The sequence below is a fragment of the Akkermansia sp. RCC_12PD genome (genome assembly GCF_036417355.1).
GTDB lineage: Bacteria > Verrucomicrobiota > Verrucomicrobiia > Verrucomicrobiales > Akkermansiaceae > Akkermansia.
Genome location: NZ_CP143889.1, coordinates 1,957,278 through 2,072,620 on the forward strand (window position 1 = coordinate 1,957,278; position 115,343 = coordinate 2,072,620).

Annotated in this window: 94 protein-coding genes, 7 tRNA genes and 3 rRNA genes (1 of these 104 only partly in view); 62 read left to right on the forward strand and 42 right to left on the reverse strand. The window is 54.5% G+C overall.

The genetic code is table 11. The annotated features are described in order from the left end of the window. Positions 1-97: 97 nt before the first annotated feature. From V3C20_RS08290 to V3C20_RS08300, 3 genes are all read right to left on the reverse strand, one after another. A complete protein-coding gene (locus V3C20_RS08290) occupies positions 98-466 on the reverse strand; it encodes a septum formation initiator family protein (RefSeq protein WP_130084456.1) in 369 nt (122 codons plus the stop codon). Positions 467-494: 28 nt separating this feature from the next. Then, positions 495-1,790: a phosphopyruvate hydratase gene (gene eno / locus V3C20_RS08295; RefSeq protein ID WP_130084455.1), complete on the reverse strand. Its 1,296-nt coding sequence runs from the start codon at positions 1,788-1,790 to the stop codon at positions 495-497. Positions 1,791-1,884: 94 nt separating this feature from the next. After that, on the reverse strand, positions 1,885-2,538 hold the full coding sequence (locus V3C20_RS08300; RefSeq protein WP_130084454.1) for a hypothetical protein: 654 nt from the start codon (positions 2,536-2,538) through the stop codon (positions 1,885-1,887). Between the two features lie 105 nt (positions 2,539-2,643). Here V3C20_RS08300 and V3C20_RS08305 point away from each other — a divergent pair, with 105 nt between their 5' ends. Together V3C20_RS08305 and V3C20_RS08310 are read left to right on the forward strand one after the other, a co-directional pair. Beyond that, positions 2,644-3,339 (forward strand): DNA alkylation repair protein, encoded by a 696-nt coding sequence (locus tag V3C20_RS08305; RefSeq protein ID WP_130084453.1) that lies wholly within the window; start codon positions 2,644-2,646, stop codon positions 3,337-3,339. A 139-nt stretch (positions 3,340-3,478) separates the two neighbouring features. Further along, a complete protein-coding gene (locus V3C20_RS08310) occupies positions 3,479-4,720 on the forward strand; it encodes an LL-diaminopimelate aminotransferase (protein ID WP_130084452.1) in 1,242 nt (413 codons plus the stop codon). Between the two features lie 105 nt (positions 4,721-4,825). Here V3C20_RS08310 and V3C20_RS08315 read toward each other — a convergent pair whose 3' ends face one another. The 4 genes from V3C20_RS08315 to V3C20_RS08330 form a co-directional block, all read right to left on the reverse strand. Continuing rightward, a complete protein-coding gene (locus tag V3C20_RS08315) occupies positions 4,826-5,050 on the reverse strand; it encodes a hypothetical protein (RefSeq protein ID WP_130084451.1) in 225 nt (74 codons plus the stop codon). Between the two features lie 65 nt (positions 5,051-5,115). Further along, complete coding sequence (locus tag V3C20_RS08320; RefSeq protein ID WP_153812557.1) at positions 5,116-5,262, reverse strand: hypothetical protein; 147 nt, start codon at positions 5,260-5,262, stop codon at positions 5,116-5,118. Next, entirely contained in the window at positions 5,259-5,663 is a 405-nt protein-coding gene (locus V3C20_RS08325; RefSeq protein WP_149873793.1) for a hypothetical protein, read from the reverse strand. The genes V3C20_RS08320 and V3C20_RS08325 overlap by 4 nt, the downstream gene beginning before the upstream one ends. A gap of 222 nt (positions 5,664-5,885) precedes the next feature. Beyond that, positions 5,886-9,275: a PA14 domain-containing protein gene (locus V3C20_RS08330; protein WP_161981398.1), complete on the reverse strand. Its 3,390-nt coding sequence runs from the start codon at positions 9,273-9,275 to the stop codon at positions 5,886-5,888. Positions 9,276-9,546: 271 nt separating this feature from the next. Between V3C20_RS08330 and V3C20_RS08335 the strand changes: the two genes are divergently transcribed. Together V3C20_RS08335 and V3C20_RS08340 are read left to right on the forward strand one after the other, a co-directional pair. Further along, positions 9,547-10,545 (forward strand): FAD:protein FMN transferase, encoded by a 999-nt coding sequence (locus V3C20_RS08335; protein ID WP_161981496.1) that lies wholly within the window; start codon positions 9,547-9,549, stop codon positions 10,543-10,545. 54 nt (positions 10,546-10,599) lie between these two features. Next, entirely contained in the window at positions 10,600-12,201 is a 1,602-nt protein-coding gene (locus tag V3C20_RS08340; protein ID WP_130084448.1) for a glycoside hydrolase family 27 protein, read from the forward strand. Between the two features lie 442 nt (positions 12,202-12,643). On the opposite strand, the gene V3C20_RS08345 is transcribed toward V3C20_RS08340, so the two are convergent. Together V3C20_RS08345 and rpmB are read right to left on the reverse strand one after the other, a co-directional pair. After that, positions 12,644-12,868, reverse strand: a complete 225-nt coding sequence (locus V3C20_RS08345) for a hypothetical protein (RefSeq protein ID WP_012420228.1) — start codon at positions 12,866-12,868, stop codon at positions 12,644-12,646. Positions 12,869-13,067: 199 nt separating this feature from the next. Continuing rightward, positions 13,068-13,331 carry a 50S ribosomal protein L28 gene (gene rpmB / locus V3C20_RS08350; protein ID WP_130084447.1) on the reverse strand — a complete coding sequence of 88 codons (264 nt, stop codon included), beginning with the start codon at positions 13,329-13,331 and terminating at the stop codon, positions 13,068-13,070. A gap of 178 nt (positions 13,332-13,509) precedes the next feature. Between rpmB and V3C20_RS08355 the strand changes: the two genes are divergently transcribed. Then, complete coding sequence (locus V3C20_RS08355) at positions 13,510-14,526, forward strand: 2-enoyl thioester reductase domain-containing protein (protein WP_130084446.1); 1,017 nt, start codon at positions 13,510-13,512, stop codon at positions 14,524-14,526. A 17-nt stretch (positions 14,527-14,543) separates the two neighbouring features. Here V3C20_RS08355 and V3C20_RS08360 read toward each other — a convergent pair whose 3' ends face one another. Next, on the reverse strand, positions 14,544-15,101 hold the full coding sequence (locus V3C20_RS08360; RefSeq protein ID WP_302368844.1) for a hypothetical protein: 558 nt from the start codon (positions 15,099-15,101) through the stop codon (positions 14,544-14,546). Positions 15,102-15,385: 284 nt separating this feature from the next. Here V3C20_RS08360 and V3C20_RS08365 point away from each other — a divergent pair, with 284 nt between their 5' ends. Together V3C20_RS08365 and V3C20_RS08370 are read left to right on the forward strand one after the other, a co-directional pair. Further along, positions 15,386-16,636, forward strand: a complete 1,251-nt coding sequence (locus V3C20_RS08365) for a glycosyltransferase (protein WP_130084444.1) — start codon at positions 15,386-15,388, stop codon at positions 16,634-16,636. Then, positions 16,633-17,451 carry a glycosyltransferase family 2 protein gene (locus V3C20_RS08370; protein WP_130084443.1) on the forward strand — a complete coding sequence of 273 codons (819 nt, stop codon included), beginning with the start codon at positions 16,633-16,635 and terminating at the stop codon, positions 17,449-17,451. The genes V3C20_RS08365 and V3C20_RS08370 overlap by 4 nt, the downstream gene beginning before the upstream one ends. 28 nt (positions 17,452-17,479) lie before the next feature. Here the strand turns inward: V3C20_RS08370 and ruvX are convergent, their stop codons facing one another. The 4 genes from ruvX to V3C20_RS08390 are packed head-to-tail and all read right to left on the reverse strand — an operon-like array spanning position 17,480 to position 21,578. Then, a complete protein-coding gene (gene ruvX / locus V3C20_RS08375) occupies positions 17,480-17,905 on the reverse strand; it encodes a Holliday junction resolvase RuvX (RefSeq protein ID WP_130084442.1) in 426 nt (141 codons plus the stop codon). After that, a complete protein-coding gene (locus tag V3C20_RS08380) occupies positions 17,902-18,963 on the reverse strand; it encodes a mannose-1-phosphate guanylyltransferase (RefSeq protein ID WP_130084441.1) in 1,062 nt (353 codons plus the stop codon). The genes ruvX and V3C20_RS08380 overlap by 4 nt, the downstream gene beginning before the upstream one ends. A 34-nt stretch (positions 18,964-18,997) precedes the next feature. Next, positions 18,998-19,714 (reverse strand): isoprenyl transferase, encoded by a 717-nt coding sequence (locus tag V3C20_RS08385; protein WP_130084440.1) that lies wholly within the window; start codon positions 19,712-19,714, stop codon positions 18,998-19,000. A 22-nt stretch (positions 19,715-19,736) separates the two neighbouring features. Then, the gene (locus V3C20_RS08390) at positions 19,737-21,578 is read right to left on the reverse strand and encodes a DNA topoisomerase IV subunit B (RefSeq protein ID WP_130084502.1); all 1,842 of its coding nucleotides are present in this window, start codon (positions 21,576-21,578) and stop codon (positions 19,737-19,739) included. A gap of 509 nt (positions 21,579-22,087) precedes the next feature. Here V3C20_RS08390 and ispE point away from each other — a divergent pair. Genes ispE through V3C20_RS08405 form a run of 3 tightly spaced genes read left to right on the forward strand, consistent with a single transcriptional unit; the run spans position 22,088 to position 25,572 of the window. Next, positions 22,088-22,951 (forward strand): 4-(cytidine 5'-diphospho)-2-C-methyl-D-erythritol kinase, encoded by an 864-nt coding sequence (ispE, locus tag V3C20_RS08395; RefSeq protein ID WP_130084439.1) that lies wholly within the window; start codon positions 22,088-22,090, stop codon positions 22,949-22,951. A 47-nt stretch (positions 22,952-22,998) separates the two neighbouring features. Beyond that, positions 22,999-23,571 carry a hypothetical protein gene (locus V3C20_RS08400; RefSeq protein WP_130084438.1) on the forward strand — a complete coding sequence of 191 codons (573 nt, stop codon included), beginning with the start codon at positions 22,999-23,001 and terminating at the stop codon, positions 23,569-23,571. A gap of 15 nt (positions 23,572-23,586) precedes the next feature. Further along, positions 23,587-25,572 carry a helicase C-terminal domain-containing protein gene (locus V3C20_RS08405; RefSeq protein WP_130084437.1) on the forward strand — a complete coding sequence of 662 codons (1,986 nt, stop codon included), beginning with the start codon at positions 23,587-23,589 and terminating at the stop codon, positions 25,570-25,572. Positions 25,573-25,584: 12 nt separating this feature from the next. Here V3C20_RS08405 and V3C20_RS08410 read toward each other — a convergent pair whose 3' ends face one another. From V3C20_RS08410 to V3C20_RS08425, 4 genes are all read right to left on the reverse strand, one after another. Next, entirely contained in the window at positions 25,585-26,817 is a 1,233-nt protein-coding gene (locus V3C20_RS08410; RefSeq protein WP_130084436.1) for a hypothetical protein, read from the reverse strand. Positions 26,818-27,060: 243 nt separating this feature from the next. Continuing rightward, on the reverse strand, positions 27,061-27,807 hold the full coding sequence (locus V3C20_RS08415; RefSeq protein ID WP_130084435.1) for an ABC transporter ATP-binding protein: 747 nt from the start codon (positions 27,805-27,807) through the stop codon (positions 27,061-27,063). Further along, positions 27,804-28,616, reverse strand: a complete 813-nt coding sequence (locus tag V3C20_RS08420; protein WP_130084434.1) for an energy-coupling factor transporter transmembrane component T — start codon at positions 28,614-28,616, stop codon at positions 27,804-27,806. The genes V3C20_RS08415 and V3C20_RS08420 overlap by 4 nt, the downstream gene beginning before the upstream one ends. A 7-nt stretch (positions 28,617-28,623) precedes the next feature. After that, positions 28,624-29,661 (reverse strand): energy-coupling factor ABC transporter permease, encoded by a 1,038-nt coding sequence (locus tag V3C20_RS08425; protein ID WP_130084433.1) that lies wholly within the window; start codon positions 29,659-29,661, stop codon positions 28,624-28,626. A gap of 325 nt (positions 29,662-29,986) precedes the next feature. Here V3C20_RS08425 and V3C20_RS08430 point away from each other — a divergent pair, with 325 nt between their 5' ends. Then, positions 29,987-30,271: a hypothetical protein gene (locus tag V3C20_RS08430; RefSeq protein WP_130084432.1), complete on the forward strand. Its 285-nt coding sequence runs from the start codon at positions 29,987-29,989 to the stop codon at positions 30,269-30,271. 40 nt (positions 30,272-30,311) lie between these two features. Here the strand turns inward: V3C20_RS08430 and V3C20_RS08435 are convergent, their stop codons facing one another. From V3C20_RS08435 to rplI, 4 genes are all read right to left on the reverse strand, one after another. Continuing rightward, entirely contained in the window at positions 30,312-30,656 is a 345-nt protein-coding gene (locus tag V3C20_RS08435) for a lipocalin family protein (protein WP_130084431.1), read from the reverse strand. Positions 30,657-30,668: 12 nt separating this feature from the next. Beyond that, a complete protein-coding gene (gene argB / locus V3C20_RS08440) occupies positions 30,669-31,562 on the reverse strand; it encodes an acetylglutamate kinase (RefSeq protein ID WP_130084430.1) in 894 nt (297 codons plus the stop codon). A gap of 53 nt (positions 31,563-31,615) precedes the next feature. Continuing rightward, positions 31,616-32,608, reverse strand: coding sequence for a magnesium transporter CorA family protein (locus V3C20_RS08445; RefSeq protein ID WP_067570101.1), 993 nt, complete (start codon positions 32,606-32,608; stop codon positions 31,616-31,618). Between the two features lie 175 nt (positions 32,609-32,783). Continuing rightward, positions 32,784-33,239: a 50S ribosomal protein L9 gene (gene rplI, locus V3C20_RS08450; protein ID WP_130084429.1), complete on the reverse strand. Its 456-nt coding sequence runs from the start codon at positions 33,237-33,239 to the stop codon at positions 32,784-32,786. A 245-nt stretch (positions 33,240-33,484) separates the two neighbouring features. Here rplI and purH point away from each other — a divergent pair, with 245 nt between their 5' ends. Genes purH through acpS form a run of 3 tightly spaced genes read left to right on the forward strand, consistent with a single transcriptional unit; the run spans position 33,485 to position 36,248 of the window. After that, positions 33,485-35,032: a bifunctional phosphoribosylaminoimidazolecarboxamide formyltransferase/IMP cyclohydrolase gene (gene purH, locus V3C20_RS08455; RefSeq protein ID WP_192907215.1), complete on the forward strand. Its 1,548-nt coding sequence runs from the start codon at positions 33,485-33,487 to the stop codon at positions 35,030-35,032. A gap of 39 nt (positions 35,033-35,071) precedes the next feature. Beyond that, on the forward strand, positions 35,072-35,812 hold the full coding sequence (locus tag V3C20_RS08460) for a pyridoxine 5'-phosphate synthase (RefSeq protein ID WP_130084428.1): 741 nt from the start codon (positions 35,072-35,074) through the stop codon (positions 35,810-35,812). Positions 35,813-35,846: 34 nt separating this feature from the next. After that, positions 35,847-36,248 carry a holo-ACP synthase gene (gene acpS, locus V3C20_RS08465; protein ID WP_202975677.1) on the forward strand — a complete coding sequence of 134 codons (402 nt, stop codon included), beginning with the start codon at positions 35,847-35,849 and terminating at the stop codon, positions 36,246-36,248. 148 nt (positions 36,249-36,396) lie between these two features. Here acpS and V3C20_RS08470 read toward each other — a convergent pair whose 3' ends face one another. The 4 genes from V3C20_RS08470 to V3C20_RS08485 form a co-directional block, all read right to left on the reverse strand. Next, positions 36,397-36,627 carry a hypothetical protein gene (locus tag V3C20_RS08470; RefSeq protein ID WP_149873369.1) on the reverse strand — a complete coding sequence of 77 codons (231 nt, stop codon included), beginning with the start codon at positions 36,625-36,627 and terminating at the stop codon, positions 36,397-36,399. 81 nt (positions 36,628-36,708) lie between these two features. Continuing rightward, positions 36,709-37,779 (reverse strand): hypothetical protein, encoded by a 1,071-nt coding sequence (locus tag V3C20_RS08475; protein ID WP_130084427.1) that lies wholly within the window; start codon positions 37,777-37,779, stop codon positions 36,709-36,711. Between the two features lie 2 nt (positions 37,780-37,781). After that, positions 37,782-41,189: a hypothetical protein gene (locus V3C20_RS08480; RefSeq protein WP_149873368.1), complete on the reverse strand. Its 3,408-nt coding sequence runs from the start codon at positions 41,187-41,189 to the stop codon at positions 37,782-37,784. Positions 41,190-41,901: 712 nt separating this feature from the next. Then, positions 41,902-43,728, reverse strand: coding sequence for a phosphoenolpyruvate carboxykinase (GTP) (locus tag V3C20_RS08485; RefSeq protein ID WP_130084425.1), 1,827 nt, complete (start codon positions 43,726-43,728; stop codon positions 41,902-41,904). Between the two features lie 252 nt (positions 43,729-43,980). Between V3C20_RS08485 and V3C20_RS08490 the strand changes: the two genes are divergently transcribed. From V3C20_RS08490 to V3C20_RS08510, 5 genes are all read left to right on the forward strand, one after another. Then, on the forward strand, positions 43,981-44,655 hold the full coding sequence (locus V3C20_RS08490) for an N-acetylmuramoyl-L-alanine amidase (protein WP_130084424.1): 675 nt from the start codon (positions 43,981-43,983) through the stop codon (positions 44,653-44,655). A gap of 57 nt (positions 44,656-44,712) precedes the next feature. Continuing rightward, positions 44,713-46,767 (forward strand): ATP-dependent DNA helicase RecG, encoded by a 2,055-nt coding sequence (gene recG / locus V3C20_RS08495; protein ID WP_161981494.1) that lies wholly within the window; start codon positions 44,713-44,715, stop codon positions 46,765-46,767. 140 nt (positions 46,768-46,907) lie between these two features. Next, complete coding sequence (locus V3C20_RS08500; protein ID WP_067571778.1) at positions 46,908-47,351, forward strand: hypothetical protein; 444 nt, start codon at positions 46,908-46,910, stop codon at positions 47,349-47,351. Positions 47,352-47,501: 150 nt separating this feature from the next. Further along, complete coding sequence (locus tag V3C20_RS08505) at positions 47,502-49,967, forward strand: hypothetical protein (protein WP_130084422.1); 2,466 nt, start codon at positions 47,502-47,504, stop codon at positions 49,965-49,967. A 15-nt stretch (positions 49,968-49,982) separates the two neighbouring features. Further along, on the forward strand, positions 49,983-50,432 hold the full coding sequence (locus tag V3C20_RS08510; RefSeq protein ID WP_130084421.1) for a hypothetical protein: 450 nt from the start codon (positions 49,983-49,985) through the stop codon (positions 50,430-50,432). Between the two features lie 37 nt (positions 50,433-50,469). On the opposite strand, the gene V3C20_RS08515 is transcribed toward V3C20_RS08510, so the two are convergent. From V3C20_RS08515 to V3C20_RS08530, 4 genes are all read right to left on the reverse strand, one after another. Beyond that, positions 50,470-53,565, reverse strand: coding sequence for a 4Fe-4S dicluster domain-containing protein (locus V3C20_RS08515; protein WP_130084420.1), 3,096 nt, complete (start codon positions 53,563-53,565; stop codon positions 50,470-50,472). A 117-nt stretch (positions 53,566-53,682) separates the two neighbouring features. After that, entirely contained in the window at positions 53,683-54,219 is a 537-nt protein-coding gene (locus tag V3C20_RS08520; RefSeq protein WP_130084419.1) for a DUF6714 family protein, read from the reverse strand. Positions 54,220-54,320: 101 nt separating this feature from the next. Continuing rightward, a complete protein-coding gene (locus tag V3C20_RS08525; protein ID WP_130084418.1) occupies positions 54,321-55,025 on the reverse strand; it encodes a cytochrome c3 family protein in 705 nt (234 codons plus the stop codon). Positions 55,026-55,053: 28 nt separating this feature from the next. After that, a complete protein-coding gene (locus V3C20_RS08530; protein ID WP_130084417.1) occupies positions 55,054-56,331 on the reverse strand; it encodes a Gfo/Idh/MocA family oxidoreductase in 1,278 nt (425 codons plus the stop codon). A 299-nt stretch (positions 56,332-56,630) separates the two neighbouring features. On the opposite strand from V3C20_RS08530, the gene V3C20_RS08535 reads away from it, so the two are divergent. Continuing rightward, on the forward strand, positions 56,631-57,047 hold the full coding sequence (locus V3C20_RS08535; RefSeq protein ID WP_130084416.1) for a hypothetical protein: 417 nt from the start codon (positions 56,631-56,633) through the stop codon (positions 57,045-57,047). 151 nt (positions 57,048-57,198) lie between these two features. Here the strand turns inward: V3C20_RS08535 and aroB are convergent, their stop codons facing one another. Continuing rightward, positions 57,199-58,311 (reverse strand): 3-dehydroquinate synthase, encoded by a 1,113-nt coding sequence (gene aroB / locus V3C20_RS08540; RefSeq protein ID WP_130084415.1) that lies wholly within the window; start codon positions 58,309-58,311, stop codon positions 57,199-57,201. Between the two features lie 224 nt (positions 58,312-58,535). Continuing rightward, positions 58,536-59,096 carry a hypothetical protein gene (locus V3C20_RS08545; protein ID WP_067571787.1) on the reverse strand — a complete coding sequence of 187 codons (561 nt, stop codon included), beginning with the start codon at positions 59,094-59,096 and terminating at the stop codon, positions 58,536-58,538. A gap of 621 nt (positions 59,097-59,717) precedes the next feature. On the opposite strand from V3C20_RS08545, the gene V3C20_RS08550 reads away from it, so the two are divergent. The 12 genes from V3C20_RS08550 (at position 59,718) to V3C20_RS08605 (ending at position 71,118) form a co-directional block, all read left to right on the forward strand. Continuing rightward, positions 59,718-61,229: ribosomal RNA gene (locus tag V3C20_RS08550) — 16S ribosomal RNA — on the forward strand. 173 nt (positions 61,230-61,402) lie between these two features. Beyond that, positions 61,403-61,478, forward strand: a tRNA-Ala gene (locus V3C20_RS08555). A gap of 83 nt (positions 61,479-61,561) precedes the next feature. Continuing rightward, positions 61,562-61,638 (forward strand) — tRNA-Ile (locus V3C20_RS08560). Between the two features lie 211 nt (positions 61,639-61,849). Further along, positions 61,850-64,685, forward strand: a 23S ribosomal RNA gene (locus V3C20_RS08565). A gap of 254 nt (positions 64,686-64,939) precedes the next feature. After that, a 5S ribosomal RNA gene (gene rrf / locus V3C20_RS08570) occupies positions 64,940-65,055 on the forward strand. Together the 16S, 23S and 5S rRNA genes with 2 tRNA genes alongside form the textbook arrangement of a ribosomal RNA operon. Positions 65,056-65,454: 399 nt before the next feature. After that, a complete protein-coding gene (locus V3C20_RS08575; RefSeq protein ID WP_130084804.1) occupies positions 65,455-66,168 on the forward strand; it encodes a hypothetical protein in 714 nt (237 codons plus the stop codon). Positions 66,169-66,241: 73 nt separating this feature from the next. Then, complete coding sequence (dapA, locus tag V3C20_RS08580) at positions 66,242-67,123, forward strand: 4-hydroxy-tetrahydrodipicolinate synthase (protein WP_130084803.1); 882 nt, start codon at positions 66,242-66,244, stop codon at positions 67,121-67,123. A gap of 12 nt (positions 67,124-67,135) precedes the next feature. Further along, the gene (gene dapB, locus V3C20_RS08585; protein WP_130084802.1) at positions 67,136-67,876 is read left to right on the forward strand and encodes a 4-hydroxy-tetrahydrodipicolinate reductase; all 741 of its coding nucleotides are present in this window, start codon (positions 67,136-67,138) and stop codon (positions 67,874-67,876) included. 55 nt (positions 67,877-67,931) lie between these two features. Beyond that, positions 67,932-68,441, forward strand: a complete 510-nt coding sequence (folK, locus tag V3C20_RS08590) for a 2-amino-4-hydroxy-6-hydroxymethyldihydropteridine diphosphokinase (RefSeq protein WP_130084801.1) — start codon at positions 67,932-67,934, stop codon at positions 68,439-68,441. Positions 68,442-68,461: 20 nt separating this feature from the next. Continuing rightward, complete coding sequence (gene panB, locus V3C20_RS08595) at positions 68,462-69,250, forward strand: 3-methyl-2-oxobutanoate hydroxymethyltransferase (protein WP_130084800.1); 789 nt, start codon at positions 68,462-68,464, stop codon at positions 69,248-69,250. Between the two features lie 69 nt (positions 69,251-69,319). Continuing rightward, entirely contained in the window at positions 69,320-70,201 is an 882-nt protein-coding gene (locus V3C20_RS08600) for a TIM barrel protein (protein ID WP_161981430.1), read from the forward strand. Positions 70,202-70,248: 47 nt separating this feature from the next. Further along, on the forward strand, positions 70,249-71,118 hold the full coding sequence (locus V3C20_RS08605; RefSeq protein WP_161981429.1) for a M23 family metallopeptidase: 870 nt from the start codon (positions 70,249-70,251) through the stop codon (positions 71,116-71,118). Positions 71,119-71,131: 13 nt separating this feature from the next. On the opposite strand, the gene V3C20_RS08610 is transcribed toward V3C20_RS08605, so the two are convergent. Then, positions 71,132-71,986: a GYF domain-containing protein gene (locus V3C20_RS08610; RefSeq protein ID WP_130084797.1), complete on the reverse strand. Its 855-nt coding sequence runs from the start codon at positions 71,984-71,986 to the stop codon at positions 71,132-71,134. 369 nt (positions 71,987-72,355) lie between these two features. Here V3C20_RS08610 and V3C20_RS08615 point away from each other — a divergent pair, with 369 nt between their 5' ends. From V3C20_RS08615 to V3C20_RS08630, 4 genes are read left to right on the forward strand one after another with little or no spacing between them, the layout of a single operon-like run. Next, positions 72,356-74,611, forward strand: a complete 2,256-nt coding sequence (locus V3C20_RS08615; protein ID WP_130084796.1) for a hypothetical protein — start codon at positions 72,356-72,358, stop codon at positions 74,609-74,611. Between the two features lie 20 nt (positions 74,612-74,631). Next, positions 74,632-75,333 (forward strand): hypothetical protein, encoded by a 702-nt coding sequence (locus V3C20_RS08620; protein WP_130084795.1) that lies wholly within the window; start codon positions 74,632-74,634, stop codon positions 75,331-75,333. A gap of 26 nt (positions 75,334-75,359) precedes the next feature. Beyond that, positions 75,360-75,656 (forward strand): RyR domain-containing protein, encoded by a 297-nt coding sequence (locus V3C20_RS08625; protein ID WP_130084794.1) that lies wholly within the window; start codon positions 75,360-75,362, stop codon positions 75,654-75,656. 21 nt (positions 75,657-75,677) lie between these two features. Then, positions 75,678-77,870 carry a hypothetical protein gene (locus tag V3C20_RS08630; RefSeq protein ID WP_130084793.1) on the forward strand — a complete coding sequence of 731 codons (2,193 nt, stop codon included), beginning with the start codon at positions 75,678-75,680 and terminating at the stop codon, positions 77,868-77,870. A 91-nt stretch (positions 77,871-77,961) separates the two neighbouring features. On the opposite strand, the gene V3C20_RS08635 is transcribed toward V3C20_RS08630, so the two are convergent. Further along, positions 77,962-78,087, reverse strand: a tRNA-Arg gene (locus V3C20_RS08635). Positions 78,088-78,402: 315 nt separating this feature from the next. Between V3C20_RS08635 and V3C20_RS08640 the strand changes: the two genes are divergently transcribed. The 3 genes from V3C20_RS08640 (at position 78,403) to V3C20_RS08650 (ending at position 80,823) form a co-directional block, all read left to right on the forward strand. Next, positions 78,403-79,446, forward strand: coding sequence for a hypothetical protein (locus V3C20_RS08640; protein ID WP_149873397.1), 1,044 nt, complete (start codon positions 78,403-78,405; stop codon positions 79,444-79,446). A 28-nt stretch (positions 79,447-79,474) separates the two neighbouring features. Continuing rightward, positions 79,475-79,633 (forward strand): hypothetical protein, encoded by a 159-nt coding sequence (locus V3C20_RS08645; RefSeq protein WP_153812570.1) that lies wholly within the window; start codon positions 79,475-79,477, stop codon positions 79,631-79,633. 656 nt (positions 79,634-80,289) lie between these two features. Next, a complete protein-coding gene (locus tag V3C20_RS08650) occupies positions 80,290-80,823 on the forward strand; it encodes a hypothetical protein (RefSeq protein ID WP_130084790.1) in 534 nt (177 codons plus the stop codon). Between the two features lie 408 nt (positions 80,824-81,231). Here the strand turns inward: V3C20_RS08650 and V3C20_RS08655 are convergent. Continuing rightward, positions 81,232-81,308: transfer RNA gene (locus V3C20_RS08655), tRNA-Pro, on the reverse strand. A 94-nt stretch (positions 81,309-81,402) separates the two neighbouring features. Between V3C20_RS08655 and V3C20_RS08660 the strand changes: the two genes are divergently transcribed. Next, on the forward strand, positions 81,403-81,885 hold the full coding sequence (locus V3C20_RS08660; protein ID WP_130084789.1) for a GNAT family N-acetyltransferase: 483 nt from the start codon (positions 81,403-81,405) through the stop codon (positions 81,883-81,885). Positions 81,886-82,187: 302 nt separating this feature from the next. Here the strand turns inward: V3C20_RS08660 and V3C20_RS08665 are convergent, their stop codons facing one another. Further along, positions 82,188-82,778 carry a SagB/ThcOx family dehydrogenase gene (locus V3C20_RS08665; protein WP_130084788.1) on the reverse strand — a complete coding sequence of 197 codons (591 nt, stop codon included), beginning with the start codon at positions 82,776-82,778 and terminating at the stop codon, positions 82,188-82,190. Positions 82,779-83,087: 309 nt separating this feature from the next. On the opposite strand from V3C20_RS08665, the gene V3C20_RS08670 reads away from it, so the two are divergent. From V3C20_RS08670 to V3C20_RS08730, 13 genes are all read left to right on the forward strand, one after another. Continuing rightward, complete coding sequence (locus tag V3C20_RS08670) at positions 83,088-84,776, forward strand: 30S ribosomal protein S1 (RefSeq protein WP_067569117.1); 1,689 nt, start codon at positions 83,088-83,090, stop codon at positions 84,774-84,776. A 136-nt stretch (positions 84,777-84,912) separates the two neighbouring features. Further along, positions 84,913-85,314 (forward strand): metal-dependent transcriptional regulator, encoded by a 402-nt coding sequence (locus tag V3C20_RS08675; RefSeq protein ID WP_130084787.1) that lies wholly within the window; start codon positions 84,913-84,915, stop codon positions 85,312-85,314. A 339-nt stretch (positions 85,315-85,653) separates the two neighbouring features. Then, positions 85,654-86,773 (forward strand): peptide chain release factor 2 gene (prfB, locus tag V3C20_RS08680; RefSeq protein ID WP_192907219.1). Its coding sequence is split into 2 segments (ribosomal slippage): positions 85,654-85,737 and positions 85,739-86,773, totalling 1,119 coding nucleotides; the frame shifts between segments, so codons are not numbered across the junction. A gap of 12 nt (positions 86,774-86,785) precedes the next feature. Next, positions 86,786-87,505 carry a tRNA (guanosine(37)-N1)-methyltransferase TrmD gene (gene trmD / locus V3C20_RS08685; RefSeq protein WP_130084785.1) on the forward strand — a complete coding sequence of 240 codons (720 nt, stop codon included), beginning with the start codon at positions 86,786-86,788 and terminating at the stop codon, positions 87,503-87,505. Between the two features lie 123 nt (positions 87,506-87,628). Continuing rightward, complete coding sequence (locus tag V3C20_RS08690) at positions 87,629-87,784, forward strand: small basic protein (RefSeq protein ID WP_012419301.1); 156 nt, start codon at positions 87,629-87,631, stop codon at positions 87,782-87,784. A 200-nt stretch (positions 87,785-87,984) separates the two neighbouring features. After that, positions 87,985-89,637: a pseudouridine synthase gene (locus tag V3C20_RS08695; RefSeq protein WP_149879822.1), complete on the forward strand. Its 1,653-nt coding sequence runs from the start codon at positions 87,985-87,987 to the stop codon at positions 89,635-89,637. An 18-nt stretch (positions 89,638-89,655) separates the two neighbouring features. Continuing rightward, a complete protein-coding gene (locus tag V3C20_RS08700) occupies positions 89,656-91,083 on the forward strand; it encodes an SEL1-like repeat protein (RefSeq protein ID WP_130084783.1) in 1,428 nt (475 codons plus the stop codon). 55 nt (positions 91,084-91,138) lie between these two features. Further along, entirely contained in the window at positions 91,139-91,438 is a 300-nt protein-coding gene (tatA, locus tag V3C20_RS08705) for a twin-arginine translocase TatA/TatE family subunit (RefSeq protein WP_130084782.1), read from the forward strand. A gap of 320 nt (positions 91,439-91,758) precedes the next feature. Further along, complete coding sequence (locus V3C20_RS08710; RefSeq protein ID WP_130084781.1) at positions 91,759-92,058, forward strand: hypothetical protein; 300 nt, start codon at positions 91,759-91,761, stop codon at positions 92,056-92,058. Between the two features lie 521 nt (positions 92,059-92,579). Then, the gene (locus V3C20_RS08715) at positions 92,580-93,008 is read left to right on the forward strand and encodes a hypothetical protein (RefSeq protein ID WP_130084780.1); all 429 of its coding nucleotides are present in this window, start codon (positions 92,580-92,582) and stop codon (positions 93,006-93,008) included. A gap of 259 nt (positions 93,009-93,267) precedes the next feature. After that, entirely contained in the window at positions 93,268-94,674 is a 1,407-nt protein-coding gene (locus V3C20_RS08720) for an MBL fold metallo-hydrolase (RefSeq protein WP_130084779.1), read from the forward strand. Between the two features lie 135 nt (positions 94,675-94,809). Then, entirely contained in the window at positions 94,810-95,169 is a 360-nt protein-coding gene (locus tag V3C20_RS08725; protein WP_067569088.1) for an arsenate reductase family protein, read from the forward strand. 7 nt (positions 95,170-95,176) lie between these two features. After that, complete coding sequence (locus V3C20_RS08730; protein WP_161981427.1) at positions 95,177-95,950, forward strand: ion transporter; 774 nt, start codon at positions 95,177-95,179, stop codon at positions 95,948-95,950. 439 nt (positions 95,951-96,389) lie between these two features. Here the strand turns inward: V3C20_RS08730 and glgP are convergent, their stop codons facing one another. Next, a complete protein-coding gene (glgP, locus tag V3C20_RS08735) occupies positions 96,390-98,054 on the reverse strand; it encodes an alpha-glucan family phosphorylase (protein WP_130084777.1) in 1,665 nt (554 codons plus the stop codon). 239 nt (positions 98,055-98,293) lie between these two features. Here glgP and tdh point away from each other — a divergent pair, with 239 nt between their 5' ends. Continuing rightward, positions 98,294-99,331 carry an L-threonine 3-dehydrogenase gene (gene tdh / locus V3C20_RS08740; protein WP_130084776.1) on the forward strand — a complete coding sequence of 346 codons (1,038 nt, stop codon included), beginning with the start codon at positions 98,294-98,296 and terminating at the stop codon, positions 99,329-99,331. Between the two features lie 73 nt (positions 99,332-99,404). Here the strand turns inward: tdh and def are convergent, their stop codons facing one another. Then, entirely contained in the window at positions 99,405-100,049 is a 645-nt protein-coding gene (gene def / locus V3C20_RS08745; RefSeq protein ID WP_130084806.1) for a peptide deformylase, read from the reverse strand. A 265-nt stretch (positions 100,050-100,314) separates the two neighbouring features. Here def and V3C20_RS08750 point away from each other — a divergent pair, with 265 nt between their 5' ends. Both V3C20_RS08750 and V3C20_RS08755 read left to right on the forward strand, forming a co-directional pair. Continuing rightward, the gene (locus V3C20_RS08750) at positions 100,315-101,535 is read left to right on the forward strand and encodes a hypothetical protein (protein WP_130084775.1); all 1,221 of its coding nucleotides are present in this window, start codon (positions 100,315-100,317) and stop codon (positions 101,533-101,535) included. 54 nt (positions 101,536-101,589) lie between these two features. Next, positions 101,590-102,375 carry an SDR family oxidoreductase gene (locus V3C20_RS08755; RefSeq protein WP_192907220.1) on the forward strand — a complete coding sequence of 262 codons (786 nt, stop codon included), beginning with the start codon at positions 101,590-101,592 and terminating at the stop codon, positions 102,373-102,375. 31 nt (positions 102,376-102,406) lie between these two features. Here the strand turns inward: V3C20_RS08755 and V3C20_RS08760 are convergent, their stop codons facing one another. The 3 genes from V3C20_RS08760 to V3C20_RS08770 all read right to left on the reverse strand — a co-directional run bounded on the left by V3C20_RS08760 (position 102,407) and on the right by V3C20_RS08770 (position 105,685). Further along, positions 102,407-104,380, reverse strand: coding sequence for an enterotoxin (locus V3C20_RS08760; RefSeq protein ID WP_130084774.1), 1,974 nt, complete (start codon positions 104,378-104,380; stop codon positions 102,407-102,409). An 88-nt stretch (positions 104,381-104,468) separates the two neighbouring features. Continuing rightward, positions 104,469-105,083: a hypothetical protein gene (locus V3C20_RS08765; protein ID WP_130084773.1), complete on the reverse strand. Its 615-nt coding sequence runs from the start codon at positions 105,081-105,083 to the stop codon at positions 104,469-104,471. 104 nt (positions 105,084-105,187) lie between these two features. Continuing rightward, positions 105,188-105,685 (reverse strand): hypothetical protein, encoded by a 498-nt coding sequence (locus V3C20_RS08770; protein WP_067569069.1) that lies wholly within the window; start codon positions 105,683-105,685, stop codon positions 105,188-105,190. A 195-nt stretch (positions 105,686-105,880) separates the two neighbouring features. Here V3C20_RS08770 and V3C20_RS08775 point away from each other — a divergent pair. The 3 genes from V3C20_RS08775 to V3C20_RS08785 all read left to right on the forward strand — a co-directional run bounded on the left by V3C20_RS08775 (position 105,881) and on the right by V3C20_RS08785 (position 106,185). Beyond that, a tRNA-Thr gene (locus tag V3C20_RS08775) sits at positions 105,881-105,955 on the forward strand. Between the two features lie 41 nt (positions 105,956-105,996). After that, positions 105,997-106,072 (forward strand) — tRNA-Lys (locus tag V3C20_RS08780). Positions 106,073-106,109: 37 nt separating this feature from the next. Continuing rightward, a tRNA-Lys gene (locus V3C20_RS08785) sits at positions 106,110-106,185 on the forward strand. A gap of 1,036 nt (positions 106,186-107,221) precedes the next feature. On the opposite strand, the gene V3C20_RS08790 is transcribed toward V3C20_RS08785, so the two are convergent. Next, the gene (locus V3C20_RS08790) at positions 107,222-112,201 is read right to left on the reverse strand and encodes a tlde1 domain-containing protein (protein ID WP_330935351.1); all 4,980 of its coding nucleotides are present in this window, start codon (positions 112,199-112,201) and stop codon (positions 107,222-107,224) included. A 178-nt stretch (positions 112,202-112,379) separates the two neighbouring features. On the opposite strand from V3C20_RS08790, the gene V3C20_RS08795 reads away from it, so the two are divergent. The 3 genes from V3C20_RS08795 to V3C20_RS08805 all read left to right on the forward strand — a co-directional run. After that, the gene (locus V3C20_RS08795; RefSeq protein ID WP_330935352.1) at positions 112,380-112,739 is read left to right on the forward strand and encodes a hypothetical protein; all 360 of its coding nucleotides are present in this window, start codon (positions 112,380-112,382) and stop codon (positions 112,737-112,739) included. Between the two features lie 149 nt (positions 112,740-112,888). Further along, the gene (locus V3C20_RS08800) at positions 112,889-113,257 is read left to right on the forward strand and encodes a hypothetical protein (protein WP_330935353.1); all 369 of its coding nucleotides are present in this window, start codon (positions 112,889-112,891) and stop codon (positions 113,255-113,257) included. Between the two features lie 208 nt (positions 113,258-113,465). Next, positions 113,466-115,343 carry the 5' portion of an Eco57I restriction-modification methylase domain-containing protein gene (locus tag V3C20_RS08805; protein ID WP_149874466.1) on the forward strand. Its footprint extends 192 nt past the window's final position, so 1,878 of the gene's 2,070 nt are visible here — the first part of the coding sequence; the start codon lies at positions 113,466-113,468; its stop codon lies beyond the right edge, outside the window.

A 115,343-nucleotide genomic window follows, 5' to 3' on the forward strand; every position in this document is an offset into this window, starting at 1 on the left:
TTTTATTTCTTAATTTCCTTTTTCTGCCGGGCCCTTCTCTGCGGCCAGCCGACTCCTGTTTCATTGGGAAAAGGAGCATTCCGCCAGGGATACTGCCCTATTTAAGACGATTGGATTCCGCAAAGCGGAGGATATGCTCGCCGGGAAGGGCCAGGTTGCCCTTGTCCCGCGCGATCATTTCAAAGTAGTGGGGGTCCTGCGATATCCAGATGAATTCGTTTTTGGACTGTTCCATCTGTTCCCGCGCCTTTTCCAGACGCGCCTGCAGGAAGGAGCGTTCATGTTCCAGGGAGCGCAGGTCCTTCCACGGCTTGAAGCAGACCAGAGAGAGCAACATGGTCAGGCACAGGGCCAGCACAATGGCGAAGAGCCGCAGAGCCCTCTGAACGATGAGGGCACGTTTTTCCCGGCGGATTTCAAGTTCCGCCAAGGTAAAACGATGGTAATAGCGGCGTCTCCAGAGCATTTTACTAAGTCAAACAAAGCATTTTTGATCACAAGATATGAATTTTGCCACCAAAAATTGCGTCATCTTCCAGTTCCTCTTCAATTCTGAGCAATTGATTGTATTTTGCCATGCGGTCGGAACGGCTGAGGGAGCCGGTTTTGATTTGTCCGGCGTTGGTCGCCACAGCGATGTCCGCAATGGTGGAGTCTTCCGTTTCCCCGGAGCGGTGGGAAATGACGGCGGAGTATTTGTTGTCCTTGGCCAGCTCCACCGTGTCCAGCGTTTCCGTCAGGGAGCCGATCTGGTTGACTTTGACCAGCACGGCGTTCGCCACATGGCGGGAGATGCCCAGGTTGAGGAATTCCACGTTGGTGACGAAGAGGTCGTCCCCGACGAGCTGGGTGTTGTCGCCCATGGCTTTGGTGAGATGTTCCCAGCCCTGCCAGTCGTTTTCCGCACAGCCGTCTTCAATGGAGATGATGGGGTATTTTTTCTGAAGTTCCTGATAGTAGGCCGTAAGTTCTTCCGCCGTTCTGCCGCGGCCGTCTGATTTTTTGAATACGTACAGGTTTTGGGAGGGGTCGTAGAATTCGGAGGAGGCCACGTCCAGGGCAATGAAGATGTCCGTGCCCAGCGTGTAGCCAGCGCGTTCCACGGCGCGGGCGATGCATTCCAGGGCGTCGTCCGCGGATTTCAGGGCCGGGGCGAAGCCGCCTTCATCCCCCACGGCTGTGGACAGGCCGCGGTCATGCAGGACGTCCTTCAGCGCATGGAAGACTTCCGCACCGTAGCGCAAGGCTTCCCGGAAGGTGGGGGCGCCCTTGGGCATGATCATGAATTCCTGAAAGTCAATAGGGGAGTCCGAATGGGCACCGCCGTTGATGATGTTCATCATGGGGACGGGAAGCACCTTGGCATTCGGGCCGCCCAGGTATTTGAAGAGGGGCAGGTCAAGCTGCACGGCGGCGGCTTTTGCCACGGCCAGGGAGACACCCAGAATGGCATTGGCGCCCAGACGGGATTTGTTGGGCGTGCCGTCCAGGTCAATCATGATTTTGTCAATGGCGGGCTGAAGGGTAGCGTCATGTCCCGCGACTTCCGGAGCAATGAGTTTGTTGATGTTTTCCACGGCCTTGAGAACGCCCTTGCCTCCGTAGCGCTTGGAGTCTCCGTCGCGCAGCTCCCAGGCTTCATGCTCTCCGGTGGAGGCTCCGCTGGGGACGGATGCGCGCCCGATGGCGCCGCCTGCCAGGGCTACGTCCACTTCCACGGTGGGGTTGCCCCGTGAGTCAATGATTTCACGGCCGCGTACGTCAATAATTTCAAGTTCGTTGGTTATCATGGAATTTTTTATTGTGCCAGTTGGACAATAAAAGGGAGTCCTCTGTTTCCGGAGAGCATGTCATGAGCCGGAAATGAGCCGGAAAAGTGTGGCTTCAGGCCCGGAAACGGCGCAGAACGAGGGTTATGTATTCCAGGACGTCCGGTTCTGAAATTCCTCCCGAGAAGTAGAAGGGCCTGCCGGAGGGCTGGGGAATGGAGATGCGGCGGTATTTGTCCCCATCCCCTCCCGGACGTTCCACGGCCACATCAGCCTGCATGGGCAGCAGGAAGGTCCATGTGGAGCCCAGCGGCCCGATGCCGCGGAAGAGGGCGCCGCGACCCGGTTCCGCGCGGACTACGACCTTGCCCAGAAGCATGTCCACGCAAATGAAGATGATGAATGCCTCGCTTACGGCAAAGAAGGTGGTGAAGACGGGCAGGGCGAAGTCCGTTTTTGCCGGTCCCAGGGACAGCCAGAGAAGGAAGAGGGTGATGAGGCCCCAGATGAGGGCGAAGCCCAGAGCTAGCAGGACTTTAAAGCGGGAGTGCCTGTAGGTGAGCGTGATCCTGCCGTCTTCCATCTGCATGGTCAGATGTTTGGGAGGTGAGGCCAGGGGGGCGGGGGATTCGTTTTCCCGGATCAGGGAGTTCCAGGGGACGGCATGGCCGCAGCTTCCGCAGGTGACGGTATCCTGGACGGCGTCCACATCCGCGGCGGAAAAGGGGGCGCCGCATTTGGGGCAGTTGAATTGGCCGGGCTGTTTCATAGGGACAAGGGTGCGTGCTGCTCCCTACGCTACTATAATGGCCTGTCGGTTGCCATTTCTTTTTCTCCCTTGTCCCTGATTCCCTCCTTTTATAGGATGCCGCCCATGATTGAGAGAAGACGCAGACTCCGGGAGAAGGTGGAGGCACTGGCAGAACCGGAGTTCCGGAAATTTTCCGCTTCCCTGATTCCCGGCGCTATCCGCCTTCTGGGGGTGAGGATCCCCCTGTTGAGGAGCCTGGCGAGGGAAGAGGCGCGGGGAGACTGGAGGGAACTGCTGGAGCACCCGGCGGAAGAGCCGTATGCGGAAGAGGTGATGCTGGACGGAATGCTGACCGGATTGGCGCGGATGGAGCCGGAGGAGCGCCTGGAGTGGGTGGGGCGTTTTGTTCCACGCATGGATAACTGGGCTGTGTGTGATATGTTCTGCGCCGGGTTGAAGTTCAGCAAAAGGCATCCGGAAATGGTCTGGGATTTCATTCAGCCGTATTTGAAGCATCCGGATGCGTGGCATGTGCGCTTTGCCGTGGTGATGTTGCTGGACCATTTCATCACGGAGGATTACGTGGAACGCGTGCTGGACCTGCTGGACGGGGTGCTCCACAGGGATTATTATGTGTCCATGGCCGTAGCCTGGGCCGTTTCCGTCTGCTATGTGAAGTTCCCGGCGCTGACGCTGAAGTACCTGCGGCGTTCCTCCCTGCCTGATTTTTCTTACAACAAGGCTCTTCAAAAGATTATCGAGTCTTTGAGGGTGAGCCGGGAGGACAAGGCGCTGATGAGGAGCATGAAACGGCGCTGAATTCCCTGGAGCGCCTCTTTCCGGCGAGTGCCCAGCAAACGCGAGAAGATTTTTTACCAGAAGGGGCGGAGATGCCGGACCCCGGTCTTGATTCCTTCCTGTGTACGGTATGGAATGGGTTCCACTTACTACTACAACCATGGCTATTATCAACGACCATTTCCTCAAGCTGCAGGCGGGATATTTGTTCCCGGAGATCAATCGCCGCGTGAACGCGTTCATCCAGGCCCATCCTGAAGCGGCTCGCCGGCTGATCCGCTGCGGCATAGGCGACGTGACGGAACCGCTACCCCAGGCCGCCATTGAGGCCATGCACCAGGCGGTTGACGATCTTGCCACGCATGAACGCTTTCACGGCTACGGTCCGGAGCAGGGTTATTTCTGGCTGAGGGAGGCGATTGCGAAGAAAGCCTACCAGGTCCACGGAATTCATGTGGAGGTGGACGAGATTTTCGTGTCCGACGGCGCGAAGTGCGACACGGGGAACATTCTGGATATTTTCGGCAGAGGAAACAGGATTGCCGTGCCGGACCCGGTTTATCCCGTTTACGTGGATACAAACGTGATGGCCGGCAATACGGGGGAGGCCCGCAAGGACGGATCCTACGAGGGGTTGGTGTATCTGCCCTGCACGCCGGAGAACAATTTTGTGCCCGATCTGCCACAGGAACATGTAGATTTGATTTACCTGTGCTTCCCGAACAATCCGACCGGGGCGGTAGCCTCCCGCATGGAGCTGCTGAAGTGGGTGGAGTACGCCCGCGCCAACCATGCGATTATTCTGTATGATTCAGCCTATGAGGCGTTTATTCAGGATCCGGATGTTCCCAGGTCCATTTTTGAGATTCCCGGCGCGCGCGACTGCGCCATTGAGTTCCGTTCCTTTTCCAAGCAGGGCGGCTTTACGGGCGTGCGCTGCGGCTATGTGGTGATTCCGAAGGAGCTGAAGGGCCATGACGCCGACGGGAACAAGGTGCCTATCTCCCAGTTGTGGAGCCGCCGCACCAGCACGAAGTTCAATGGAGCCTCCTACATCGTCCAGCGCGGTGCGGCAGCCCTGTTCACGCTGGAAGGGATGGCGCAGACCGATGTTCTGATCAGCCATTATCTGGGGAATGCCTCCCTTCTGCTGAATGCGTGCCGCCAGGCGGGCATGCGCGTGTGGGGTGGAGAAAACGCGCCCTATGTGTGGGCGGCCTGTCCGGACGGCCTGGACAGTTGGGGATTGTTTGACAAGATGCTGGCCGAGGCGAATGTCGTCATCACTCCGGGTTCCGGCTTCGGCTCCAAGGGGGAAGGCTTCTTCCGCATTTCCGCGTTCAACTCACGGGAGAACGTGGAGGAGGTGTGCCGCCGCATTCACGCCCTGTTTGCCAGATAAACGGAGTTTTCAGCCTTGATGGCAAAACACCCTCCGCCCGGGCGGAGGGTGTTTATTTTTGACGCTTCCTATTTGCGCGGCGGGGTGTTTTATGCAGAAGGTTTTTCAGAAGACTGCGCGGAGCTGAATGCTGCCGTTAAATTCATCCCGCTTGCCGGTGTAACCTTTTATTCCCAGACCAAGGAAGATTGGTTTTCCCGCCAACGGCTGGAATTCCACTCCCAGTTCCTCCATGCCCGTCCCTCCGCGGAGGCTGGGCGCGGCGATGTCCTGTCTGTACGCGACGGCACGGAACCTGATGTTGTTCCCGGCCGATGTCAGCGCGGTCACCGTTCTGATGGATTCAGAGGAAACGGGCAGGGGAATTCATTCTGATTTTGGAGTTAAAATTGCGTTCACAGAATAATCCGGCATGCCCCCGTAGCAGGGGGGGAGAGGTTGCAGGTGGAGGGATTGCCCGCTCCGTCTGTCAAGTCCCCGCTGCGATAGTCCGCATCCGGCCTTCCCGCTTGGAAGGAGGCTTCCAGCACAAGCCCTTTCAAGCCTCAGGAAATGAAGTTTTATAGCGGGGCAGGATGCCGCCGCCGTAATAGGATGTGTCCCCGGTGGCGCGGACGGAAGTGGCATCTTCAAAGAAGCTGCCCAGTACCAAGGAGCGGAGTTTCTGAAGACTGGTGGAGACGCTGGAGAGGTCCACATGGGCTCCGTACCATATTGGGAATGGCTTCCGGACATGGCGAAGAAGGCCCGCATGCCGGATGGGGCAGTTTCCTGCATGGGGCCAGAACGGCATTGTTGATTTCCTGGTCAGTGACCAGAGCTCCGCCCTGGCCGGCCAGGAGCATGACGGCGGCTCAGCCTTCGGAAGGGGATTTGGTTGGCGGATTGAACCGCGCTCCGTGATGGGGGCGTCAATGCTGTTTTCTCCGGGAGTGACGGTCACGTCATACAGGAAGGAGGTACCGCGTTTGATGCCGGAAATGGGAGGTGTTTTCTGCGTTATTCCCGTCGTGTTTATCCCATTTCCGTTGCGGATGAAAGAGATGGTTTTTCCAACGAAGGGAAGGGGGTATCAGAGTCAAATCCTCTCATTAACTTGGATTGACCAAGGTCCGGCATGCCGGACAAAATGATAGCGTTATGGCTGGCTGCCCCGTTTTCCGTTTTACCGCGAGACATAGACCTGTTTCCAGGTTTTCCCTTCGTCCGTGCTTTCATAGATGCCTTTTTCCGCGTACAGGGTGATGTGCTTGTTGTCCGCCGTGTCAATGAGCAGATTGAACGCGGCTCCCCAATCTTCCTTGTCCGCCCGCTTTTTCCAGTTTCTGGCGTTGCGTTCGCTGGAGTACACGCCTTTGCCGTCCAGGGGGACGGCCAGCATGAATGTGTCGTCCAGCCTTCTTCTGTCAATGGCCAGGGTAGGCTGGCTGACAGGGAGGCCCTGCATGACCCGGTTCATGGTGCGGCAGTCGTTGAAGGAGGTGTAAACGCCCAGTGTGGAAAAGACATAGAGTTGGTCTGCGGCCCGGGTGTCAAAGACGATTTTCAGGAATCCGGCTCCCTGCACTTCATTTTTCCGGTCCCATTTTTTTCCATTGTTGGTGGAGACGAAGATTTTGCTCATATTGGTCTTGCGGTCGGCCGACAGGGCGGCCATCCGTCCCTGGACCATGGTATGGAAGGCGACGTTGGTGAAGGGTTCCCCTTCCAGCCCGGTGTTTTTCCAGGTGGCGCCTCCGTCCGTGCTCATGAACAGTCCGGCCCGGTCTGATCCTACAATGATTTCCTGGGGGTTGCGGGGATTGACGGAGATGAGTTCCCCCGCAATGAAGGAAGCCGGGGAAGGATCCACCTTCACTTCCGGATTGGCGACGGTCCATGTTTTACCCATGTCTGTGCTGCTGAACAGGGCGCCCCCCTGGGAGGTGGGGGCGAGCAGCAGGAGCCTGTTCCCGGAAAGAGCCATGGACCGGACCGCTTTGACACCCCTGGGCAGGGAAAGGGGCTTGCGCACGTAGGCGCCGTTTTTGTGTTCCACCAGGTCTGCCCCCGTGCGGTAGCGGACGGCCGTCAGCTCCGGAGAGAGGAGGGAGTAGCCGATGATTTTTCCGGCAGGCATGGGGGAGGCTATTTTGTGGGTCTGGAGTTTGGCCGGTTTCAGGGTAACTCCGTCCACGACGGCGGAGAAGACGCCTTTTCCCTTGCCGGGAATGGTTCTGAAGGTGATGCCGGCGATGGCTTCCTCCTTCATCGGAATGATGCGCTGCATGCCTATCTCCCATTTTTTCATGTCCTGGGAGGTAAGGCAGGTGAATTCGTTGCCGCGCCGCACGATGCGCAGCCAGCGATGTTCCTTGTTCAGGCCGAAGGTGGACTGGCGCCCCGTTCCGTAGTCGCTGAAGTCCGCACTGCATCTGAGGCCGCGGCCCACGGTATGGAAGACGGCTATTTCATCGTCATAGTTGGTGGCTCCGGCATCCTTGCGCACCATGATGCCCACCCAGCAGTCGCCGCCCGGGTCCAGGGATTTGTCGCTGAAGGAGTTGATGTGGGCTGTCAGCATGAAGTCCCCCTTGATTTTCTTATTAACGAGGTATTCCCCTTCCCCTACGAAGCGGAATGCATTCCCCGTGCCGCTGATAGCGTAGGGAAGGCCCGGCTCCCCGCGCAGCATGATGTCCCAGCCCGGGGCGACACGGCTCTGGGAAGGGATGGTGAGCACCAGGGTGTCCACGGTATGGTTCCCGTTGTAGAAGACGCGTGCCCACACTTTGTTTTCTCCGTTGAAGAGCATCAGCGGGGCGGTGAACGGAGCGCTTTCCGAGGAAGAGACGAGCTTGCTGCCGTTGTAGTATTCCACCTTGTTGATCCGTCCCGAAGACAGGACCGTTTTCAGCATGCGTTCAAAGCCCTGGCCGGTCATGTCCAGCCTGGCTTCCGGGATGTCGGCCCGTTTGGGGCGCATCAGGTTGGAACTCGGAATTGCCTCCAGGGGCTGGTTGCCGTACTGCCAGCCCACCCATGCCACGGTGAATTCGTGTTCCGGTTTTTTCTTGAAGTAGGTCAGCCTGATGGGGAGCGTCCCCTTTTCCAGGAAGACGGAGGCGCGCTTTTCCGAGGTGCTGTGCAGCCCGTCGTTGTCAATGACCGTTTTTCCTCCGATGTCCAGCCGGCTTCCGTCGCAGGATTGGAGGGCGAAGGTATAGGCTCCGCTCTGGGGGACGATGAGAAGACCTTCGTAGTCAAAGGCGAAGCGGCCTTCCCTGGCTCCGCGCAGGGCAGTGTCAAATCCGCGGGAGACTCCGGTTCTCGTTGGTTTGGAGAAGTCCAGTTCCGACAGTTTAGACCAGCCGTCCTTGCTTTCCAGGTATTTGTATTCCAGGCCGGGGGACAGGTCGTGCTTGCCGGGAAGCCCTTTCCCTTTCATGGGGGCTTCCGTTTCCGCCCTGGTCAGTTCCAGGGTCTTTTTCTGGTCAAAGATGTCCGTGATGGTGAGTTTAACAAAGCACTGGGAGATGTCCCGCGGCAGGGAAAGGGCCCTGGTGCGCACGTGGGGGATTTGCTCTTCCACGGCATGGACGGGCGTACCGGAGTATTGCGGGTTGTCGAATACTTCTATCTTGTACGCGAACTGGGGGGAGGACGTGTCTTTCAGTGACCAGTCCACGATCACCTGCCCTCCGTTATGGCGCGCCTTCCCTTCCGCCATGATGGCGTCCATGGCCGGAGCGTCCGGCTGCTTCAGCCGGAAGGTGTGCTTGCGGCCCGGGTCCAGGTTTCTAGGGAATTGCCTGTTTTCCGTATAGGACATGGTCAGCACGGAGTCATTTTCCGTCTGGTGGACCGTCCAGCCGCTGTATTTCATGCCTCCTTCCTTGGGGACGTTGATGGAGACGGTATCGCATTTTTCCCATGTTCCGTTGTGCCTGTAAAAGCCCTTGCCGCGCCACAGTTCCCGCTGTTTGCGCCCTCCGTGGCCGAAGTCCTCCAGGAATCCTCCGTTGCCCTTGAAACCTGTAGCCGCATAGGGAATGCGGAAGGTGGCGATGTGGTGCCACTGGTTGCCGGCCTGGTCTTTCATCCACCACCCGGCGTAGCATTCCTTTTTGGCTTCGTCCGCACCCCAGGTGCGTATGAACATGGTGTACCACTGCCTAGTCTTGATCCAAGGCACGTCCCGGCCCCCGGCCTTCCCGGAGGCTCCTTCCCCCACGTATTGCTGGGCATAGACATGGGGATTGACGTACACATTGCGCACCTGGCGCCCTTCGTAAACCGGAGCAGGCCAGAAGGACCACACGGTGGAGGGGCGGTAGGTTTCCAGGTTCGTGTTATCATTGACGTTGGCCGCCACACCCGCGTAAAAGTAGCCGCCCTTGGGGAACATGTCCAGGTTCCAGCAGGAGAAGTAGGTGGATTCCGGCCAGTAAGGGTAGAGCAGGTCCACCATGATGATGTCCGATCCAGCCTTAACTTCATCTCCATACCAGCTCGCGGAGGAGGGAAGCGTTAAGAGAAGCCAGAGGGAACAGAGAGAAAGGAGGAATTTGGACATAAGAATGAAGAGGCAGAGGAAAATTGCGCTGGAATTTGAACCGTTCCATTTATCATAAAAAGAGACCAGAGTGCCAGCCTCAAATGAAGGAATCTGCCGCATGTCTGTCAGCACGGGAAGAAAAGAGGGAGGGAATGGCGTGCTGGGGTCTTGCTCTTGCCCGTTTGCACGGAGTAAGTTTTGCCGGATGGTCCTCCGGACGCGCATAAAGTTGTTTTTCAGGAAGACTGCCGTTCTGGCATGTTGTGCCTTTTTCCTGCCTGCCGCCGGCATGTCCGGCGGCATGGCGGAGCCTACGGCTGCCGTTTCCGCCCGGCTTGTTTCCTGCGAACATGCCGCGGACGGCAGGGTGACGGCAAGGGGAGCGGTCATGGGCACGGTGTTTACGGTGCGCGCCTATCCCGGTTACGGCATGGACGAAGGCCGGACGGAAGAGGCCTGCATGCGGGCGCTGGCCTGTGCCGTGTTCTGGGAGGGGGTGATGTCCGCCATGGATGCGGAAAGCCAGCTCGCCGCCCTGAATGCCGCTCCGGCAGGGGTGAAGGTTCCCGTTTCTCCGGAGTTACGGAGGGTGTTGTCGCTGTCCCTGGAGTATGCCTGTTTGACGCGCGGAGCCTTTGACCCCACGCTGGGACCTTTCATCCGTTTGTGGAAGAAGTCCCGTCGCCTCGGGGTTCTTCCTTCCCAGGAGGAGCTGGAGCGTGCGCGCCGGGCTTCCGGTTGGGAGAAGCTGTCTGTGGACGGGGAAGGGGTGATGAAGGCCACGGAGGGGATGAGGATGGATCTGGGAGGCATCGGCAAAGGGTTTGCCGTGGACAGGATGGCGGAGATGTTGGAAGAAAGGGGAGTGGAGTCTTTCTGCATTGACAGCACCAGCGATGTTCTGGCGGGGGCTCCCCCGCCGGGAATGCGAGGCTGGAAGCTCCGGGTGGCCGTGGAGGGGGGGCGGCTGGAGCAGCGGCTGTTGAGCCATGCCGCCGTATCCACTTCCGGGGATGCGCACCAGTTTGCGGAGATAGGCGGTGTGGCGTATTCCCATGTGCTGGATCCTGCTACGGGGCTGGGTGTCACGGAAGGCAGACAGATCACCGTTCAGGCTTGCACAGCCGCTTTGGCGGATGCCTTGTCCACAGCGGCCTGCGTGATGCCGGAAGAGGCGTTCCGGGCTCTTGCCGGAAGAATTCCCGGGGTTTCCGTGCTGGGGTTTTTCCGGCATCCGCCGCCGGAGAATGAACGGAGCCGTGCCTTCTCCGGGCAGAAAATTCCGTGAAAGAAGTGCGGCGGACATGACGTTTTGTTGAAGTATTCCCATATTGAAAACGTTATGAGATTATGCCGTCTTTTATGTCTTGCCGCCATCGGGTCAGCCGTTCCCTCCGCGGTTTGCGCCGATTTTCCAAATCCCTATCCCGCTCCGGTTTCCGGAGCGCGCCTGACGCCGGAGACATCTCCGCTGCCGTCGATCAATGGAGCCCGCGTCCTGGGAGTCAGGCCTGGGTCCGAAGTGCTGTTCCAGGTGCCGGTTTCCGGAGAGCGTCCCATGCAGATCAGAGTGTCCGGATTGCCCTCAGGGGTGAAGATGGATTCCCGAGGCCTGATTTCCGGCAAAGCCCCGATGCGGAAGGGGGAATACCGGGTGAAGCTTGAGGCCGCCAACAGGCACGGAAAGGATGCCGGGGAATGGGTATTGAAGGTGGGTGACGATTTATGCCTCACTCCGCCGATGGGCTGGAGCAGCTGGTATTCTTACAGCGAGGCGGTAGGACAGGACCAGGTACTCAAGACCGCCCGGCTTTTTGTGGAACGCGGGCTGGTCAACCATGGCTGGACCTACATCAACATTGACGATTGTTGGCAGGGGAAACGGGGAGGGAAGAATTTTTCCATTCAACCCAACAAGCGTTTCCCCGATATGAAGTCCATGTGCCGTGCCATTCATGCCATGGGGCTGAAGGCTGGCATTTATTCAACGCCGTGGATGGGGACGTATGCCGGCTTTATCGGCGGAAGCGCGCCGGACAAGAAGGCGGATTATGCAGGATTGAGCATCCCGGAAAAGGACCGTTTGCAGGAGTATCAGATATTCGGACGCTATCCCGGCGTTCACCGTCAGCATGCCGACCGCACAGGGCCCGTATGGCTGTTTGACCGCGACGCCCGGCAGTGGGCCGAATGGGGATTCGATTACGTGAAGGTGGATTGGAAACCCAATGACGTGCCCACGACGAAACGCATCCGGAAAGCACTGGATGAGTCCGGGCGCGATATCGTGCTGAGTCTGTCCAATGCGGCTCCGTATGAGCATGTGGAAGAGTTGTCCAGGCTGGCCAATTTGTGGAGAACGACGGGAGATATCGAGGACCATTGGGGCAGTGTCAGCGGCATCGGCTTTTCCCAGGAACGCTGGCAGAAGTACATGCGCCCGGGACATTGGAACGATCCGGACATTCTCCAGGTCGGCAAGCTGGGCAAGCCCAACCGGCCCAATACTGCGTTTGGCCAGACGAGGTTGTCCCCGGATGAACAATACACGCATGTGACTCTGTGGTGTCTGCTGTCTGCTCCCCTCATTATTTCCTGCGACCTGGAGAATATTGATTCGTTCACGATGGGTCTGCTGACCAATGACGAGGTGATTGCCGTGGACCAGGATCCGGCGGCCCATCCGGCCCGTAGGGCGTGGAACCAGGGGAATTTCCAGGTATGGACGAAGGAGCTGGCGGACGGTTCCACAGCTGCGGGCTTTTTCAATATCGGCGGTTCGAAGGAGGTTCTGAAGGTGAATCTGAAGGATATCGGCCTGTCTGGTCCCCATCAAGTGCGGGACCTTTGGAAGCGTGCGGACCAGGGAACGGCTGAAGGGGACATTGCCGTGGAGCTCAACAGTCACGGTGCGGCCATGTTCCGCTTCACCAAGAAAGAGTGATGCCTAGTATGCGGGCAGGCTTATCAGGATGATTCTTCCTGGGGGCTTATCCAGAGATTCCGCACCTTGATTACGGATATCCGGCAGATACGTACAGGTCTGGAGCCGGAGCTCCGGATTGTTTTTCCGTCCGTGTTTTCTGATTTATTTGCGGAGCATTTCATTTACCGGTGCGGGAGCAAGCTTAAGACATATGAAAACATCCCGGAATGGTGCTTATTTTTCCCCTATGCTTTTTGTGTTTCCGTTTCTTTATTTCAGAGGATGGATGATTTAATTTTTTACTTTGAAATCAATTTGTGCCCGGCAGGGAACAAGAGAAACACATTTGTTATTTGATTGCACGGGTACAAATAGAAAGAACCGCCCCGGTAATCCGGGACGGTTCTCAAGTTTCAAAAAGATTGAATGTGACTTTGCCTTGTTCTCTGTTCAGAGCGGCTTAGGCGGCGATGCCGAAGTGCTGCTGAATGGAGGCGAAAATCTTGTCGCGGCGTGCGCGGGCTTTTTCGATGTCGCGGGTTTTCAAGGAGAATCTCAGGCGTTCCGCCGTGGAGTCGGGCTTGTGAACCGTGACGTGGCACCACCAGACCCCCCTGTTGTTCCACAGGTGATGGTTGGGGTTGTCATCATTAATTCTAAGAGCGATTTTGGTTTGGGCTTTCATCTGTGTGATCTTTTCCAGTAGAGGACGTCTTATATTACGTCCGATGGTATATTAGTGTTTCAATAAAACCTTCAACTTGGAGGTGCCTCACTTAAGCAGATGATCCCTTGTCTTTTGGAAATCCTTTTTGCCAGTTGCTCACCTCGTTGAAGCCTTAGAGTTCAGCCGGCAGAGCAACGTTCAAAAAAAGAATCTTTTTTTACAGGAGACCTACCTTTTTAAGAGTGTTGTACGCACCGTTCTTGTTGATTGTACGCAAGGCCTTGGCAGAAATCTTCATTTTAACGAACTGGCCCAGTTCAGGAACCCAGATACGCTTTTCCTGAAGATTGGGATAAACGGTACGATTGACAGTCTTAGTGACGTGACGACCAATACCGCCCTTTTTCTTGGCAAGACCGGAGCGATGGATACGACGACCTTTGTGAGGCATGGTACCTCGGATGATGCAAATTCGGGACATGGCAATCGAAGTTATTTGTTAATGCGAGGAAGAAAGATTACCGTATTTTTGCCCAAGGTCAAGAATAACTGATCAAAAGCTCCGGATTTTACGTCCGGCGCCATGCAGACCGACTTCATTCCTTGTTAAAACGTAGCCTGCACTTGCACGCGGAGGAGCTCCGTGAGAGATTGGAAGCATGAGTGAAAATCATTATGCAGAGTTTTCCGAATGCGGCATGAAGCCCCAGGACGTGCTGGCTTATGTTTCCGGTCCCGCCCCGGTTCCGGCAGAGGGGGAAGTGCTGGTGCGGATGATGGCCGCCCCGATCAATCCGGCCGATATCAATTTCATTCAGGGCGTGTACGGCGTGAAGCCCGTACTACCGCATTCACGCGCAGGACTGGAAGGCTGCGGCGTGGTGGAAGAGTCCCGTGCGGACGGCTTCCGGAAAGGGGACCAGGTGATTCTGCTGCGCGGCGTGGGCTCCTGGAGCAAGCTTGTGGCGGTTCCTGCCGTCAACCTGATGAAGCTGCCCGTGGCGGTGGACCCCGTGCAGGCGGCCATGCTGAAGGTGAATCCCCTCACGGCTCTGCGGATGCTGGAAGGGTTCGTGAGCCTGAAGCCCGGCGACTGGGTCGTCCAGAACGCCGCCAATTCCGGGGTGGGGCGCTGCATTATCCAGCTTGCTCGCCAGATGGGTGTCAAGACGGTGAATTTTGTCAGAAGGCCGGATGAATTGAGGGATGAGCTGACGATGCTGGGAGCGGATCTGGTGGTTGGCGAGAATGACGAGGATGCAGTGAAGAGAACCTTGGCTTTTCTGGACGGGAAGCGTCCTGTTCTGGCTTCCAACGCCGTAGGGGGGGAAAGCGCCTTGAGGCTGATGGATATGCTCGCACCCGGCGGAAGCATGGTTACCTACGGAGCCATGAGCAGGAAGAGCATCAAGGTGCCGAACGGGTTCCTGATTTTCAAGGGCATCAGGCTGGAGGGCCTGTGGGTGACCCAATGGCTTAAACATGCTCCGGCCCAGGATATTGCGGCTGCCTATGACAAGCTTGCGCGGCTGATGGCGGAGGGCAGCCTGGTGCAGGCCGTGGATACGGTGTTTCCGCTGAACGAAGTGCGCCGGGCCGTGGAGAAGGCGCAGGAAGAGTTCCGCAACGGCAAGATTGTGCTGAAGATGGGTTGGAGTGATTTCTTGTTTAAATGAAAGTTTCTAATGAATTATTAGAAAGAAGAGACTTGTTTTGCTGTTGTTTGGGTAGGAACGGCGAGGTGGCGGTGTATACTTTGCTCTTTGGAGCGCTTGCTCTGATATAAAGTAATGTGCATGGAATGGTTCAGGGAAGCGGAGCGGAAATTGGGTAATTCATCAATTGGGATGTAATTTTTTAGGATGATGTTTTTGTAGGGTTCCATGATGGGGGCATCCAAGGGGAAGCTGACTATCAGAAAATCGGCTTTTTGATTTGTCAGGTAGAAACACACTTCTTTCACAGCTTTGTCCCATGTGGGTCTGATAATATAAAATTTCAATTTCGGGTAGACAGGAGCTTGTTGTACAAACCCGAAGGAAAGGTCCATGAAGTGTATGATTTGTGGGTCTGTAATGGATCGCAAGTGGGCACATATTTTTTCCAGCCCCCTGTTGTTCTCTTTTAATTTTCCAGTAAATTTTTGATAGAAGTTGTATGAAGAAGCAGCCAGAGGACACAAAATGGCTAAAAGATAAAGTTTACGGGAATAAAACAATTTCCATTGCAACTTTTCTTTCACTAATTCCATGAGCCCGACCAAGCCTATGAAGGCGTATGGTAAAAGAATAACGGAACTATTTACTTTAGTCTTGTATCAGTCGTCCTGGCCATCTCTCCTGCCAATTTATTACCGAATATCCACGTTGGCAATAATGCAATATTCCGACAAGATTATTCTACATAATTCCGTATTTTTATAAGTTTCGTAGATTTCAGAAAATTATTTCTGAATAATTGTTTAATTTCTGGGAATGTTATATATTTTTCTTGACAAAATATATAGGGAGACACCAAAATCAAAATTTGAGTTCTATGAATATTTTGGTTTCTGCTTTTTCGTGTATTCCTCATCGTGGTTCGGAACCGGGGGTCGGCTGGAATTTTATTAAGGAAATGTCTTCAAGGCATGAAGTGACCGCTCTGGTTCGCAGAAAGTATAAAGAGAGTATTCTTTCTGCGAACGAGCCGTGGATGAAGAGAGTTCAGTGGGAGTTTATTGATCCTGAAAAAACGTTTTGGACAAAGGACGAGGAAGGAGTAGGAGAACAGATGTTTTATTTGCAGTGGCAGAAGGTGGCATTGCAACATACAATGCGTTTATTAGAAACAAAAACTTTTGACTTGGCACATCATATCACTTTCGGGAAGTATTGGGTGCCTTCCCTTTTGCCTCTTTCCGGTATTCCGACGGTATTTGGCCCTGTGGGGGGGGGCGAAACTTTTCCACGAGGATATTTTTCTCATTTTTCATGGAAGGGCCGTGGATTTGAGATACTAAAACGGATAATGAGTACGCTTGTATCTAGTTTCCCACTGTATCGGAGAGCATACAAAGAAATGGTGCATGCTTTAGCTACAACCAGCGATAGCCGCCTGAAATTGATGAAGTTGGTGAATTGTCAGGTGGAAGTTGTTCCTCAATCGGGATTGAGCCGGGATGAACTGGACATGATGGACAGTATTTCCACATCAACTTCTATTTCTGATATTCCCAAATTCGTAACTGCCAGCAGGCTGAATCATTGGAAAGCGATAGATATTGCGGTAGCCGCTTTTGCGGAGATAGTTCCGGAATTTCCTTCAGCACAGCTGGTCATTATTGGTCAGGGGCCTGAAGAAAAGCGTATCGGAAAAATGGTCTCAAGATTAAAACTGACAGACCATGTAAAGCTCATTGGAAGATTACCGAATATTTCAGATGTTTATAGAGAGATGGCGTCAGCCACGGCATTCATTCATCCCGCATTACATGAGGCTTTTGGCCAGGCGTGTGTAGAGGCATTGGCTTTGCAGACTCCCGTGATTTGTTTTGATCATGCTGGTCCTGGGTTAATTGTTGATTCCAAGTGCGGAATTCCTGTTACTCCATCGGGATGTCCACGCCGTGATATTCATTCTTTTGCGGAGGCTATGAAAAATATTGCTGCAACTCCTGAGCAACGAAAGTTGTTGGGAAAAGCTGGTCGGGCAAAAGTGGAGGACACATTTTTATGGGAAAGTATTGTTGACGTGATATGCAGATTCTATGGTAAATACGAAAAATCAAATGATAAGATTTTATGAATGAGGAACCGGATTTTTCAATTGTCACGCCTAGTTATAATTATGCGCAATATATACGGGAGTGCATAGAGAGCGTGAAGTCCCAGGAAGGTGTGACGTTTGAACATATTGTCCAGGAAGCCGGATCCACTGACGGGACGAGGGAGATTTTAAAGGAGTATTCCCACCTCCGGGTGTATGAAGAGAAGGATTCCGGCATGTCGGATGGCATTAACCGCGGCTTCCGCCGTGCCAGAGGCAGGTGGGTGATGTGGTTTAATACTGATGACAGGCTGCTTCCCGGGGCATTGGCTGCCGTAAAGAGATTTGTGGAAGAGCATCCGGAGGCCGATGTCGTCTATGGAGCATGGAATTTTATTGATAAGGACGGCAACCATATCCGGTCCATGAAGGCATTGCCTTTCTGTGAAAATATGTTGATCTGGTATGGGTGCTACCTGCCTTCCACATCCTTGTTTTTTCGCCGTTCAACGATTATGGATGAAGGGTTTCTGGTGGACGAGCGGTTCAAGTTTATTATGGATGGTGAGTATTACGTGCGCTTGAGTCGTGCGGGAAAGAAATTTTTGAATTTCAATCATTTGCTGGCGGATTTTCGGCTGCATGGCGGAAATATCAGTGCAGAGCACAGGGAAAAGGCTGATATGGAGACTGAACTTTACCGGCAGAAATTGCAAGGGGAGGATGCCGCCATCAGGCGCGTGTACGGATATGCTTTTAAACGGTTCAGCTACAATTATGTTTTGGACGGCCTTCTGAAAGAGGCGTACCGAGTTAAAAAGCTGTTTTTGAATGTAGTTACCCCCTGGAAATAGAGGGGGGAAATCAGCAATTTATGGCGGTTCAGCACAGAGTAGAGTCCAGCCAGGAGCTGAGGATTTCCACGGCGGCCACCTGGTCGATCACGGGCCGGAAGCTCTTCGTCTTTTTTCCGGCGGCGTGCAGTTTTTCCTGGGCGATGACGGTCGTGAGGCATTCGTCCATGAAGATAAGGGGAAGGCCGGGCAGGGCGGCGGAGAGTTCCCTGCCGAAGGCGCGCACCTTGACAGCCGCACTGCCTTCCGTGCCGTCCATGCGTACGGGGAGGCCGAGCACCAGGGTGCGGATGCCCCGTTCCTGAACAATCTGCACGATGCGGGTGACGGCGTCCGTCTGCCGCCTGTGAATGGTTTCCACAGGATGGGCCATGATGCCCACCGGGTCCGTGGCCGCTATGCCTATGCGGGCTTCTCCGTAGTCGATGCCCAGGGCGGGATGCTGGCTGGTCATCTGAGTTCGTCCGGGAGCTGGTTGACGATTTTCTTGATATCGTCCGCCTTGTCCCTGTTGGCGATGAGGATGGCGTCCGCCGTTTCCACGACAATGAGGTTTTCCACGCCCAGCAGGGCCACGTGCTTGTCCCCGCCCTGAGAGAAGACGATATTGCCGGAGGCGTCCTGCACGGTGATATCCGTGTTGGTTTTGTTCCGGTTGTGGCTTTCCAGATAGTCTGACACGGAGATCCACGAGCCTACGTCATCCCAGTCGAAGGTGGCTTCAAAGTTGAGTACCCGGTCGGCGTGTTCCATCAGCGCGAAGTCGATGGAAATGGGAGTGAGTGAGGGGAATTCCTCCTGGAGGGCGTGATGAGGATCCGGCGCTTCTGCAATGTGTTCCACAAAGGAGGCCAGTTCCGGGCAGTGCTTGTCCAGTTGCTCGCAAACGGCGGGAATGCTCCAGACGAACATGCCCGCGTTCCAGCAGAAGTTGCCCTGCGCCAGGTAGGAGGCGGCTGTTTTCGTATCCGGTTTTTCCTTGAAGCGCAGAACTTCACGGCAGGAATGGGCCGGAGAGGCGCAGGGCGTTTCCTCCCCGCGTTCAATGTATCCGTAGGAAGGGCACGGCCAAGTGGGCTTGATGCCTACGGTGACGAGGGCTTTTTCCTGGGCGGCGGTGTCCATGGCAGCCTGCATCAGGGCGCGGAAGTCTTCCCGGTCCCGAATGAGCTGGTCGGACGGGATGACGAGCATGACGCCGTGCGGGTCCGTCGCCTTGATGAGTCCGATGCCCAGGGCGATGGCGGGCGCCGTGTCACGACGGACGGGTTCGGATACGATGTTGTCCGCGGGGATGTCCGGCGCCTGGCGGCGCACTTCCGCTTCCTGCAAATGGTTGGTGAGGATGAAGATGTTCTGCCTGGGGACGAGGCCGTCCAGCCGGTCGATGGCCTGGCGGAGCAGGGTGTCTTCCCCAATGATGTTGAGGAGCTGCTTGGGGCGGTGGTCCCGTGAGAGCGGCCAGAAGCGCGTACCACTGCCGCCGGCCAGAATGAGAGCGTATTGATTCATGGTTGTTCCTTGATGATTGAGGTGCAAGAGAGAATCAGATGCCGCCGAAACGGCGCGTTCTGCGGGCGTAGTCCTTGACGGCCATTTCCATGTCCCGTTCGCTGAAGTCCGGCCAGAGGGTGTCCGTGAGGTAGAGTTCCGCATAGCTGATCTGCCAGAGCAGGAAGTTGGAAATCCTCATTTCTCCGGAGGTGCGGATAAGCAGGTCCGGGTCCGGCATGCCGGCAGTGTCCAGGTACTGACCGAACGTTTCTTCCGTAATGGCGTCCGGATGGAGTTCCCCGGCGGAGATTTTTTCTGCGATCTTCCTGGCCGCTCCCGCGATTTCAGCCCGGCTTCCGTAGGAGAGGGCGAGGACGAGATTGATTTTGGTATTTCCGGCGGTTTGCTCAATGCTGCGTTCCAGCAGTTCCCTGGTGCGTTTGGGCAGGCGGCTAGTGTCCCCGATGGCGAGGAGACGCACGCCTTTGTTTTTCATTTCCCGGAGGCGCTTTTTTAGGAAGTCATGCAACAGGAGCATCAGGGCCTGCACTTCCGTTTTGGGACGGTTCCAGTTTTCCGAGGAGAAAGCGTACAAGGTGAGCCAGGGAATGCCGTGGGAGATGCAGAAGTCAACGCAACGTTCTACGGTGTCAGCCCCCGCCCGGTGTCCGGCGCGGCGCGGCAGTCCGCGGCTGTGCGCCCAGCGGCCGTTGCCGTCCATGATGCAGGCGATATGGCGCGGCAGTTTTTCCTTGGGGATGGTGTGCATAGATAGATGTCGCGCCCACAGACTAGTCCATGACGGGGTCCAGTTCAACACGCAAGTTTTCCAGAATGTATTCCTGGCGTTCCCGTGTGTTTTTACCCATGTAGAAGGCGAGCAGTTCCTTGACCTTGTGGGAGTCTTCCAGCCGTACCCGGTCCAAGCGCATTCCTTCCCCGATGAAGGCCTTGAATTCATCCGGAGAGATTTCCCCGAGGCCCTTGAAGCGGGTGATTTCCGGATTTTTGCCCAGCAGGGTGATGGCCGCTTCCCGCTCGGAGTCCGAATAGCAGTAGATGGTCTGTTGCTTGTTGCGCACGCGGAACAGGGGCGTCTGGAGGATGAAGAGATGCCCTTCCCGGATGAGTTCCGGGAAGAACTGGATGAAGAAAGTCATCAGGAGGATGCGGATGTGCATGCCGTCGTCGTCGGCGTCCGTGGCGATGACTACTTTGTCGTACCGCAGGTCTTCCAGGCCGTTTTCAATGTTCAGGGCGTGCTGGAGGAAGTTGAATTCCTCATTTTCGTAAACGACCTTGCGGCTCATACCGAAGGAGTTCAGGGGCTTGCCCCGCAGGGAGAAGACCGCCTGGGTTTCCGCATCCCGCGCCGTGGTGATGGAGCCGGAGGCGGAGAGGCCTTCTGTGATGAACAGGGTGGTTTCTCCCGCGCGGGCATGCTTGGAGTTGTAGTGGACGCGGCAGTCCCGGAGGTTTTTGTTGTGGATTTTCGCCTTCCGGGCGTTTTCCCTGGCCAGCTTCTGGATGCCGGAGAGTTCCTTGCGGTCCCGCTCCGCGTCCTTGATTTTTATTTCCAGCGCCTTGGCGGTTTCCGGATTTTTGTGCAGGTAGTTGTCCAGTTCCCGCGCGATGAAGTTGCCGACGAAGGTGCGGATGGTTTCCCCTTCCGGGCTGATGGTGTTGGACCCAAGCTTGGTCTTTGTCTGGGATTCAAAGACGGGTTCCTTCACCTTGATGGAGATGGCGGCCACCAGGGAAGAGCGGATGTCCGCCGCCTCATAGTTCTTTTTGAAGAAGTCCCGGAGAGTTTTGACGATGGCTTCCCGGAAGGCCGCCTGGTGCGTTCCCCCCTGCGTGGTGTGCTGGCCGTTGACAAAGGAGTAGTGCTCCTCCCCGTACTGGCTGCCGTGCGTGAAGGCTACCTCGATGTCGTGACCTTCCATGTGGATGATCGGATAAAGGGGCTCTTCACTCATGGCTTCCGTGAGCAGGTCCAGCAGACCGTTTTTGGAGACGTAGCGGCGTCCGTTGAAGTGCAGGACCAGTCCCTTGTTGAGGTAAGAGTAGTACCGGCACATTTTTTCAATGTATTCCGGCCGGAACTGGGTATTTGCCGGGAAAATTTCCTGGTCTGCATGGAAGGCCGTGCGGGTGCCGTTGGGCTCGTCCGTGCCGCCCTTCCGTCTCGCCTTGGGGACTTCCTCCCCACGGCAGAACTGGTAGGAACGCGTTTCCCCATCCCGATAGGCCTGGATTTCAAAAAAGTCGGAGAGGGCATTGACTGCCTTGATGCCCACTCCATTGAGGCCGACGGATTTTTTGAAGGCGTCGCTGTCGTATTTGGCCCCTGTGTTGATCTTGGCGGCGCAATCCAGCAGTTTTCCAAGCGGAATGCCGCGGCCGAAGTCGCGCACCTCGCACAGGCCGTCCGGGGTGATGTCAATGGTGATTTTTTTGCCGAATCCCATGACGAATTCGTCAATAGAGTTGTCGATGACTTCTTTCAGCAGAACGTAAACACCGTCGTCCGGTGAGGTTCCGTCTCCAAGTTTCCCGATGTACATCCCCGGACGCATGCGGATGTGTTCCCGCCAGTCCAGGGTTTTAATGCTGTTTTCGTCGTAGGCCATGTAATAGTAAGCGCACCCATGATACGGCAACCGAAGGGCAATGACGACGAAAAAATTCCTCATACCTTCTGTACAGCGGCGGCCGTTCCTGCAGGGAGCTGCCATGTTATGCGGCGTGGATGCCTTTTCAGAGTGGAAAGCCTTTTCTGCGGGTTGAAATTGAAGCCTCTCGCGGGCACCGGTTCCGTGCAGGCGTTTTGTGGTAAAAGAGCTTCATTCATTCGAATTGCCGGGGTGCGGCAGTGGCCCGTTCCGGAATGGAAATTATCATGCGCAGTTCCGTCGCGCCGAATGTTATTTCCCGAGAGGGGTGGACAGGTAAGGGAAGAAGAAGGATTTTATGAACAGGAAGGGAAATGGCTCGCTGGAGGCGGAACGGCATCAGGAATGGAAAACCGTGCAGCCTTCCTTTTTGGCATGCGTGCGGAAAGGGAAGGGCGGAAACGCTGTAAGATTCTGCGTGAAAGGTGCTTGACCCGGATGGCATTCCCTGCTGGAATCCGTGAGGCATGATCAGTTACAAGGCCCCGTGCAAGGTGAACGCTTCCCTCCGCGTTCTGGGAAAAAGGGAGGACGGTTTTCATGAGGTGGATACCGTGATGGTCCCTCTGGAATTGTCTGATGAATTGGGGTTTTCCCCGGCTCCCTGTCTGGAAATGAGTTGCAGCGCTCCCGGCGTGCCGGTGGATGAGAGCAATCTGGTCATGAAGGCCGGCCGTCTGATGGAACGGGAACTGGGGAGGACGATGCCGTGGCACGTCCATCTGGTGAAGAATGTTCCCCACGGGGCCGGACTGGGCGGCGGCAGCAGCGATGCCGCCTGTGTGCTTAAGGTGCTGAACAGCCTGGAAAACGGAGGACTGCCGCCGGAACGGCTGGTGGAACTGGCCGGGGAGATCGGTTCCGACATCGGTTTTTTCATTTACGGCACGGCTTGCCGCTGCACGGGCCGGGGAGAGAATGTGGCGCCTCTGCCGGATTGGCGGGAATGGGCGCCCCTGCTTGTTCTGCTTAAGCCGTCGTTCGGCGTTTCCACGCCGGATGCGTACCGACGCTGGGCAGGTTCCCGCGAGCTTCCGGGCATTCCCTACGGGGAGCAGGAGGTGGACGGGCATGTACTGGTCAACGACCTGGAGAAGCCCGTGTTTGAGAAGCACCTGTTCCTGGCGGAGATGAAACGCTGGCTGCTGGCCAGGCGGGGCGTCCGCGGAGCGATGATGTCCGGTTCCGGTTCTACCATGTTTGCCGTGATGGAGGATGAGAATGTCGCCCGCACACTGATGGAAGACGCCGCCCGGGAGCTGGATCCCACCCTGTGGATGTGGTCCGGCCGTGTCGCACAGCAGGGCTTTTGTAAAAACATGCCGCAGTAAGCGGCGTTGCCTTGACGCCGGGGGATGCATGCCGTTACACTCCACGCATGTTCAAGAATTTGTTTGCAGGTCTGTTTTTTGCAGGTGCGTGCGTCCTTCAGGTTCAGGCGGGCGAGTACGGGGATAGTGCCGTTCAGGCCGCCCGGGAGCTTTCCGGAGCCGTCAAGACCGGCGACATGATGTGGATGATTGAGAAGATGTATCCGCCCATCAAGAAGCAGCTTGTGTCTTCCTTTCCGGGAGGGGAGGCCGCTTTCATGAAAACCATGAGGGAAAAGATGCAGGCAGCCGCCGCCGTCATGAAGGAGCGCGGCATGGTGGTGGAGACTTATGAAATCGGCAATCCAACGGCGGAACACTTGGTGAGGAACGGAACGGAGGCTCTTGTGGTTCTGCCCACGCGTATGGTGATTTCCATGAAGCGGCCGGACGGCGTTCCCGTCAAGACGGAGAGCAAAGGAATCCTCATTCTGGTGAAGGACGTGAAGGAGAATGGACCGTGGACGTTTATTGACGCTTCCAAGATGAACGTGAACGGGTTGCGCTCCCTGTTCTATGATCTTCCGGCTCAGGTGGTTCTGCCCCCGGTTTCTTCCCGTCAGCTTCCTGTCGGTCAGTAAGGGAGGCGTGCCCGTATGAACGGCGCCGGTGCAGGTGAGGATTGCGGCGTTAGCGCCTTTGAAGCGTATGTCCGGCAGGCGTTCGCGGAGGACGGCCTGTTTTCCCGTGCCAGGGATTTTGAATACCGGGCGGAACAGCAGAACATGGCCCTTGCCGTTGCACGGGCGCTCCAGGTGGACGCTCCCCTGCTGGTGGAAGCCGGAACGGGCGTGGGCAAGTCACTGGGCTATTTGCTGCCCGCCGTGAAGTTTGCGCTGGATTTTGAGCGGAAAGCCGTCGTTTCCACGCATACGATCAATTTGCAGGAGCAGTTGTTCAACAAGGATATTCCGCTCCTGCGCGCCGCCCTGGGGATTGATTTTTCCGCCGCCCTGCTGAAAGGCAGGCAGAATTACCTGTGCCACTCCCGGCTGAGACGCGCACTGGGGCAGATGGATTCCCTGTTTACGCAGACGGAGGCCGCGGAATTGAAGCGCATCCAGGACTGGGCCCTGCGGACGCAGGACGGCACCCTGAGCGACATGACGTTCAAGCCCTCTCCCAAGGTATGGGCCATGGTATGCAGCGAGCCGCACGCGTGCAGCATGCGCAATTGCGGCCCCTCCTGCCCGTACCAGGTGGCCCGCAAGAAGGTGTTGGACGCCAAAGTGGTGGTTCTGAACCATACGCTGTTTTTCGGTCTGATGGCGCAGGCGGAAGAGTCCGAGGAGGCGGGGTTCGTGTTTCCCGGGGATTTCGTGATTCTGGACGAGGCCCACATGATTGAGAACATTGCTGCCCGGCAGCTTGGCGTACAGTTGTCGGAATCCCATTTGAATTACGAGCTGCTGAGGATGTTCAATCCGCGCACGAAGAAAGGCCTGCTGAAGCCGCTGAATAATCCCTCCCTGTTCCAGAGGGTGGAGGAGGTGCTGGACGCTTCCGGCCTGTTTTTCCAGAATGTCCGTGATGACTTGGGCTTTGCGGGGCACGGCAAGATTGTTCGCATTTTACAGCCGGAATGGTCGCAGGACATGCTTTCCCTGCCTTTGGCTGAATTAGTCGGGGAGTTGAAGCGGGAAGCGCTGAAACAAGAGGAAAACGTGTCCGTGAAGGATGAGCTGGCAGACATGGCGGCCCGCATGGAGGAGGCGCAGGCCTCCCTGAAAGTGCTGATGGACATGACGGAGGAAGAGCACGTTTACTGGGCGGAGAAGTCCGGCCCGGAGGGAAGGAACCTCAGCGTATGCTCCGCCCCCGTGGAAGTGGGGGAAATCCTGAGGGAGCGCCTGTTTTCCGCCGGCCGCGCCGCCATTCTGACTTCCGCCACGCTGGGCACAGGGGATGCGGACATGAGCTATTTTGCCGGGCGCGTAGGTGCGGAGAAGGTACGGAAGCTTCAGATAGGCAGTCCGTTCAACTACCGGGAGCAGATGCGCCTGATCGTGGCCCGCTCCATGCCGGAGCCGGACCAGCCTGAGTACGCGGAAGTGCTGCCCGAATGGATCAAGAGGTATCTGGCGGAGTCAAAGGGCAGGGCTTTCGTGCTTTTCACGAGCTACCGCCTGATGGTGCAGGCGGCGGAGAAGGTGCGTCCGTTTTGCGAGGGGCAGGGATGGAATTTGTACGTTCAGGGCCAGGAGATGCAGCGGCATGCCATGCTGGAGGCGTTCAGAAAGGACGTGAACAGCGTTTTGTTCGGCACGGACAGTTTCTGGACGGGGGTGGATGTGCCGGGAGAGGCCCTTTCCAACGTGATCGTGACGCGTCTGCCGTTTGAGGTGCCCGACCACCCGCTGGTGGAGTCCCGCTTTGAGAGCATCAAGGAACGCGGCGGAAATCCATTTTACGAGTATTCCGTGCCCGTGGCCATCCTGAAGCTGAGGCAGGGGGTCGGGCGGTTGATACGCACGAAGAACGATTCCGGGATGGTGGTGATTTTGGACTCCCGCGTGGCTACCAAGAGGTACGGGGCGAGGTTCATCAAGTCCCTGCCGGACGCGCGGCTGGAGTTTGTGTGAGGACGGGTGCGCTTAGTTCAGCTTCCAGTTCTGCCGTCCGAAGAAGATGCGGTAGAGTTTCCGTGTTATCCTTCTCTTCCGGCACAGGTGCCAGAGAGCCGGTTTTTTGTAGTTAAGCAGGAATTCCACGTCCTTTACCCAGGGTTCCGACAGATGGCGCTGCCGGCAGAATTGAAGAAGAGTCTGGTAGGTATGGCGCAGGGAGAGCGTGGCCAGGTCAATGGAGCGGATGTCCCTGGAGGATAGTTCCACGGACGGCATGCAGCCTTCCAGCAGGTGTTCCGCTCCGCAGGCCTTGAAGTTCAAGATGGTGCGTTTGCATTTTTCACACTGTCCGCAATTTTTCCCGCCCGGCTGCGGATTCTCCCAGCATACCCGGAGGCGGGATACGCCGAAGGGCCAGTTTTTAAGTTTTTCCGCCTTTTCCGTGCGGGAAAAGCCGTGGCCGTCAGGGTAAACCCGGAATTGCCGCTGGGAAAGAAGGTGGTCCGTGATGGGCTGGCTGCCCCAGGGAATGGTCAATGTGTCGTAGGGCGCCGAGCTTCCCGCGATGAGGTTTCTGTAGCCGGAAGGGGCCAGGAAGGAAGCCAGTCCGGCAAGAACGGCAAGATGGCTCAGTTCCCCCCATAAGGCGGCATGTTCATGAAAGACGTTTTGGTAATTGCAGCGGATGACGTACAGCTTGTCAATGCCGAGGTCCTTTAACATGAGGCGGGCATTTTCCTCCACATCCAGCAGGAGCTGTTCTTTCGCGAGGGGGACGTCCAGACCCGCTCCCAGGAAACCCGCCTTGATGTTCAGCGTATTTCTTCCCGCCTGGCCGGAGGTGTGCCTGTAGGCGGAGAAGGCCGCATCCAGCCCTCCCGAGAAGCAGACGAGGGCGGAGTCGTCCACCGGGTCCTGGGTATCGTCAATGATCTGTTCGGGAGACAGCGTGACGGGATGGAGCTTGTCTGGGTACCATTTGATGAATGCCTCCGTGAAGTTTTCCAGATTCCGGAGCAGGGTGAGGCTCACCGGAGCGTTGATTTTGAATTCGCCGCCGATGCGCATCATCTCAAAGATGAGCAGGCGCGTCCACGCATCTCCCCTGGCGGGCGAGTCTATCCAGGCCCGGCAGGCTTGTTCTTCCAGTTCCGCCCAGACTTCGCGACGATCATCATCCGTTTGAAAGGTGCAGGTCAGGCGGTGCAAACCATTGGATTGCAGGTGTCCGGTTTTTGGAATATCCAAGGCTGAAGGCATGTCGGCCTACATTGTACGGATTCGGAATCCGTTTTAATCACAAATAGTTACAATCATCTCACTATAAACATAATATACGTATTCCACACAAAAGCCGCTCATCAACCGGAAGCGCATCTCTAATCCTAATAGCTTCGTGTTCAAAATTGAACATTGACCCCGGATTCCGAATTTGCAGGGTAAATTTTCCGGACGGGACGGGAATGGCGGCAGCCCGGAACACAGTGTGGGGATATTTTCCTTTTACCTGCCGTAGTGCCTCAGACAGTAGCTTAGGGGTTGTTCCAGGCGGGCTTCCTCCAGCAGGGCACAGTCCGCAAAGATGTCCGGCACAGGAGCGTCCGCCAGGATGGAGCCGTCTTTCATAACGATGCAGCGGGTGCACAGGTCCATGACCATGTCCAGATCGTGGGTGGCGATGATTTTGGTGTGGGAGAACCGGCGCAGCAGGTTGATGAGCGTGCGGCGGGAGGCCGGGTCCAGATTGGCGCTGGGCTCGTCCAGGACGAGGATGTCTGGACTCATGGAAAGGACGGTGGCGATGGAGACGGCGCGTTTTTCCCCCCCGGAAAGGTGGTGCGTCATTTTGTCCGCCAGGGCGGCGGCATTCACATCCTGCAGGGCCTGGGCCACGCGGCGGTCTATTTCTTCCTGAGGGAGTCCCATGTTCAGAGGGCCGAACGCCACGTCTTCCCGGACCGTGGGCATGAAGAGCTGGTCGTCCGCCTGCTGGAATACCATACCTACGCTTTCCCGGACGCGGGCAGCCGTTTTAGGCGTCACGGGGATGTCTCCCACGCGCACCTGTCCCGAAGAGGGCGTCAGCAGGCCGTTGAGGTGGAGCAGCAAGGTGGATTTTCCCGCCCCGTTTCCTCCGACGAGGGCGACGGATTCTCCGTGCGTGATGCGCATGGTGACGCCGTTCAGGGCCGGGGGAGAGTCCGGATAGCTGAAGCACAGGTCGATGGTTTCTACAAGATGGTGGCTCATGAGATGAGATTGCGGGTGAATTGGCCCGCCAGCATGGTGACGTTGACGCAGCGGAAAAGGATGGCGAAGAGGCAGAAAAGGAGGCCGCCCATTACTCCCCGCGCCGTGATGGCGCCGGGAACGGAAGAGAATTCGGGATCTTCCCCGCCCCTGCACTGGACGGCCTGGTAAATGCGTTCCGCCCGGCCGAACGCGCGCAGCAGGAGCTGTCCCGTCATGGCCCCCCATATGGACAGCGGGACGGCGCCGGAGGAACCGCGCCGGGAACGGAAGGCCAGGAGCGTGTTCTGGAATTCGTCCACCAGAATGAAGGCATACCTGTACAGGAAGGCCAGCAGGGTGATCAGGATGCGCGGCACGCCGAGCTGCCGGAGGCCGCGGCACAGCGGGGCGAAGCCGGTGGAGGCCAGCAGGGTGAAGGCTGCCAGAATGGTCAGCATGCACCGCAGGATGATGGAGATGAAGGAGATCATGCCCCGCGTGACGGGAATGCCGAACCATTCCCCCGCGGGCGTCCTGTCCACCAGGGGATTGAATATCCCGATCATGACGGCGACGGGCAGGAGCCACAGGGTCCGTTTCAGCAGGTAGCCGAGGGGGAGCCCCGCCATGCGGATGACGCACACGGGGAACAGGAAGAAGGGGAGCTGCCCCGTGATTTCCTGCGGCGGCCAGGAGAGGACGCAGATTTGAAAGACGATGAAGGCCCCTATCTTGATGCGGGCGTCCAGACGGTGGAATCCGGTGTTTCCGCAGGAAAACCGGTCCATTTGGCGGAATTGCCGCGCGGCGTCCGTGAAGAGGGGCATGGAGGAATCAGCGGGGGCGGTCTTCGTGCGGTTTTCTGCCGAAGAGGAATCCGGCCAGGAAGATCAGCGCCGCGATGATGGCGCTGCCCAGGATGCCGGCCAGGCTCGTTTCAGGATTGACCAGGGAGGCGGGTTCCGTGTCCGGGACCGTTTCTTCCGCGGCGGGCAGGGCGTAGTCCGGCATGATGGCTGTGGCCGTCTGTACGGATTCCAGATTGCGGTGGATGGCGGAGGGGGCCGCCAGGCTCGTTTCCTCGGAGCCCGTGACTCCGGCCACGGACCATTCCAGGCCGTCCGGGTAGGCGGAGGCGAACCAGGAGAGAGCCGCGCCGCAGAGAAGGGCGGCCACCGCAAAGATGCCCAAGACGGTGAAGGATGCCCTTTTTGGGGTTCCATGTTCCGGTTCCGCAGGACGCAGCAGGGAAGGCTGCGCCTTGCTGATGAAGATGACCACGGCGGCCGTGGCAAGACCTTCCACAACGCCGATGGCCAGGTGGATGGGCAGCATCAGTTCCACGAACTGGGCGAAGGGCAGGGCGGAAATGCCGGAAGCCGTAGTTTCCAGAACGACGGAGAAGGCCCCCAGCTGGAGCCCGATGACGGCGGCCGTGATGCTTGCCAGCGTGATGCGGCCCGTGCCGGGGCTGCCGCCCGCCAGCGGCTTGTAAATGAAGGGGTAGGCCACCAGGCAGGAGAAGAAGCCCAGGTTGAAGATGTTGCAGCCCAGCGCCAGCAGGCCGCCGTCCGCGAAGAAGAGGGCCTGGACGGCCAGGATGGCCGCCATGACCAGAAAGCCTGCATAGGGGCCGAGCAGGATGGCCAGAATGAGGCCGCCGCCCAGGTGCCCGCTGGACCCAGTGCCCGGAATGGTGAAGTTCAGCATCTGGCAGGCAAAGATGAAAGCTCCCAGCACGCCCATGAGCGGGACGAGCCGGGCCTCCTTTTCCTGCTTGATCTTGCGCGCGCAGAGTACGGTGATTGCCGCCGTGGCCGCCCACATGGTGCAGCCTACTGCCGGTGAAACGAAGCCGTCCGCCATATGCATGGTTTCTGTGTCTTTCTATGGGTGAAATGTTGGTGAAATGGCCCGGATTGGGCAGATTGGCGTTACTTTAGCATAAATGCCGGAAAGCCGAAGAAGGAAGTGCGGCAACATGGGAGAGGTTGTCTTCCGCAGATGTGTGGAGGAGCCGGGAATTCCTGCCGTAGTTGATGATTCCGTGCGGAGAGATGAGTGCCTTTCCGCATATTGCATGGTATCTGCGTCCGGAGATTTTCTTTAATCCGGGAAAGATTTTCAAGGGAAAGCCTACTGGAAGTAAACGGGTTGGATTTGATGCACTGCTTTCTTCTGTTTGTTAGATGGAGGCATGATGAATTTTTCCTTAGCAAAGTACCTGTTTTCAATAGGCGGCTGTACAACCATCCTTGCCAACGTTTCCGCGGACACCGCCGTTTCGTCCGCCGGAGCCATTGGCGGCCTGGGAATTTTGACGATAGCGGTGAATTATACGCTGAATCTGCTCAAGAAGAAAGACGAGCAGCTGATGGCGAAGGACGCCCGGATTGAGGCTCTGGTCGACCGCCTAATCAACAAGTGCCCGAATTGCGAGCTGGCGAAGGCTGCCAACAAGTCCCTGCTGGAGGACGAGTAGCTGTTCCGCAACGCCCGGAAGGGCTGTTTTCGTATAGGACCTAGGGCTTGACGCGGGTGTAGGCGTCTTTTTGGCCGCCTGCCTCCAGTTCCAGCTTTCCATCAGTCAGGCTGGTGATGACGGCCTGGGTGGTGAAAACTGAGCTGTTTTTATTGCCGATGCTTTTCCCCCGGAGAGTGAGGACGTTGCCGTTCCGGCTCCATTCCGTGTAAACCAGCGTATTCATGTTGACGGATTCCGCCCCGCCGCCGGGCAGGAGGCGGATGCCCTGCATGGCGCCGGGCTGGCCGGGAACGGGCTGAACCCAGCACCCCGTGATTTCAGCCTGGCGAGAAGCGCAGGAAGCCAGAAGGAGCACTGCTGCAGTGCAGAGAAGCTTGTTCATGGAATGGTGTTTTTAACGCTGTTCCCGGATAACTTCCGTGCCGATGCCGTCCGGAGTGAAGATTTCCAGCAGCAGGGTGTGGGGCAGGCGCCCATCAATGAAGTGGACTTTCCGCACGCCCGCGTTGAGGGCGTCGATGGCGGAGTTGATTTTCGGGATCATGCCTCCGGAAACGGTGCCGTTTTCGATGAGTTCAAGGGCTTCGGTCCGTGTGACGGATTTGATGAGGGTGGAAGGATCGGAAGGGTCCTTCATGATGCCGGGGACGTCTGAAATGTAGATGAGCTTGACCGGCTTGAGTTCCCTGGCAAGAGCGGCGGCGGCCAGGTCCGCGTTCACGTTGAGCGGCTTGTGGGTGCCCAGTTCCTTGGCTAGCGGGGAGACGATGGGAGTGATTTGCAGTTCCAGAGCTTCCGTGACGCGTTCCGTAAGGCAGCCGATGACGTTGCCTACTTCCCCGATGTCCACGGGATTGCCCTGTTCATCCTTTTCCTGAATGCGCTCTCCGACGAAGATTTCCGTTCCGGGAATGCCCACCCCTTTTCCGCCGAAGTCGCGGAACATTTGGACCAGGCCGGGGTTGATGGTGCCGGAAAGGGTGCGTTCCACAATGGATATGGCTTCCGGGGTCGTCACGCGCAGGCCGTTGATGAAGTGGGCTTCCAGACCGGCTTCCATCATGGCCTTGGAAATGGCCTTTCCGCCTCCGTGAACGATGACGGGGTTGAAGCCCAGCGCCTCCAGCAGCACGATGTCCCTCATGAGCTTTTTGACCAGGCGGGGGTCGTCCATGGCGCTGCCTCCGAATTTGATCAGGAAGGTTTTGTCCCGGTAGGCCTGGAGGTAGGGAAGCGCGCCGACGATGACGGATGCCTGTTCAATCAGGCGGGTGATTTTGGAGTCCATATCAGTAATGCAACGGTAGAGATGATTGATGCGGAAAGGGGGAAGGGGCCGATTCAAAGCAGGCGCCTGCTCCTGAAGTAGATCAGGGGGAGAATGATGGAAACGAGCATGACCGCCAGGGAGATGTAGTAGCCGTATTCGTATTCCAGGCCGGGCATGTTGGAGAAGTTCATCCCGTAAATGCTGGCGATCAGCGTGGGGGGCATGAAGACCACGGCCGCCACGGTGAAGATTTTTACGATTTCGTTCTGCTCAATGTTGATGAGGCCCAGAACGGCGTCCAGCATGAAGTTGACGTTGCTGGACAGGAAATTGGCGTATTCGGAAAGGGAGGTGACGTCGCGGCTCAGGGGGCGGAGCTTGATGTACAGGGTGGAGTTGGTGTCGTCCAGGGCCTCTTCATTGCTGGCGTAGGTGAGCAGGCGCAGAAGGTTGACCAGGCAGTCGCGCTGGCGTGTCAGGAGGTCGCCCACCCTGCCGAGGTCCTGGAGGATGAGGCGCAGAGCGCTGGAAACGGGGGCCCTTTTGTTGGATTTGATTTCCGGTTCGTCCCTGCGGAAGATGTTTTTGGAGAGACGGTCCAGTTCCGCGCCGAAGCGTTCCAGTACGTCCGCCTGGCGGTCCACGATGGTTTCCAGCAGTCCGGTGAAGACCTGGTCGCGGCTGATCTGCTTCTGGCGCAGGAGCTGGTGGGAGAAGACCCGGAAGGAGTAGGAGTCGGAATGGCGGATGGTGATGATCTTGGCCCCCATGAGGACGAAGGTGATTTCCGAAAGGGAAGGGGATTCCGTATCCACCCTGCTGAGAACCGTGGTGGTCATGAAACGGGCGCCGTCTTCCGTGTACAGGCGGCTGGTGGCCTCAATTTCCCGCATTTCATCGTAAGTGGGCATCTCCAGGCCGCAGAGGCGTTCCACGAATTTGATTTCCCCGGGTTCCGGCGTGAGAAGATCAATCCAGAAGATGCTGTCAAAGTACTGTGCTTCCGCATCCACTTGGGTGGTGCGCTCAATGCCTTCCGGGGTTTGACGATAAAGTCGAATCATGCCGTTGATGTCGGTAGGGGTGGTGAAACGGTTCCGCGCATGATGTCGAGTGACACCCAACGGGCTGCATGATGCCCTGTTTTTACGGGGAAGGAAAGTAAAATCAGTGACAAAAAGGCCCGGTTCCCAAGCGGGGAACCGGGCCTTCCGGAAAAAGGAAAGAAGATGTCGCCGCTTAGGCGTTTTCCTTGACGACCACCTTGAGGCTGGCTTCCACCTGGGGATGAACCTTGATCACGACGGCGTGCTCGCCTTCGCTCTTGATCGGCTTTTCAAGTTCGATCGCGCGGCGGTCCACTTCCACGCCCTGAGCGGTAAGGGCTTCGTGAATGTTCTGGTTGGTGATGGCGCCGAACGCCTTGCCGCCCTGGCCCACTTCGAGGACGAGGTCCACGGTCAATCCGTTGATCTTAGCGGCCACTTCCTGGGCGGCGCTGAGCTCTTCCGCTTCGCGCTTGGCGCGGGCGGCTTGAAGATTGGCGATGAAACGGCGGTTGGAAGCCGTTGCTTCGTGGGCAAGACCCTGAGGGATGAGATAGTTGCGGCCATAGCCAGCCTTAACGGTCACCAGGTCGGCTTCCGCGCCGAGTCCTTCAATTTTTGTTGCGAGAATTACTTCCATCGTTGCCATGGCTAAAAAGAAATGGTTATTTGTGAGCGGTTGAATTAGTAAGTATTCGGCCCAATGTCAAGACAAGAGCGATAAAAAGGGAGTTTTTTTTCCGTTTCCGGATGAAAAATGCAGAAGGGTGTCATGATGCGTGACATTGCGCTTGCTTCACGGAGCGCTAGTATGTAGGGAAAGGAACCGCACCTGTCGCGTCCGCTCCCGTCGGGGAGAGTCCGCAGCGGTTTCATTTACAGATATTTGATCTTATGGCTATTCAGCGCGCATTGATATCCGTTTCCGACAAAACCGGCCTTGAGGAGTTTGCCAAGGGCCTGCACGAGTTTGGAGTAGAGTTGATTTCCACCGGCGGCACCGCCGCTTTCCTCAAGAGCCTGGGGCTTCCGGTGATTGAAATTTCCGATTACACCGGGGAACCGGAATTGTTTGAAGGCCGTCTCAAGACCCTGCACCCGATGGTGCACGGCGGCCTGCTGCACCGCCGCGACAATGAGGAGCACGTCCGCCAGGCGAAGGAAAACGGCATCAAGCCCATCGACTTGGTCTGCGTGAACCTGTACCCCTTTGAAGAAACGGTAGCCAGGCCGGACGTGACACTGGAGGAAGCCATTGAAAAGATCGACATCGGCGGCCCGTCCATGCTCCGTTCCGCCGCCAAGAATTACGCGTCCGTCACGGTGGTTTCCGATCCCGTGGATTATCCCCGCATTCTGGATGAAATGCAGACCCACAAGGGAGACACCACTCTCAAGACCCGCGAGAACCTGGCGGTAAAGGTGTTCATGCGCACGTCCAATTACGACAACGCCATCACCAATTACCTGGGCCACCAGAGCGCGGAAAGCACCAAGGGCAGCTTCTGTATCTGCGCTCCCCTGTACCAGGAACTGCGCTACGGCGACAACCCCCACCAGGAAGCCAGCCTGTACGGCAATTTCGGGGATATTTTCCACCAGCTCCAGGGCAAGGAGCTTTCCTACACGAACGTGTTGGACATCGAAGGCGCTGCGGAGCTGATCACCCAGTTCCGCCGCCCGACCGTGGGCATTCTGAAGCACACGAACCCCTGCGGCGTGGGCCAGGACGATGAAGACCTGCGCAACGCCTGGCAGAAGGCTTTTGAGACGGACACCCAGGCCCCCTTCGGCGGCGTGATCGTGATCAACCGTCCGATGACGGAAGGGCTGGCCCGCGTGCTGAGCGCCATTTTCACGGACGTGATCATTGCTCCGGAATACGACGCGGAAGCCCGCGCCATTCTGCAGAAGAAGAAAAACTGCCGCATTATCCGCATGAATACGGAAGCCTGGATGAAGTCCCGCCAGGAACCCATCATCCGCTCCGCTCCCGGCGGCTTCATGACCATGAAGCGGGATACGGACGTGATGGGGCTGGACAACCTGGAAGCCAAGGTGGTAACCAAGCGTCCGCCGACGGAAGAGGAACTGACGGCCATGCGCTTCAACTGGCGCGTCGTCAAGCAGGTGCATTCCAACGCCATCGTCTTCGGCGGCACGGACCGCACGCTGGGAATCGGCGCGGGACAGATGAGCCGCGTGGATTCCGCCCGCATCGCCGTATGGAAGGCGGGGCAGGCCGGCCTGGACCTGAAGGGCAGCATTGTGGCGTCCGACGCCATGTTCCCGTTTGCCGACGGCCTCCAGGTGGCCATTGACGCCGGAGCCACCGCCTGCATTCAGCCCGGCGGTTCCATCCGGGACGAGGAAGTGATCGCCGCCGCGGATGCCGCAGGAATCGCGATGGTGTTTACCGGACACCGCCATTTCCTCCATTAATTTGAATGATCGGCTCCGTTCCCTTGTCTTAAGACGCATATGTTGCTAGGTGTAAATATAGACCACATCGCCACGCTGAGGCAGGCCCGCTATGCGACCATGCTTGATTCCTTCAACGTGGAGCCCAGCGTTTTGGACGCCGCTTATGCGGCGCAGAGGGGCGGAGCCGATTCCATCACCATCCACGTCCGCGGCGACCGCCGCCACATGCAGGACACAGACGCTATGCGAGTGCGGGAGAGCGTGGCCCTTCCCCTGAATCTGGAGATGGGGAATACGCCGGAAATGGTGGATTTTGCCCTCCGGCTGAAACCGGACTATATTTGCATGGTTCCGGAAAAGCGGGAGGAAATCACGACGGAAGGCGGCCTGGACGCCGTATTCCATGAAAAGGAGCTTTCTTCTACCCTGGCCAGAATGGCGGACAACGACATTCAGGTGAGCCTGTTCATTGATCCGGACCTGCCCCAGGTGGAAGCCGCCGCGCGCCTCGGCGCGCCCATGATTGAGCTGCACACCGGGTGTTTTGCCAACAACGACGGAAAAAAGCGCACCGCGGAACTGGCCCGTTTGAAACGCGCCGCGGAATTGGCGCATTCCCTGGGCATCCAAGTGAACGCCGGGCACGGCATCAATTACCAGAATCTGGAGCAACTGATGAACGGCGTGCCTCACCTGCATGAGCTGAACATCGGCCATACGATTGTTTCCCGCGCCTTGTTTGTGGGGCTGGAACAGGCCGTGCGAGAAATGCGCCAGGCGATCGACCGCCTGAGCTGAGCCTTTTTCTTCATCCCTCCCGTTTTTAAAGGAAATGAACCGCATCGTGGGACTGGGAATGGACCTGGCGGACCTGGACCGCGTGCGCCAGGCCCTGCAGAAGAACGGAGAGACGTTTGCCCTGCGCATCTGCACGCAGGATGAATGGGCCTACTGCCGGAAGCACGCGGACCCCGTACCGCGGCTCGCCGCCCGTTTTGCGGCCAAGGAAGCCGTGGCGAAGGCCCTGGGAACGGGAATCGGGGAAAAATGCGCCTTCACGGATGTGGAAGTGGTGCGCAATGATGCGGGAGCTCCGTCCATTCTCCTGCACGGCTCTGCCGGAGTGACGGCGCGGGAGCAGAGCATTACAGGCTGGCTTCTGACCATGACCCATTCCCGCCTGAGCGCCGCCGCCACTGTCATCGCCCTGGGCGAAGCCCCGGAATTTTCCTGACGCGGACAGGAGCGCCGCAAGCCTTTGCCGCATCTGGGATCATTTTACCTGGCACAAAGCCGCCTGGAACATAGCCGGCCCTGTTTCTCCCTCTATCATGGAATCAGCCGGTAGGAAAAGCGCCTCCGGCGTCCAACAGGCCGGCCTTTCAATAGCATTGATCCGCGGCCCTGGCTTTCAACCGGAGCATATAGCCGTTCTCCCTTGCTTTCCCCATATTCCTTAAACCGAATATAGATAGACCGTATTCTCTTCCTGTCCGGTAAAAAAAAATCCCGCTCCTCTCCTCAAGAAATTCTGCCGGATATCTTGCCACGGCACTGATGAACATCTGCCGAGAAGGCCGAATGAATTCATGACCAATTTCCTTGCCAGCCATGTAACACCTTGAATTTTGCATTCCGGTTACTGCAGGACAATTTTCATGTTGATATCCTTCACCGGGATGAACGCTGTGTTTTTACAGGTTTTCAAGATTCTTTTTGATGATCTCCGTATTCAGTTTGCGGAGGGCGGCCAGAGTTTCAAAACTCGGCGCTTCGGCAAAATCGGTTTCCAGCTCGTTCACTCTCTTTTCATAGTCCTCCGCATGGCCGCTATCCCCTTTCAGGATGGAGATATTTTTCCGGGTTTCATCCGCAAGCTCTGAAAATGTCTTCCGGTCGGGGACCGGGTTCCAATTGATGGACTTCAGGAAGCTTTCCACTTCCGGAACCGTCACGTTGAAGAATTCCGGGCGGACCTCCTCCGGGTTCCGGTCTTTGAAATAGCTTATGGCAAAACTGAAGCTGTCCGACTCCGGCTTCAGCTCAAATTTGATGTCATCTCCATGAATCCGGAGCTGGCGGAGGGATTCTTTCTCAAAAACGATGAAGGTGCCGAACTCCTTGTAAGCATAGCGGTTGAAGTTCATTACCCCGTTTCCCCCGGTTGTTTTCGTCAGAATCCAGTCCGGCTTTCCGCATGGTTTTTCCCCGGCTCCTTCTTTCAGGGCGTATTGCGACTCCAGTTCCGGCTTCCCGTAACCGTGAACCGGCGACGCCCATACTTCATACAGTTGTCCGGGATAAGCAACCTTGACGAACAGCCAGTCCGGGCGGTCCTTGAACTGCGCTATCCTGACGTCCAGAACACTGTTTTCCGGACGGAACGTGAAGACAGCCATTTCCATATTGCCGTTTTGAACAGTGACAATTTTTTCCGCGACTTTCCGGTCCAGCAGGGTTTTTCCGTCCTTGCCGATCACGGCAAGGAAATTAACGGGGCTCCAGCTTCCGGGAGTATTGGGATTTCTCCAGTACTCGATGCCGAATCTGAAATCCCCCCATTCCTGCTGAATGGGCTTGTTGTCATTGGGATTGGTAACGGTGTGGTAATTGATTTTTCCGTTGCCAAGGTTGACGGTATGGCGGGTCACGAGGACGGGAGTTCCCTTGCGCTCAAGCTTCTCTTCTTTCTTTTCAATGGAGGGGGCGGCGTACAGCAGTGTGGTGCACAATCCGGCCAGTACGGTCAGGGCGAGTTTCTGCATGATTATTTTACCTCTATTTCGTGTTGGGTATTCAAGCCTGTGGTTGCGTCTTCAATGGAGATACGGTATACGCCGGGCTGATCGTTGAAGGCGAAATCCAGCGGGTATTCCGTCTTGCCGTAGATGGTTTTGCTGCGGTGCAGAATTTCCTTGCCGTCCGGGGCCGTTACCGTAATCCGGTACGCGCGCTCCCGGGGATTGGCCGGTCCGGAAATCTTAAGCAGGGCCCGGGAGCCTTTTGCCACCTGGGACGGAGCGGTTACGGCGGGCGGCTGCTGCTCCCGGTCAAACAGGGCAAAGCAGCGGAACGGCGCATTGGAGAATTTAAAGACAAGCTTGTCTGATTTCCCCACCAGTCCCTTGCGGCATTCATAGATGTATTTTTCTTTCGGCAATTTGGCGGTGAATGATTTGCCGAGGTCCTTTTCCTGGCCTAGGGCGCCCAGCAGTTCGAAGTCTCCGGCCTGCCGCGGACGGACCATCAAGGTGCCGCTGAAATCGGGAATGACGGCAGGAGGGCGGATGCCGGCGTTTTTTACCACCTGGTCAAGGAACGTGTTCAGGGAGGAGCCGGGCAGGGAATTATTTTCCAGAACGGAGAGCGAGGCATTCAGCAGGATGGTGGTTCCTTTGCCGGCCTTGCGGAGCTGCAGGCCCGGATTGCCGTGGACTGCATGGGCCTTTTCTCCCGCTAGGGCCAGGGTGCCGCTTGTGCTTTCATAAGGCTGGATTTCAAGTTCTTTCGCCTGGTCGAACGTCAGGTTCCCGAAAAGTTCGCTCAAGGGGTTCCGGGGGCGTTTTTTCAGGTTTTCGTTCAGGAGCGCGATATTGGCGTCAGCCAGTACGGTGCCGCCGGATTTGACGAAATCCAGAATGGCCGCGCACTCTTTGTCGCTCAGGGAGGAGGCTCCGCAAAGGAAGAGGAGCCGTGCGTTTTTCAGGCGGTCCAGAGTATTGGGCGAGACGAAATTGAAGCCCAGTCCGCGCTGGTAGCAATACCGGAGCAGCGGATTCATGCTGGCGTCCGGCTTGACGCAGCGGCTGTCCGCCTGGGCGGCGGAATTGGAGGTGTGGCTGTAGTAGAACAGGATGCCGGTATCCGGAAACGGGGTTTTGATCAGCAGCTGTGCGAGGCCGTAGTTCAAGTCATCAAGATAGGGCATGTATTGGCGCAGGTATTCCGCCTCGGAGAGATCCCCGGAATGGCTGGTTTCTCCCAGGGCGGGGTTGATCAGGAACCAGGCATGGCCGTTGATCGCTCCCTGCAGCAGGTGTTCCCAAAGTTTGTACGGATAGGATGAACGCTCCGAGCAGTACCCGCCCCACCAGATGGTCCGGACCCGGTCCCCGCCGAATGCGCGCAACGCCTCGTTCTCCTGCATGCCGCTGTAAGGGCCCCAGAAGTCCAGCCCCTTGATCATTTCTTCGAGGTTGCCGGGAGGGGAGCCTTCCGCGCCTACCCGGGCTCCGGGATGAACCTTTTTGATTTCCGCCGCCAGGAAATGATGCATGTCCACATACATTTTTTCAATATATTCCCGGTGGTCATTGTAGGCGACCAGATTTCCCTCTTTTTTGGCCGCGTCCAGCCGGAGGTGGGGCACTTCCCCAAAGCCGGAGTAGGAGGCGCCGTATTCGAGGTTCAGGTTTTCCATGGTCTGGTACTTCCACCGCAGGAAATCGGCGAACGGCTGTTTATCTGATTCTCCGAACCCGGCGTCGTAGGTGTAAAAATTCTCGTCGCCCAGGTTGTACAGCACAGGGCTCAGGTCTTTCAGGTATTCTGCCTGGCGTCGCAGATCGTCGCTCCAAAGTTTCCGGACCAATGGATGATAGAATGATTCGTCACCGTTCAACGTACCCAACTGCTCCATGTTTTCTTTCTGTTCGGACCACAGCTTGCGCAATACCCTGGTTTCATTGTTCGGCCCGGCTTCCATTCCGATCCGGCAGATATACGGGCACAGTTTTTCGTTCCGCAGGGCGTTTTCAATATCTCCCTTGCTGAAAAATTGCAGGGATACGTTCCAGCCGAGGCGGTCGATGATCCGTTCCCCGAAGGCCGGGTTGAAGGTGCAGCTAACCTGCCCCCAGGTAAGCTGGAGATAATCCTCCAAGGAATAATCCGGGAAAATTACCGGGTTTTCCGCATGGGCCGCGTTGCCCCGGGCATCGTAAACGGTGCAGCGCAGATAACCGCCGATGGTCGGCATCCGGTAATTTTCAAGGCCGAATGAAAGCTCTTTTTTTCCGGCTTCCAAAGGAAACGTCTTGCTGAACCATACATTGCGGTAGGGTGCGTCCATCAGCTCCACTTTGGCAGAATAACCGTCCTGCGCGGGCGAAGCCAGTTTCAACGTGACGGAGAAGGGGCCGCGGTCCTGCACCAGCCTGGGCGTTTCCACTGATACGGCCCCGAAAGCGGATTCCACCGTAAAGGGAAAGGCGCCGAAGTTAACCAGCGCGCCATTCCGGCGGACCAATACGTCCGCGGTATATCTTCCCGCCGGAAGGTTCGTGAAATCAAGGCTGTTCCGGATGATGGAATTATCCGCCTGCCGGATACGGCCCACGGCAACGGTTTTTTCCGGAGAGGATACGGCAAATTTGCCGTTGTCCTGCCGTACTGAGAATGCCGGCAGTTCCACTCCGCTGGCGTAATAGAGCACCTGGGCCAGAAAAGCCTGGGACGTTTCATAGAGGAAGAACCAGTCCGTGGTGTAGTTGAAATACGGTGTCAGCCCCACTCCTGGCCGGTAGCCCGCGCCGTAATCGACTTCAACGATCCGGCCATTGCCGAACTGCCAGGCGTTGAAAATACGCGATTCAAAGTTTTTAGGCCTGGTTCCGGGAAGGCTGCTGCTTCCGGCAACCCATTCCGGCCGGGGCAACGGCTTGGCGTACGGTTTTTTATAAGGCAGTTTCTTAAGCTCGGACCAGGGTTCGCCGGATTGAATCCGGACCAGGCCGGTTCCGTTCCGCACCATCGACATCAGGCGGAATTTCTGCTCATCCGGCAGGATCGCAAAATCGACGTTTGCCACGACCACCAGATCATAATCCTTTGCCAGTTTGGCGGCCAGTTCCTGGCGTTTGTCGGCAGTGTTCAGCCCCGCAATCGGATTGCTGTAAATATCATCCGCTCCGATGCTATGTTCATTGGCTGTGAGAACCACTTCATATTCAAAGCCCGGGAAGCGCTGGACCAGCTCAATGATCTCGCGCGAGGCCGTCTGCTGCATGATAAAAAGTATTTTCTTATGGGGAAGCTCGCCTTTTTCATCCCATGCGGCATGGGGCGTTTTCAGGGTCATTCCGGCCTCATTCATGTAAGTGCCGTCCAGTTTGCCAAATACGGGGGTAACAAGGCCCGTCAGCAGGATGCAGAGCAATAGCGGTAACCGTTTCATCAATTGGTGTCTTTCTTTTTTGAGTTAATTCAGGCTTTCTTCCAGGGCAATTTTCCATTTGAGCGCCCGGCAGCGCTCTTTCAGGACGTAAAGGCGCCTTAAACTGCTGACCGTGGTTTTTTCTTTTTCCGGGAGGTTGTATTCAGATACCGGACATTTCCGTTTTGGCGGGCAGGCCGCCGGCTATTTATATTGTTATCCGTCATTACTCAAGCCGTCCCAGATAAATCCGGGGTTGATAAGTGAGCGCGGCATCATACCGGGAATGGCTCCTCAACATGTGCCGCGGCCATAAAAACCCATGAAACGCATGGTTGAACCTATTCCCTACTATACCTATTTCCCCATTTCTTTCTTTCAGAAAAACCCTAAATAAAGATAACGTTTCAAGTCCACATAGAGCTGCAAACCCAAAAAATGCTGAATATTATATTCAGGCGGAAAATGATTTTATTTTTTCTGTTCATAGAATCTCATTGCAGCTCTTTACGCCTTTCATTCGCCACGCGCCTGTAGATGGAAAGACGTGGCTACCCGCCATCTTTTAATGGGAAGCCGATAACTGGCAGAGATTTTTGACCATGCCGTCTGAGCGTGCCTGCCGCGGTCCCCAAGTGCATTTTGAGAAGATGAAGGGGAATAAAAAAGAGGCTGTCCCGTAGACGGGACAGCCTCTGCTGTTGAGTTGACGCTCAGTCAAGAGTTTCTCTGCTTAGGAGAAGCTCTTGATGAGGATTTGGCGCTGTTCTTCCAGTTCGGCCGGGAGCTTCTTGCCCACCTTGTCGAACAGTTCGGTCTGGCTTTCCAGTTCAGCCTGCCATTCGCTCGGGTTGAGGGCCATGTTGGCGTTGAACTGTTCTTCGCTGTAGTCGAGACCGGTCTTGTCCAGTTCGGCATAGGTCGGGGAGACGCCCAGCACGGTCTTCTGGCCTTCCGCCTTGCCCTTGGCGCGGCGGAGGATCCAGTCGAGGACGCGCATGTTGTCGCCAAAGCCCGGCCAGATGAAGTTGCCGTCCTTGTCCTTGCGGAACCAGTTCACGTTGAAGATCAGCGGAGGATTGGCAACGGTCTTGCCCATGTCCAGCCAGTGCTGCCAGTAGTCGCCCACGTTGTAGCCGATGAAGGGAAGCATGGCCATCGGGTCGCGGCGGACCTGGCCGATGTTGCCGAAGGCGGCGGCAGTCATTTCGGAACCCATCGTAGCGCCGACGTATACGCCGTGCGTCCAGTCGCGGGACTGGAAGACGAGGGGCATGGTGGTGGCGCGGCGGCCGCCGAACAGGATCGCGGAGAGGGAAACGCCTTCCGGGTTCTGCCATTCGGGGTCGATCGTCGGGCACTGGGCGGCGGGAGCGGTGAAGCGTGCGTTCGGGTGAGCGCACTTGCGGCCGCAGTCCGGGGTCCAGTCATTGCCCTGCCAGTCGATGGCGTGGGCGGGAGCGGGGCCGTCCATGCCTTCCCACCAGACGTCGCCGTCGTCGGTCAGGCCTACGTTGGTGAAGATGACGTTTTCCTTGATGGTGTCCATGGCGATCGGGTTCGTCTTGTAGGACGTGCCGGGAGCCACGCCGAAGTAGCCGTTTTCCGGGTTGATGGCGTGGAAGGTGCCGTCTTCGTGAGGCCAGATCCAGGCGATGTCGTCACCGATGATGGAGGTCTTCCAGCCGGCTTCACGGTAGGAGGCGGGGGGAACGAGCATGGCCAGGTTGGTCTTGCCGCAGGCTGACGGGAATGCGCCGCCCACATAGGCCTTCGTGCCGTCCGGAGATTCAATGCCCAGGAGGAGCATGTGTTCAGCCATCCACTTGTTCTTGCGGGCGATGGCGGAGGCGATGCGCAGGGCCAGGCACTTCTTGCCGAGCAGGGCATTGCCGCCGTAACCGGAGCCGAAGGACCAGATTTCTTCCGTTTCCGGGAAGTGGCAGATGTATTTTTCTTCATTGCAGGGCCACGGCACGTCGATCTGGCCGTCTGCGAGGGGAGCGCCCACGGTGTGGAGGCAGGGAACGAAGGTTCCGTAGCCGTCGCGCTTCGGGTTGCCGCCGCCCTTGACTTCGTCTTCCAGGCGCTTGAGAACTTCCGCACCCATCTTGGTCATGATGCGCATGTTGACCACGACGTAGGGGGAGTCCGTGATTTCAATGCCGATCTTGGCCAGCGGGGAGTCCAGGGGACCCATGCAGAAGGGGATGACGTACATGGTACGGCCCTTCATGCAGCCCTGGAAAAGGCCCTTCAGCTTGGCCTTCATTTCAGCGGGGTCCGCCCAGTGGTTGGTCGGGCCGGCGTCTTCTTCCTTTTCGCTGCAAATGAACGTGCGGTCTTCCACACGGGCCACGTCCGAGGGAGTGGAGCGGGCGAGGAAGCATCCGGGACGCTTCTCGGGGTTCAGTTTGATAAAGGTGCCCTTTTCTACCATCATGTTGCAAAGCTCATCATTTTCTTCCTGAGAGCCGTTGCACCAATAGATGGAGTCGGGTTGGCAAAGCTGGGCGATTTCTTCGACCCACTTCTTAGCTGCTTCGTGAGTGGTACTCATGGTGAGAATAGTGTATGCACGGAAATGGCTGTTGGCAAGTCTCCCGTGCGGCTTTTTACGCGACGGTTTTGTTTCTCCAGGAAGGCAAACCCGGTGCAGGGGAATGTGTTGTCTGCATTTGGAAGGGGGAGTGGGAGACCGGGGATTCCATCCGGCGCCTTTTTCGCGTTTGTGCGTCCTGCGGAAGATAAAAAGCCTGTTTTGACTGGAAATCTGCTTGCCAGCTTGCACCGGATAGTCTAGGGAAGAATCATGAATGTTAGAAAGTTGATGGCAAAAGCGGCGTTTCTGGTGCTTCCCGCTCTGTTTGCGGCGTGTTCGGATACTTCCCGGCCTCCCGCCATCAGCTTCAGGATCAGTAATGCTCCCCCCGTGCCGCGCACCATGTCCCAGATGGCTGGGGAAGTGCGCATTGAACGGGATTTCATGTCCCCGCGCTCGCGCGCGCGCCGCGCGGCCCGTTCCATGAAGCCGCGCTTCATCACCATCCACAGCACGGCCAATCCCACCGGGGACGCAGCCGCCCATTCCCGTGCCCTGAAAAGGGGGGCAATGGGCTCCCTGAACTGGCATTTTACCGTGGACCAGTACCACGCCATCCAGCACATTCCCCTGAATGAAACGGGGCGGCACGCGGACCGCGGCGGCCCGGGTGACATGTATTCCATCGGCATTGAGATGGGGGAGGTCCGGTCCCACAATCCCATCGTGACCTGGAACCGTTCCGCCAAGCTGACGGCGGTGCTGATGAAGCAGTACAATATTCCCCTCCGCAATGTGGTGCCCCATTATTACTGGACGGGCAAGAATTGTCCCGCCCCCCTGCTGACCAATGGCAGGCCCGGGTATAAATGGAGCTGGTTTGTGTCCCGCGTGGATTATTACAGGCGCTGCCTGGAAACGAAGCCCGCTCCGGCGGCGCATTAATGCGGGCCGCCTGGTGCATGAGTTGTGAGGAAAGCGCCTGGAACAATGGCCGGAAATTTGCTTCTGACATCCCCTCTGGAGACCTGCTCCTTCATCCGTCCCAAGGAACTGGCGGCGATGCAGGCGGCCGGAATGGCCGCTGTACGGGACCTGCTGTTCATGCTGCCCCGCAGGTATGAGGACCGCCGGATGTTCGACCGTTATGATTCCCTGTCCTCCGGCGCGCCCGTCTGCCTCCGCGGCCGGGTGGTGGACGTAGGCTGGAAAGGCTGGGGAGGGAAGGGCGGCAAGGGGCGCGGCAGGTACGTGGAAGCCGTTCTGGAGGATGAACAGTCCCTGGGGAATGCCCGTTTTTCCTGCCTGTGGTTCAGCATGCCGGGGATTGCCCGGATGCTGTGCGCTGGTCAGGAGATGATTGTGTACGGGCGCATGAAGCCCTACGGGAAGAAGTTGAGCATGGTTCATCCGGATTTCGAGTTGATCCGGGAGGGGGAGGACAATTCCATCCACCTGAACCGCATCGTGCCCGTGTACAGCGGCAGGATGGGCATTCCCGTGCGCAGGCTGCGGGAGATCGTCTGGGAGGCGTTGGAACAGTTGTCTCCGGAACCGGAACCTGAGATTTATGAATTTGTGCCCGGCGTTCCGTGCAAGACGGCGCTGCGCGACCTCCATTTTCCCGGTTCCGCGGAAGCGCGGGACAAGGCGAGGCGGCGCTTTGCGCTGGAAGAGTGCCTGGCCCAGCAGTTGAACGTGGCTTACAGGCGCCGCCGTGCGGAGGCGGTTCCCGGCATGCAGACTGCGAGTTCCAGCCTCCTGGTCCGGGATTTGGCGGCGTCTCTGCCTTTTGAATTGACGGAAGCCCAGAAGCGCTGCGTGCGGGAGATTTACCGGGACATGAAGGCCCGCCGTTCCATGAACAGGCTGCTCCAGGGGGATGTGGGGTCCGGGAAGACGCTTGTGGCGCTGTGCGCGATGCTTCTGGCCGTGGAACACGGGTATTCCGCCGTGATGATGGCTCCCACCCAGATTCTGGCGGAACAGCATTACCTGAAGTTCAGGCAGATGCTGGACAAGCTGGATGTGCCCGTTTCCCTGGTGACGGCGGAGAGGAAGGAGGAATCCCACATTTCATTCGGCGGTCAGGGCGGCATTGTGGTGGGAACGCACGCCCTGCTTTATGGGAAGAACGTGCCGGAACGCCTGGGTCTTGTCGTGATTGACGAACAGCACAAGTTCGGCGTGAATCAGCGGGAAAAGCTGATTGCGCGGGAGGAAAGGCCGGACGTGCTGGTGATGACGGCCACCCCCATTCCCCGGACGCTGACCCTGACTTTTTACGGGGATTTGGACGTTTCCATCCTGGACGGCGTGCCGGGGGGCCGGGGAAAGGTAGTGACGGCCATCCGCACCGCAAAGGACAGGGAGAAGGTGGTCAAATTCGTCAGGGATCAGCTGGAGGAAGGCAGGCAGATTTACGTGGTTTCTCCGTTGATTGACGGGGAGGAGTCCCGGAAGGGAAAGGCCGTGACGAAGGAGCTGGACGAATGGAAGGCTCTCTTGCCCCATGTGGATGTGGGGCTGCTGCACGGCAGGATGCCTGCGGAGGAGAAGGAGGCCGTCATGAAGGATTTCCGGAATAACCGGACCAGCGTGCTGGTTTCCACCACGGTGGTGGAGGTGGGCGTGGACGTGCCTAACGCTACGGTGATGATTATCAATAATGCCGAAAATTTCGGCCTCTCCCAGCTTCACCAGCTCCGCGGGCGCATTGGCCGCGGAGCGCACAAGTCCTACTGTATTCTGATGACGGAAGCCCAGCCCGGAGATGAACAGTGGGAAAAGCTGCACATTGTGGAAACCACGTCCAACGGGTTTGACCTGGCGGAGCAGGATTTGAAACTCCGGGGGCCGGGAGACGTGCTGGGAACTTCCCAGAGCGGTCTGAAGGGAGTGCGGTTTGAGGAATGGCTTTTGGACGCCCGGCTGATCCACCGCGGCAGGGAGCTGGCGGAAGCTATTCTGACGGAAGACCCGGACTTGAAATCCGCCAAATACCGCCCCCTCCGCTTTTTGTTAGAAAGCGGTGAAATGAAGCGGGTCGCCAATTAATATTATCATCTGCAATCCTTTTGCCGCCAGTTGGTAAGGAGTGTATGACAAATACGTTTTGCAACGGTTTGTGTATTGGAATGAATCTAAAGATGCAAAGAGGAACACCTCTTCTTTTAACCCGAACAACCGATAAAACAATGATTCAAACGTATCAAATACTCCCCGTGGTGGCGATCGTATGCTCCGCCTCCGCCATGGCCCAGAATGCGGTCGATCCCGTAGAGCTGGCTAAGCAGAATGTCGACCTGATTTCGTCCGCCAACAAGGTTCTGGACGACGTGAAGGACAATACGGCGGTCGCTATCGCCATCAAGCAGCTCGATGCTCTGACTCAGAAGGCCAAGCAATTGGACAAGTCCATGGAAAATGTGAAGCTCACTTCCCAACAGGCTATCCGGATTACCAAACTTAATGGAGATGTCCAGGATACCATCGTGGACCTGCTGGAAAATTGCCAACGCATTCAGAAGGACAAGCTCATGACGCCCGCCCTGCTCAAGGCGGTGAACAACTTTGCCGCTGCCGCCAACATTGAAGTGGTAGAAACCATTACGACCGTTGAGCAAATTGTGGAAGACTAAATAATCAGATTTTAAAGACCTTCAACTGTAAGGCCGCTTCTTCCATGTGGGGGAGCGGCTTTATTGTGTACAGGCGGAGATAGAAGTTTTTAAATCATATTGACTTTTCATGGAATTATTCTAATGATTAGAAATAATTGATAATTTCTTATGAACTATGGAATCATTAAGGTTTTAACAAGATTTTATTTAATTTTCCTCCTCTGTCTTGGAGCCTTTGAAACGGTTTCCGGAAAGGAAGAACCACAAGGGGAAGAACTTTCTTCTTTATTTCCTTCGTGTCCTGTCAAATTTGTAACGGATGTTCTGGCGGCGAAGGATGGTTCCTTATGGGTGGTGGGAGAGGGAGCCTGTGTTTACAGGCTGGAACCGGAATCCGGGATGCCCGGAGGTCATGGCAGATGGTTGCGCATGGATTATTTTCCGGGGTTTCCTCAAATGGAAGATTTCAGATGCGTAGCTCAGGATTTAAAGGGATGTATATGGGTCGGGACGGATAATGGAGGCGTCGCCGTCTTCAATGGAAAGGAATGGAAAATATATGACCGGAAAAATGCGTTGCCGGGCGATCGCGTCGTGGACATAGCCGTATCACCCGTAACCGGGGAAGTGGCTGTAGCTACTTCCGGCGGAGTAGCGGTTTACGATTCGCGGGAGGGAAGGTGGGACTGCCTGAACCGCAGCAATGGTTTGTATTCCGATCAGGTGCAGTCGCTGGAGTTTGACGCCAGGGGAAGACTGTGGCTGGCTTATTCCTGTGGAGGCGTGGGCATGAGAACCCGAAAGGAGGGAAAGTTCCAGTGGACGCATCATCAGGCTCCCTGGTATTGGGACAGGAATCAATATATCCGGCAACCGGAAAATTCTTCCGGAGAGGGATTGCCTTCCAATTTGTGCAATGCCATTTTGTCCCTCAAGAATGGCTCCATCATTGTAGGAACCTGTAATGGCCTCGCCTTCCGGTCGGTGACGGGGAAATGGACCTATTTAAGAGGTAGGGATTATCAGGATAAAAACAGGGGAGTGTACAAGGCCAGGACGAAAGAGGGTAAAAAGAAATTTCCCGCTAATGCATTGCTCAGTGAAGATTACGTGACCACTCTTGCAGAAACGAAGCACGGTTTATGGGTAGGGTTCCGGGAAAAAGGGGCCGCTCTACTGGATCCAAAGACAAACAAAGTCCTAAAATGCTATGACGGAGGCAGGAATCATCCCATACCCTGTTCCTATGTTACGGCGATTGCTGAACTTGCAGATGGGACAGTGCTGGGAGGAACTTATGGCGGCGGTATTGTGTGCCTGGAAAAAGGCGCGGAAACATGGAAGAAGCTGCCGGTAGCGGAACTTCATGATTCAGCGTTTCCCGGGGAAGAAAAAATCGTTTCTCTTCAAAAGATCAAACAGGGCTTGGAGAGCTGCAAAGCTGTTGAAAAGTCTTCACAGAGTTGCGTCTATCAAGGGGAGGATTGGTCTACGCTTGGGAATTGGTGTGAACGGTATGGACAGTCCTATGCCTATTTGTGCGCTATCAATTCCCCCAGCGATGTAGTGTATAATCCTGGTGTCTTCATTTCTGTAAGAGGAGCGATGGGATATCACCGTTATCCTAAGGATAGTTTGAGAAGATGGTGTCATTGGGCGGGAGTTCCGGAGAAAAAGAACGTGCTTTTTTGTCCGGAAATTTGTAATCGGATTGAAGCGGAATGGGATGATCATGGAGAGGTTTATCCTTCTTCTTTTGATGGGCCTGATATTTGGGCCAAAATTGTTTTGCCGGAAGGAAGGTTTTTGGTGTCCTTGTATTTTTATAATCCCAATGGGCATCAAAAGGCGACGGCTAAAAGAGATTTTCTGATTGAAGTTCGCCAAAGTTCCATTCCAAGGAATTTGAATCAGCAGGTGTTTTCCGCCTGGCATTATTTACTGCCGGAAAAGGAGATGCTGGATATGGTATCGAAAAAAGTTTTGGCCCGTGCCAGGGTAAACTATTTTACGAGGCACGGAGTCTACAAGAATTTCATCATGGAAGGAGGGAAGGCCTACTATGTAAGGGTTGTACGCAACGGCTCCTTCAACACTATTTGGAACGGCATTTTTATTAGTCCCGTTATTAAGGCAAAGAGTTATCATCCAGTTTGTACGAAAGGATTGATAGAGTATGCCGGCATCTATCCTCAAAAACGTGTGTTGGAGGATTCGGAAATCAACATCCTGTACCGTGAATTATCCGAAGCTTACCAACGCTGCAATGACGCAGCTATGATTCCGAACTTTCATCAATTAATGCTTTCCCTGTTCAGGCATGCAGAGAAGGAAGAAACGCTTCATGAAAGTCTCCTTTACAATTTGCGCTGGGATTTGAAAATAGCGGATGTCCGGGACGCGGAAGAATTTGAGGACATCATGAAGAAGTCATGGTTTGCGCTGCAGGATAAATATCCGCTCTATCAGTCTCGGAACTGGTCCCCCTACGCTCCACGGACTATTCCTTTTTCCGTGAAAGAAACGAGATTAATGAAGAGGCTGGGAATTGATTGGAAAGAATATCTTCCTGGAAAGAAATCAGAAGCAGAAATTCAGGCCATGCATGATTTTCTGGAAAAACAGAATCAATAAAAATAATTAAGATCTATGAATAAAATTGTATTTTTAGCCGTTTGTTGTGCATTATTCGGCATCATGTCTCCTACAAGGGCGGAGCAGCAATTACATTTGCAAATGTTCCCGGAGGTCAAGCTCAATGATATCAACGATCCGGCAAATTTTGATGAAAGCTGGAATGGAGAAACGATGATTTGTTTCTCAAAAGGGGAGATTAATCCGGATATCAATGAGGAGGGACAGCCGATGGGAACTTATGAATGGAAATTTTCTTTGCCTGTGGCAGGTATACAGCCACCTAAAGGGGAAGCTCCATTGCCGATTTATCCCGATGTGTTACATATTGCACCGTTTCCTCTTCCTGAGGGGAAAAAATGGATCATGATTTCTTTTGAACTTATCGTTTTTTATGTGGAAGGAAATGTCGCGAAAACAGATGGTGATGCCATTGCCTTTTCTGTTCTTGATAAAAAGAAATAGAGAAAAACGTCAGTAGTTTGCTGAGGACACAAACAGGTCATTTTCCCATTTGAGGGTTGGGGTTTCTTGCCGGGGCCAGATATCCCGTGCCAGGTTCCGTGTCCATTGCGGGGAGAAGGTTCCTGTGGCGCGGCAGGGATTTGGCGCGGGAAATTGCGGAGCATGGATCAAGTATGTTGCCGAAGGTGATGGCGCCCATTGGGCATGCAAGCTGGCAGGCGGTTTGCGCCGCGCCGTCCGGCAGGAGCAGATCCTTGTCCGTGATGCGGATGGAGGTGGAGGGCTCCCCGGGATGTTTCTTCATCAAACGGGATTTGTGCCGGATTTTGGCGCGCTCCACCATCTGGACGCAATAGGTGCATTTTTCCATGACGCCGCGGGAGCGGACCGTCACATTCGGGTTGCGCTGGAGGTGCGTGGCTTGTTCCGATGCCCTGGCGTAGTCAAAGAAGTTGAAGCGGCGCGCCTTGTACGGGCAGTTGGTGGCGCAGTACCGCGTTCCCCAGCACCGGGCGTACACCATGGCGTTGAGCCCTTCCGTGGTGTGGACGGTGGCGTTGACCGGGCAGACGGATTCGCACGGAGCCCTGCCGCATTGCTGGCAGGCCACGGGTATGGCGGTCATGGCTCCCGTGTTCGTGAAGTACTTGTCGATGCGTATCCAGTCCAGGGCGCGCCCTTTCGCCATTTGGTCGCGTCCGACCACGGGTATGTTGTTTTCCGCCCGGCAGGCCACCAGGCACGCGTTGCAGCCGATGCAGCGTGACGTGTCAATGGCCATTTTCCATTGATAGACGGTGTCTGCGCGTGGGGAAGCAAAGGGGAGGGATGTTTTTCCGGAAAGCTTCGTGAACGGGGAGGGCTGAACCACCGGGCTTTGGATGGCTTCCGTCCGCTCCGGAAGGGGATGCAGCGTTATTTGCGTCAGTGAAATGCCGTAACCGTGAAAAGTTATTGTCTCTTCAAGTACGGTTTTTTTGTTTTCAGGTTTGGCGGGGGGGAGCTGTTCCTTTTGTTCCCCGGAAGCTGGGATTTCCTGAAACTCGAAGACCCCGGAGTCCGATTTCAGGGAATGCCCCGTGCGGTTTTTCAAAGCGTATCCGTTGGAATGTTCCTGCCCCTCCGCCGCAGGGTTGATGCCGCCGTATCCCAGAGGGAAGACGATCAGGTTGTCCGCCACGCCGGGAATGGGGCACAGGATAGCTTCCGTCCGTCCGGCGGGAGTGTCAAGGACGCAGAGGGCCGGGGTGGAGTCCCTGCCGCCCAATTTGCGGAAGGTAGCGGGGGATACTTGGGCGGAGGCCGTCCAGCTCACGCCCGTGACAGGGTCCGGGCATTCCTGCATCCAGGCGTTACGCTTCCAGCGGCCGTCTCCGATGCAGTAGTCCGGAAGGAATTGCAGCTCCAGCATGTCCTTTTTCAAAAGAAAATATCCATAGGCCGGAGAGGCTGAACAAGAGGCTTTTGCCAGGGCTTCAGCCTGGCGCGTCTCCTCCTGCGGCGACAGGGGGGCATAGGCGGTCTCTTCCGAATAGCCGCGCTGGAGGGCCTGCGTCCATGCGGCGGTCTTGTTTTCCGGGTTGACGGCGCGTTCAAAGCACTTGCGCGCGCGGTGATAAACGGGGGAGAGGTGAGCGGGCGAGTTGTCAGCCGTGATGAGCTGGCCCTTGGTGGAAAGCAGCCCGGAGAGGACTTCTTCCGCGGATATGCCTCCGTACAGGGGAAGCATGACGGGCTGGCGGTAGCAGTACCTTCCGCGGCAGTCCCGTTCCACTCCCCAGGATTCCAGAGGATGGGCTCCTGGCAGGTGCCAGCGGCAGACGCGTGAAGTCTCGTCTTCGTACATGCCCAGGTGGATGCTTTCCGTCTGGGCCAGCGCGGCGGCCAGCGCGGCTCCTTGTTCCGCATCCAGCACGGGGTTTCCTGCATCCAGCAGAAAGGCTATGTCCACCTTTTTCCGTTCAATGTCCCGGATGAAATCGTCCAAGGTGCCGCGCGGGGCTGGGCCGGGGGCATCCAGAAGCTGGATGCACGGGCCGATGGCCCCGAGTATTTGATTGATTTCCCAGACACGGGGAGCCAGCTCCGGGCGGGATTCTCCCAGCAGGACCAGGCTTTCCCCCGGATGGCTGCACAGATCCTCCGCGCACTGTTCAATCCATTCCCGTTCCCTGCTGGTCAGGGGAAAGGCGGGCAGGCGGGATTCTCGCAGAACGAAGGAAGAGGATGTTTTTTTACGGATATGGAAATGCAGTTCTTCTAGGAAGAATTCCAGGCGTGCCGGAGATACGGGAAGGCGGTGGTCGGCATAGGCTCCCGTGAGGGAAACGCGGCCTTCCACGGCGTACAGGCGCGTGCGGTCCTGGTTGCCCTCCTTGTAATTCAGCCCTTCCGGAGAACGGGCCGCGATGAATTCCCGCGTATTGCCGTACGGGTTTTCATGCAGGAAATCGCAGTCCAGGGCCAGGATGCGTCTGGCGCGCGCGAAGCGGACGCGGAAGCGGATGCCGTCCGGCAGAGCCGTCTGCATGGCGGCGCCGGGAGTGGGAACGGGGGAATACGCGTATGTGCGGACATGGGGGTTCTTCCTCCTGATTTCCTCCAGCATGGAGTGCAGCAGCGGGGAGTCCGAGGGAGGCAGAAGGATGCCGATGCGGCCGCCGTCCTTCAAATTGCGTGACCACGAGGAAAAAGCCCCACGGAATTCATCTTCCGGCGCCTGCTTGCCGTTGAAGAGAACGTGCCTGCTGCGTCCGGGATCGTAAAGGTCCAGAATGGAGGCCTGCACTGAGGCCGTCAGCCCGGGCCCTTCCGGGTATTGCAGGGAGGGCAGCAGCTTGACGGGCCTGCCTTCATAACATGCCGCCAGTACGGGTTGGGCGCTTCCTCCCCGGGACAGGCAGGTGGCGTAGGCCGTTTCCACGCCGGGGACGGACCATTCCGGTCCTTCGTTGTAGGGTACCAGGTATTTTTCCACGCGGCGACAGGCGGGCAGCGCCAGGCCCATCAGGGCCACTCCGGCCCCCATCCATTTCATGAAGGAACGGCGGGACATTTCCCGTTCTTCTTCCGGAAGAAAGGCGGGATGGTCATGCGGAATATCGTTCCGGGGGAATGGCGGTTGCGGAGTCAAGTTGGGGTAGGCGTGAATGATTGATGAATGGGAACGGCTTTTTTTAGGAAATCCGGGGGATGAAATCAAGCGGTGAATGCCGCCTGTTTTCGTCGTTCGGAGTTATGAAGGGAAAGTTCAGGGGCTGCAATCCTCTCGCTGGCGGTATTCGATGAAGTTGATCACGGCCTCAAGCTGCCGGTCATTCAGCAGGACGGCCTGGGATTCGTAAATGCCGCAGTTTTCCGGAACCAGGGGCAGGTAGTCCAGAGCATCAAAATCTCCGAGCTGGCCGCGGAGGTCCAGCGTCAGCCATGCGGGCAGAAGAAAGCGGTATCCTCTGGGATCGGTAAAATTCAGTGCGTCCCAGCATGTCCGGGCCATGGCGGGTGTGATGCGGCGCCAGTCGCTCCGTTCTTCAGAGGGGGCGACAGCAGCACATACTTCTTTGGGAGCGTACATGTCCAGGAGCTGTGTGGTCATTAGCCCGATGCCATCTTCCAGCGTGACGCCGTCAAAGGCGGCGTCAATTTGTTCAATCAGGGCTTTTTCCTCGCGTGAAAGGGGTTTGGGCGGGGGAAAGGGCTTGGCGAATTCCTGCCGGAAATACGCCAGAACATGCGCCGCCGCCTGTTCCGGTTCGCTGTCGTAAATGATGTCCAGGGATAGTTCCATGAGTCCATGATACAGGAACGGTGCGGTGTTCCGCCATCGCGGAGATGGAAGGGTACGTGACTGGAAAGTCATGTTTCCGGGTGGTCTCCCGGATATGGCGGTCAATGATGGCATGTGGAGCAGTCCGTTTTTGGCTGGATTTTCCATTGCCGTTTCAGGTATTCGCCAAGCTGGTGCTGCGTACTGATGCGGCGGCCTTCCTCGTCATGGACGGAGTGGGTGCGGAGGTAGTCCGCGGCGGAATAGTGGGAACTGGCCGCTTCCTCCAGCGGGCGCAGGTGGGGAACGGGGTTGCGGTGGCAGTCCAGGCACCAGCGCATGCGGGCGTCGCGGGGCGCCTTCATCACTTCCATTCCTGCCGCATCCTCATGGCAGGATGTGCAGCCGATGCCGCGGTTCAGGTGGGCCATGTGGTTGAAATAGGCGTGGCCGGAAAGGCGGTTGACCATGACCCAGCGTACCGGTTCCCCCGTATAGCCGGGGAATTGCGGATCAGCCGCCACTCGCAGGGGAGCGATGAGCGGGCTGTTCGGCAGGATATGCTGGTGGCAGCCCAGGCAGGATTTGGTGTCAGGAATTCCGGCCCGCGGGGAGCGCAGGGCGGCGGCATGGCAGGACGTGCACCCCATCTTCAGGTCCCCGGCATGCAGTTTGTGGGAGAAGCGCACGGGCTGCACGGGGGCGTGCTCCTTCACGTAGAAGTTGAGATAATACACCCCTCCCAGAATCAGGGCGAGAACGAGCATGCCCAGTGCGATGATGCCGTAAAACCGCCTGTTGGCATTGGGTGGAAAGATGTTGGCCATGGTGCGTAGAGAGAGGGGGCAGCGGGGGTCAGGCCGTTCTTCCCGGACGCGGAATGCGGGCGGGCGGCAGTTGCGTGTCCATCGTCAGATCTTCCGGCACCAGCCTGGTGGTGTTCTTTTTGATCTGTTCCCAGGTGATGCGCTGCCCGGTGTGGGCCGCTTCCCGCCCCAGGATGGCCACCAGCGTTTTATTGGCCGCGCTTTCCAGTGTCTGCGTCCAGGTGCCGGAACGCAGAAAGCGGTAAAAGGCCACGTGGGTGTCCGCGTACATGTTGCCCCGTTCTCCACGGAAGCGCCAGCGCTTGTCCGCCTGGATGTGCGGGCGGTAAGGCGTGACCAGCATACCCTTTTCACAGACCGTCCGGTCCGTGATTTCCCCGTGGCAGCCGACCCACTGCCGGCATGAAATGTGGCCTGTCACGTTGTGGTCGTATTCGAAGTAAACGTCGTAATGGTCCCAGACGTCGCCGTCGTCACGGCGCTGGGCGCGGCCCCCGGAGCCGAAGGCGGCCAGCGGGAGCTGTTCGTTCATGGACCAGACCATGCCGTCGATGGTGTGGACGATCTGCTCTACGAACTGGCCGCCGCTCAGCCAGTTCCAGGCGGTCCAGTTGCGGAGAGCCCAGGCCACGTCCGTGTCGGTGGCGGGGCGGGAATCCAGCGCCAGCGGGGACTTGGGGGGAGTGGTGTAATACAATCCGTCAAAGGAAAGCACCCTGCCGAGTTCTCCGGAGGCCAGCTTGCGGTGGGCTTCCTCGTTCGCCTTGTCGTAACGCCAGCAGAAGCCGTCCAGAATGACCAGGTTTTTAAGTTTGGCGAGGCGGGCGGATTCCAGCACGGAAAGTACGCCGGGTACGTCCACGGCTACGGGTTTTTCCGCATAAATGTGCTTGTTGGCGTCAATAGCCGCAACCAAGTGTTCCGGACGGAAGGCGGGAGGGGTGCAGAGGAGGACCACGTCAATGTCCGTCTGGAGAAGTTTCCTGTAGCCGTCCAGGCCGTGGAACATGCGGCTCTTGTCCGCCTGCATGCGGGGACCGTATTGTTCCGTGAGCAGGCTGGCGCCGAAGCCGGTCCGTTCCTCGAATACGTCCGCCAGGGCCCATACCACCGTGCCCGGATCGGCGTCCAGCGCGTTTTTCATGGCTCCCAGCCCACGGCCGCCGCAGCCCACCAGCCCCACTTTCAGGGGCCTGGCGTCTGTGAAAGATTCGGCGGCGTTTACATACGGCGCGGCCATCAGGAATCCTGCGGTTCCTGCGGCAGTCTTCAGAAAATTGCGTCTGTTCCAGATCGGGGCGCCCATCTCAATCAGATTATACGGAGACGTTTGACGGAATCAAACGCTGTATTCAAACGGTGACGCAAAAAGTAGACGCAACCTCCGCCGGCGGAAATTGCGTCTACTACAGGAAACCAATGAATGCACTATTCTGGCTATTGGGTTGAACGGGAAACTCTCCCGTTCATCAGGCTAAGCGCGCATGGCGGGAAATTTTGTCTAAAAAACATTCCGGGGACATGAAAAACTGGTTTGACTCCTGAATCCGCTTTGCCCATGATGGATTCCAATGAGGCCTCCGGCTTCTCCATCAAGAATAGTCTATGAAACAGCTTCTCATTCCTTCTGCATTATTTCTGGCGGCGCTCTCCCTTGTCTCCTGCGACGGCGGTAAAAAACAGGAACAGGCCCCTGAAGCCTCCTCCCAGGAACAAGCCGTTCCCAGGACGCCCGGCGAGGAAATGCTGGCGGTGATGCTGGTGGTCAAGGACCAGGCGACGGCGAATGCCAATGCCGGAAAGATCAGGGAATTGGCCGCTAGGTTGCCCAAGGATATGCCGCATGAGGAAAGCGTAAGCATCATGAATGAAATGCTCCGCTTTGCCAGCCGGGAATGCTACGGCTCTTTGGATCTGGAAGACGCGCTGAAGACGATCAAGTTTGATACCGGGGAATATACGGGCAGCGTTCCGCTGGATGTGGACGGCTTTGAACCCACTCCGGACGAACCGGGAAAATAGGGGGGAGAGACCCCTGACAAAAGGGTAAAGGTATTTCAGGGGCAGGGGAGAGACGCAGTGGAAAACGCCTTTCCCCTTTTCATGGGCAGGTCGCGCCGGAATACCGGAAAAGTGCTGATATGCCGCCGTCCGACAGCGGAGAGAGAACTCATCAGGCCAGGGGGCGGCGTAGTTCTTCAATGGCTTCCGCCATGTCTTCCCGCGTGATTCTTTTGGAAATGCCGGCTTCCCCCGCCTCCGTGAGCAGGACGAAGCGGATGGCACCGGCACGGAATTTCTTGTCGGAGGCTGTTTTGTCGAGCACCAGTTCCGTATCCATTCCTTCCGGAAGGGTCAGGGGCAGGTCCAGCGCCTGAAGGGCGGAGAGTATTTTCTTGGCGTCCGACGCGCTTAGTCCCGCTTTCCGCTCGCTCAGGAACAGGGCCGCACGCATGCCCAGCGCGACGGCTTCCCCGTGCAGGATGGTTCCGTAGGGAACGGCCGCCTCAATGCCGTGGCCTATCGTATGGCCGAAGTTGAGCAGGGCGCGGATGCCCTGGGTTTCCAGTTCGTCATGTTCCACGATGCGGGCCTTGATGGCCACATTCCGCGCAATCAGGTCCGGCAGCCTGGCAATGGTATCCAGGGAAAAACCGATGGAAAGCTCCGGTCCCAGGCGTTTCAGGTCATGGAGCATGGAGGCGTCCCTGATGGCGGCATGCTTCACGGCTTCCGCCAGTCCTTCCGCCAGGGTGCGGCGGTCCAGCGTCACCAGGGTGGTGGGATCAATAACGACGACGGACGGCTGGTGAAAGGCCCCGACCAGATTCTTGCCTTCCGGAATGTTGACGGCGGTTTTGCCGCCCACGGAACTGTCCACCTGCGCGACGATCGTCGTGGGAATCTGCATGAAAGGAATGCCCCGGTAATGAATGGCGGCCACGAATCCGGCCAGGTCCCCGACTACGCCCCCGCCCAGTGCGGCTATGCAGCCGGTACGGTCAATGCCTGCCCGCACCAGTTCGGAACACAACTCTTCCGCCTGCTGCATGCTTTTGGACGCTTCTCCCGCATCCACGACGTGCAGGCTGGGCATGAAGCCCGCGCTTTCCAGGGATTTCCTCACGCGCTCCGCGTACAGAGGGGCCACGTTCGTGTCCGTGACAATCGCTATTTTGCCGTCCAGCCCCGCACGGTAGGCAAACTCCCCTACGCGGTCCAGAGCGCCGTTTTCCACATGAATATCATAAGAACGCTCTCCAAGAGCTAGCGAAATGGTAGGCATGCGGCCAGTATGGAGCATTCCGGATGGAAGCACAAACGGAAAGTGAAGATGAAACGAAGAAGACACCTCTTCCGGGTTCCCCAAAATCCTGGCAGGTTCTTCCGGAATGGTCTGCAAAGGAATGAACGGCGGCGCAAACTTCCCGTGCGGAACGCCGGTAAATGGCGCGATCCGCGCCGTTCAGGGACGGAGAGCCGGAACGCAGGAAGAGGAACTTCCGTTCCCTAATGCGTTTTTGTCTTTGGCGCCAGCGGGGAAAGCGTGTCCAGAATCACCTGCAAATGTTCGGCACGGGTGGGATTGAACGTCCCGTCGTCTTTCCAGATGATATTGCCGTTGCCGTCCAGCAGGACGATGGCCGTTTCCGCCTTTTTGTGGAGGGAAAGCCTTCTGCGGACAAAAGCCTGGTCGTAATAGGAAATCAGGGAATTGGTCTTCATGTAAAAATCGGGAATATCGCCCAGGGCCTGGGTGAAGGCCGGAACGTCCCCTTCTATGGGAGGAGGCTGGAGAACCAGCAAAATCCTGTATTCCACCGGAGTGGGCGTGTGCTTGTACTGCTTGTGCAGGTCTTCGCAGAAGGGAAGCCATGTTTTCATGCTGTACAGCGCCTCCGGATGAAAGACGGTGAGCATGATATGAAAGCTCTTGGGCATGATGGGAGGCAGGGAAACATTGTCTCCCAGCAGATTCATACCGTTGATATCCGGAAAACGGTAACGTCCGTCCCCGGCATAGGGATGCTCCGGGTCGGGCGTTGGCAAGTGGATTTCCTGATGCTTCATGCGCGATTAGACAAGAAACGGAGGGTGAATGTTCATGCCACGGGCTTTTGAAGAGATGTCAAATTCACCCCCGGCAGTCATTTTGTCAGCTTGCACGTAGGTCAATTGAAAAAACGTTCAAAAAAATCGAAAAATTATTTCATTCATAATCAGTGTATTATGAAAATGTTGACAGGAAGTGTGAAAAAATAAGTCAAAATATATTGACAAATGGGTTGGTTTTAGTAGACTTCTCGGCACGCCAACACGGCGGCAGCACGAAAGGCCCACGGCCCTGGGAACCCTGCAGATGGGTTTTGGGGAGGAAGGCTGGCCGTCTGCAGGAAGCTTTTTTAAAGAGAGCGCCGATAAGAAGATTTTCAAGGGAATGACTACCGAACCCTACGCAGGGCCGTCCTATGAGCGATGAGAATCGCCGATGGGTAAGCGGTCTGAAGGAGCGACCTAGCTCTGAGAGGGTAGGGTTGGTAGAAGCAAGGGAAGGAAAAAAGGTCGTGACGCGCGCCGTGCTGGAATAAGCGAAGAGGCACGAGGGAGACAAACCCGAGTGAAGAGCTTGCGAAGCATGGCGCAAATGAAATCGAGAGATTCCATTTGGTCCAGCAATTTCAAAAATTATATTTGATGGAGAGTTTGATTCTGGCTCAGAACGAACGCTGGCGGCGTGGATAAGACATGCAAGTCGAACGGGAGAATTGCTAGCTTGCTAATAATTCTCTAGTGGCGCACGGGTGAGTAACACGTGAGTAACCTGCCTCTTAGTGGGGGATAGCCCTGGGAAACCGGGATTAATACCGCATACGATTGAAAGATCAAAGCAGCAATGCGCTAGGAGATGGGCTCGCGGCCTATTAGTTAGTTGGTGAGGTAACGGCTCACCAAGGCGATGACGGGTAGCCGGTCTGAGAGGATGTCCGGCCACACTGGAACTGAGACACGGTCCAGACACCTACGGGTGGCAGCAGTCGAGAATCATTCACAATGGGGGCAACCCTGATGGTGCGACGCCGCGTGGGGGAATGAAGGTCTTCGGATTGTAAACCCCTGTCATGTGGGAGCAAATTAAAAAGATAGTACCACAAGAGGAAGAGACGGCTAACTCTGTGCCAGCAGCCGCGGTAATACAGAGGTCTCAAGCGTTGTTCGGAATCACTGGGCGTAAAGCGTGCGTAGGCTGTTTCGTAAGTCGTGTGTGAAAGGCAGGGGCTCAACCCCTGGATTGCACATGATACTGCGAGACTAGAGTAATGGAGGGGGAACCGGAATTCTCGGTGTAGCAGTGAAATGCGTAGATATCGAGAGGAACACTCGTGGCGAAGGCGGGTTCCTGGACATTAACTGACGCTGAGGCACGAAGGCCAGGGGAGCGAAAGGGATTAGATACCCCTGTAGTCCTGGCAGTAAACGGTGCACGCTTGGTGTGCGGGGAATCGACCCCCTGCGTGCCGGAGCTAACGCGTTAAGCGTGCCGCCTGGGGAGTACGGTCGCAAGATTAAAACTCAAAGAAATTGACGGGGACCCGCACAAGCGGTGGAGTATGTGGCTTAATTCGATGCAACGCGAAGAACCTTACCTGGGCTTGACATGTAATGAACAACATGTGAAAGCATGCGACTCTTCGGAGGCGTTACACAGGTGCTGCATGGCCGTCGTCAGCTCGTGTCGTGAGATGTTTGGTTAAGTCCAGCAACGAGCGCAACCCCTGTTGCCAGTTACCAGCACGTCAAGGTGGGGACTCTGGCGAGACTGCCCAGATCAACTGGGAGGAAGGTGGGGACGACGTCAGGTCAGTATGGCCCTTATGCCCAGGGCTGCACACGTACTACAATGCCCAGTACAGAGGGGGCCGAAGCCGCGAGGCGGAGGAAATCCTGAAAACTGGGCCCAGTTCGGACTGTAGGCTGCAACCCGCCTACACGAAGCCGGAATCGCTAGTAATGGCGCATCAGCTACGGCGCCGTGAATACGTTCCCGGGTCTTGTACACACCGCCCGTCACATCATGGAAGCCGGTCGCACCCGAAGTATCTGAAGCCAACCGCAAGGAGGCAGGGTCCTAAGGTGAGACTGGTAACTGGGATGAAGTCGTAACAAGGTAGCCGTAGGGGAACCTGCGGCTGGATCACCTCCTTTCTATGGAGTAAGTGCAGCATTGACTGCATAGGTCGGTTCTCGTCTTGAGGGATGAGAAAGCGTATCTCGCGAGGGAGCGCAACGAACTAAACAAGATGTGTAAAGCAGGCTCGCCTTTGAGCGGAGCCGGTACGACGTGCGTCACGGCCTTTTTTTCTGAAAGAACCGCAACTGGGGGTATAGCTCAGTTGGTAGAGCGCCAGCTTTGCAAGCTGGATGTCCGGGGTTCGAGTCCCCGTGCCTCCACCAGTTTCGGTAAAGAGGGACAGAAACAAAAGACTTTGGTAACTAATCTTTAGTCTTTGGTAACTGTCTCGCAAGAGACCCAAGCCGGGCCTGTAGCTCAGTTGGTTAGAGCACGCGCTTGATAAGCGCGGGGTCACAGGTTCAAGTCCTGTCAGGCCCACCAAAAAATTGATTATTGGAAGGAAGACGAAAATTGACATCTGCGTGGCAAAGAAAACGATTGCTGAGAAGCAATCGCTTTCCAACAAAGTGGGTAGTTGAAAAACAACTACAATACACAACATAAAACATGCATACCAAGATAAAAAGACAATACAGTAAGTCACGAAAGGGCTTTGTGGTATTGTGGAAGTGGTAACAAGCTTTTGCAATATGATGAAGTAAGTAAGGGCGTACGGTGAATGCCTTGGTGCCAACAGGCGAAGAAGGACGCGGCAAGCTGCGAAAAACCTCGGGAAGCTGCAAGCAAGCGATGATCCGGGGGTATCCGAATGGGGTAACCTGATCGAGGCAATACTCGATCGTTCATACCTGAATACATAGGGTATGAAACGCGAAACCCGCTGAAGTGAAACATCTCAGTAAGCGGAGGAAAAGAAAGAGAAATCGATTCCGTAAGTAGTGGCGAGCGAAAGCGGATGGAGCCCAAACCGAAGGTACTCCTTCGGGGTTGTAGGACCACGACATATTCGACCATACTGGATAGTAGAACAGCCTGGAAAGGCTGGCCATAGAAGGTGAAAGCCCTGTAGACGAAATCCAGAGTGGGAATTAGTGGAATCCTGAGTAATACATCACACGTGGAACGATGTATGAATCCGCGCGGACCACCGCGCAAGGCTAAATACTAGTTGGCGACCGATAGTGAACAAGTACCGCGAGGGAAAGGTGAAAAGAACCGCTGTGAGCGGAGTGAAATAGAACCTGAAACCGTATGTCTACAAAGTGTCAGAGCAGAGCGATCTGCGATGGCGTGCCTTTTGTTTAATGAGTCTGCGAGTCAGTGTTTGTGGCAAGACTAAGGGCTTCCGGCCCGGAGTCGCAGCGAAAGCAAGTCCGAATAGGGCGAATCAAGTCGCAGGTACTGGACCCGAAGCGGAGGTGACCTACCCTTGGCCAGGTTGAAGCATGGGTAAAACCATGTGGAGGACCGAACAGGTGAACGTTGAAAAGTTCTCTGATGAGCTGAGGGTAGGAGTGAAAGGCTAATCAAACCCCGTGATAGCTGGTTCTCTTCGAAATGCATTTAGGTGCAGCGTCACGTGCTGATGCGCGGGGGTAGAGCACTGACAAGGCTAGGGGGCACACCCGCTTACCAAACCTTATCAAACTCCGAATACCGTGCAATGGAACGTGGCAGTGAGACAGTGGGGGATAAGCTTCATTGTCGAGAGGGAAACAACCCAGACCAGCAGCTAAGGTGCCTAAATAACGCTCAGTGGAAAGGATGTGGGATTACACAGACAGTGAGGATGTTGGCTTAGAAGCAGCCACCATTTAAAAAATGCGTAATAGCTTACTCATCGAGTGATCCTGCGCCGAAAATGATTGGCGATCAAGCGTTATACCGAAGCTCTGGACTTTGCCGCAAGGCAGAGTGGTAGAAGAGCGTTGCATGCGCATTGAAGGGTGATGGCGACTGACCCTGGAGCGCATGCAAGTGAGTATGCAGACATGAGTAACGTAAAGCCGGGTGAAATCCCCGGCCGCCGTAAACCCGAGGTTTCCAGGGCAACGTGTTTCGTCCCTGGGTTAGCCGGGACCTAAGCCGAGGCCGAGAGGCGTAGGCGATGGACATCAGGTTAATAATCCTGAGCTCGCGACCCTTAAACTGGGGGGACGCATGAGAAAAGATGACTAGGTTATTGAATTCCGAGTTGAGTCCACGGACTCAGCGCATCATTGGATCGAGTGCCAAGAAAAGCCCCAGCGTATGCTAAGCGACCCGTACCGCAAACCGACACAGGTGGGTGGGTAGAATATACCAAGGCGTAAGAGTGAAACCTGGTTAAGGAACTCGGCAAATTAGCCCCGTAACTTCGGAAGAAGGGGTGCCTGCAGCGATGCAGGCCGCAGAGAAATGGCCCAACCGACTGTTTATCAAAAACACAGCACTCTGCAAAGACGCAAGTCGAAGTATAGGGTGTGACACGTGACCAATGCCGAAAGATTAAGGCAAGGGGTTAGCCGCAAGGCGAAGCTCTAAACCCAAGTCCCGGTGAATGTCGGCCGTAACTATAACGGTCCTAAGGTAGCGAAATTCCTTGTCGGGTAAGTTCCGACCTGCACGAATCGTGAAACGAGTTGGGCACTGTCTCAACCAGGCGCTCAGTGAAATTGTAGTGGCGGTGAAGATGCCGCCTACCCGCAGAAGGACGGAAAGACCCTATAGACCTTAACTGTAAGCTGTCATTGTTTCTTCGGTTTTAATGCTCAGAGTAAGTGGGAGACGCTGAAGATGCCCTTTAGGGGGCATCCGAGTCATCAATGAGACACCACCCTTTGAAACTGGAGGATCTAACCCTGAGCCGTGAATCCGGCCAGAGGACCGTGTCAGCCGGTCAGTTTTACTGGGGCGGTATCCTCCCAAAGAGTAACGGAGGAGCGCGAAGGTGGGCTCAGCCCGGTTGGCAACCGGGTGTCGAGTGCATGGGCATAAGCCCGCCTAACTGTGAGACCAACAAGTCGAGCAGATGCGAAAGCAGGCCCAAGTGATCCGGCGGTAGAAAGTGGAATTGCCGTCGCTCAACGGATAAAAGGTACCTTAGGGATAACAGGCTGATCACGCCCAAGAGTTCATATCGACGGCGTGGTTTGGCACCTCGATGTCGGCTCGTCGCATCCTGGGGCTGGAGAAGGTCCCAAGGGTCCGGCTGTTCGCCGGTTAAAGCGGCACGCGAGCTGGGTTCAGAACGTCGCGAGACAGTTCGGTCCTCTATCCTCTGTGGGCGTTGGAAAATTGAGGGGTTCAGACCTTAGTACGAGAGGACCGGGTCTGACGCACCACTGGTGCATCGGTTGTACTGTCAAGTGCATGGCCGAGTAGCTAAGTGCGGAAGGGATAAGCGCTGAAAGCATCTAAGCGCCAAGCCCATCCCAAGATGAGTTTTCCCTATAGGTTCGTGGAAGACCACCACGTCGATAGGTCGCAGGTGTAAGTGCAGCAATGTATTGAGCCAAGCGATACTAATCACCGATAGACTTCATCATATTACATCACACTCCCAATCGTGAATACAACTTACCAAATGTCCTATTCACCATATGCATGATTTAAACACCACCAGCCACGCAGATGTCAGTTTACGCTGACCCCCCCCTTCCCAATACATCCCCTTAAACAGGAAGAAAATCTCCTTGCCACACACAACAAACACTAAAAAATCCCCCCCCAAAAAAAAGCACCCCTAACAAGGGCGCCGGGCAGGCAGGATGAAGATCAATAAAAACTCTTCCCCCTGAAGCCCGGTGGCCAGAGCGCAGTGGTCCCACCCGGTCCCGTTCCGAACCCGGAAGTGAAACGCTGCCGCGCCAATGGTAGTCGGACGATAGGTCCCGCAAGAGTAGGTCGCCGCCGGGATTTTTTACCTCAAGCCCCTGAAGTTTAAACAACTCCAGGGGCTTGCTCTTTTCTTGAAAATACAACTAAACTACTATTGAAAAAAAACACTTAAAGAACTCAATGGACGTAATGGATGTAATGGACAGAGTGGCCTCAGGAGACTTAAGGAACAAAAATTCAAACATTCTCTGTCTATTACCCCTCTTTGGCCTCTTTGGCCATGAAAGCCATAAGATCCATTACATCCATGAAGTCCATGAAATAATTGTAAATCAGATAACCAGCGCTGCATGCAGCATCCTCTTTGCAAGAAAACACCTGACATAATGTTTTCTTAATTCTTTCATTTTCTTTCTTAACGCGTTAGGTAGGTGGTAGATGTTGACGCAGGCCATGCCTTCTCCAAAATAGCGGGGTATGAAATCCCATATTATTCAGAAACCTGTTGCCGTCATTTTGGGAAACTCCGGCAATATAGGCTGTCTGGCCGCCAGAGCGTTTGCCTGCCAGGGAACTGCGGTTGCCATGATGCATGAGGCCGGTGAACGGTCTTCCCGGGTGGTTGACTGCCTTTCGGGGGACAATCACTTTGCCATGTCGGGATGTCTAAGCCGTTCTTCCGATCTGGCTTCCTTTGCGGGGCTGGTGCATACCCTGTATGGGCGTGTCGATTATTTGATCAACTGTGAAGATGCTGCAGTTGCAGTCCGGGGACTGCATTGTTCCGCACGCGCTCGCCTGTCCGTTTTGCTGGAGCATGCTTTCGTTTCCGGTGCCGTGATCGTCAATATGGTTTCCTGTTCCGGCAGAAAAATGAAACGGCGGTGGAAGGAAGATGTTTCCCGGATGGAGGATGGCTTGGCCCGGAGAGATGTCAGGATGAACCAGGTGGTGATTCACCGACCTGTTTTTCAGCGTTTCTCCAATGTCCGGCTGGCTTCTTCCGCCTGTGCGGCCGCTTTGTTTCTGTGCGGGAGTGAAGGCAGGCATATTGACCGGGAGTACATTGTCGTCAATGAAAGAAGGGCTGTCCGGAGGCCCGGTGTACGTCCGGAAACGTCCCTTTCTTTTCTCAAGTCCTACCTGGAGTTTTGTTCTGTCTGCTCCCGGACGGTGTTTCTGGATGCCTGACACGCATGCCATATTTCTGTATTCTGTCGTGACAAAAAGTGTCTGTTAGGATAGTATGTTTCCAAGTAAGGTTATGAAGTTTCAAGGTCTTTATACAGCAATTGTGACTCCGTTTGCCGGAGCCCGCGTCGATGAAGAGGCTTTCAGGATGCTTGTGGAAGAGCAGGTGGCCGCCGGCGTTGCCGGGATTGTGGCCGTGGGTACTACGGGAGAATCCCCCACGTTGACTGTGAAAGAGCATTTGAGGGTGATTGAACTGGCTGTGGAATGTGCGGCCGGCCGTATTCAGGTGGTTGCCGGCACGGGAGCCAATTCCACGGCGGAGGCCATCCACATGACGCAGGAGGCGGAAAAGATGGGCGTGGACGGAACGCTTCAGGTATGCCCGTATTACAACAAGCCTTCCCAGGAAGGTGTTTATGCTCATTTCAAGGCCATTGCGGACGCCACAAGGCTGCCGATCATGCTGTACAGCATTCCCGGCCGCTGCGGCATTGAGATTGCCGTGGAAACGGTGGGACGCCTTGCGAAGGATTGCCCGCATATCATTTGCGTGAAGGAAGCCGGCGGAAGTGTTGACCGCGTGAGCCAGCTGATGCAGGTGGTTCCGGAAGATTTTACCATTTTGTGCGGTGATGACGGCCTGACGGTGCCTTTCATGGCCTGCGGGGCCAGCGGTCTTGTTTCCGTTTCTTCCAATTTGATTCCCGGCATCATGAATTCCATCGTGAAAGCGGGCCTGGATAAGAACATGGCGGAGATGCTTTCCCTGCAAAAGACGTTTTACCCGCTCATGAAGGGGATCATGACGCTGGATACCAATCCCGTCCCCATCAAGGCCGCCATGGCGTTAAGAGGGGATATTCAGCCGGGCGTGCGTCTTCCCCTGGTGCCTTTGTCGGAGGAGAAGGCGGCGCAGCTTTCCGCCCTTCTTCAACGTTTTAACATTCTTTAATATCTTACCTTTATGATTTCCATTCTTGTTACAGGCAGTTCAGGCCGCATGGGGCAGGCCGTCCAGGAGGCGGTCACGCAAAATCCGGAAACGTGTGTGGGAGCCACGCATGACCAGGGGCAGGAGCTGTATCCCGCCCTGGCAAAGTGCGATGTGGTCATTGATTTTTCCTATCATGGCTTTACCAGCACTCTGCTGGCGGAGGCTGTGGCCAACAACAAGCCTGTGGTGATTGGAACTACGGGCCATACGGACCTGGAACGGCAGGAGATCATGGATGCTGCCGCTTCCATTCCGATCGTGTTTGCCTCCAATTATTCCGTCGGCGTGAATACCCTGTTCTGGCTGACGCGCAAGGCTGCGCAGATTCTGGGCGGCAGCTGCGACATGGAGGTGATGGAGATGCACCACCGCCACAAGATTGACGCCCCTTCCGGCACGGCCCGTACGCTGGCGGAAATTTTGTCCGGCGCCATTGACCGGAATTACGAAGACAGCGTTGTGTTCGGCCGCAACGGGTTGGTCGGGCCCCGGCCCGACAACGAAATTGGGATGCATTCCCTCCGGGGGGGAGACGTGGTGGGAGACCATACCGTGGTGTTTGCTTCCGACGGAGAACGTCTGGAACTCACGCACAAGGCTTCCAGCCGCATGACATTTGCCTCCGGCGCGGTTCGCGCCGCCCTCTGGCTTCAGGGAAAAGAGCCGGGATTGTATAACATGGAAGACGTCCTAGGCTTGTCCAAATTGTAATTTTGCGGCATTCCGGCCGTTCCTTTACCTGAATTGCCGGAATGCCTTTTTACCTATGAAAAGAGCCGGTATTGCGCTGGGGTCAAACCTCGGAGACAAGAACAGCCTGATTGTGAAGGCCCGGGACCATTTGGCGCAGATGGCCTTGTCCGACGATCCCTTTTTGCAGTCCCCCCTGTACGCGACAAGTCCTTTGGGATGTCCCCACGGCTCCAATGATTACTTGAATGCCGTAGTGGAGTTTACCTGGGCCGGCACGGTGGAGGAACTGCTGGTGCATTGTCAGGGAATAGAACGCGCCCTGGGCCGTGTGCGCTCCGGGATCAGGTGTGAACCCCGCACGGCGGATGTGGACATTATTTACGTGGGCGGTCTGGTGATTAATGATCCTCCCCGGCTGATCCTGCCCCATCCCAGGGCTCATTTGAGAAAGTTTGTACTGAAGCCGCTTTCCGATATCAGGCCGGATCTGGTCCTGCCGCTCCAGAAAAAAACGGTTTCCCGCCTGCTGGCGGAGCTGGTGACGGAGGAGGCGGAGCCGCTTCCTGTTGCGGAACAGTGGTAAAAAACATTCATATTAACGCCATGAATCAATCTGTTGAAAAGGCGGAACGCATCCGCGCCTGCAAGGGCTCGCGGCATGTGACGCTGGTTACCGCTTATGATTATCCCACGGGACGCCTGCTGGATGAGGCCGGCGTGGATGTCGTCCTGGTAGGGGATTCCGTGGGAATGGTCCAGCTGGGCTTCCCGGATACCACCCACGTGACGCTGGACCATATGGTCCACCATGTGGAGGCCACGGCGCGCGGCGTAAAAAATGCCCTGCTGGTGGGGGATATGCCCATCCATACTTATGAGACGGTGAAGGATGCCGTGCGTACCGCGGGAAAACTGTTCCGGGCCGGAGCGGATGCCGTCAAGCTGGAAGGCGGCGCCTCCCAGGCGGAAAAGATACGCGCCATTGTGAAGGCGGGGATTCCCGTGATGGGCCATATCGGCCTGCTGCCTCAAAAAGTTCTGGAAGAGGGGGGATACAGGATCAAGGGGAAATCCATTGCTGAGGCGGACGCCCTGGTGAAGGATGTTCAGGCCGTGGCGGAGGCCGGAGCCTGCTCCGTCGTAGTGGAAGGCGTTACGCCCTCCGTGGCGCGCCGTATTACGGCTCATTCTCCCATTCCTACTTTGGGCATCGGTTCCGGAGCACATACCTGTGACGGGGATGTGGTAGTTATTCATGACCTGGTGGGGGCGTTTCCGTGGTTTGTCCCGGCCTTTGTGAAGCCCCGCGCCGACGTGGCCGGAAGTATGACGGCGGCGGTGAAGGAGTGGATGAAGGACGTGTACACGGAACCCGGAACTGCGGGCTCCTAGCCCTGGACAATTTTTATGCTGGTTTTTTCTACATGCTGGAATTCCCACCGTCATCAGGACGGGGAGGAGATGATTGATGAGATTCTTTCCCTGGGGTTTGACCATGTGGAACTTTCCCACGGCATCAAGCTTTCTCTTTTGCCGGGCATCATGAGGGCCGTGGAAGCGGGCAAGGTGCGTGTGGCCGGCGTTCACAATTATTTTCCCGCTCCGATTGACGAGGTGGGGGATGCCCCGGACAGCAGGCCGTTTACGGCGGATTTGCCCCAGGTCCGCAGCAAGGCGATTGAACTGACGAAGAAGTCCATTGAACAGGGCGCCTCCCTGGGCGCCGGATATATTGTTTTGCACATGGGGACGGTGGAACCGCTGGTGAAGCGTACGGATACGGCCCGGCTGCAGACCATGGCCAGGGAAGGGCTGGTGGGCACGGAGGAGTTTGCCCGGACCAAGGGGGAATTCGTCAGGCGCCGCAACCGTCTCGCTCCCGTTTATGTGGAGCGTGCCCGCGAGGCCATCCGCCAGTTATTGCCCCATGCCTCGGAGTTCGGAGTGAAACTGGGCATCGAAGGCCGCAGCCATTATGAACAGATTCCCAGTGAGGATGAAATGGCGGACCTGATGCGGGAGTTTGCAGAAGAGAGGTTTGTCGGTTACTGGCATGATTTCGGGCATATTCAGCGGAAGCACAATTTGCTCTTATTGAATCATGAACAATTCATCCACAGTATATCTCCCCATTTGATCGGCGGGCACGTGAACGACGTCAAATGGCCGGCCCGCGATCACCAGGTGCCCTTGATGGGGAGCGGGGTGCCTTTTGAACGCCTTTTGCCTTTTTTCCCCGCAGGCGTGCCGCTTGTCTGGGAACTTTCGGGGAGAGCCGCCGCGGAGGACATCCTGACTGCGCGGGAATTGTGGGAAAGCAGGTTTCCGCAGACGTTGCAGTAACCATCTTGTGATTGTCAATGCGGTGCATTGCATATAGAGTGGGAACAATGATTGACAAGACGACATCCCGCGTCATTCTGGGCCTGCTGGTGACGGCCGGGGTGATGGTTGCAGCGTTTGCCTGGTACAAGGCCCGTGACGCCGCCAGTCCGGATGCGGGCGCGTACAAAAATATTTATGACGTGGATGTTCCGCAGTCCGCTCCCATTCCCGTGGATTACAGACTGATTCTGCTGACTCCCCAGGAACTGGCCAAGGCCCCTCTGGCGGATGTGTTTGTGTCCCCGCTGGGGGATGACAACGGAGCGTTTACGTATTCCGCCCAGGGGTTCGGAGCCATGAATGCCGCGCGCGGCGGCAGGCATACCGGACAGGATTTGAACGGCATTGGTGGAGAGAATACGGATGAGGGGCTTCCGGTGCGTGCCGCGGGACGCGGGCTGCTGATTTATGCCGGGGAACCGTCTCCGGACTGGGGAAACGTCGTGGTTCTGCTGCATCGGCTTCCTGACGGCCGTTTTGTGCAGAGCCTGTATGCTCATCTTAAAACTATCAGCGACATTCCTCTGGGAACCATCGTGGGCCGTGGGGAGCAGATCGGCACTGTGGGCACGGCGCACGGCAATTATCTGGCCCATCTGCATTTTGAAATGATTGAGTCCATCGCCCATGAGGCGGGAATGCCGGGGTATGGCAAGACGACGTTCAACCGGATCAATCCGGACGAGGTGCTGGAAAAGTACGCTCCCGACCCCGCGATGATGATTCCGGACCCCGTGATTGCCCTGAAGGATGTTCAGCAGGCTGCCGGCTGGGAGAAACTGCTGGAAAACCTTTACCGGGACAACAGCATGGAGGCTCTGGACAAGATTCTGCCGAAGGAACAGCAGGAAGGCGCCCTGAAACCCGCTCCGTAACCGGAAAGGCCGTTTACGGAAGTTTGTCTTCCTGCCTGGAGGCCAGTTCCCGCTGCATCCTGCTGATTTGGAGAACGGATATCAGCCACAGGATGCTGGCCGCGGTTATCAGGGAACCGATCAGGAAGAAGGCCACCAGATAATGTTCCACTCCGAAAGGGAAAAGCAGGGACAGCGTGAGGGCGGTCGCCGCGGTTAAGTACAGCCGCACGGCCAGGGAGGGGGATTGCAGCATCCATTCTTCCGGATTTTTTGAGGCTCTGTACAGTTCCTGGATGATCAGGGCATTGAGCACCATGCCAACGAGAGGCATGCAGCTGAGGATAACGCTGGCCAGGGGAGTGAACCGCAACCCTGAAACGCGGAATTGCTGTACGTTGGCGCAGGCCCGGTAAAGCCAGACCAGCTGGACGGCCAGGGAGGGGATGCACAAAAGGCTGAACAGGAAAATGAGGGGAAGCACGTAGGAGGGAAGCTGATCTACGACCTGCCGGAGAGTGGTTTGAACCTCCGCATAGTCCACGATATGATGGAAACAGACAATCCACAGGGTCCACAGGGAGCAGGCCAGAAGAATGAAACAGGCCGGAAAGGCTAATCTGGAGAGCTCGAAGAGGGAGTACCGCAAACGGTACGTGGGGGGCGGGGGGGAGATATCCGGCTCTTCCTTCCGGAAGGGGAGGGTTTCCGGCTCTTTTTCCGGCAAAACCTGCCCGACCGGCTGCCATCCGTCCATGCCCGGCTTCCAGGTGAGCGTTTCCGAGTCAATGACGCCCTGGCCCAGAAATTCCCGGACTTCGTATTCGGAGTAGGACCTCGGCTGTGAATCGCCGGGAAGCTTCAGGAAGTATTCACTCATCGCCTGCATGTTAAGAGAAGAAAGGCCGCGGGAGCAATGTGAAATTGAGGGATGACTGATAAAGTTCTGTGGTCTAAGTTGTTCTTTCCACTTTTTATTTTTTCAAAAACAGGTGGTGACAGTAGATACAGTCACTGTTTGAGGCTTTAAAATTTTTTAAGAGACATGTTATGAAATACTGGATAAATCAAATGTTTCCCAAATATTTCTATAAATCATTGATGTCGGAATGTAGGAAACAGCTCCTTTTACGGCAAATATAGGGTCTAGTTTGTGAGTGTAAGCAATCTTATTTATTGTCGTTCTTGAATTTATTTGAATATCCAACATTAATTGATGTTAATGTCAATTATCTTGATTTTTAGGAAATATAGCGTCATGGTAGATATTATTAATATAGTGAATTTCGGTATGAATCAGGAAAAGTATATTAGTCAGAAAAAGAAGCGATCCTTCACCAGATTTCTTCTAACAGAGGAGAGCTCAAGAAAAATGGCGTCAGCTATGGATCAGAAGAAATTTATTTCTCTGGAAACTATTTTTGATAGCAATTTTTCATCACATGCTTTTCTGGATGACGAAGAGAAATGGTGCAGAGATACATTGAGCTTACATTTCTTTTATAAAGACAGCAAAAGACCTCATGGGTTCCATGACTTTTATGAGGACATGCCAAGTAGTCTACCTTTTCATAGAAATACTCCCTATCCGGTTTATTTCTCATTGATCAAAAAATTCATCCAATATGAAAATTCGCCGGAATGGAGCAAAGATTTTATTCTATCAAAGATAACTGAAGGCGAGTTTCCCCTTCTGTTTTATGGTGTGGAGCAAATCAAGAAGAGCAATAACAGGTATGAGTATTCTTACGTTTTTATCGCTTCCGATATTTGCCCACTACCTCCACCCCACATTCTTTTTTCAGAATCGGAAAAGGAGACCACTTTTTTGGAATTTCCTCAAGATCATTCATTGCCTCTTCCGTTTTTCAAAAATTCATTGGGATATTTTCTTGCTCATAGATCGCAGAATCTTCAAGAGATCCGGCAGGCCCAGGATATTATCCGACAAGTAGTGCCGGTCTGGGTAGATGAAAGCTATATGTCCTATGGTGTGCATTGGTTTCTGGAAGTTCGCCTCTCTATGCAGTGTTGTGAAGGTATGCTTATTTTATGTACTGAAGAACTGAGAAATAATATGAATTCCGTACGTGAAGAGTTGGAGGTAGCCAAAGAACTTTTAATGTCACGACAGGAAAAATTTAAAATTGTAAAGTTGTATTTTACTTCAGAAATATATGGTAATGAATATCTTCCTGAAGATGATTCCATGAATGTTTGCTCTTTTTTGTCTACGGATGAAAGCGTTCGTTCTTTTTTGATGGGAAAAGGAGGATTTTCTACGGGACGGAATTTGACTCAAAATGGAGAGGATATCAAACGTTTCATTGATTTGACTACCCCCAGGGGAAGATCAATCATGGACCGTGCTACGTTGATGCCTGCTAATATTCCTTTGTTTCCTGAGATTTTTGCCGATTCTACGACAGGGCGATTGACTAATGAGAATAAGGAGAACAAAGGTATTATTCAATTCAGCTTCATAATAGAATGTTCGGATGGGCGTATTCTCGAATTAGGCAGATTGGATGAATTTCATAACGTCACAGGAGGGCAAAGTATTCTCGTTTCCTGGTCGCCCTTTGAAGAATCCTATGATGGAGATACAAGATATTATCCTAATTCTTTGGAGGATATCTGGAATATCTATCAAATGGAAGTGGCTCATCATGTTCGTCTCAAGAGACCGGATATTGTTCCTTTTGCCTTTGTCACTAATATTTTAGGAAAAAAGAGCTATTTGTTTTATATTTTCCGTGTCCATTACCATGTAAAGGGAGAGGAACTCCTAAAAAAGATTTTTCTTAAAAAAGATAAAGATGCCGTTATCGGTTTCTTTGAGGCGCAGGATTTGCTTCCTTGTGAGGAAGAAGTAGCAGTTCTTGCCGGCAATCCTCTGCAGCAGGGACCTGTGCCATTGCCACAGAAAAATAAGTCAGATGTGCAAACGCTCAGAATGCTTTTAGAGCAGAATGGAAATGATTCCTTCGTCCGCAAAGCCTCTTTTGTGGACTTCGGAGAATCTCAAATAACCCCAATCTCCTCAACCGCTCCCGGACTATTGCCGAAGCAGCTTGTCGGAGAAGATAAGAGTTGTCTTTATATTTCCTATCCGGAAGAAGAATACCTTCTGGCACTCGAACTTAAGCAAAAACTGGAAGCTGCCGGGTGTGGCCCGGTGTATGTTCCTAATTACGAGAAAAGAGAATTGGATAAGGAAGCCATGCATTACAGCTATTCCTGTCTCTTTCTATGTACTGAAAAAACTTGTGATTCCGAGCGTATGCGTAAAGATAGCCAATGGGCTTTGGAAACGTCCAGCAAGCTGGAGAGAATTAATACGTACAATATTATTAAATTGTTGGTAAGAAAGGCTGACAATCCTGAAAAATGTTCTCCTGAAATATTGAAAAACTGCCGCACGTGCAATGCTCTTCTTGAACAGAACAGTTCTGATGCCGTTGGCTGCGCGGTCCAGCAACTTAAAGATATGCTGTGCAGCGGATTGGTATAATTTACACTCATTATTCCATTATGCCTGAAAACATTGATGCAAAAAGATATATAGATAAAAAGGAACGATATTCACATACCCTCAGAGAGCGTTTTGACAAGAGGGAAATTCCGTCTTTTCAAGAGTTGTTTTCCCATTCGCAAAGTGCTCCCCTGAATCACGAACAAAAAAAAGGAAAGGATATTATTCAATTCAGTTTTTTTATTACTACGCGCGAAGGGGATATCATGCTGATCGAACGTTCGGATAAAAGCCATGTCATCACGCGCGGCTTGAGTCTGCTGGTTTCCTGGTCACCGGCCGTGTCCGTGTTTCCCTCGGGAAATAGCTGGCCCAGTGATCAGGAAGACCTGTTCTTTATTTTTCATAAGGAAATTACATCAGAGCTGCTAAAAAAACCGGAATTGAAATATACGGGCTTTGCACGCAATGACATGGATTCCGAAAGAACTTATTATTTTCATATTTTTGAAGCCCATTATCCTTGTTCATCATTTGAATTTAAAAAAATGGTTTCCAATATGGGAAGGAAAAATTTGTTCATCAAAGACAAAGATATTTTTGTAGATATCCTGTCACTGGAAAATTTGAAAAACAAATATGTCATTACAAATGATGTAGATTCTGCCTTATTGGACTTTATTCATAGAAAGAGATTAAAAGAAGTATATATGTCCGGAGAGAATTGTATTCTTCTACCTGGCTCATTTTTAAAGAATTGAAAAAGTTTGATCAAGGTTTTTTCCACATGAAATTTATAAAAAAATGTATTTCCAAGCCACTGGACACATCATCCGTGCAAATTTCAGATGATCTCAGGGAATTAATTGAGTTGATTGCGGAGAACACCCATAACGTATGGGCTGAAGAACGTTTGCGGCAAGGATGGAAGTTGAGACCTTGCCGGGATGAACAACTTAAAACCCATCCTTGCCTCATTCCTTCTGAAGACCTCCCGGAGAAAGAAAAGATTTTTGACAGACGAATAGTTTCGGAAGTGATAAAACTTATTCAGGTATCAGGATTTTCAATTAAACGTTATTAATGATAGAATTGATTTATTATTATGGATAATAGTTTTTATATTTTTTTTACTGCTATTCTGGCAGTATCCATAGTGGTATGGAGATTTTTTCCTAAATTTAAATTTTTCATATGGATATCAAAAGGCTCCCTTACCCAAATAGGTGTCCTGATATTAATTATTATATTGATAGGAATATCGTTTCATTTATTAGATTCTTACGGCCATGGGTATGGTGTTGGAAATTATACATCTGCCTCGCCGGTTAAGCATTTTTTTAACTCTGTATCACCAGAGGCATTATATTTGTTCAAAAATAATTTATATATGCATTTTATGGCCGCGTTCACAGGGTATATCCTTTTATCCGGATTATTCATAACTACCTTTGTCAGTATATTTCATCAAAAGCAGGAACTTCACGACCTTGGAAAAATTGAGTATAAAAATGTAAATGACCATTATGTGATCATCGGGGGAAGATTTTTAGTAGGAAGTATTATTCGACAATTACGCAACCACCCGCTACCTCGTAATAAAAATTGCTGTTTATTACAGAAGATATACGAGAAAAAGCCTTATATTATGTTATTAACTTCAGAACATGTTCCCACTCTTAAGGAGCGTTTGCGAGCCCAGCTGTCTAAAGACCAATTTTCTAAAGTAATTTTTATTCATGGCGGCCAGAATTGCAAAGAGGATATTAAAAAACTGAATTTGAAAACATGCCGGGAGATTTATGTTCTGGGTGAAAATAATGATATTGACCGGGATGGTAAAAATATTAACACCGCTTATCTTATCTCCCAATTATTTGAAGATTGTGTGAAGAGCCAACCTAAAAAGACTGTCTGTAAAGTCATGTTTGACAAACATTCCACTTATGAATTGTTTCAGAGAGGATTAGGGGGTTCTCTTGCCAATATTAACTTTGAACCTTTTTGTTTTTATAAGGATTGGGTAGAGAAAATTTTTGCCTCAAATGTAAATAATTCTTTTGGTATCAAATATTTTCCTTTAGATCGTGTTCCCATTGTAAAAGATTCTAAAAAATTTGTTCATTTAATCATTATAGGTATGTCAAAAATGGGCATTACGATGGCTGAAGAAGCCGCGCATTTCGCTCATTTTCCTAATTTTTCATCTCAACAAATAAAGACCAGGATTACTTTAATTGACAAGCGGGCTTCAGAAGAACTGCGTCAATTCCGTAATAGCCGAACAGGACTTTTTCGTGAGGTTTCTTATCAGCTTGAAATTATTTCGGAGAATAAACCTGTGAAATTTGAATTTACTCCGCAAAGAAATAATTTGTTTACTGATATCTTTTTTAATTTTATCCAGGGAGATATCTTAAGTTCTTCTGTGCGCAAACGCATAAAGGACTTTGTTAGTGATGAAAATGCCATTGTTACGATTGCCGTGTGTATTCCCAACCCAGCAGATGCTCTGAATATAGGGTTGAATCTTCCTTCTTGCGTTTATGATTCTTGTCGCAGCAAGCACACAGTGCCCGTTTTGGTTCAGCAGGAGACTGTAGAAAGTGTTTTATCCGTGAATGAACATCATATCCCGACGAAGTGTTACCAACCTTATAAAAATGTTTTTCCTTTCGGCATGTTGGATGAGGTAACAGGTATTGTTTGTGATAATGACCGTGGAGCACAAATTGTGAATTATATTTATTCATTTGCTTCTGAATGGATTTGGAAAAATGAGGATTTTTTAGAGGAAAACAAGGAGTATCTCGATTGGATTATTAATTCCATACTTAGTGAGAGAGACAAGGTGGAAAACGGTATGAAGGAATACTTAAAAAATAAGGCGGAAAAAGATTGGGAGGAAATGAATATAAAAAATAAGTTTTCCAATAGATATAGTGCAGCCTCCGTAGAAATTAAGCTTCGAAGTGTGAAGATATCCCCTGAGTGTTTTCGTCAAAGCAGGGCATTCTGTGAACAATGGCATACCGTTCTAAAGGATAATGCAAATATATTGGCTTCAACGGAACATAACCGTTGGAACATGGAAAAATTATTACTGGGGTTTGTTCCAACATCTGACACGGAACATATGAATTGTCAAAGAGATTATAGTTGTAGAAATTTTTATAAGAACCGTTATGCAATTCATGATGCTATTAGGCCGTTTCACGAGCTGGGAATAAAAGATAGAGTTTACGATTATTTCTTTGTACTTTACTGTTATCTTATCTGTTTACCTGGCGATGAATAGTATACAGACCCATTGGAGAATGATTTATCAGGAAAAGAAAAAGCCCTTGCAGATTGTTTTATTCTGCAAGGGCTTAAGAAATGGGAAATTTTGGTCGAGCTGACAGGATTCGAACCTGCGACCTCTTCGGCCGGAACGAAGAGAATTCAATTTTTGGCTATTGATAATCAATGGTTGCGTTTCTTGTGCCCCTTTCATACCCTTTATTTTCCGCTTGATTATCGTGTCGTTTTTAACCTTTTCCCTCACCTTCCGAATGAGGATTGGGCTACGTGTTAAACGTGTTGGTAGGTTCAGGGAACGCTGCCAGAATACCGGAAGGCTGATAGTTCAGTCTTTCAAAGAAGTAAACAACAAACAATAGCAATGAATAATTATATTCCTTTAAAAAAGCAGTTGTTCCTGTTTGTATCTATGATGGTAGTAAACCTCTTATTGACAAAAAACTTGGTGTAGAAGCCACGGATTGCCGCTTTGACGGTTCGGAGTGCGGACACTCTTTCTCCCCGGAGCTCCGGAAATGTTCATTAAGGTGGAAGAGGACGGCCTTTACTATTTTGGTCTGGAAGCCGACGACAAGGGGTTCCTCAAAATCGCGGGCGAGGAAGTCTGTGTCAAAGACGGAATTCCACCCCACGGACGTTTGGAACTGGACACCTGGTCAAAAAACCTGAAAGCAGGTTATTACAAGGTCCAACTCCTGTGCATCAATGAGGAATATTCTCCCACCAGTGGCAATGCTATCGCCTTCAATGTGACGATGGACAAGAAACCCATCAAGGAAGGAAATTATTCCGGCGATTCGACGATGAAGCGTACCTTCACCGCATCCTCGAAGATGAAATTGTGGACTATCGTGAAAGAGGCCACCATCACCTGTGAAGAATCCAAGGAGGTGGAAATCGGATTTGACGAAAAGGCTCCGACTATTTCAAACGAAGCAAGAGATTGTATAATCACGCCTATTATGCCCAGAGTTTTTGTGACGCCATGCAAGGATGAAGTAGCCGATGTCTGTAGGCTCCGGGTTGCCCACGTTTCCTGTGGCACCGAGGTTTTGATTCGCACGGGAGGTTATCAGGATGCTCTTGCCAATCCGCCAACCACGGAAGTGGAAGCCATTATCGCAGTCGAGTGCATGAACAGAGAACAGGCCAGGGGTGGTGCTTTAGGTTGGAGCACCAGGGAAGCTTCTATGGCCCATGAAGAGCACCACCGCCAGCGGTGGAGGGAAGCGTACCAGTTGTACTGGAAACATTTAAAGGTTCAGGAAGAACTGGAAAAGGAAAACGTCTCCTGCAAGGAATATCCGGACATGGACCAGGCACTGGAAGCGATGAAGAAAACCGTTGCCGATTGGGAGAAGAAATTCTTTAACACGACTTCGGAATATGTTCGCAAACTTCCTGACGATGCGAACAGCCGTCCTTATTGCGCCGCACAAAAAGTATTGAACGAAGCGACTGGAAGCATTATTGCTTTAGCGGATGCCAACGGATGGAGCCGGGTTCCCCGGAACGTCACGGTGCCGGGAGTAACGGAACCCGTGTGTTTCCTTCCCCCCGGTCAACGGTGAAGAAAACTGAACCTTTACCTATTAGGTCATGAACAAAGCCCGTTTTTTGCTCAATTTGCTGATCGGAACGTTGCTTTCCGGAGCCGCCCTGGGCGATCAGGCGGACAACGGCCTGGAATGCACTATCAAGATGGAAAGATCTTTCTTTGGCGTGAGAGACAGGCTGCGGGATTTCACGCTCGTTTAAGAGCCGGTCCGGCTTTATGATGATTTTTATCCCGAGCCGACATTAGGTCCGCATATCAAGATAGAACTCTGGAGCCAGCAAACAGGAAAAAAGAAGAAATTGGTTGGTTCGTATATAGGAGCCTATCATGTTAACAAGATGTTTCAGCACATCCGTTTTATTACCTTGAAGCCGGGATAGAAACATGAAGTACCCATTAGGGATGTTTACCTGCTGGTGGACTTTATCCCTGAGACGCTGCGTTTGTCCAAGGGGGAAATCTACTTGCTGGAAGTAGAGTTCACGGATGAGCGTGGCGAACCGGGAGTACGGAGAACATACAAGGGAAAGACAAAATTAATTACCAGACCTTGACGAATAATAGGAAAGCCGCTCATCCAATGTAAACGTTTTTTTGACCATATTGAGGACGGATCAGCGCAGCGTCCGCATTCTGAATGCTGGGCTGGGAAAATGGCCTTTCGCCATCATCCCATGGAATATCGGAAACTTGCCCCAGGCCAGGAATACAGCGTCACGATTCCGGTTTGTCTGGATAATGTCGAGTTGGAAGACCGGAAATAATGTTCTTGTGAACTGGAAACGCGCTACTATAATCAGCAGGGTAAGAATTGTTTCCTGGGGACTCTCCGGGCGGCGACTAAACTCGTGCTGTAATGAAAAAAATCTTCCAGATTTTAGGGCTTCTGGCCAGCCTGTCCCTCCATGATCCCGCATGGGGGGACAAGGCCGACAACGGAGTTGAATGTTCCGTGGTGATGGAAAAGACCTCGTTCGATCCAAGAGCAGCTTTTCCGGATTTCAAGCTGGTATTTGCCAACAAGGGAGAAAAGGCTGTGCGTCTTTTCGACGACTTCTATCCTCTCAAGGAACGCGGCCCGAATATCATCATCAAGATATGGAGTCAGGGAAACGGCAAGAAGGGAGAAAGGCCAACGGCATGGTATCTTCCCTCCTATCAAATGGAACGTGTTGCGGATCTTATGCGCTTTATTACCTTGAACCCCGGAGAGAAGCATGAAGTGCCCGTCAAGGATGCGTACCTGCTGCTGACCTATTTACAACCTCTGGCCAGCGGAAAAATATACGAACTGGAAGTACGTTTCCGGGACGAATATGGAGATCCGGGTGCCCGGAGGGAGTATGTGGGGAAAAAGGATTTTATCGTCATTGATCAAACCCCCAGGTGAATTTGAAAAATTACGGCAGCCCCGTTCGTGAAATATGAGCGGAGCTTTTTCATGGGAAGAGAGGTCATTCTCCAACCTTGGGGTTTTGGATGTGGCAGAGCGCTCCTGTGTCGGTATTGATTTTGGATTTCACAAAGTTGAGGACTTTGGCTCCAAGGGCGTTTTTCCCTCTGAATTTGTAAATGGCTTTAACGTCTATCCTTTCAGGCTAAACTTTTAGAATTTGGCTTATGTGATATTGTCCTCTTGCAGGAGGGTAAATTCCATCAACAGGGCGTTATTGATTCACCCCAGTAGACGGTCTGCACCTTCGTTTAGGCTATGGGGGAATAGGAATTTTGAGGTGTAAAATTGCTTGATGTTCAATTTTTAGGGCACAAAAAAGCCGCCCGGAGGCGGCTATTAAATTGGTCGAGCTGACAGGATTCGAACCTGCGACCTCTTCGTCCCGAACGAAGCGCGCTACCAGCCTGCGCTACAGCTCGTTGATGTGGTGCGGCGCAGTCTAAGGGCGGAAAGGCGGTTTGTCCAGTTTTTTTTGTTCGCGGCGGAACTTAATTGTGCTACGGTTCAGGGGCTATGATGGATATGCTGGTGCGGCTGTATGATTTGCCCGATATTGATGATGAAGTGCAGGTCTTGAAGGAGCGGGGCATCCTGATACGGCGCCCCGGCGCTTATGAACGGCATCTGGTTGCGGATTGGGTGGGGCGCCATTTTTCCCCCAAGTGGGTGAGTGAGACGAAGACGGCTTTTGCACGGCAGCCCATTTCCTGCTTTATTGCTACGAGGGAGAAGCAAATGATTGGGTTTGCCTGTTACGACGTGACGGCCCGGGGTTTCCTGGGGCCGATGGGCGTCGGGGAAGAGGCCCGGAAGAGCGGTGTGGGGCGGGTGTTGCTGGTTTCCGCCCTGCGCGGTTTGAGGGACATGGGGCACGCGTATGGGATTATCGGCGGTGTGGGGCCTGCCGACTTTTATGCCCGGACGGTGGGCGCTGTTCCCATTGAAGGGAGTTCCCCCGGCATTTACGTGGATATTTTGCCGGAACCGCAGGCGTGAAATTTTGATCTGCGCATCGTTTCCGTTTTGTTTTTTTGAATGGCTTCGGAATCGTCCGCTATCCGGAAAGGAAAAAGAAAGGTGCGGGGATCGGGTGGAAGAGTGGAGGCGTTTCCATCAGGTTGAAAGCAGGGGTAGGGAACGGATTCAGGAGAATCCTGCACCGGAGGGCGTTGGGCCGGCCCGGAGGGAGTAGAAATATGCATCATGTGCATAAAAAACACCCCGCCATTTTTATTTGCGGGGTGTCTGGCTGAGTGCCGGGAGGGCATTCCATGTGCACGCCTTTTGGGAATAGGCTGTTATTTGTCCTGTTTGTAGCCTACCGGGTGGCAGAGCATGACGGTTTGCGGGGCTTTGAGTTTCAGCGCCGCTTGCAGAGCGTTCTTGTCCATGCTGCCTTTCGGGTAGGTTGCCAGGCCCGTGCCGGAGCAGAAGAGGGAGATGTTCTGGGAGACGATTCCCGCATCCATCGCCGCCCAGGGTTCGGCCGTGTCCGTTACCAGGATGAGGCAGACGGGCGCATCGGCCGGCCGGGCGTCTCCATCGCTGACGGGCACCAGGGCATGCGCCTTGTGGTCGTACAGATAGGAGGCGTCCTTGGTGCATACATAGATTTTGACGTCCTGCCGGTTCATGGCGGATGGAGCCGTGCGCTTTCCGGTGTCGGCCCGGTTGATGCCGTTGGCCGCCCAGACAAGGTCGGAGAGGTCTTTCTGGGAGAGCATTTTATCCGAGCAGCTGCGGATGGATTGCCTGTCCGACAGGGCTTTCATGACTGCGGAGCCGCGCGTCAGGTCCGGCTGGTCCAGTTTGATAGTTTCCGCCGCCTGGAGCAGGGCGGTTCCGGCCAGTCCCAGGGAAACAATGAGAGGAAGGAGGTGTTTTTTCATGTTACGGAAGTGCAGGGGTTATGGAATGGAGGGAAGAATTTCCCCATTGCGGGAATTTAACATGGGAACATGTCCTCTCAAGGCTTTTCTGCGCCCTGTTGTTCAGGTACGTTTCCACAGGGAAGGAAATGCGGAGGGAAGGTCTTCATGCCAACCGAGAGTTTTTTCAAGAAAAGCCTTGAGTTTTTATGGAGAACTGCTATTGAAAGCGACCGATTTTTCGCCCGGCGGGGGAAGGCGCCCCGATTGCCCGCCGGCCAACCAGGGGCCATGAGAAAAATCGCCAATACTAACTCATCAACCATTTAAATGAGCACAACTGAACTGGCGGAGCTGATTGACAGCAAGTTCCGCGAATTACGAGAAGGTTCCATCGTTACCGGAACCATCCAGGAAATCCGTCCCCAAGTCGTCTTGGTGGACATCGGCTACAAGTCCGAAGGCGCTATTTCCATTTCCGAGTTTGAAGACGAGGAGATCGAAGTAGGGGACCAGATCGAGGTCCTTCTGGAACGCCTCGAAAACGACGAAGGTATCGTCGTCCTTTCCAAGGAAAAGGCCGCCCATAAGCAGAATTGGGACAAGATCGTGGGCGTGTACCGCGACGGCGGCCTGGTCAAGGGCAAAGTGAAGAGCGTCGTCAAGGGCGGCCTGATGGTCAACGTTGGCGTGGAAGCCTTCCTTCCCGGTTCCCAGGTGGATATCATTCCTCCGCGCGACCTGAACGAGTATGTGGGCAAGGTTTACGAGTTCAAGATCGTCAAGGTGAACGACGACCGCAAGAATATCGTTCTTTCCCGCCGCGAGGTGATCGAAGCCGAACGCGCCGACCAGCGCCAGCGCTTCCTTGAAACCGTCAAGGAAGGCGACAAGGTGGAAGGCCTCGTGAAGAATATTACTGACTTCGGCGCTTTCGTGGACCTCCGCGGCATGGACGGCCTGCTCCACATTACGGACATGAGCTGGGGCCGCGTGAACCATCCGAGCGAAATGCTCCACATCGGCCAGTCCCTGGAAGTCGTGATTCTGGAAGTGGACCGCGACAAGGAACGCGTTTCCCTGGGCCTGAAACAGATGACGGACAATCCCTGGGCGGACATCGAACGCAAGTACCCGATCAATTCCCAAGTCAAGGGCCGCGTGACCAAGCTCCTGCCGTACGGCGCCTTCGTGGAGCTGGAAAAAGGCGTGGAAGGCCTTGTTCACGTTTCCGAACTGTCCTGGGTCAAGAGAATCACCCGTCCGAGCGACGTACTGAAGCTGGACCAGGAGATCGAAGCCGTTGTGCTTTCCATTTCCGTCAAGGAACAGAAGATCTCCCTCGGCGTCCGTCAGCTGGAAGACAATCCCTGGGCGGATATCGAATCCCGCTTCCCGATCGGCACCGTTATCAAGGGCCAGGTCCGCAACCTTACTCCCTACGGTGCCTTTGTGGGCCTGGAAGAAGGCATCGATGGCATGATCCACGTGTCCGACATGAGCTGGACCCGCAAGATCAACCACCCCTCCGAAGTGCTCAAGAAGGGCGACGAAGTGGAAGCCATCGTTCTGGAAATCAAGAAGGAAGACCAGCGCGTCTCCCTTGGCATCAAGCAGCTTGAGTCCGATCCGTGGGAATCCATCAACGACCGCTTCAAGGTGGGCGACATGGTGAGCGGCCAGGTGGCCAAGATCGCCAGCTTCGGCGCCTTTGTGAATCTGGACGGCGACATCGACGGCCTGATCCACATTTCCCAGCTGAGCGAAGACCATGTGGAACGCGTGAAGGACGTGATCAAGGTGGGTGATGAAATCACCGCCCGCGTGATCAAGGTGGACAGCATCGAACGCCGTATCGGCCTTTCCATCAAGGCCGTCAATTACGACACCGAACAGCTCCGCCGTGAAACCGCTTCCTTTGAAGCCCTTCGCCCGAGCAGCGACATGGTCGGTCTGGAACACGCCTTCAATCTGGCTACCCGTGAAAACGAAGAATGGAGCCCCTCTGAAGAGAAATAAGCTTCACTTCGTTTTACACTGATTGATTTGGCCGCCGCGGATGTTCTGTCCGCGGCGGTTTTTTTTCTAATTCTAAATAAGGCTGGAAAAAATCTTGAGTTAGTTCCGACTAAGGGGTTAACTAATTTCTCACACCATGCTGGAACTTACCAAGAGCAATGAGGATTACCTGGAGGCCATCGGCCTGCTGTCTGAAAAGAACGGCACAGCCCAGGTGCGGGATATTGCGGAAATGCTCAAGGTGAAGATGCCTTCCGTGACTTCCGCCGTGAAGCAGCTGGCGGACATGGGCCTGGTGGAATACACGCAGTATGCCCCCGTCAAGCTGACTCCGCAGGGGCGCAGAATAGCGGGCAAGATCATCGTCAGCCACGGCATTTTGTTTGATTTCCTGCGTGAAGAACTCGCCCTGTCGGAGGAACGGGCCAATGAGGTTGCCTGCCAGATTGAGCACATCATGACTTTTGAGGAGATTGAACGGCTCAAGTCCTGCCGTATTCGCCCGTTTGCGGACGGTGTGGAAAACGGAGGCAGATAGGGTGTCTTGATCCGGGGGGGACTGCAAGGTTCGCGTCCTTGTAAAGGAGACTGGGAATTCCGTTTTTGTGGAGGACGATTTCTGTTTTCCACGGCGGGATTTTACGAGTTACGGAAGGCGAGTAAGAAAAATTTTCTTCTCCCGGGTTTCAGGGGAGTTTTTTTGCCATGAAAGTCGGGAGCTTTTCCGTCCCGGGTTCCGGGAGTGCGGGAATGGAAGGAAGTATTGGAGGGGCAGGGCTGGTTCCTGTGTGGCCATTTGCCGGCTCATGGCGCGATGATTTGAAGGCACGGCATTTTGCCCTTTTCCGCTTGTCTGATTCATGGTAGGTTCCCGCGCATGGATCCCCATATCGCTGCAGATCTCTCGGCGCTCGACACGGCTGCTTTGCACAGCCGTCTTTCCGAGCTCGGGAGCTATCTTTGACCTGGACGGCATACAAAAACGAGTAGCCGAGTTGGACGAACGCATGAGCGCCCCGGATTTTTGGGATGACCAGAACGCCGCGCGGGCGCTGATGGCGGAAGTGAATCCCCTGAAGCACAGGATGGAGGCGTTTTCCTCCCTGAAGTCGCGCCTGGAAGATATAGACGCCACGATTGAACTGGCCCAGGAGGCGGACGACGACGACCTGGGACGTGAGGCTGTGGAAGAGTTCGGAAAATGGGAGAAGTCCCTGGCCGATTTTGAGCTGCTGACCCTGCTGAATTCTCCGCAGGACCAGGCTTCCTGTTATTTGACGATTCATGCCGGAGCCGGCGGCACGGAGGCCTGCGACTGGGCATCCATGCTGCTGCGCATGTATATGCGCTGGTGCGAACGCCGCGGCTTTACGGTGACTTATCTGGAAAGTACGGACGGCGACGATGCCGGCATCCGTTCCGTGACCGTGAAGGTGGACGGGGAGTATGCCTACGGTTATTTGAAGAACGAGCGCGGCATTCACCGCCTGGTGCGCATTTCTCCCTTTGATTCCGCCGGAAAGAGGCACACTTCCTTTGCGTCCCTGGACGCTACTCCGGAGGTTTCCGATTCCATCAACATTGAGATTCTGGACAAGGATTTGAAGGTGGATACCTACCGTTCCGGCGGCAAGGGCGGCCAGAACGTGAACAAGGTGGAAACCGCCGTGCGCATCACGCACATTCCTTCCGGAGTGATCGTGGCCTGCCAGAATGAACGCAGCCAGTTGCGTAACAAGGAAGAGGCCATGAATATGCTGCGCGCCAAGCTGTACCAGATTGAGGAAGACAAGAAGCAGGCTGAGGCGGACCGTCAGTACAGTGAGAAGGGGGACATCGGCTGGGGTAACCAGATCCGGTCCTATGTCTTCCAGCCTTACCAGATGGTGAAGGACCTGCGCACGGGCGTGGAGTCCGGCAACATTCAGGACGTGATGGACGGCAACCTGGACCCCTTTATTGAGGCCATGCTGCGCGGCCACAAGCGCGACCGCTGACATTTTCCTTTTATGTCTGCCGCTCTGACCATAGACGTTCTTTCCCTGTTTCCGGAGATGGTGGAAGCCCCCCTGGCGGGGAGCATCCTCGGCAAGGCCCGTGAAAAGGGCCTTGTGGAGGTGCGCTGCCACAATATCAGGGACTGGACGAAGGACAGGCACCGCAAGACGGACGATTATCTTTGCGGAGGCGGACAGGGCATGCTGCTGAAGCCGGAACCTATTTTCGCCGCCGTGGAGGAACTCAGGCGCCCGGAAACGCGGGTGGTGCTGATGACTCCGCAGGGGAGGACGTTCAACCAGGACCTGGCCGGGGAACTGGCCGCTTCCGGCGGCCATCTCATCATTCTTTGCGGCCATTACGAGGGGGTGGACCACCGCGTGGTGGAGGAACTGGTGGACGTAGAATTGTCCATCGGGGACTACATCCTGACCAACGGAGCCATAGCCGCCGTCGTGGTCATTGACGCCGTGGCGCGGCTGATTCCCGGGGTGCTGGGGGATGAACGTTCTTCCGTGGAGGAGTCTTTTTCCAACGGTTTGCTGGAGGCTCCCGCCTACACCAAGCCGAATGAGTTCCGCGGCCTGTCCGTTCCGGAAATCCTGCTGAGCGGCAACCATCCCGCCATTGAGAAATGGAAGCATGAACGGTCCCTGGAACGTACGCGCCTGAACCGTCCGGATTTATGGCGGGCATGGGTGGAGGCGCATCCGGAGGACGGCGCCAGGTGAGATATTTGGCCGTCGCGTCAAATTTCTCTTGCCAAGAGGGGGGGCTTCCGTTATAAGACCTCGCCTGCCACCGTGAGGGTGGTGTAAAGCACCTTTCTGAACCTTTTACGAAATCACAAGATCATGTCCAAGCATTCCAGCCTCAAAGCAACCGGTACCGTAGGCGGCAAGCGTTCCGTCCTGAAGCGTTTCGAACGCGTCAAGCTCCTCAAGGAACGCGGTGAATGGAAGAAGGGCCAAAGCCCCCTCGGCCTGCCGAAGACCAAGCATGAAGCTTAAGCCTGACAGTGTTTCCGCCGGGATTTTCCCTCTGCGGGGCCGTTATGGCGCATCATTTTCCTAATACAGGAAGCCTCTCGGATGTCTATAAACCGGGAGGCTTTTTTCTTCTGGCGGAACTTTTCCCCTTGGAAAACGTGTTCTGCCGGCAAAACAAACAAATAAAAAACATCCGCTGAGATAGCGGACATTACATCGATATGAGTGAAGAACAACATGGCTCCGAAGAAAACGGAGGTATCCGCATTAATAAATTCCTGGCATCCTGCGGCATTGATTCCCGCCGGGTGGCTGACAGATTGATTGAGGAAGGACGTGTGGAGGTGAACGGGAAAGTTATTGATACTCCCGGAATGAAAGTAACCGATAAGGATTTCGTGAAGGTGGACGGCCGCCACATGACTCCCATGGAGGAAGTGGTAGTGCTGCTGAACAAGCCCCGCGGCTATGTGTGCAGCCGTGAGGCCCAGGGCGCGATTGGCACTGTTTACGACTTGCTGCCGCCCCGTTTGCGCCATTTGAATTACGTGGGCCGCCTGGATGCCGATTCCGAGGGCCTGCTGATCATGACCAACAAGGGAGAGCTGACTCAGACCCTTTCCCATCCCACCGGAGGCATTGAGAAGGAGTACTGGGTGACGGTGGATCAGAATTTTGACAATTCCGTCCTGATGCAGTTCCTGCGCGGAGTCCGCATTCCGGAAGGCAACGCCAAGGCCAAATATGTCTGCCGCGCTTCCGCGCGCCGCGCCTGCATCGTGCTGGAGCAGGGCTTGAAACGGCAGGTCCGCCAGATGTTCCAGTGCCTGGGCCTGCGCGTGCGTAAGCTGGTGCGCGTGCGCATCGGTTCCTTGTGGGGCGGTGATTTGGACCCAGGAAGCTGGAGGTTCATGGATGATGCCGATGTGGCTCTTCTTCTGAAGAATCCGCCCCGCCAGCGCAAGTACCTGGGTGCGGCCCAGCTTGCCACCGGGACTTCCGCCAAAACGGAACAATCCGGCAGCGCTTCTGACTCCGATGAGGGTTATGTATTTAATCCGGACGATTTTGAAGCGGGAGAATCTTATGAGCCTTCTCCCGAGATGAAGACCCGTTTTGCAGATACGGACGAACAGGATGAGGTCGCGGAAGGTGATGTGATGCGGGATGATTCTTTCCGTTCCCGTGACCGCCGGAATGACCGGAGCGACGATTTCCGAGGTCGCCGCGAAGGTGGTTTTGGAGGCGACCGCCGTGAAGGAGGATTCCAGAGGCGTGAAGGCGGTTTCAATAGGGATCGTCGCGAGGGAGGTTTCCAGCGCCGCGAAGGCGGCTTCGGAGGCGACCGCCGTGAGGGAGGCTTCCAAAGGCGTGAAGGCGGTTTCAATAGGGATCGCCGTGAGGGAGGTTTCCAACGCCGTGAAGGCGGTTTTAGAGGAGATCGTCGCGAGGGAGGTTTCCAGCGCCGTGAAGGCGGTTTTGGGGGTGACCGTCGCGAGGGAGGTTTCCAGAGGCGTGAAGGCGGTTTCGGAGGAGATCGTCGCGAAGGAGGTTTTCAACGTCGTGAAGGCGGCTTCGGAGGTGACCGTCGCGAGGGAGGTTTCCAGAGGCGTGAAGGCGGTTTCGGAGGAGATCGTCGCGAAGGAGGTTTTCAACGTCGTGAAGGCGGCTTCGGAGGTGACCGTCGCGAGGGAGGTTTCCAGCGTCGTGAAGGCGGTTTTGGAGGAAATCGTCGTGAGGGAGATTTCCAGCGTCGCGAAGGAGGTTTTCAACGCCGTGAAGGTGGCTTCCAGCGCCGCGAAGGAGGATTCCGCAAGCCCGGCTTCGGAGGCAGATCCTCCGGCGGTTTTTCCCGCGGAGGCAGAGGACGTTAATCATTTACTTGTGCCGGTATGAAGAGACATTGCAGATGGTGGTTCCTTGCCGGATTATGCGCGCTGTGCCTGGCACAGCCTTCTCTTCAGGCATCTCCTGTTCCTCCTTCTCCGGTTTCCTCCGGAGAAGGAGATTTTGACGCCTATCTGGCCGGGCTCAGGGAGAAAGCCATGAACGGAGACGCAGATGCGGCCAAACAACTGGTCGTGCATTATGAGGTGGCCGGCAATGTGCCGGAAACTTCCCGATGGATGAATCAGTACGTTTCCCTGACGGAGAAGGCGGCCGATGCCGGGAACGTGTCTGCCATGCTGGACCTGGGCAAGCTGTTTTACACCGGCAGCCGTCTTTATCCCAAGAATATGGAGAAAGCCCGGTTCTGGTTTACCCGCGCCGCAGACAGCGGCAATGCGGATGCCCAGTATCAGACGGCGGCGATGATTTCCAAGGGCATGGGAGGCCTCCGGGACGAGGCCCTGGCCACCAGCTATTATGAAAAGGCCCTCCATTCCTGGCAGAAGGAGGCGGAGGCGGGCGATCCCAAGGCCGCCCTGTGGGTGGGCCTTCTTTATGAAAGGAAGCTGGTTCCCGGCAGTTCCCCGGAGAAGTCCGTCCCCTGGCTGACGCGTGCGGCCGAACACGGGAACCTGACAGCCCAGGGGCTGCTTGGCTTCAAGTACCGGGACGGCCTCGGCGTGCCCAGGGATGCGAATTGGGCCGTGCAATGGTTTGAAAAGGCCGCGCAGCAAAAGGATTTGGGTGCTGTCATGGAACTGGGCATCATGTACCGGGACGGCAAGTATATGCCCCGGGACATGGAGAAGGCCCGCCAATGGTTTGAGAAGGGTGCGGAGTGGAAGGACCCGTACAGCATGGCTGCCTTGGCAGATATGCTCATGGAGGATTCCCCGTCCGGGGAGCATGCCGCCCGCGCTCTGTCTTTGTATAGGGAAGCCGCCGCAATCGGCTATGCTCCCGCGGCCCTGAAGGCCGCGGAACTTCTTCAGAACGGCAAGGGCGGCGAACTGGATGCCGATGAGGCTTACAGGCTTCTGCGCCGCGTCGTGGATGCTACGGGAAGTCCCAAGGGCATGTACATGCTGGCCCAGCTTTATTATGCCAAGGGAGATGACGCACAGGGAGATTCCCTGATGAAGGCTTCCGCCCAGGCTGCCTATCTGCCCGCCATGAACCGCATGGCGCGCCTGCATCTGCTTCCGGACAGTTCCCTAGCCTGGAACCCCGTGCTGTCCTATTATTACTGGAGCCAGGCTGGAGAGTTGGGCGACAAAGAGGCGGCATCCGCCGCATCCTGGCTTCTGTGGGGCAGTTTGGCGGTGCTTTCGCTGGTGATTTTCCTCGTGGTCTGGCGTTTTCACCGTTTTGCCGTCAGGAGGCTTGCAGAACAGCAAAAGCAGGAACAGGCTGGGAGCGATGACGCATGAAGCGTATTATGAAGTTCCACATTGAAATAAATCTGTTAAAAATATCGTATCTTCCATGATGAATACACTAGCCATTTTCGGTCTGGGAACTCCGGAGATCATCGCCATTCTGGTGATTGTCTTTCTGCTGTTCGGAGCCAAAAAACTTCCGGAATTCGCCCGTGGACTGGGAAAGAGCCTGGGAGAGTTCAAGAAGGCCAAATCCGAGTTTGAGGACGAGTTGTTGAAGACGGAAAAGGAAGCCATGTCCGATTCCTCCGCTTCCAAGCCGGAATCCAGACCTTCTCCGGAACTTTCGCAGCCCATTGACGTGGAAGCGGAAAAACCGGAGGAAACCAATCAGGAAGGGAAGTAGATTTTCATTCTGTAGAAAATTTGAGCAGGCGGGATTTTTTCCCGCCTTTTTTGTCGGTTTTTGCTATGGTTTCAACAGGCAGGAGGCTGTCCCGATTTCGGTATTCCGCGGTAATCCCGTGGTGCATTCTTTTTCCCATGTTCCACTTAATCAAGGTCCGCCTCTTAGAAATGAAATCTCTGAGTAAGAAAACAGCATTCTGCAGGTGGTAACACGGTGCTCTATTAAATTTATGCACCTGCGTTTTGCAGGGAGTCGATGATTCGCTGAAGAAGATGAGAATGCAGAAGATATTCGTTGCCGTTGTTTAAATCATCCCCATGAAGATCAAATCATACTATCCCGTGCTAGCTTCATGGATCCTTACATTGCTTTTCTGCGGAACGGAGGTGGGAGTCCGTTTTTATGGTTTTCCGAAATGGATGGATTTGAGTAACTTGTCTGAATGGGTCACGATGTTTTTTGGGCTAATAATACTTGGCGGTCCTATTCTTAGTTTGTTGTGGGGGGTAGGAGGACTCATTGAAGCTAAAAAGAAAATGGATTTTATCCTAGCTCTGGCTTTGTCTGTTTTATGGTTTTTCCCCTTTGTGTATGCGTTTGCTCTTGGACTTTCTTGAAAGGCAATGAGCATGTTTTGCAGGCTGTTCCTTCCGGGTTGAAGGAATAGCGTTTTATTGTTCCATGGTCAGAGAGGCTCCCGCGTTTCATGGGCATTTCTTATCCGCTATCTGTGTTCTCTTTTCTAAAAGGGAAGAAATGAAAAGAGAAAGTAAATGGTTTAATCATGTTGACAATCTTTTTCATGTAGATAAAGGTCTTGCGATTTCAAGAGGGTAATGCATGGCATACTTTGAGAAATCAAAAAGATGTTGGGTTTAAGCCTGAATTCGCTGCCAATGGTGCCAATAATGCTCGTCATTTTGCATGGGCGCTTCACAAAGGATAATTATGTGCAAGGGTTGCCTGGTGATTGATTTTGGAGACTCATTGATTCGTTCTGGCATAAGACAACAGGAGTGTGAACCGGAAATGAAATCTGACAGAGCGGCAGCTGGCTCTGAAAAAAATCCAAAGTATTTGAATCACAATATTTTGACAAGGGTACATGGAATAGGAACAAATATAAAGTAGCAGATACATGGAAAAAGAGTTTTTGCCAGGGAAAAAATCAAGGAAAACAGCCAATGCCGCAAAGGCAATTATTTTTGTTTATGCATTGCAGCTTCTGCTATCATTTGTGTTCTACTATCGTTCAATTGAAAGATATGAAATTGATGGAATTAAAATAACTATTGAAAGAGAAACGCCCTGGTATTTGAGTATGATACCAGGGGTGGGATTTTTTCTTGATATGGGTGATATTTTTCTGGATGGCCATGTTAACATAAGGTTTCAATATGAGGGGTGGACATATGCAACATGCTCGGATTCCTATGAATATATAGACTGGGAAAATGGTCTTGAGGTTAAAACAACAGATGATTTTGTTTTTCTGTATGAGAAGGGGAATTATGGGGCGCCTGTCATAGGAATGCCTCGTCAAGGAATGAGGATATTGCCTCTTTGATTTTTTAAGAGCAAACGGTATTTGTGATGCGCTGTTCCCTCAATATTGAGGGAACAGCTTTTTGTTTTTCCTTACTCCGGAAGTTGTCCTCATGTGTTATGAAAACCTTTTCGGGAATATATACCGTGTTGATGAGGAGTTTTACCGGATGAAAACCTGTGCAAAGAGTTTAAATAGCGGGCATCGTTACAGGAAATTCATCATTCCGGACGGCATTGATTTCTTGCGTTAGACGGGGGCTTGTTGTACACATGTATTAATGAAAATTCATTTTTGCGGCGCGGCAGGTACGACGACGGGGTCCCAGCATTTGCTGGAGGTGAACGGGAGCAGGATTCTTCTGGATTGCGGCATGTATCAGGGCAGGCGAGAGGAAGCGTGGCACATCAACAAGGATTTTCCGTATTTTTCTCCGGCAGATGTGGACGTGGTGATTCTTTCCCATGCGCACATCGACCATTCCGGAAACCTTCCCAATCTGGTGAAGAAGGGGTTTCAGGGAAATGTGTACAGCACGTACGCCACGCGCGACCTTTGCCAGATCATGCTGGCGGACGCCGCCCGCATCCAGGAACACGATTGCGCATTCATCAACAAGATGAACAAGCGCCGCGGCATTGACCAACCGGAGGTGTACCCCACGTATTCCGAGCAGGATGCCGAACGCTGCATGCGCCTGTTTGTGAACATCGGCTATGAACGTCCCATTCCGGTAGCTCCGGGAGTAACGCTGACGTTTTACGATGCGGGCCACATTCTGGGAGCCGCCCAGGTATGCCTGGATATTGAAGACCGGGACGACGGCAAGAGGAAGCGTTTCCTGTTTTCCGGGGACGTGGGGAGGGGCGACAACGAGCTTCTGCGCGATCCCGTGCCTGTGCCGGATGTGGATATTCTGCTGATGGAAAGCACCTACGGCGGCCGTTTTCATGAAGCTCCTTCCCGGGATGACGAGACGTTCTGCCAGGCGATCAGGGAGGCCCTGGAGCTGGGAGGCCGCATTTACATTCCCTCCTTTGCGGTGGAGCGCACCCAGCAGCTCCTTTACCTGCTGAACAGGGCCTACCATGAAGGTCATCTTCCTCTGCTGCCCGTATATGTGGACAGCCCCATGGCCGTGAGCGCCACGGGAATTTTCAGCATTCATCCGGAGTGCTTCAACAAGGAAGTGTACGATTTCCTGTTCCGGGAACAGGATCCGTTCTCCTTTGAGCAGCTGCGGATGATCCGTTCCGTGGGAGAGTCCCAGGCGCTGAACAGGATGGACGGACAGGCCATCATCATTTCCGCTTCCGGCATGTGCGAGGCAGGCCGCATCCTGCACCATCTGGCAAACAACATCGGCAATCCGAAGAATACTGTCCTTTTTGTGGGGTATTGCGCGGAACATACCCTGGGCCGTAAGATCATCGATGGATGGAAGGAGGTCCCGATCCTGGGCAAGCAATACCGCGTGCGCGCCAGAATCCGGGAGATGGATTCCTTCTCCGGCCATGCGGACCACGGCGAATTGCTGGAGTATTTTGACAGGACCGGCGGTCCCAAGAGCAATATCATTCTAGTACACGGGGAGGAACAGGCGTCTCTCGCGCTGGCGAATGCGCTGGAGGAACGGCAGGCCAATCCGGTGTCCATAGCGCAGCTTGGCAGCGTCATGGTGCTTTAAGCTGAATGCCTGAGCTGAATGGCGCTTTTTCCGTGGGGCCTTGCCCATGTGTGGAATCATTCCAATCAAGTCATGACGGCATGATGGCTGTGCTGGCCGCTTGACCCGGAGTTTATGCGGGGCTAGCGTGAGGATATGTCTTGCCTGTTTATCGAATATCCCAAGTGCACGACCTGCCAGAAAGCCAAGAAATGGCTTGATGAACAAGGTGTTTCCTATGAAGATCGCCACATCGTGGAACAGAATCCCACGAAGGAGGAACTTCTTGCATGGATCAGGGACAGCGGGCTGCCGTCCAGGAAGTTTTTCAATACCAGCGGCCTGATGTACAAGAATCTGGGGCTGAAGGACAAGCTTCCCGGCATGAGCCTGGAGGAGCAGGCGGCCCTGCTGGCGACCAACGGCATGCTGGTTAAGCGGCCCATTTTAATTGTCAACGGGCGCATCTGCGTCGGCTTCAAGGCCGATGAGTGGAAAGCCGCCCTCCATCCCTGAATGCCCCATGCCCCTGATTACCCGCACGAAGGAAGGCGCAGCCAATTTCGGCCCCTGGGAGAATGTCGTCCGGGTGCTGATCCTGGTCTGGTTCGTCCTGTACACGTTGAATGCCATTCCGGACGTTCATCCCATGGTGGGGAGGATCGCCGGCAAGGTGAATAACTGGATCAGCTATTTCTTCGTCTTTGAATACATTCTGCGGGTATTGTGCGCCAAGCCGCGCAGGATGTATGTGTTCAGCGGCATGGGGATTCTGGATTTCATTGTCTGCCTGCCGTTCCTGAGCATGTTTTTCGGGGCGGACTGGCAGGTGCTGTATTCCCTCCGGCTTGTCCGGGTACTGGCCATTTTCAAGCTGGCGCGCTTTAATAAAACCGCCGCCAGTTTTAAGAGGGCCTTTTACCTGATCCGGGACGAGTTTTTCCTGTTTTTTTCCGTCATCCTGTTCATGCTGTATGTGACCTCCCTGGGGATTTACATTGCGGAGCACGAGGCCCAGCCGGAAAAGTTCAGATCGTTTTTCGACGCCCTCTGGTTTGCCGTGGAAACCCTGAGTACGGTGGGATACGGGGACCTGGTGCCCATCACGGCGATGGGACGTATTTTTACCGGAGTGATCATGTTCATCGCCGTGTCCATCATTGCCATTTCAACGGGCCTGATTACTTCCGCCTTTTCCCGTGTCTGGCAGGAGGAGAATATTTTCCCGCGCCACCGCAGGGCCGGAGTCAAGACTCCGGATTCTGGGGAGCATGATAAGCCGGAAACGGAGGGTTAGGGCAGTTCTCAGCCTTCTTTTGCGTGAGAGAGGTTTTTTGGCCACGGGGAGAGTGCAGGGGTGTCTGCGGCGTGTTTCCCATGCCCGGAGGGAATTTCCATGCTACAGCGGAGAGTTTTTCCTTCCTCGGAAGGACAGGAGCCTCTGTCCTGTACGGAATCCGGAGGCTTCATGCCGCCGTGGATCGGCATTATTTCCTGTGGTTTTATTGCCGGTTGCCTTCTTTCATGGAAGAAGCATTTTCTTCCTCTGTCTGGATGAGATATTTTGGTGAAAGGCAATGAGGGCTTTCTTCTGGTTTTCCATTATTCCCGGGGAGGGGTGTGCCGGTGGAAACCGGAAAAGAGAGTTTGATTTTTTTCCTTCTGCTTAAAAAAGGCTGCCCCGCTGAAAGCGGAGCAGCCGGTCAACATTGTTCGGCAATAGAAAGGAATTGTTCCTAACTGTTGTACATTTTGGTATAGTACTCGTCGGCCATCCGGTCGGAATCAAACTCGGGGTAGATGTCCGTCATCGCGTTGAAGACGATTTCCATCCACTTGTCGTTGTGATCGTAGTAGAGCGGGAGAATCTTGTCGTCCAGAATGTTGTAGAAGTTGTCGCGGTCGGAGCGGTCGCGGGCTTCCGGGGAGAGGTGGGGGGCCGCTTCCGGAATGACGAAGCAGTTTTCCCCGTCCCTGGCAAATTCGCAGATCCAGCCGTCGTTGGTGGAGACGGAGATGGAGCCGTTCATAGCCGCGGACATGCCGGAGGTGCCGGACGCTTCCCGGGTGACCACGGGATTGTTCAGCCAGACGTCCGAGCCATTCTTGAGGTAGCGGCTCAGGCCCAGTTCATAGCCGGTAAGTACGGCGGAACGGGGGTATTTGGCGGTCATGTCGTTCAAGCGGTTGAAGATTTCAATGGCGCCGTGGTCCATCGGGTAGGGTTTGCCTGCCCAGATGAATTGCACCGGATAGTTGGTACGCTGAAGCATGCGCTCAAACATGGTGGGGTTTCCGGTGACCAGGTCCGGCCGCTTGTAGGCCGCAAAGCGGCGCGCCCAGACGATGGTGAGGCAGTTGGGATCAAAGACGCGGCCGGTTTGTTCCCCCACCATGCGAAAGAGGGCTTTTTTCAAGGCGCGCTTGCGGCGAATGAAGGCTTCCTTATTCCGGGCGTGGAAGGCTTCCGCCAGTTCCGGGTCCTGCCAGTATTTCTGGTTCTGGGCATTGGTGATGTGGGTGATGGAGCAGATGCCCTCATAGTCCTTCCACATTTGGCGGGAGACTTCCCCGTGGAGCTTGGAAACGCCGTTGGCGATGTGGGAAAGGCGCAGGGCGGCCAGCGTGTAGTTGAAGGTGTTGTCCGTCAGGCCCACCGCGGCGCGGACCTGTTCCATGGAGAGGCCGTCGAAGAAGGAGAACGTGTTCATCGTGTTCACGTCCATCTTTTCATTGCCTGCTTCTTCCGGAGTATGGGTAGTGAAGACGAAGCGCTTGCGCACTTCTTCCACGCTGCCCGTCTTGGCCAGCACGTGGAAGGCGGCGGCAAGGCCGTGGGCTTCATTCAGGTGGTAGATTTCCGGCTCGATGCCCAGCTCGTCAAAGAGACGCGCGCCCCCCTTGCCGAGCAGAACGTACTGGGCGATACGGGTGAAGCCGTTGGCATCATACAGGCGCCGGGAAATGTTGCGGCTTTCCTCGTCATTTTCCTCCAGGTCCGTGGAAAGGAAGAACATGGGAGCGGTGCCGAATGTTTCCGGATTCAGGAAATAGGCCTTTACCCATACCGGCGCGCCGCAGACGTGGATGAGGAATTTGATGTTGTGATCTTCCAGGAACGGGTAGTTTTTACGCATGTACTGCGTAGCCATGGAGCCGTCTTCCGCACGAATCTGGTTGTAGTAGCCGTAACTCCACAGAATGCCGACGCCGACAAGGTTCTGGCGGAGGTCATGCGCGCTGCGCATGTGGGAGCCGGCCAGGTAGCCCAGACCACCGGAGTAAATTTTAAAGGAGTTGTCGATAGCGTATTCCATGCAGAAATACGCTACGCTTTTTCCGTATTTGGGATCGATTTCATACGGATGTTCGAAAATGGTGGGTAAAAATGACTTCGCCATGGTTCTGTAAGTATGGAGTAAGATGTTCAGCAGATGAACCGTATAGCTTGGTAGCATGATTCATCATTATTGGAAAGGGCAAAGTGCGTGTGTGTAGGAATTGTCGCTTGAACAGGAAAGCTTTTCCGTAAAGGCGCCCTAACAGTTTTTCCCCGTTTTCTCGACATGGTCCGGAACTGCGTTTTACAGGGGGGCGCAAGTGATTTTGAGCTTGCCGCCGGGGAGGAAAAAGAGCATGAATGGGGCGCATGAAAGCTCTTGTAAAAACGCAGGCAGGTCCCGGTTTGGAATTGATGGATGTTCCCATGCCGGAAGGCGGCCCGAACGATGTTCTGATTAAGATTCACAAAACGGCTATTTGCGGCACGGACCTTCATATCTGGAACTGGGACAAGTGGGCCCAGCAGACCATTCCCGTGGGCATGCATGTGGGGCACGAATTCTGCGGCGTTATTGAGTCCGTAGGTTCATCCGTGACCGAGTACAAGCCCGGGGAGATCGTTTCCGGAGAAGGGCACATCGTCTGCGGCCACTGCCGCAGCTGCCGCTCCGGCCAGAAGCACTTGTGCCCGAATACGCAGGGCGTGGGAGTGAACAGGCCCGGATGCTTTGCGGAATACCTTTCCATTCCCCAGGACAACGTGGTGCGCATCCACAAGAACATTCCGATGGAAATCGCCTCCATTTTCGACCCGCTGGGCAATGCCGTCCATACGGCCCTTTCCTGGGACCTGGTGGGCGAAGATGTCCTGATTACGGGCGCCGGCGTCATCGGCTGCATGGCCGCCGCCGTGTGCAAAAAGGCCGGGGCCAAAACCGTGGTGATTACGGACATCAACGATTTCCGCCTGGGTCTGGCCAGAACTCTGGGAGCGGACCGCACAGTGAATGTGACCCGTGAAAAACTTTCCGACGTGATGAAGGAACTGGAGATGACGGAAGGGTTTGACGTGTGCCTGGAAATGAGCGGCGCTCCCTCCTGCCTGAAAGACATCATCGACAATTCCCGCAATGGTGCGAGTATTTCCCTGTTGGGGATTCAGCCGGACGGCTCCAGCATCGAATGGAACAAGTTCATCTGGAAGGGGCTGAAGATGAAAGGCATTTATGGACGTGAAATTTTTGAAACATGGCACAAGATGGATTCCATGATCCGCAGCGGCCTGGACATCGCACCGATCATCACGCACCGCCTGCCCTATACGGAGTTCCGGGAAGGCTTTGAGGCCATGAATTCCGGCAAGTCCGGTAAAGTGGTGCTGGACTGGGTCAACTGAGCCTGGCTGCCGCCAGTCGCATTTGCCCCGGCTTTCATTGAAAGGGAAGCCGGGGCTTTTTTACAGAGGTGGGTCACGCGGTTTTCCGGGGTATGGCCGGAACCTGGGCGGCCTGGGCCAGTCTCCGGCGTTCCTCCTTCATGCGACGTGCGTAGCTGTCGTCGTCTTCCTCAAAGGCATCCGGATGTGTCAGTCTAAGACGCCGGATGACTTTTTCATGGTCCTGCGGAGAAACGATGTCCGTGAACAGGCTGCCGTGAAGGTGATCCACTTCATGCTGCAGACAGCGTGCCAGAAGGCCGTTGCATTTGATGGTAACGGTCCTTCCGTCCATCAGAATGAGCGTGGCTTTTACGCAGGAACGCCGCGTGACGTCCGCATATACCTTGGAGATGCTCAGGCACCCTTCCCGGTACGGGACTTTTTTGCCGAAGGGGTGGAGGACCGGGTTGATGAAGTTCAGCGGCATAAGTTGTGCCAGCGTGGCAGGGCTGCCGTCCACTTCCAGCCACGTGGTGGAGGTGTCCGTGAGGGGGATGTTGATGGTGACCATCTGGATGGGACGGCCCACCTGCGGCGCCGCCAGTCCGATGCCTCCCTGCGCCAGTGTTTCCTGCATGTCTTGCAGAAAGCTGAGGATGTCGGAATTGATATGGACAATGGGACTGCATTTCTCCCGGAGGGCGGGATGCCCGTATTGCAGAATGTCAAGAATCACGGCAGGTATGGTGTTGAATAGGTAATAAGGTGCGACTGTCCGTAAGAGGGAAACGTTCATTTTTTCTATAGTAAATACGGTGTGGAACTGCAGTAGACTTTCTTTGACGGCAAGATATGCCACGGCAAGTTTTTTGCGGATGGAATGAAAAGACCTTGAACTTTGTGCTGTCTTTTTTACGGTAACCATGCAGCCCGATGCTGCTGAGGCTTGCCCTCGTCAACGTCCCTCCCTCATGAAGCACAGATACCATCTCTTTTTATTCTTGAAATTTTCCTTGTTGGGAGGCGTATGCTTCCTGGCGCCATGTTCCTGCGGGGACAGGGAGGACGGGAATGCTCAGGCTCAGGAGAACGGCTCCGGGGAGCTTTCCCCGGTGGAATCTTATGAGGAATTGCTTTCTCTGCGGCTGAGGGATGTGGAGCAGATGGCTGATTTGATTGTCTCCGTCCAGGACCGCGACAGAGGGGAAGGCGTGATGGAAGAGCTGGGACGGCTGGCGGAACGGCAGAAGCAGTATGAGGAGAATTGCCGACAGCTTCTTACCCTGAATCCGGATATTCAGAAGTTGTCCAGGGAGAAGCATCCCGTTTTTCACGCCATTCTACGGGAACGCGTGGCGAAGGCGCACTCCCAAGTGATGGAGCAGCTCCTGAGGATTCATGATGTCAAGTATTACGGCTCTGCCGTGATCAAGGGTGATTTGGAAAAGTATGGACTGAAGCTGACCAACAAGAGAATGGCCCAGTACCTGAACAGCAGGATGCTTCCTTCCCTGGAAGCCTATCTGGTTCAGTATTCCTCCATGGTGGATATGCTGGAAGGGATAGACTGCAAGGTTGCCGCTGATGCGTATGCCGTGTCCCTGGCTCTTCAGTGCCGCATGGTGCAGGAGCAGGCCGTCAATGTTTTGCGTATGGAGCATACTTATCAGGCATGGCTTCCCGGATTTGAGAATTATTACCATAAAGGGCTGGCAAAGCTGAGGGTAAAGGCTGACCAGGAGTGCAAGCGCTGCTTCCGCGCCCTATTAAAACTGGCGACTGCCAGAATGTACGATTCCCCCCTGCTGTACAAGACGGTTGCGGGTATATGGGTGGACCATCCCCTGATGATTGATTCTCCTGAAGTCTGGAATGATCCGATGATGACCATGGAGGAATTCTGCCTGTCTCTGGAACGTATCCGCCTTCTGCTGCAGGATGTGAAGGACCCGGAGACGGCGGACAAAAGGGCCATTGAGGTAGTGGAAGTTGTTTCCCGCCTGAAAAGACTGCGCAGCCATATAAGCCGGTTCCAGGAGTCCGGAAAAATGGAGATGGTGAAGGCAAATGACCTGGAACGCGTGAGCCACCGGGCGGAAGAGGCGGAAATGACCGTTTCCGGAGCCATGGCTCGTCTTATTTTGGAAACGGACGTCGTTACCCGTTCTCCGCTTCTTTCCCATGCGCTGGGCTTTTACAGGTATGTGATGTACGCACGTTAGGGCGGTGGACGGGGAACTTGTTGACTTCTCCCGGTGAAGAGTGACAATCAGATCATGATGGATTCTGATTTTTCCGGCAAGGTTGTCGTGGTGACGGGAGGCGCTTCCGGCATTGGCCGGGCCATTGCAGAGGCTTTTGCCGCGGCGGGAGCTCTGCTGGCTGTGATGGACGTCGACCATGAGCAGACGGCCGGACTTTTGGATGTTCTGGCGGGAGAGGGCCATATCTGCGTGACGGGTGATGCTGGTGTGGAGGAGGACCTTCGCTTTTTTGCGGAAAAGGTGCTTGAGCATTTCGGCCGCGTGGATGTGCTGGTAAACAATGCGTGCATCAGCCGCCGGGGCATTCTTTCCGGCTGTTCCTACGAGGAGTTCAACAAGGTTCTGTGCGTGGGCGTTTCCGCCCCCTATCTGCTGTCCAGCCTGTTTCTGGAGCATTTTGCCCGCGGGGCTTCCATCGTCAATATAGCTTCCAGCCGCGCGTTCATGTCTCAGAAGAATACGGAGAGCTACAGCGCCGCGAAAGGCGGCATCATCGCGCTGACGCATGCCCTCGCCATGAGCCTGGCGCCGCGCGGCGTGCGCGTGAACAGCATCAGTCCCGGCTGGATTGATACGGGAAAATTCGGCTCCTTGACGCGGGAGGATGCCCTGCAGCATCCCGCAGGGCGCGCGGGCGTCCCTGCGGATGTGGTGAAAGGGGTGTTTTTCCTGTGCCTTTCCGGATTCGTCAATGCAGAAAACCTGGTTATTGACGGCGGCATGACCCGCATGATGGTATACCACGGGGAAGAGGGGTGGACATATAATCCGGAAGCGCGGGGAACGGAGCCTTCCTGACGGACGGTTCCCGTCTGCTTTTTCTGCCGCTTCACGCACGCGGTTTTGGGAGGGCTTCCACCACGATCACCTCGAACGGTTCCAGCTCCATCCGGACGATTTCTCCGGCGCGGAGCTCGGAGAACGGGAGCCGCTTTCCATTGGGAGAAATGGCGGAATAACTGCGCGGAGCTTCCGGCGGCAGTTCAAAGACGGAGCCGGGATCAAAACTCCAGGTGCGCCGTTCCGAGGAAGGGTTACGGATGGTGAGAAGCCCCTTGGCCGGAGACCATGCGGACCAGCCGTACACCTGCAATTCCATGGGACTGCCGCCCACCCAGTGTACGTCCACCAGCGTTTCATTATTCTCCCTGGCCCAGATGGCCGCCCTGGCCAGGGTATCCCATTGGGACGGCTCAAGCAGCTGCGGTGTCATGTAAATCTCCTGCATTTGCGTGCCGGACCCGAAGGCTGACCAGATTTCATCCTCCAGGTCCGTTCCTTCCACCGTATCCAGGCCGCGGGCCTTCCGCGTGTAAATGATGCCATGGTTCATCAGGGAATTGATGGGAAATAGCGGGGAAACGGCCACGTTGTTGTTGAAAATGCGGGAATCCCGGAACGTCATCCACTTCTGCCTCATGGTTCCTTCGCCAATAAACTCATGGTCCCAGCCCCCGCGCCACACGGAATCCGCGATGCCGAACCAGAAGGGGGAAGCCCACGTGCCCGTGGTCAGATTGATGAACAGGTCCGGCCGTTCGTCGCGCAGTTCCCCCAGCAGATGGATAACGGCCTCGAAATCGCTGGCAAACCGGCTTCCGGGAAGCTGCGTTTCCTCCCCGGAAGTGCCGTCCAGCTTGAAATGGTTGATGCCGTTGTTCCGGATCATGTGCAGGCACATTTCCTTGAAATAATTATAATACTTCGGCCCGCTCAAGGCAAAGCCGCGTTCGTTTGTTTCAAAACAGTCTCCCGCGGCATTCAGCCGGTTCTGTTTGGGCCGGCCATAACCGCCCCAGGGAGAAAACCATACCCCGGGACCGGCACCGTAGGAAGCGGCAAGCTTATGGACGTTGCGGAACTCGTGTTTGAACCCTTCGTTGAACTCCCAGAGCGTTTCCGGATTGTCCCACCCGTCGTCAAAAAGGATGGAATCCAGCACGGCTCCGCGCTTGCGGACCAGCTCTTCGCCGTACAAGCTCACGGCTTCCATGGCAAAAGCTTCGTCATAGCGGTCGAACAGGGTGTCGTACCACGTATTGTAATTCAGAAAGGCTCCGTAGGGCCGAGCACGCTCTTCGTTCAGGTATTGCAGCTGGAAGGTTCGGCGCAGTTGGCCCGGAGCGGCAACGCCCAGCACGGCGGAAACATTTAAATGCGTGCGTGAGGGAATATCCGCCTTGCGGGAAATTTGAGCCACCAGTTTTCCTTCCTCTTCCCCGTTGAAGGAAAGCGGACTTTCCACTCCGGCAAACAGCCTGCCGCCAAATGCTGTGGCCGGAACACCCTTCACGCTACCCCTCGTCTGAATATCCGGCGCGGATAGTTCAAGCACACGCACCATGCGAATGGGGGAGGCCCACTGCATGGGGCAAATGTCCAGCAAAATACGGGCATAGGGAGATCCTTCCCTCAGTTCCGCAGTCCAAGTGACGGCCAGGCCTTCCGTCTCCCAGGCAAAGGGGACTGTTATCTTGACGCCGGAACGGCGGTCCGCCAGCCTGCGGCCCTGGGGATTGCCCGGGATTTCCTCTCCGGCGGGCGTTTCCGCCATCAGGCTGGCCGCGGAAATCTTGCGCGGGCGGGGGCTCGGAACGTCGTCCGTGACTCCGTCTTCCTTGATCCCGTAATCCAGATGGATGCTGAAAATATCGTCCCCGAAGCGGTAGGCGCAACCATTGAGCTTGTCCGTAAACGTCACTCCGGCAAGTCTTCTTCCCGCCGTGTGTACCTTGATTTCAATCCAATCATTGGCGGCTGTCAACACGCCGGGAATATCCATGGAAAGGGAACATGCGCTCATGGGAAAAGGCTATGACCGCACCCGCCGGAAGTAAAGACAGGAATGGAAACGTCAGCCCGTTTCTTTCCAGGAACGCCCCTCTTGTCCATCATTTTCCGGAACACAGGTTATACAATCCCAGGCAGGGGGTAACAACGATGCCGGCTGGAATAAGGAGAATATTGGCAATTACGGTGCCGGGCGCGTCGATCAAACAGCTTTGAAAACCGGCCAGAACCGTCCGTGCCGTGGATGGAGCTTGAATGATTTCCTGTTTCGTTTCGCCGAGAGCGTCTATTCTTTTCATTGAATGGTTTGACGGACGAAGCTTGATGCTGCATGCCTCGTCAGGATTGAATTGGTCTGCGACGGCAGTTTCCCCGGAGTGCAGGATTTGGATGGCGGAGAGGGAAAGAAGATGGTTTTTATCTTCTTTCCAGGGATATTGAAGAAAGACGTTTTTTTCCGTCCCCGGAACGTTCTTCATTTGCGAACCGTCTCCCACCTGGCTCATGGGTGCTCCGATAATGGGAGTATTCTTGCGTTGGTCGCATTGTGCGGTTTTGATGAAAACATAGCCATTGCCGAGGTATGCGTCCGAATGTTCATCCAGTTGCCAGGTTCGGTAGATGGTTCCGGCGTCCAGCGTCCTGGATGCCGTATTGACGGATATGCATGAACCCTGCAGCAGGAACGCCGCCGATATGAATAGAAAGCGATTCATGTGAATTTTATTGAGGGCGGCAGCATGTTGACTGTTTGTCACCATAAATAAAAGAGCCACTTCGGAATGAAGCGGCTTTTTTGTTCCTCAAAGGAAAGTAAAAATCAGCGGATGGTGACGCGGGGATCGTTGGCGAGAACGTCGGCCAGTTCGTCCCAGCCGTCTTCCGTCTGGAGCTGGAACATCTGAAGGTAAACGGAGGCCACGCCGGGGGAGTATTTTTCAAACAGTTCGTCCACGGCCTTGGAAAGCTTTTCCTTGTCCAGCGTTTCCGGCAGCTCGTTCACGATGCCGTTGCCGTCATGGGGAATGCCCAGCGTATTCAGGAAGGTGATGAGCATGTCCTGATGCTTGCGGAGCAGCCAGACCTGCAGCAGGTGGTCGCCGATCTCATTGCTGGGCTTCCATCCCAGCATTTTCTTGATGAAGGAAAACTGTTCCTGCAGGGGCTTGCGCTGGATGAACTCCGGACGGAGTTTTTTCAGGGCTCCAAGTTCACGTACGGCGGCGCGGTAAATGGCGCGTTCCTGATTGCGCATCCAGTCCAGAATGTCGCTGATAGTCTGTTCGTCTGCTTGCTGAAAAATGTAATATGCCTTCATGATAAGTAGGGAAAAGAAAAGCTCCTTGAGGACATGAACTCCACCATGTTTCCCCCTCTTATGCAAGCTCTTCTACTGTCACCTGCCGCACTTGTCTTTTATTCCGTATTCAAGGCGTAAAAAAACGGTCTTACTGCAAAAAAGACTTGCTAAAAGGGGTGGCATGTGATTACTTGCTTGCGCGCTTCTCGCGACGCCACTGTAGCTCAGGGGTAGAGCAACGCATTCGTAATGCGTGGGTCGTCGGTTCAATTCCGACCAGTGGCTCCATCTTCCGTGATGGAACCAGCCGCGTGAACAGCCGGATACATGCCTCGTTAGCTCAGTTGGTAGAGCAGCTGACTCTTAATCAGTTTGTCCACGGTTCGAGCCCGTGACGGGGTACCATCCGGTTGTTCTCATGGGGGAACGCACATCATCAAACGCCTCGTTAGCTCAGTTGGTAGAGCAGCTGACTCTTAATCAGTTTGTCCACGGTTCGAGCCCGTGACGGGGTACCATCTTTCTTAAAGTCCGGTCTGCCTGCGCAGTGCCGGGCTTTTTATTTATTAAAGTTTCAGGCAAGACTCCCAGTTTCCGGAAAATTGCTTAATTCAGATATTTCACGAACGGAGTTTCAGGTATGCACTTGTACTTGCATGAACGGTTGAACTGGAAGCTCACGTTTCATTCCTTCTGGAATGGCGATGAAATCTGTTCTAAAAAAATCCAAACATACTTCTTATATCAACTTGATATTTATTTGGTATGATTCGCTTAAAATCTTAACTTATGGAATATATTTTTTGAAATTTCATGTAATTTTTAAGTAATAATCGCCGCAATATTTTTCGTAATTTTTATTGTTCTTACCAAAATCAATCATCCAATAATTGACTGTTTTCAGCAGTGAGCTACGGAGAAAAAAGAGCCCATCTTGATAGGAAACTGGATAAAATTGAAAAAGGTATATTACATTATCATCGATAATAAAGTTTTAGGAAAAATGTTCTAGATTTATATCGAATGACCTGGGAGAAGAAAAAACAGGAACGACGATTTTGTTATCAATAATAATATCTTTGACAATACGTTTGGGGTGGTTCGGCTTTAAAGAATATATATGGGGCCGTTGTAGTAAATTAGGTCAAACTCATCTTTTACGGTTTTACAAAAGAGAGAAAATTTTCAACGTATTATAGAAAAATGTAATTTTTTTCAAAAAACCTCTCCTGTTATTAGAACAAGAGAGGTTAAAAGATAATTATTCTATTATTAATTTAGTTTTTATTAAAAATTGATATAATTTTATAAAGAAATAAGAAACTTATTAAAAAAATAATTGATCCATAAAAAATAAAATTATCATACATAAGAACGTTATAAGCCGTTTCTCCATCAATAATTATTTCTGGATAAAAATTGCTTATAATCGTTTTCATTATATGGATAGGAACATGAAGCTCCATGACATCCGCGCCTATAAGTTTACATGCTAATGTAAAAATAAGCACTGTCATGATACTACAACTAATAAGACAAAATATAATTTTTGACTTACTCTTCTTTAACTTCCAAAATTCCATAATATATATATTCTGTTCCATCTGCTCCTTTTACTGTTTTAGATTCAGTTTCAAGGATAAATTCACGAACTTTTTCAAATACATCTTTATCTAGGAAAGTAATACATCCCAAAGATCTTGTTCCATAATGCATTCGAAAAGAAGATCTAAAAACTCCATTGATTTCTTTTTGATCATCTAATACACCATCTATTGCAATAAAAGCAAGCCATTGAGTTTTGTCATTGTCATTCCACATTTTGTATGTCCAATCTTCAAATTGGCTTCGAATTCCTCCAGATTGTCTTTTTATTACATAGTATTTTCCCGGTGGTATGGGGCCATTATCTTTATTACCTGCATTGTCTGGATTATTTTTTCCATCGCCATTTCCAGAAAATACTCTACTCGTGGTAAAGCGAAGGATATTGCCGTCTTTATCTATTTTTCGTATCAATATTGTATGAATTTTTATACTGTATTCTATCTTGCATATCAAACCTAGAATATCAAAATGATTCAAAATTTTATTTTGTGCAAAGGCATATAAATTTATACCACCACTCTCAGTGATAGGATCGCGGTTGATCCAGCGCCCATCGAATGGATTGAGATGGCGGTAGTTGTAGTAGACAAGTCCCAGTTCATCGTCTGCATACTCACAGGAAAACCTGAACCTGTTATCCTGAGCCATGTCTCCCTGTGCCGTGAGGAGGGCACCAAAGGGGGCACACTCATAGCGAGCCCTTCGTGCCTGCTGTTCATCGAAAATGGAGGTGACATTCTTCAATGCGTCATGGGTGAAGAAGAGATGCTCTCCATCTACCATTCCGTTTTCCTTCCAGCATGTCACCATCAGAATGCGCGTGGCTGCCGGCTCCGTCGGATCCCACAGGTAACTCTTTTCCAGTACGGGCTGGGGATGCGTCAAATTCAGTTCGGCCACCTGCAGGTAACCCCGGTATAAATAATAAGCATGGCTGACAGCTGCTCCATTGACAAGTACCTTCTTCTCAAAGCGGCGCCCTTGATAGTCATAGCCGCAGGCCACGACAGTGCGGCCATCTTCGCTGGTAAAGGAAACAGGCCTGTCATTGGCATCGTAGCAAACATTCCAGATTCCTGTTGAGGTTCTAATTCTTGTCTGGTTGCCGTCCGCATCATAGAGAGGGTCAAAGGAAACATCCGCCTGAATTATGTTTGTATACTGGTTGAGCTCGTTGGCTCCGTAGGATACCTCCTCTTCCAGTTCACGGGCAGTCTTGCGGTTGCCGATGTTGTCGTACTGGTAGGCAAAGTTGTTTCTTTGCTGTATCTGATCCCCTGTCAATTCACTTCTGCCGTTGTAGGTGAAGTTTCTGGTGGTCGCCGGAGTGGCAGCCTCCCATGAATCCTTCCGTTGAACGGGACGCATCAAGTGGTCGTACTGGTAGACATGTCCGGCCAACATGTCGCCAGTCCCGGCATCCTCATAGCCGATGGAGGCCAGGAGGTTGAGCTTGGGATGGTAGGTGTTGCTGCGGACCATGCCGTTGGGATAGGACAATTGGTTGAGGAAGCCGCTGGTTTCATCATATTCCCAAGTAAAGGGAGATGCCAATCCTTCCAGATTCATCCCGATCATGGCACCTTGATGGCCATAGTCAAGATGGGAGTGCTGCACGGTGCGGGTTCCGATCATCAGGCGATATCCGCAGGGACGCCCGAAGGAATCGTATTCTTCCTGGATGCAGCTTTCTATGGTTCCAAAGGTAGTATCCTGGATCATCCTGCCATAGGCATCGTAAGAGAATTCTCTGGTGCCCGAAGCATCAGAAACAGATATCGCCTGACCAAGGTGATTGTAGGAATAGATCCAAGGCTGGGTATCATCACTGTGGGAGACAGAGACAAGCTCCCCGGTGGCCGGAGCGTACTGATAAGTTGTTACAATGCCCCTGGCCTTGGTGAGAGTCTCCAGACGGTTGAGTTTGTCATAGGTCTTGACGGTAGAGGAACCGTCGGCATAGATCTTCTTGAATTCCAGTCCCGTAGCCGTGTCGTAGAGCCAGGTAGTGGTATCTCCGTCGGTGCGGCTGGAAGGATCGGTAATGATGTCTCCTTCATCCGCCCTAAAAGTGGTCAGGGCAATCATATGGTCATTGTCGTCATAGACAAAGCAAGCCGGCTGAATGGCGGTACCGTATTCGGCCGTCTTTCTGCCCCGGATATCGTAGGAATAACAGGTGGTATCTCCCAGGGCGTTGGTGATGCAGGCAGGGGCGTCACAGCAGGGGGAGTAGGCAGTGGAAGTGATATTGCCTTGTGCGTCGGTTGTCCTGATAGGGCGTCCGGCTAGGTCGGACTCTGTTGTAGTAACATTGCCGCGGCCGTCCGTCTGCTTCAGAATCATCCCTGTGGAGGTATAAGAGCGTTCTTGTGAGGAATGAATGCCTGCATGATCGTTTTGATTGATCGTGAAACCGTCGACGACGAGGGATATTGCTGTGATATCAGAGGTTGGGATGCGGCTGAATTGAGTTCGCCGGGCAGGAGCGGTGTATTCTGACCATTGGATACTCTGTTGCCCGTAAATGTCGGTAGAAAGGACCTTGCTTTCCAGTACAGGGTCCAGCTGAGAAACCATGGTTTCCGCAGTCTGTGTCACGGGCAGTCCTTCGGTATTGTAGGTTGTAGAGGTTTGTATCTTGTAAATGCCGTCTTCCCGAGTTTGGTAGCATGTGGAGCTTTCCGCGATCCTGTTTTTATTAGTATCCTCTGGATGAAGCTCGTCTAGAAGAATAGTTTGCCTTACGACCTTGCCGAGTTCATCGTAGACAGTCACTGTTGGTACCATATCCTCTGTTTGAATGCGTACAAGCTGACCCTTGCTATTGTAAGCATTTCTAGTGACAATGAAACCTCCCAGAGTATTGGACTGCTCCTCCCGAATAGTTTCTCCAAAACCATTTTCCAAGGTACGTGAGAGAATTACTCCTTTGGACAGAGTGGTGGTGAGAATACCCTCTTCTGTCAATTCGAGCTGTATTTCAATTTCTTGCTGTCCGTTTCCTCCCTGCCAAAGAGTAGAGCCGTCATAATAAGTTTTCGTCACAAAAATAGCCCCCGAAGAAGTGGTGACGGTTGTTGTAAGCTGATCGTTGCTGTATTCAGTTCTGGTGGTGCGACCAAGAATATCCGTTGTGGAAATAATTCTTCCCAAGTCGTCGTATTCCATATTTTCGACTGTCGACATAGCTCCTATGTCTTTTCGTACGGAAAGAATTCTTCCCGCAACATCCTTTGTGTAGGACGTGATTGTTTCAGGCGTGGTTTCCGTGGCTGAACGGATGGTTTCCACCAACTGCTTGGCCGTGTTGTAACTGTAGCTGGTTACCACACCGTCTTCGTTGGTTTCCGTCAAGGGACCGCAGCACATCCATTCCGTCGTGCTGAAGCGGCCGTTGCCCTTCGTCGTCTTGATTCGCTTGAGCTCGGCATCGTATTCATAGTCCTCCGTGGAAATCAATGACCAGTCTTCTCCCGTGTGGACATACTGCTCTTCTCGGGTGGTTGTACTATTGGCGGCGATATACTCCACCTTTCTGGTACTTTGACCGGGAACAATGCTCCCATTAGCCTGCACAGTTGAAGTCTCTTTGTGGAGAGCACCATGATCCGTGGTGGCTTCATAGGTATAAATGGTCTGAACACCGTTGATGCCCTGGCTCATCTTCTGTCTTCCCCGGGCATAGGGATACTGTGCTGCTTCCCCATAAGTTTCTGAAATGCTTGTGTGAACCTGGTCGGAACCCAGAGCTGTTTCTGTCACCGTCGTGCGGTTGACTTCGGGGCTCTCTTCATAGGTATAGCTCCTTTGGCTTAGAACGGTTTCCGTTCCGTCCTGGGCAATGATGACTTCCCTTTCCGTAGCAGGCCTGAAATCATTGAAACGCAGGTCGGCGTAGGTGGTGCGCGTTCCCTTTTCTCCTCCGCCTGCCCAGGGCATGGCCTGCAGAACCACACGGCCCTGATCGTCGTACTCGTAGCGCGTGCAGCCCCCGTTGGGCTGGATTTCCAAAGACACCCGGTACTGGTCGTTGTAGGTGTAGAGCGTCGTTTGGGCCAAGGATGTATTATAGCCCTCCGTGCTGCTGATGGTCAGCCAGCCTCCGTCGGTATACTTCTTCACCGTGCGCCTGCTGCGGGAAGGCTGGGAATCATTGATGCCCCTGACCGTTTCAATCCGCTCCCACTTGGCGCCGGGCAGGGCGTTGCGTTCAATCGTGCGCACGATGCGTTCATCTCCTTCTCCCTTGATGATGCTTATTTTGTTTCCTTCCTCGCGGCGTTCGATAACCCGCGGTTCCTGCCCGGCCCGTTGATTGGTGATGTAAGTCACTTTTACGCCATCCTCCATGGAAGTTCTATAAACGGCCGTCTTGTAGGGCTCTCCGTTAACCACAAATTCCCCATCATGGGAGGCAGAAACATTCCCGGGGGCGTACCACTCCAGAGTGAGGCTGTTGTTTCCGGGAATGCTTCGCATCAGCCCCTGGGCCCGGGAATAGACGCTGTTGAGAGATCCATCCGGGTTGTAGGTGACCTGAACCTTGCGGGCATACTCCTCGGCAGAGATGACATGACCCGAGGAGCTTGTGACCGAGACGACCTCTCCGGTGGAGGAAGAGAAGCGCAGGATCATGCCGGAAGGAAGCACCATGTCCATGTAGGCGGGAGTGCCCTGGATATTGGGAGTGAGGTTTTCATTGAGCAGACGTACACGATAGTCCAGTTTTCTGGAGCTGCCAACGGGGGAAGCCTCGGCACTTCCTTCCGGGGCCTTGAAATAGATATGGCTTCCGGAAGGGCGTTTGACGGTGACTCGTCTTTCCTCTTGAGAGAAGGAAGCGCTCCATGCCATGGGGTGGTTGTAGCGCATGGAAGGCCCGATGTTGGAGTTGAGGCTGGAGGGGGTGGAAGAGCGTGCCATGCGCATGAACCTGGCCGGAGAAGGTGGCGGAGGGCCTCCTGCAGAGGGAGGATTGATACATGCATCGCCTTGACAAGGCAATACCCCATTAGGATCGCCCGGAGTGGGCTGCTGCTGAACGCAGTTCTCATCGCCTTCCTCGTCACAGTCACAGGGACAAGGGCATGGTTCTTCCTCGGTGGGCGGTTCGCTGGAGGAAGAAGACAGGGAACTGGAGCTGGAGCTGGAGCTGGAACTGGAGCTGGAACTGGAGCTGGAACTGGAGCTGGAACTGGAGCTGGAACTGGAGCTGGAGCTGGAGCTGGAGCTGGAACTGGAACTGGAGCTGGAGCTGGAGCTGGAGCTGGAGCTGGAACTGGAACTGGAACTGGAACTGGAACTGGAACTGGAACTGGAGCTGGAACTGGAACTGGAACTGGAACTGGAACTGGAACTGGAACTGGAACTGGAACTGCTTGACTTGGGATCAAACCCAAAATCATCCCCTCCCCCTTCCGAAGAGCTGCTGGAGGTATTCTCTTCTTCCTCGTCCCGATAAAGATTGACCAGGGTGATGACTTCCTCCCCTTCCCTGTCCGGAGGAGTTACATTGGGGTCGAGGTAGGAATTGATATCGGGCGCCTCCGCCTTGTCGGAAAGAATGGCAATGCAGAACTCCTGTCCGGAGCCCAGGGCGGCATGGTGCTCATGGACGATTCGGCACCAGTAATACCCCTGTTCGAGGACGACGCTCTCCGGCTTCACGGAAAGGTCCTTTGCTTCGCTGGTCAGTTCCACATTCTTGAAGGGAATGGCCAGGGAGATGGAGGAATCGGCGTCCAGGGAAAGGAAATAGGTACCGCGTTTCATGATCTTGAGGTACCCGGTCCACTCATGGCGAGTGTCGCCGGAAGCGGAACGTGGGGAGATGAGAACGGGGGCGGTGACGCCGTTGACGTAGAAATCGGCCTGTGGGAGGCCGTTGGCGAACATGGGAACGAAGGGATAGCGGGGATCCGGAGTGTTGTCGGTATTGTTCATTGTCTTTTAAATCAAAGTTGTTCAAATGATTTATAGACACGGTAGAACTACCGGTCGCCCAAATGAAAGACGCCTAACACGTGATTGTGAAAGAAAGAGCTTTATTTTTTAATCCTGAATGTGGGAGCTGGGTGAAACTCTGACAGGAAGCGGCAATGAATAAGATGCCTGCGGGATGTCGCCAAGTGAAGCAGCCTTCCTCTTTTGATTGCCTGGAGAGCCGGAGTAATGTACGAATACGGGAGTGAAGGAAGGCTGCGTTCAGGATTGCTTTATGGCCGGGTGTCCGGTTCCGGGACGCGGGGCGGGATGGAAGGCCGGGACGTGGCTTGTGTTCAAGCGGGTGCTGATGAGGCGTTTTCTGGGACAGGGGGGCCAGGATGATTTTTCCTTTCCGGAAGGGGTTCCGTTTTCCCTGTGGGAAGGTGATGAGGACTGTGCCGTTACTCCGTCCGTTCTGGGGGATTTGCTGGAGCGCAGCATGCCGGATGCCCGTGGAACCGGGACGGTCTATACGCCCAGGTTCCTGGTGCGTTGGATGGTGCGGGAGGCGGTTTCCCGCTGGGTGGATTCCGCTTTGTCCGCCAGTCATGAAAAAGGCAGGGAGGCGGAAAGAGCCCTGTTGAAGAGGATCCGGGTGCTGGATTTGTCCGCGGGTTCCGGGGCGTTCACCATGGGGATTCTTCATGAACTTGTCCGCCGCAGAAAGATTTTGGAACCGGAGTGTTCGGAAGCCGCCCTGGTGCGCGAGGCCGTAGAAGATCATGTTTACGGGGTGGATGTCTGCGCAGAGGCGTTGGAGGTGGCGCGCTTCCGTTTCCGCTGCGCCTTGCTTGCCGCGGGTGATGACGCCCATTTCCGCGATCATTTAATCTGCGGTGACAGCCTGGACCTGTTCGGCGTTGGAGTGCGGCGGGATGTGTTGGCCCGCGTCATGAAGGAAGGAGGGTTCGACCTGGTTATAGGCAATCCTCCTTTTATTGGGGAAAAGGGGAACAAGGGGCTTTTTGACAGGCTGAAGGCTTCCCGCATGTCCGCTTATTGTTCCTCCCGCATGGATTACTGGTACGTGTTCGCCTGCCTGGGCATGGATGTTCTGAAACCCGGTGGGGTGATGCACCTGGTGGTGCCCAACAAATGGATGGGCAATGCCGGAGCGGCGCCTCTGCGCCGGAAATTGCTGGAGGAATGCGGGGCGCTGCGCTTGTCCGACTTCGGAGCCTGCCGGGTATTTGAGTCCGCACGGGTTCATACCATGACGCTTCTGGCGGAAAGGAAAAACCACAGGGATGAAGCTCTTGTCCCTGAATACCGCCGTTTTTCCGCAGAACCGGAACATGTGGAAGAGTTTCTGATAAACGCCCCTTACCGGCGCTTCCCGTTGCCGAAAGATCGGTCCGGGTGTGTGGAACAGGGGCTGTTTTTCTGTTCCGCCGCAGAAAAGGCGGTTTTGGAGAAGATGGAGGCCCGCAGGAATTTTGAGCTGGACCCAGTGCACGAAATGGCGCAGGGGATTGTGCCGAACCCGGACGTGGTTTCCTCTCGTGCCTTGGGAAGTCTCCCCCCGGAAACAGTGCGGAGTTCCGGCATCCGGCGCGGGGAAGGGGTGTTCGTGGTGCCGCGGGAGTTTTTCACCAGTTTGACGGAGCGGGAACGGTGCTTTCTCAAGCCCCTTTATGAACCCGTGCTGGCGGAGCGGTATGGCTTGAAAGAGCCGGAAAAGGTTCTTTTGTACCTGACGCCGGAGAATGGTTCGGAGCGGGCACGGACGCTTATCCGGCATCTGGAGAAGTTCCGGCCCTTGATGGAGGCCCGGCGGGAAACCCGCATGGGGCGCATGAAGTATTACCACGTGCACTGGCCCAGAAAGGAAAATTTTTTTCTGCCTGGGCCCAAGATATTGGCTGTCCGCAAGTGCGCGCGGCCCACGTTCACCCATACGGAACGGGAGGCCTATGTGATGATGTCATTCAATGTGATACGCACGGAGCGCCTGAGCATGAAGTATCTTGCGGCCCTGTTCAATTCACGGCTGATGCATTTCTGGTTCCGTCTGCGTGGCAAGATGCAGGGGGATTTTTTCCAGATGGATACGGCACCCATCCTGCGCGCGCCCGTCCAT

Bases quoted from the DNA above. Each gene is read 5' to 3' on its own strand.
- V3C20_RS08290 (WP_130084456.1), bottom strand. From the start codon at position 466: ATGCTCTGGAGACGCCGCTATTACCATCGTTTTACCTTGGCGGAACTT.
- eno (WP_130084455.1), bottom strand. From the start codon at position 1,790: ATGATAACCAACGAACTTGAAATTATTGACGTACGCGGCCGTGAAATC.
- V3C20_RS08300 (WP_130084454.1), bottom strand. From the start codon at position 2,538: ATGAAACAGCCCGGCCAATTCAACTGCCCCAAATGCGGCGCCCCCTTT.
- V3C20_RS08305 (WP_130084453.1), top strand. From the start codon at position 2,644: ATGATTGAGAGAAGACGCAGACTCCGGGAGAAGGTGGAGGCACTGGCA.
- V3C20_RS08310 (WP_130084452.1), top strand. From the start codon at position 3,479: ATGGCTATTATCAACGACCATTTCCTCAAGCTGCAGGCGGGATATTTG.
- V3C20_RS08330 (WP_161981398.1), bottom strand. From the start codon at position 9,275: ATGTCCAAATTCCTCCTTTCTCTCTGTTCCCTCTGGCTTCTCTTAACG.
- V3C20_RS08335 (WP_161981496.1), top strand. From the start codon at position 9,547: ATGTCCGGCGGCATGGCGGAGCCTACGGCTGCCGTTTCCGCCCGGCTT.
- V3C20_RS08340 (WP_130084448.1), top strand. From the start codon at position 10,600: ATGAGATTATGCCGTCTTTTATGTCTTGCCGCCATCGGGTCAGCCGTT.
- V3C20_RS08345 (WP_012420228.1), bottom strand. From the start codon at position 12,868: ATGAAAGCCCAAACCAAAATCGCTCTTAGAATTAATGATGACAACCCC.
- rpmB (WP_130084447.1), bottom strand. From the start codon at position 13,331: ATGTCCCGAATTTGCATCATCCGAGGTACCATGCCTCACAAAGGTCGT.
- V3C20_RS08355 (WP_130084446.1), top strand. From the start codon at position 13,510: ATGAGTGAAAATCATTATGCAGAGTTTTCCGAATGCGGCATGAAGCCC.
- V3C20_RS08360 (WP_302368844.1), bottom strand. From the start codon at position 15,101: ATGGAATTAGTGAAAGAAAAGTTGCAATGGAAATTGTTTTATTCCCGT.
- V3C20_RS08365 (WP_130084444.1), top strand. From the start codon at position 15,386: ATGAATATTTTGGTTTCTGCTTTTTCGTGTATTCCTCATCGTGGTTCG.
- V3C20_RS08370 (WP_130084443.1), top strand. From the start codon at position 16,633: ATGAATGAGGAACCGGATTTTTCAATTGTCACGCCTAGTTATAATTAT.
- ruvX (WP_130084442.1), bottom strand. From the start codon at position 17,905: ATGACCAGCCAGCATCCCGCCCTGGGCATCGACTACGGAGAAGCCCGC.
- V3C20_RS08380 (WP_130084441.1), bottom strand. From the start codon at position 18,963: ATGAATCAATACGCTCTCATTCTGGCCGGCGGCAGTGGTACGCGCTTC.
- V3C20_RS08385 (WP_130084440.1), bottom strand. From the start codon at position 19,714: ATGCACACCATCCCCAAGGAAAAACTGCCGCGCCATATCGCCTGCATC.
- V3C20_RS08390 (WP_130084502.1), bottom strand. From the start codon at position 21,578: ATGGCCTACGACGAAAACAGCATTAAAACCCTGGACTGGCGGGAACAC.
- ispE (WP_130084439.1), top strand. From the start codon at position 22,088: ATGATCAGTTACAAGGCCCCGTGCAAGGTGAACGCTTCCCTCCGCGTT.
- V3C20_RS08400 (WP_130084438.1), top strand. From the start codon at position 22,999: ATGTTCAAGAATTTGTTTGCAGGTCTGTTTTTTGCAGGTGCGTGCGTC.
- V3C20_RS08405 (WP_130084437.1), top strand. From the start codon at position 23,587: ATGAACGGCGCCGGTGCAGGTGAGGATTGCGGCGTTAGCGCCTTTGAA.
- V3C20_RS08410 (WP_130084436.1), bottom strand. From the start codon at position 26,817: ATGCCTTCAGCCTTGGATATTCCAAAAACCGGACACCTGCAATCCAAT.
- V3C20_RS08415 (WP_130084435.1), bottom strand. From the start codon at position 27,807: ATGAGCCACCATCTTGTAGAAACCATCGACCTGTGCTTCAGCTATCCG.
- V3C20_RS08420 (WP_130084434.1), bottom strand. From the start codon at position 28,616: ATGCCCCTCTTCACGGACGCCGCGCGGCAATTCCGCCAAATGGACCGG.
- V3C20_RS08425 (WP_130084433.1), bottom strand. From the start codon at position 29,661: ATGCATATGGCGGACGGCTTCGTTTCACCGGCAGTAGGCTGCACCATG.
- V3C20_RS08430 (WP_130084432.1), top strand. From the start codon at position 29,987: ATGATGAATTTTTCCTTAGCAAAGTACCTGTTTTCAATAGGCGGCTGT.
- V3C20_RS08435 (WP_130084431.1), bottom strand. From the start codon at position 30,656: ATGAACAAGCTTCTCTGCACTGCAGCAGTGCTCCTTCTGGCTTCCTGC.
- argB (WP_130084430.1), bottom strand. From the start codon at position 31,562: ATGGACTCCAAAATCACCCGCCTGATTGAACAGGCATCCGTCATCGTC.
- V3C20_RS08445 (WP_067570101.1), bottom strand. From the start codon at position 32,608: ATGATTCGACTTTATCGTCAAACCCCGGAAGGCATTGAGCGCACCACC.
- rplI (WP_130084429.1), bottom strand. From the start codon at position 33,239: ATGGCAACGATGGAAGTAATTCTCGCAACAAAAATTGAAGGACTCGGC.
- purH (WP_192907215.1), top strand. From the start codon at position 33,485: ATGGCTATTCAGCGCGCATTGATATCCGTTTCCGACAAAACCGGCCTT.
- V3C20_RS08460 (WP_130084428.1), top strand. From the start codon at position 35,072: ATGTTGCTAGGTGTAAATATAGACCACATCGCCACGCTGAGGCAGGCC.
- acpS (WP_202975677.1), top strand. From the start codon at position 35,847: ATGAACCGCATCGTGGGACTGGGAATGGACCTGGCGGACCTGGACCGC.
- V3C20_RS08470 (WP_149873369.1), bottom strand. From the start codon at position 36,627: ATGGCTGGCAAGGAAATTGGTCATGAATTCATTCGGCCTTCTCGGCAG.
- V3C20_RS08475 (WP_130084427.1), bottom strand. From the start codon at position 37,779: ATGCAGAAACTCGCCCTGACCGTACTGGCCGGATTGTGCACCACACTG.
- V3C20_RS08480 (WP_149873368.1), bottom strand. From the start codon at position 41,189: ATGAAACGGTTACCGCTATTGCTCTGCATCCTGCTGACGGGCCTTGTT.
- V3C20_RS08485 (WP_130084425.1), bottom strand. From the start codon at position 43,728: ATGAGTACCACTCACGAAGCAGCTAAGAAGTGGGTCGAAGAAATCGCC.
- V3C20_RS08490 (WP_130084424.1), top strand. From the start codon at position 43,981: ATGAATGTTAGAAAGTTGATGGCAAAAGCGGCGTTTCTGGTGCTTCCC.
- V3C20_RS08500 (WP_067571778.1), top strand. From the start codon at position 46,908: ATGATTCAAACGTATCAAATACTCCCCGTGGTGGCGATCGTATGCTCC.
- V3C20_RS08505 (WP_130084422.1), top strand. From the start codon at position 47,502: ATGAACTATGGAATCATTAAGGTTTTAACAAGATTTTATTTAATTTTC.
- V3C20_RS08510 (WP_130084421.1), top strand. From the start codon at position 49,983: ATGAATAAAATTGTATTTTTAGCCGTTTGTTGTGCATTATTCGGCATC.
- V3C20_RS08520 (WP_130084419.1), bottom strand. From the start codon at position 54,219: ATGGAACTATCCCTGGACATCATTTACGACAGCGAACCGGAACAGGCG.
- V3C20_RS08525 (WP_130084418.1), bottom strand. From the start codon at position 55,025: ATGGCCAACATCTTTCCACCCAATGCCAACAGGCGGTTTTACGGCATC.
- V3C20_RS08530 (WP_130084417.1), bottom strand. From the start codon at position 56,331: ATGGGCGCCCCGATCTGGAACAGACGCAATTTTCTGAAGACTGCCGCA.
- V3C20_RS08535 (WP_130084416.1), top strand. From the start codon at position 56,631: ATGAAACAGCTTCTCATTCCTTCTGCATTATTTCTGGCGGCGCTCTCC.
- aroB (WP_130084415.1), bottom strand. From the start codon at position 58,311: ATGCCTACCATTTCGCTAGCTCTTGGAGAGCGTTCTTATGATATTCAT.
- V3C20_RS08545 (WP_067571787.1), bottom strand. From the start codon at position 59,096: ATGAAGCATCAGGAAATCCACTTGCCAACGCCCGACCCGGAGCATCCC.
- V3C20_RS08575 (WP_130084804.1), top strand. From the start codon at position 65,455: ATGAAATCCCATATTATTCAGAAACCTGTTGCCGTCATTTTGGGAAAC.
- dapA (WP_130084803.1), top strand. From the start codon at position 66,242: ATGAAGTTTCAAGGTCTTTATACAGCAATTGTGACTCCGTTTGCCGGA.
- dapB (WP_130084802.1), top strand. From the start codon at position 67,136: ATGATTTCCATTCTTGTTACAGGCAGTTCAGGCCGCATGGGGCAGGCC.
- folK (WP_130084801.1), top strand. From the start codon at position 67,932: ATGAAAAGAGCCGGTATTGCGCTGGGGTCAAACCTCGGAGACAAGAAC.
- panB (WP_130084800.1), top strand. From the start codon at position 68,462: ATGAATCAATCTGTTGAAAAGGCGGAACGCATCCGCGCCTGCAAGGGC.
- V3C20_RS08600 (WP_161981430.1), top strand. From the start codon at position 69,320: ATGATTGATGAGATTCTTTCCCTGGGGTTTGACCATGTGGAACTTTCC.
- V3C20_RS08605 (WP_161981429.1), top strand. From the start codon at position 70,249: ATGATTGACAAGACGACATCCCGCGTCATTCTGGGCCTGCTGGTGACG.
- V3C20_RS08610 (WP_130084797.1), bottom strand. From the start codon at position 71,986: ATGCAGGCGATGAGTGAATACTTCCTGAAGCTTCCCGGCGATTCACAG.
- V3C20_RS08615 (WP_130084796.1), top strand. From the start codon at position 72,356: ATGGTAGATATTATTAATATAGTGAATTTCGGTATGAATCAGGAAAAG.
- V3C20_RS08620 (WP_130084795.1), top strand. From the start codon at position 74,632: ATGCCTGAAAACATTGATGCAAAAAGATATATAGATAAAAAGGAACGA.
- V3C20_RS08625 (WP_130084794.1), top strand. From the start codon at position 75,360: ATGAAATTTATAAAAAAATGTATTTCCAAGCCACTGGACACATCATCC.
- V3C20_RS08630 (WP_130084793.1), top strand. From the start codon at position 75,678: ATGGATAATAGTTTTTATATTTTTTTTACTGCTATTCTGGCAGTATCC.
- V3C20_RS08645 (WP_153812570.1), top strand. From the start codon at position 79,475: ATGAACAAAGCCCGTTTTTTGCTCAATTTGCTGATCGGAACGTTGCTT.
- V3C20_RS08650 (WP_130084790.1), top strand. From the start codon at position 80,290: ATGAAAAAAATCTTCCAGATTTTAGGGCTTCTGGCCAGCCTGTCCCTC.
- V3C20_RS08660 (WP_130084789.1), top strand. From the start codon at position 81,403: ATGATGGATATGCTGGTGCGGCTGTATGATTTGCCCGATATTGATGAT.
- V3C20_RS08665 (WP_130084788.1), bottom strand. From the start codon at position 82,778: ATGAAAAAACACCTCCTTCCTCTCATTGTTTCCCTGGGACTGGCCGGA.
- V3C20_RS08670 (WP_067569117.1), top strand. From the start codon at position 83,088: ATGAGCACAACTGAACTGGCGGAGCTGATTGACAGCAAGTTCCGCGAA.
- V3C20_RS08675 (WP_130084787.1), top strand. From the start codon at position 84,913: ATGCTGGAACTTACCAAGAGCAATGAGGATTACCTGGAGGCCATCGGC.
- trmD (WP_130084785.1), top strand. From the start codon at position 86,786: ATGTCTGCCGCTCTGACCATAGACGTTCTTTCCCTGTTTCCGGAGATG.
- V3C20_RS08690 (WP_012419301.1), top strand. From the start codon at position 87,629: ATGTCCAAGCATTCCAGCCTCAAAGCAACCGGTACCGTAGGCGGCAAG.
- V3C20_RS08695 (WP_149879822.1), top strand. From the start codon at position 87,985: ATGAGTGAAGAACAACATGGCTCCGAAGAAAACGGAGGTATCCGCATT.
- V3C20_RS08700 (WP_130084783.1), top strand. From the start codon at position 89,656: ATGAAGAGACATTGCAGATGGTGGTTCCTTGCCGGATTATGCGCGCTG.
- tatA (WP_130084782.1), top strand. From the start codon at position 91,139: ATGATGAATACACTAGCCATTTTCGGTCTGGGAACTCCGGAGATCATC.
- V3C20_RS08710 (WP_130084781.1), top strand. From the start codon at position 91,759: ATGAAGATCAAATCATACTATCCCGTGCTAGCTTCATGGATCCTTACA.
- V3C20_RS08715 (WP_130084780.1), top strand. From the start codon at position 92,580: ATGGAAAAAGAGTTTTTGCCAGGGAAAAAATCAAGGAAAACAGCCAAT.
- V3C20_RS08720 (WP_130084779.1), top strand. From the start codon at position 93,268: ATGAAAATTCATTTTTGCGGCGCGGCAGGTACGACGACGGGGTCCCAG.
- V3C20_RS08725 (WP_067569088.1), top strand. From the start codon at position 94,810: ATGTCTTGCCTGTTTATCGAATATCCCAAGTGCACGACCTGCCAGAAA.
- V3C20_RS08730 (WP_161981427.1), top strand. From the start codon at position 95,177: ATGCCCCTGATTACCCGCACGAAGGAAGGCGCAGCCAATTTCGGCCCC.
- glgP (WP_130084777.1), bottom strand. From the start codon at position 98,054: ATGGCGAAGTCATTTTTACCCACCATTTTCGAACATCCGTATGAAATC.
- tdh (WP_130084776.1), top strand. From the start codon at position 98,294: ATGGGGCGCATGAAAGCTCTTGTAAAAACGCAGGCAGGTCCCGGTTTG.
- V3C20_RS08755 (WP_192907220.1), top strand. From the start codon at position 101,590: ATGATGGATTCTGATTTTTCCGGCAAGGTTGTCGTGGTGACGGGAGGC.
- V3C20_RS08760 (WP_130084774.1), bottom strand. From the start codon at position 104,380: ATGAGCGCATGTTCCCTTTCCATGGATATTCCCGGCGTGTTGACAGCC.
- V3C20_RS08765 (WP_130084773.1), bottom strand. From the start codon at position 105,083: ATGAATCGCTTTCTATTCATATCGGCGGCGTTCCTGCTGCAGGGTTCA.
- V3C20_RS08770 (WP_067569069.1), bottom strand. From the start codon at position 105,685: ATGAAGGCATATTACATTTTTCAGCAAGCAGACGAACAGACTATCAGC.
- V3C20_RS08790 (WP_330935351.1), bottom strand. From the start codon at position 112,201: ATGGCACGCTCTTCCACCCCCTCCAGCCTCAACTCCAACATCGGGCCT.
- V3C20_RS08800 (WP_330935353.1), top strand. From the start codon at position 112,889: ATGGACGATTCGGCACCAGTAATACCCCTGTTCGAGGACGACGCTCTC.